The following is a 115,343-nucleotide window of genomic DNA, read 5'->3' on the forward strand; positions in this document are numbered from 1 at the left end:
CCCCACCCCTCCCTCCCCCCCCCACCCCCCCCCCCCACCCCCCCCCCCCCCCCCCCCCCCCCCCCCCCCCCCCCCCCCCCCCGCCCCCGTCTCGTGCGCCCGGCGCGCGGGTGGGGCGGGGCGCCGGGGCGCGTGGCGGGGCGGATGCGGGGCACTGGGAGGTGTTGCCGTCGTTCTCGCGTCCCTGTATGGGGCGGAGTCCGGCGTGGCGGGATTGGTTGCCCGGATGGCGCGGAATGGGTGATGAGATTCGCCATACCCCATCAATTCAGACATTTGGTCTAAGGTGGGTGAGATTGTCTGATGGAGGTACGAGATCCGAAACGCAGGAAAGGTCGCGGGCACGGCGATGACGGAAGCGATTCTCCTGGTCGGCGGGCAGGGCACCCGGCTGCGGCCGGTCACGGTCCACACGCCGAAGCCGATGGTCCCCGCGGCCGGGGTGCCCTTCCTCGCCCATCAGCTCGCGCGTCTCGCCGCCGTCGGCGTGGACCACGTCGTGATGGCGACCTGCTATCTCGCCGAGGTCTTCGAACCGCACTTCGGTGACGGATCCGCGTACGGCCTGACCCTGGAGTACGTCGTCGAGGACGAGCCCCTGGGCACCGGCGGCGCCATCCGCCACGCCGCCCGGCGGCTGCGCTGCGGCGCCGAGGAGCCCGTCCTCGTCCTCAACGGCGACATCCTCAGCGGCGTCGACATCCGCGGCCTGGTCGCCGTGCACGCGGAGCGCGGCGCCGACGTCACGCTCCACCTCGCCCGCGTCGACGACCCCCGCGCCTTCGGCCTCGTGCCGACGGACGCCGACGGACGCGTCCTCGCCTTCACCGAGAAGCCGCAGACGCCCGAGGAGATCGTCACCGACCAGATCAACGCCGGCGCCTACGTCTTCCGCCGGTCCGTCATCGACACCATCCCCGAGGGCCGTCCCGTCTCCGTGGAGCGCGAGACCTTCCCCGGACTGCTCGCCCTCGGCGCGTACCTGCACGGCCAGGTCGAGAACACCTACTGGCTGGACCTCGGCCGCCCCGAGGCGCTCGTCCAGGCCTCCGCCGACCTCGTGCGCGGCGTCATCCACTCGCCCGCCCTGCCCGGCGAGCGGGGCGAGGCGCTCGTCCTGCCGGGCGCGCACGTCGCCGCGGACGCCCGGCTCGCCGCGGGCACCGTCGTGGGGGCGGGGGCCCGCATCGGGGCGGGAGCGCTCGTGCACGGCTCGGTCGTGCTCGACGGGGCGGAGGTGGGCGCGGGCGCCGACGTCCGCCGGAGCCTGATCGGCGCGGGGGCCCGCATCGGGCACCGCACCGTCCTCGAAGGCGCGGTCGTGGGGGACGGCGCGCGCGTGGGGGCCGACAACGAACTGCGCACCGGGGCGCGGGTGTGGTGCGAGGCGGTGCTGCCCGACGCGGCGCTCCGCTTCTCGCCCGACGTCCCGGGCGCCCCGGGCATCCCGGGCGGCGCTGAACTCCCAGGCGTCGCCGGCATCCCTGACGTCCCCGCCATCCCCCACGACCCAGGCGCCCCCTGCGTCCCCTGCGTCCCCGACGGACAGCGAACCCTGACCACCGAAGGGCTTGAGGCATGACTGCGAACTCCCCCCAGGACATCTCGGCGCACCTCCACGAAGACCTCGCCGCCCGGCTTCCCGAAGCCTGGGCCGCGACCCCGCTGACCGTCGTCATGCCGACGTACAACGAAGCGGGCAACCTGCCCGGCATGGCCGAGGCCCTCATGGCGCTCCCGCTGCCCGGTCTGCGCCTGCTCGTCGTCGACGACTCCAGCCCCGACGGCACCGGCGACATCGCCGAACGCTTCGCCGAGCGGTACGGCAGCGCCCGCATGAGCGTCCTGCACCGCACCGAGAAGGACGGCCTCGGCCGGGCCTACGCGGCCGGCATGGCGCAGGCCGTCGCCGAGGGCGCGCACTACGTCCTGCAGATGGACGCCGACGGCAGCCACCCCGTGGAGAAGGCCGCCGCACTGCTCGGCGTCGCCCTCGCCACGGACGCGGGCGTCGTCATCGGCAGCCGGTACGTGCAGGGCGGCACCCTCTCCGACGCGTGGGGCGCCCACCGCAAGCTGCTCTCCCGCTGGGCCAACGCCTACGCGGGCACCATCCTCGGCACCCGCGTCCGCGACATCACCGGCGGCTTCAACCTGTGGCGCGCCGACGCGCTGCGCGCCATCGACCTGGCCTCGGTGGACAGCGCGGGCTACAGCTTCCAGGTCGAGATGAAGTACCGGGCGCTGCGCCGCGGCTTCGACGTCATGGAGGTGCCGATCCACTTCGAGGACCGCACGGTCGGCGAGTCGAAGATGAACCTGATGGTGCAGCTGGAGTCGGTCGTCATGCCGTGGAAGCTGCGTCTGGACGCGAGAGCGGGCGGCCGCGGTCCGGGGGTACGTGGATGAGTGCGCCCACCCTGCGCGAGGCGCCGTCGACCGCGGCGCCCGCGCCCGCGGCGGCCCCGCCGGCACCCGCGCCGGCACCCGCGCGCCGGCTCACCCTCGCCCGGCTGCGCAGGCTGTTCCTGGAGGTCGTGAAGTTCGGCGTGGTCGGCGGCAGCGGCGTGGCCGTGAACCTCGTCGTCTTCAACCTGCTGCTGCACGGACTGTCCTCGGGCCCGATGACGGCGACGGTGCTGGCCAGCTGTGTCGCCATGGGCACGAACTACCTCGGGTTCCGCTTCTTCGCCTACCGCGACCGTGCCGCGCGCACCAAGCGGCAGATCGCCCTCTTCTTCGCCTTCAGCGGGATCGGCGTGGCGATGGAGAGCGTCCTGTTCTACGCGGGATACCACGGCGCGGACATGAGCGGGCCGCTCGCCTCGAACATCGCCAAGGCGCTGTCGATCGTCCTGGCCTCGGCCTTCCGTTTCCTGGTCTACCGGACGTGGGTCTTCCAGCACGATGCGCGTCGCCACTAACGCGGTCGTACGGCGGATCACCTGGGCCGCGGCCCTGCTCCTCCTCGTCCTGCTCCTCCTCGTGATCGTCCGGCTGCCCTGGGCCGGCGACCTCGGCATCCACGCGGCGACCGTCGAGCGCCTGCGCCACGATCTCGTCGACCCGGGCAACCCCCTCGTCGACGCCGACACCCCCAGCCCGTACTACTCCCCGTGGATGCTGCTGCTCGGCGGCCTGGCCAGGGCGACCGGGCTCGGCACGTTCGTGGTGCTGCGGGTGGCCGCGCTGGCCGGACTCGCCCTCCTGGCCACCGGCGTGTGGCACTTCGTCCGCACGCTGAGCGCGCGCCGGGCGGCGCCGCCGCTGGCCCTGCTCTGCCTGCTCCTCCTCTGGGGCCCGCGGCTCTTCAACTGGAGCGGCTTCCCCGGCCTCAACTCCCTCGCCCTGACGATCTCGTACCCGAGCACGTTCGCGCTCGGCCTGTCCTTCCACTTCTGGGCGCTGCTGCGCACGGCCCTGCGGGGCGGCGCGGGCCGGTGGTCCTTCCTCGGGCTCGGGGCGCTCTGGTCGGTGATCCTGCTCAGCCACCAGTTCACGGGTGTGGTGGCGTCGTTCGGGGCGCTGGCGATGGTGCTCGGCGCGCGGCCGTGGCCCTCACGGGCGGTGCTCCTGCGCCTGGCCTGCGGCCTCGCGCTGGGCCTCGCCGTCCTCGCGGCCTGGCCCTACTACTCCTTCTTCGGACTCCTGGGAGCGGGCGGCCTGGAGGCGATCCACCGCTCCCTCTACCGCGACCTGCTGCCGCACTTCGGCCTGGTCCTGCCGGGCGTCGTGGCGCTCGGGCTGCGCCTGCGCAGGGACCGCCGCGACCCGCTGGCGCTCTTCTTCCTGCTCGGCGCGCTGGTGTTCGCGGCGGGCGGCCTGAGCGGCCACTACTCGTGGGGCAGGGTGCTGCCCGCGGTCCTGATCCCGGCGCAGCTGGCGATGGCCCTGGAGGTCTTCGAGGCGGGCGGCGCGGTGGTGCGGCGCGCTTTCGCGGGGGTGCTCGCGGCGGCGCTCCTCCTGGGCGCGTGGACCCAGGCGGGCACGCTCGGCCACGTGGTCCCGCGCGACGCGCTGCCGGCCCGCGTCGCGGCCAAGTACACACCCCCGTGGCCCGGTTACCACTGGCTGACCCCGCAGGTGAAGTACGGCGACGTCGTCCTGGCCAAGACCTTCCCGGCCCGCCAGATCCCCGCCTACGGCCCCTACACGGTGGCCCCCGGCTACCCGGACTTCTTCCTGCCGGACCAGGAGGAACGCCTGGCGGCGGTACGCGCCTACTTCGCGCCCTCGACCCCTCGCCCGGAACGCCTGGACATCCTGCGGCGGTACGGGGTGCGGTGGATCGTGGAGTACCCGGGGGACGGCGGCCTGCGCCCGGACGACCCCGCGCTGCGGCGGGCGGGGGCGGGGCCCCGGGGGCAGGTGCTTTATGAGGTGGTGGGGGTGGCGGGCTGAGGCGGGCGGGGCGCTCACGTGGGTTCAGGCGGGCGGGAACTCGTACCGCACCTCGTGGAGGTGTCCGGCCTTCACCATGACGGTGGCTTCGATCGGGCTGTCCCCGTCGCTGTGCACGACGCGCAGGGTGCGGAGGACGGGGAGATAGCCGGGGAGGTTCAGGGCGAGGAACCGCTCCTGAGTGGGGACCCTGGCCGACACCCGGTCCACGCTCAGGCGCGGAGGGAAGCCGAGTCCGGCGAGGAGGGCCGGGGTGCCGCCCCTGATCTTCCGCTTGTCCGTGATGGCGGCACCCCGTCGCCCTCTCGGATCTGTGGGTGCTCCGTGCACCTTCGCTGTCGAGACCCTCAAGGAGGCCTGCGGTGCCGAGCCCGGGTGCCGAGGAGGAAGGCGGCAGAGGTCCGGGTGGGTCCGCGCAGGGTGAGGGGCGAGGGCTTCGGGGCGGTCGCCACGGGGGGCGGGGAGGGGGCGGGCGCACGGGTGCGGCCCGGGGGTGGGCCGGTGTCGGCCGGTGGGGCGTAGGTCCGGGGCCGGCCGGTGGGGCGAGCCGGCTGGGGCCCCGGGGTGGGGCGGGCGTTCCCCGGGGCAGGGCCGGCCGCGTCAGCGGGTCAGGCTTGAGGCCAGGCGGGCCGCCCTGCGGAGGCGGGAGTTGGCCTTCGCGCCTGCCTTGCGGGCCAGGGGGCGTATGACCTTCGACGTCACGCCCACCGGGGTCCAGCGGATCTGGAGGCGGCCCGAGGCGCGGCCCTCCGGTTCCACCGTGACCTCGTGCGGGAGCGCGCCGCCCCGGTAGTCGACGCGGGCCCTGAGGGTGGGGAAGGTGAGGGGTGCCAGGAGCAGGGAGGTGTTGCGGAGTTGGCCCTGGGTGAGCTGGAGGACGGGGTGGCGGGCCCCCGCGAAGCCGTTCAGGGGGAGCGGGGCCGTGGCCAGGTTCAGGCGGACCGCGCCTTCGAAGACGCCGGGGCGGACCGGGTCCAGGCGGAAGGGGGTCTTCATGCGGCGCCGGCCGGGGGCCAGGAGGAGCGTGGCCACCTGGGGGCCGACGGGCAGCCGGAGCCCGGGGTCGTAGGTGCGCACGGTGAGGTCGACGCAGGCGCCGGGGCCCTGTGCCACCCGCGTGATCTCGTGGCGGAACTGTGCGCTCGGGAACGGCCGGGAGTCCAGGCCCTGGTCCGTGAGGTCGAGGTCGGCGCGGGCCGCGGCCGATTCGGGGACGTGCCCGCCCCAGTAGAGGTGACCGGAGGGGGCCATGGACGTTTCGCGGGGGGCCACGCCGTGGCCGAGGCCGCGCGCCGCCAGCCGGGCCTCGGCCAGGCGGCCGTCGCGGACGAGCCGGAGGACGACCCGCTCGGCGCGGGGCAGCCGGGCGTACGCGCCGGGGGCGAGCTCCGCCAGGTACGGGTTCACGATGTCCGCGAAGCCGCTCAGCCACTCCTCGTCGCGGAAGGGGAGGTCGCCCGCGTACATGCGGAAGTCGTGCTTGAGGAACTTGTAGTCCTTGGCCTCCCGGACGTCCGCGTGGCCGCTCGACACGAGGAACGCGTCGATGAGGCGCTGCACGTGTATGCGGTCGCGGACGTTCGTCAGCTTGTGGCGCTGGTTGGAGATCGACGCCGACTCGGCCGCCTCGTAGGGAGCGATGTACCAGCGGTAGACGGGGTCGGGGATCACCGTGAAGGACTTCGCCAGGCAGTACGCCTGCGCCGAGAACAGCTGGTCCTCGTAGTGGATGCCCTCGGGGAAGCGGAGGTTGTTGCGGTCAAGGAACTCGCGGCGGTACATCTTGCTCGTCGAGAGGTGCTCGAAGAACAGGCCCGGTTCCGCCTCGATGCCGTGGACCGTGCGGCGCTCCGCCACCAGGTGCGGCATCCACGTGGAGGTGCGGCCCGTGTCGACGCGGACCCGCTCCACCGCCCCCATCGCGAAGTCCACGTCCTGCTCCCGGTGGGCCGCGAGCAGCAACTCCACGGCCCGCTCGGGCAGTTCGTCGTCGCTGTCCAGGAACATCAGGAACGGGGCGCGCGCGATCTCCAGTGCCCGGTTGCGCGGCGCGCTGCACCCGCCGCTGTTCTCCGGCAGCCGCAGATAGCTGACGCGGTCGTCCTCGGACGCCAACCGCCGTGCCACGTCCGGGGTGTGGTCCGTCGAGTGGTCGTCGCTGATGATGATCTCGATGTTGTCGTGCGTCTGGCGCCGCAGCGAGGCGACCGCGCGCGGCAGCCGTTCCGCGTCGTTGTAGACGATGACGGTCACGGTGACATCGGGGATGGTGGTCATCGCTGGTCCGCCTCCTCGGGCGTCGGTGCCGGGGTGCGCTCGTCGACCGGGGTCACGGGCGGCAGGGACTCCTCGGGCTCGCCGAGGAAGACGCGGCGCACGACCCGCTCGGCCGCGCGCCCGTCGTCGTACTCGCAAAAGCGCAGGCGGAAGGCGCGGCGTGCCGTGGCGGCGGCCTCGTCACGCCAGGCGTCGGAGGTGAAGAAGTCCGTCAGCTCCTCCTGGGTGCGCGCCACCTTGCCCGGCGGCTGCTCCATGAGGTCGAAGTAGACGCCGCGCGTCTTGGCGTACGTCTCCCAGTCGTCGGCGTAGATGACGATCGGCCGGTCGAGGTTGGCGTAGTCGAACATGATCGACGAGTAGTCCGTGACGAGGGCGTCCGCCGCGAGCGCCAGCTCCTCCACCGGGTCGTAGGAGGAGACGTCGATGACCCGGCCGCTCCTGCGCAGGTCCGCGAGGGGGGACGCGGCGCCGCCGTAGAAGTAGTGGCCGCGCACCAGCAGGACGGTGTCCTCGCCGAGCCGGTCGGCGAGCGTGGCCAGGTCCAGGCGGGGGGTCCATGCCGCCTCGTAGTCGCGGTGGGTGGGCGCGTAGAGGATCGCCCGCTTGCCGGGTGCGATGCCGAGCCGCTCCCGCACCGCGCGGACGTCGGCGGCGCCCGCGCCGTAGTACACGTCGTTGCGGGGGTAGCCGTGGTCGAGCGAGGTGTAGTGCGAGGGGTAGGCGCGCTCCCACATCTCGGTGGAGTGGCCGTTCGCGGAGACGCTGTAGTCCCACTTGTCGATGCGCGCCAGCAGGCTGTGGAAGTTGAGGCCCTTGGACGCGGCCGGGTAGTCCAGCTGGTCGAGGCCCATGCGCTTGAGCGGTGTGCCGTGGTGGGTCTGGAGGTGGACCGCGTCGGGGCGCTTGACGACCGCGTTGGGGAAGTTGACGTTGTTCACCAGGTACTTGGCGCGCGCGAGGACCTCCCAGTAGCGGGGTGTGCCGGGCACGATGTGGTCGGTGCCGGGCGGCAGCAGCGGCACGTTCGCGGCCGAGACGACCCACACCGGGTGGATGTGCGGGGCGAGTTCGGCGAGCTTCGCGGCGATGGCCGCGGGGTTGCAGGCCACGCCCCGGTCCCAGTACGCCGTGAACACCGCGAGGTCGGGGTCGACGGGCCGCTCCAAGGCCTTGCGGTAGCGCAGGTCGCGGACCTTCAGGCCCACCCGGTGCTTGCGGGAGAGGACCGCCGACCTGAGCTTGCGCCGCTGCTGGTTGGCCGTCTGGAACGTGCGGTACTTGGTGTACGCGTCCTCTTCGAGGAGGCGGCGCCGCACGCCCTCCAGGCCGCCGGGCCGCTGGTGTCCCTCGGGCCGCCAGGCGACGGCGGCCTTCGAGGCGCGGTGGAAGAACTCCCTGCGGACCGCGTCCGGCAGCTTCTCGCGGGCCACCACGCGCAGGCAGTGGCCGACCATCACGTCGTACAGCGCGGCGCGGGGCGCCGTCGGCAGGCCGCGTCCGGCGGCGAGCCGCAGCAGCGACTCGTAGCGGTCGATGACGCCGTAGCGTTCCTCGGGCGCGCCCTGCGGCAGGCTCTCGGCGCGCAGTTCACGGACGTTGAGGGCCACCTGGTCGAGCGTGGCGAGCCGGTCGGCGACGAGCAGCGCGGCGTACGCGGCGAACGTGTCGTCGTCGACGGCCAGTTCGGCGCGGTGGGTCCGCCAGAACTCCGCCCGCAGCACCCGGTTGCCGAGCAGCGGAGTGACCTTCAGGAGGTTCGGGCAGTCGGCGAGCGGCAGGTCGCGGCGGCCCTGTTTGGCGAGGTGCCTGCCGTCGGGGCCGGGCATCCCCTGGTGCCGCCACGTCGAGCGGACGTGGTCGACGACCAGGACGTCCACGCCGTCCGGCAGGCCTGCCGTGCGGTCGGCGACGGCGCGCGGGGCGCCCGTCGGGACACTGTCCTTGCTCTGCACGAAGTGCAGCCACCGGCCGCCCGCGCGCTCGGCGCCCGCGGTGCGGGCCGCGCCGTCGCCGGTGCCCTCGGGCAGCGGCACGACGGTGACGCCGGGGCGGTCCGCCGCGGCGGCCTGCGCGGAGGCGCCCACCGCGGCGACGATCACCTCGACGCCGGGCGACGCCTGCGCGCCGAGGGCGTCCAGGCAGGCGCCGAGGTGGCCCTGCACGTTGCGGCCGTGGACGATGACGCTCAGCTCGGGCTGCTCGGGCTGCTCGGGCTGCTCGGGCACGGCGGCGCCCCCCTCTCGTGTGGTCATGCGGTGGCCGTCCCTCGGTGGGCGAGCATCCGGTCGACGACGCGGCGCGCGGCCTCGCCGTCGTCCAGGTCGCAGAACTCGGCGCGGAACGCGTCGTACGCCTTCTCGTAGGGCGCGCGCGTCGCGTCGAGGTCCCGCAGCGCGGCGATCAGCTCGTCGGAGGTGGGCACCAGCGGGCCGGGCGCGCGCTTCTCGAAGTCGAAGTAGAAGCCGCGCAGCCGGTCGCGGTAGTGCTCCAGGTCGTAGGTGAAGAACAGCATCGGGCGGCCCGTCACGGCGAAGTCGAACATCACCGAGGAGTAGTCGGTGACCAGGACGTCGGCGATCAGGAGCAGGTCCATGATGTCCGGGTAGCTCGCCACGTCCCAGACGAAGCCGTCGCCCGCGCCCGGCACCGGCTCCACGATGTGGGCGTGCGGCCGCACCAGCAGGACGTGGTCCTCGCCCAGCTCGGCGCGGGCCTTCGCCAGGTCGATGCGCAGGTCGAGGAGGAAGCCGCCGCGGTGGCGCTGCTTGTCCTCGCGCCACGTCGGCGCGTACAGGACGACCTTCTTGCCCTCGGGCAGGCCCAGGACGCGGCGCACCTCCTCGGCGCGCTTGGCGCGGCCGGGGGCGAGCAGCACGTCGTTGCGGGGGTAGCCCGCCTCCAGGAGCTCGCCGTCCACGTCGCCGCCGAACCGGAAGGCGCTGCGCAGGATCGGCGTGCTGAACCGGTTGGGGGAGAGCAGCATCGTCCACTGGTGGCGCTCGCGGTCCAGGTCCGTGAGGTACTGGGTGCTCGCGAAGTGGTCGTTGTCGAAGTCGAAGCCGATGCGCTTGAGCGGGGTGCCGTGCCAGGTCTGGACGACCTGCTGGCCCTCGCGGCGCTCCAGCCAGCGCGGGAAGTGCGTGTTGCCGACGAGGTAGCGGGAGCGGGCCATCGCCTCGTAGTACCCGGGGCTGTGCACGCGGACCGCCCGCGCGGTGGCCGGTACCTCGCACTGCCCGTCCCTGACGACCCACAGGTGTTCGAGGGGCAGGGCGCGGCGGACCAGCTCCTCGTGCAGGGCGCGCGGCGAGTCGCCGTACATGCGGCCGCCGAAGACGTCGTACAGGACGGCCTCGCGCAGCGGCTCGTGGCGGGCGGCCGGGTAGGCCTCGGTGCGCAGCCGGGTCTGGCGGTGTCGGCTGCGCTCCTCGGGGCGCAGCTCGGAGTGGGCCATCAGGGCCAGCTGGTCGTACTGGCGGGCCTGCAGCTCGACGCGCTTGCCGTGCGCCGCGACCTCCAGGGGGAGCTGGGCGTGGACGGGCGGGGCGAGCTGGACGGCGGTGCGGGAGCCGTCGGGTTTCTGGACGCTGGGCCACCAGAATCCGGCGCGCAGCGGGGTCGCGCCGGCGTGCGGGTCGGTGGGGGCGGGCACGAAGCGTGCCTCGAACCGGCCGTCCGCGGCCTTCGCGGGGAACGTGTACTCGTGGCCCGACCAGGTCTGGCGGAGTACGAGTGACAGGTCGTGGGTGCCGGGCGCCGGGTAGCTGCCGGTGAGGGCGACGGTGCCGTCGGGGTCGACGGCGACGCGGTCGACGAGGGGCTGGACGGGCTGGTCGCAGAGCTGGAGGTAGCCTCCGGGGCTGCGCCGGGCGTAGACGGTACGGGTGGCGTCCGCCTGCGCGAACTGGGCGCCGGAGAAGCCCTCGCGGTCGTCGAGGATCAGGGCGAGGCGCGTCGAGGCGGGCTCGGCGGCGGTGGTGTCGACGACCTCCACCGACATGTCCCAGCGGGCGATGGAACGTTCCGCCTGGGTCGGGCGCAGGCGCTCGTGGTTCGTACGGACGTCGGTGAGGGACCGAGTGCCGACGCGCGCGGTGAAGGGGACGCGGCCGTCCTGCGGGACGCCGAGGTCCAGCGGGACGCTCAGGACCGTGCCGGACTCGCGGTGGCGCATGCGCAGGCGGGGCTCGCCCCGCGGGGCCGTGCGCAGGATGCCGCGGACGAGGAGGTGGGCGTCCTCGGCGCGGACCTCCAGGGCGCGGGCGTGCGCCGTCTCCACGCGGATGGCCAGCTCGCCGTCCTGGATCTGCGGGGCGACGCGGACGTCCTGGGTGACCCAGTGCGCGGGCGGCGTCTGGCCCGAGCCCGTGCCCGCGCCGGCCAGCGGACCGCGCCGCGGCGTCGAGCCGGTGCCTGCCACGGCGATCCGCACCCGCCACAGGCCGTCGACCCACTTGCCGCGGTGGCGCAGCCGCGCGGGGTTCACCAGCGCGCGGAAACCGGCCCAGTCGGCGTGTCGGAACTCGGCGCCGGAGGCCACCGTCGCCTCGGGGTCCAGATGGCTGCGCGCGGGCACGACGACCCTGCGGCGGCTGCCCTTCTCCTTCAGGATCAGCGTCTTGAGCGACTTGCCGCGCGACTCGGCGCCGAGCTGGCGCGCGAACGCCCAGCCGGACAGCCACAGCTTGTCGTCGTGCCAGGCGGCCTCGTCCAGCCGGCTGCGAAGGCGCAGCTCGGCGTCGAGGCGGAGCACCGCGTCCGGCACGGGGTCGGCCGGGTCGAGGAAGGGGTAGTCGGCCTTGGGGTGCAGGGTGCCGGAGACGGGGATCGAGCCGGGGTGCTCCTTCTCGAACTCCAGCTGCCCGATCAGCTCGTCGAGGCGCCGGTGCACGGTCAGGTACAGCTTCAGCTTGTGCGGCACGTGCAGCGCGCGCACCGCTTCCTGGCCGATCTCGCGGACCAGGCGGCCCACGTGCTCCAGGAAGGCCTCCTGGTAGGCGGCGTCCGAGCCGGGCAGCACCTTCCAGAAGAGGGGGATCTCCTCGGCGAGCGCGTTGTTGTCGTAGACCTTCAGGTGCTCCGCGTACATGGGGTCGTCGTCGAGGTGGGCGAGCATGAACTCGCGGACCATGCGGATCGAGCGGACGCGGTCGATCAGCCCCTGCGGGTTGGTGCGGTTCTGCGTGATGGAGCGCTCGCCGATCTCGCGCTCGCGCCAGTTGTAGATCGGCTCGCTCAGCACGTCCACGGAGTCGGCGAGGTAGTGCGCGGGGACGCTGACGGGCGCGTCCTCGTAGAGCATGGCCTCCGGGTACGCCAGCTGGTGGGTCTCCCAGAAGGAGCGGCGGTAGACCTTGTTCCACGCGGTCCGGTCGGTGAGCAGCGGCCGGAACTTCGAGACGTGGGTGCGCAGCCGGGTCGCGGCGAAGGGCACGCGGTGCACGGGCGACTGGACGTGCCCGGCGGAGCGGAAGCGGGTCACGTTGCCCGCCGCGAAGTCGGAGCCCGTCTCGTCGAGCGTCTCGATCATCAGCGCGTACGCCGTGGCGGGCAGCGTGTCGTCGCTGTCCACGAACGCGAGGAACTCGCTGCCCGGGGCCATCTCCCGCACGCCGGTGTTGCGCGCCGCGCCCAGGCCCTTGTTCTCCTGGGATATCAGCCGGAACCGGGGATCGGCCGCCGCGAAGGTCTCCGCGATCGCCGCGCTGCCGTCCGTCGACCCGTCATCGACCATGATCACTTCGAAGTCCTGGAACGTCTGGGCGGCCAGGGACTCCAGGCACTCGTCGAGGTAGAGCTCGACGTTGTAGACGGGGACGACAACACTCAGCCGTGGCTGCACGCGTACTCCTTCTGTTGCTAAACGCTCCCATAGTGTAAGGATCTGCGTATTGATGCGACAAAAGGGATACGGCTAGGGATGCGGGCCGGAGCGGGGGCCGGGGTGCGGGCCGGATGGCCCGCCGGGGCCGGGGTCAGTCCTTGCCGCCGCCCGTGAACCGCTCGTACTCCTTCAGGACGTCCGCCGTGGGGCCGTCCATCCGCAGCTCGCCGCGCTCCAGCCACAGCACGCGGTCGCAGGTGTCACGGATCGACTTGTTGTTGTGGCTGACCAGGAAGACCGTGCCGGCGCGCTTGCGCAGCTCGCGGATGCGGGCCTCGGAACGCTTCTGGAAGGAGCGGTCACCGGTGGCCAGGGCCTCGTCGATCATCAGGACGTCGTGGTCCTTGGCGGCGGCGATGGAGAAGCGCAGGCGGGCGGCCATGCCGGAGGAGTACGTACGCATCGGCAGCGTGATGAAGTCGCCCTTCTCGTTGATCCCGGAGAAGTCGACGATGTCCTCGTAGCGCTCCTGGACCTGCTCGCGGCTCATGCCCATCGCGAGCCCGCCGAGGCGTACGTTGCGCTCGCCCGTCAGGTCGTTCATCATCGCCGCGTTCACGCCGAGCAGCGAGGGCTGGCCGTCGGTGTAGATGTGCCCGCGCTCCACGGGGAGCAGCCCGGCCACCGCCTTGAGCAGAGTCGACTTCCCCGAGCCGTTCGTGCCGATCAGGCCGATGGCCTCGCCCTTGTACGCGGTGAAGGAGACCTGCCGGACCGCGTGCACCTTGCGCACGCCCGCCCGTGCCTCGGCCTTCCTGCGCCCGCCGAGGATCCGGTTGAGGGCGGCGGTCGCGCTGCCGCGGCCCGCGCCGGTGCCGTGCACGCGGTAGACGATGTCGACGCGGTCGGCGATGACGGTGGGGGCGCTGCTCGGCGCCGCCTTGCCGGCCTGCCCGGTCTGCGGGTCGTTCTCGTCGCTCTTGATGCCCTTGTCGTCAGCCACGGCCGTACGTCTCCTCTGCCTTCCAGAAGTAGATGAACCCGCCGACCCCGGCGAGCAGCGCCCAGCCCAGGGCCCAGGCCCACACGTGGTGCGGGAGCTGGTCCCGCCGGAAGCTGTCGATCAGCGCGAACCGCATCAGGTCGATGTAGACGGCGGCCGGATTGGCCTCCAGGAGTACCTGTACCGCGTGCGGCAGGCGCTGGTCCTTCAGCACCGCGTCGATGCTCCACATCACCCCGGACACGTACATCCAGGTGCGCAGCACGAACGGCATCAGCTGCGCGATGTCCGGCGTCCTGCTGCCGAGCCGCGCCATGACGAGCGCCAGGCCGGTGTTGAACGTGAACTGCAGCGCCAGGGCCGGGAGCGCCAGGAACCAGGCCGCCGTGGGCGGGACGCCGAAGCAGAGGAGGATCACGAGCAGCGCGCACATGGAGAACAGCAACTGCTGGAGCTGCTGCAGGCAGTACGAGATCGGCAGCGCGGCCCGGGGGAAGTGCAGGGCCCGGACCAGGCCGAGGCTGCCGGAGATGGCGCGCGTCCCCGCCATCACGGACTGCTGGGTGAACGTGAAGATGAAGACGCCGGTGACCAGGAACGGGACGAAGTCGTCGACGTCGCGCCGGGTGTTCATCAGCATGCCGAAGATGAAGTAGTAGACCGCCGCGTTCAGGAGCGGCGTCATCACCTGCCAGACCTGGCCCAGCTTGGCCTGGCTGTACTGGGCCGTCAGCTTGGCGGTCGAGAAGGCGGTGATGAAGTGGCGCCGCTGCCACAGCTGCCGCACGTAGGCGGGCAGGGAGGGGCGGGCGCCGCTGACGGTCAGGCCGTGCATGGCCGCGAGATCGGCCGCGGAGGGTGCCGGGGCCGAGGGGGCGGCGGGACCCGCGGGCGTCAGGGACGCGTGGTGGGGCGGTGTGTCGAGGGCCTGGCTCACATCCGCTGCTTTCGCTCGGGGAAGCGGGGACGCGTACGTCGGGGTACGTCGGGACGGACCCGTATCGTCGCAACGCCGAGAGTAGGACGTCGTTACGTCGGAACGCAACCGTATCGTCGTCGCGCTTTATGCTGTTCGCATGACGACGAGCAGGCCACAGGGTGAACAACCGCGCCGCAGGGCCCCCGCGGGAGCCGCCGTGCTGCGCGAGGACGTGACCGAGGCCATCAGGTCCGCCGTCTTCGAGGAGCTCGCCTCCGTGGGGTACGCCCGCATGTCGATCGAGGGCATCGCGCGCCGCGCGGGCGTCGGCAAGACCGCCGTCTACCGCCGCTGGCGCTCCAAGCTGCACCTCGTGCTCGACCTGGTCTCGGCGATAGCGGTGCAGGGACTGCCCGCGCCGGACACCGGCTCCCTGGAGGGCGATCTGCGGCTGCTGTACGAGGTGACGTCGCGCGCCCTGCGCCACCCCGTCGCCTCCCAGGTCATCCCCGACCTGCAGGCCGAGGCCGCGCGCAATCCCGAGATCGCCCAGGCGCTCCAGAAGGCGCTGCGGGAGGGGCAGTACGGCGTCGCGAGCGGCATCGTGCGGGCCGCCGCGGCGCGCGGCGAGATGCGGGAGGGCGCCGACGAGGACCTGGCGCTCGACCTGGTGTCGGGGCCGCTCTACTGGCGTTCCGTGGTGGTGCGGGCCGAGCTGCCCAAGGGGTATCTGGGCAGGCTGGCGACGGCGACGGCGGCGGCGCTGCGGGCGCTCTGAGCCGGCGGACCGGGCAGCGGCTCAGGCCGCACGGCGGTGCGTCACGTACAGGGTCACGCCCGTCGCCAGCGCCGCGACACCCGTGCCGACGCTGACCAGGACCTGCTGCACGCCCTCCAGGGCGAAGCCGGTGGAGACGTTGACGACGACCGCGGCGGCGAGGACGAGCCAGAGCAGGGCCTTCATGGGGTGCTGCCTTCCGGACGGGGCGGCCGGCGCCTCGTGCGGCGGCCTGTGATCCATCCTGGCCACCGCGGACCGCCGGAACGAGGGAGTGCCCTCCCGAACCGAGGGTGTAGCCCGCTACACCCTCGCCCGGCACCCCGCCCCCTCCCGCCCCCGAACCCTGTGGCCTAGCCTGACCTGCATGAGGGCGACCGTGCGGCGGGCAGGACTCGCCATGGCCCAGCTGGGCAGGGGGGCCGGACTCGCGCTCCTCTCGTACCTCTTCCTGGCGCTCCTCCTCTTCACCGCCGTCGTCACCGCGCTGGTGGTCGGCGCCGCCGTGCTGCCCGAGACGGTAGGGCTGCTGCGCAGGACCGCCGGGTACAAGCGGCGCCTTGTCGGGCGGTGGCGCGGGCAGCCGGTCCCCGAGGCCTACCTGCCGCTCACCGGGGAGGTCCGCGAGCGGGTGGCCGCCGCCCTCAAGGACCCCGGCACCTGGCGCGACCTGCGCTGGCTCGGCGCCCACTTCGTCTACGGCCTGCTCCTGCTGTACGTCGCGCTGCCCCTGTTCCTCCTCGGCCTGCTCGTCGACGGGGCGTGGTGCGGCCTCGCGCGGCGGCCCGCGGTCCTGCTGCCGCTCGTCGCCCGCCTCGCCGACCTCGACGCGCGCTGGTCGGGCGCCCTGCTCACGCCCTCGCCCCACGCGCGGCGCGGCGCCGAACTCGCCGAGCGCGTCGAGGAACTGACCGTCACCCGCGCCGGTGCCGTCGCCGCGCACGGCGCCGAACTGCGGCGCATCGAGCGGGACCTGCACGACGGGACGCAGGCCCGGCTCGTCGCCCTGTCGATGCGGGTGGGGCTCGCGCGCCGCGCCTGGGACACGGACCCCGAGGCGGCGCGCAAGCTCCTCGACGACGCGCAGGACCAGGCCGAGGAGGCGCTCTCCGAGCTGCGCCACGTCGTGCGCGGCATCCACCCGCCGATCCTCACGGACCGGGGTCTGGTGGGCGCGGTGCGGGCGCTCGCCGCGAGCAGCGGGCTCGACGTGGCGGTGGTGGCGGAGGGCGTCGAGGACGCGACGGGGGAGGCCGTGCGGGCTCCCGCGGCCGTGGAGGCCGCCGCCTATTTCGTCGTCGCCGAAGCGCTGACCAACGCCGCCAAGCACAGCGGGGCCGAGCGGGCCGGTGTGGAACTTTCCCGGGGCGGCGGCATGTTGAGGATTGCGGTACGTGACGAGGGGCGGGGCGGCGCCGACGCGTCGGGCGGCAGCGGGCTGCTCGGCATGCGGCGGCGCGTCGCGGCGCTCGACGGGACCGTGGCCGTGTCGAGCCCCGCCGGGGGGCCGACCGTGATCGAAGTGGGGCTGCCGTGCGCGTGGTGATCGCCGAGGACAACGCGTTGCTGCGGGAGGGCGTGGTGCTGCTGCTCACCTCCGCGGGGCACGAGGTGGTGGCGGTCGCCTCCAGCGGGCCCGAGGTGCTGCCCGCGCTGCTCGGACACCGGCCGGACATCGCGGTGCTGGACGTGCGGATGCCGCCGGGCTTCCGTGACGAAGGGCTGCGGGCCGCGCTCGCGGCACGGGCCGAGATCCCCGGCCTGCCGGTCCTCGTCCTCTCCCAGTACGTCGAGGAGGCGTACGCGGCCGAGCTGCTCGGCGGCGGCGCGAGCGGCGTCGGCTATCTGCTGAAGGACCGGGTGGGCCGGGTCGAGGAGTTCCTGGACGCGCTGGAGCGGGTGGCCGCCGGCGGCACGGCACTGGATCCGGAGGTCGTGACGGAGCTGCTGACGCGGCGCCGCGACGATCCGCTGGAGTCGCTGACGCCGCGTGAGCGGGAGGTGCTGCACCTGATGGCGGAGGGCCGGGACAACGCGACGATCGCGTCCCTCCTCGTGGTGTCCGACCGTGCGGTCAGCAAACACATCGGCAACGTGTTCGTGAAGCTGGGGCTGCCGCCGAGCGACAGCGGACACCGGCGGGTGCTGGCGGTGCTCGCCTACCTGAACCGGGGGCGGGGGACCGGCCCGGCCGCGGTCAGGCGCGCTTCTCGCGGGTGACGTAGATCGTGATGCCGCAGGCGAGCGAGATCAGCCCGGTGACCACACTGATCAGGGCCTGCAGGCCGCCGTCGAGGACGAAGCTGCTGGCTATGTTGACGGTGAGCGCGGCGACGAGCACGACCAGGAGAAAGGCCTTCACGGTGGATCTGTCCTTCGGTTGCGGGGCGGTTCCTGACGTGATCCTTTCATTGCGTCAGCGGGCGGCCAGGAGCCCCTCGGTGCACCGGTGGAGCCGCTGCGCCTCGGCCGGGGAGAACCCGGGCCCGTGCGTGCCGAGTTCGCTGTCGCGGAGGTAGGCGCTGAGCGGTGCCGCGGGCGGCTCGTCCAGGAGGCGCAGGAGCGGGCGGACCGCCTTGACCTTGTCGACGCCCGTCACGAAGAACAGGGCGTCGCCCTCGCGCCCCACCCAGACCACGGACTGGTGCGGGCTGCCGTCGGGCCGCAGGGTCGCCACCGTGACGAAGACCTTGGCGTCGAGGGCGGCCTTCAGCTCCGCCGACAGGGGGATCGCGGTCGGGCTCATCACGCAGCTCCTTGGGTGTGTGCCTTAAGCGCGCGGTCCTGCAGACCGGCGCACGCCTGCTCGCCCGGGATCCCGGCGCGAGCGTCGCGGCGATCGCGGCGGCCGCGGGCGTCGACCGGCGCACGGTCTACCGCCGCTTCGAGACCCGCGAGGCGCTGCTGGACGCCGTGTACGAGGCCAAGCTCGACGCCTGCGAGACGGTCGTGGCCGAGACCCGGCTCGACGAGGCGCCGGTGACGGTGGCCCTGCACCGGTACGCGGAGGGCATCATCACCGCCGGCCGGCGGTGGCCGGTGGACGTGGGGCAGGTGCGGGACGAGGCCGGGGCCGAACGGCTGCGCCTGCTGATCGGGGAGCTCGACGCCTTCGTGGCCCGCGCGGTGCGCGAGGGGGCCCTGCGGCCGGGGCTCCCGGACCGGTGGGCCCGCTCCCTGCTGGTCCACCTCACCAACATCGCCTCCCACGAGATGCCGGAGCTGACCCCGGCCCAGGGGGCGGACATGGTGAGCCGGTCGCTGTTCGCCGGACTCGGGCCCGGCGCCCCGGCCTGACCCCGCGCCCCCGGGGGACGGAGCCCGCCGCACCCCGTCGCGCGCCGCCTAAGGGTGCAGCCGCACCCAGCCCGCCCACGCCGATGCGACCATGTCGCGCACGTCGTGCTTGGCGGACCAGCCCAGTTCGGTGGCGATGCGGGCCGCCGACGCCACCACGCGGGCCGGGTCGCCGGGGCGGCGGTCCGTGATCTCGGCGGGGGTGTCGTGGCCGGTGACCTCGTTGATCAGGTCGGTCATCTCGCGGACCGAAACGCCCTCGCCGCGGCCGATGTTGAGGGTGAGGTCCGTGCCGGGCGCGGCCGACGCCAGCCTGCGGGCCGTCGCCACGTGGGCCTCGGCGAGGTCGACGACGTGGATGTAGTCCCGTACGCACGTGCCGTCGGGCGTGGGGTAGTCCGCGCCGAAGACGCGCGGGGCCGCCCCTTCGGTGAGCTTCTCGAAGACCATCGGGACGAGGTTGAACACGCCGGTGTCCGCGAGCTCGGGGGCCGCCGCGCCCGCCACGTTGAAGTAGCGCAGGGACGCCGTCGTCAGACCGTGCGCGCGGCCCGTGGCGCGGACCAGCCACTCGCCGGCCAGCTTCGTCTCGCCGTACGGGCTCATCGGCAGGCACGGCGTCTCCTCGGTGACGAGGTCGACGTCGGGCATGCCGTACACCGAGGCGGAGGAGGAGAAGACGACGTGGGCGACGCCGCCCGCGACCGCCGCCTCCAGAAGGACCCGCAGGCCCTCCACGTTCTCCCGGTAGTAGTGCAGCGGGCGCTCCACCGACTCGCCGACCTGCTTCTTGCCCGCCAGGTGCACGATGCCGGTGACCGCGTGTTCCGCGAAGGTGCGGGCGAGCAGCTCGCCGTCGAGGACCGAGCCGACCACCAGCGGTACGCCGTCGGGGACCCGCCCGGCGATGCCGGTCGACAGGTCGTCGTAGACCACGGCCCGCTCGCCCGCCTCCGTCATGGCGCGGACGACGTGCGCCCCGATGTATCCGGCGCCGCCGGTGATCAGCCAGGTCATGGTCGTCTTGTCCTGTCTTGTCGCGAGTGTGATGCGTGAGGTGCAGTCTCGCAGAGGCGTTGTCCGGCCCGCGTCAGCGGCCCGTGGCGCCGCGGGCCGGACGCAGCAGGCGGGTCAGCCGCCGCTTCGCGACCCCGGCGACCCCGCGCACGCCGGGGGCGAGCCGCACCGAGAGGTTCCCCGCCTGGGTGGCGTACGGCTGGACGAGCAGCACGCCGCGCCGCCTGCTCGGCACCACCGTGCGGCGCAGCAGGCCGGGCCCCGCGACGGCGTGCGCGGTCGTGTCGCGCGTCGTCCCGTCCTCGAAGTGGAGCCGCAGCCGCACGTCCCAGACGCCGTCGGCCAGCGACCCGAGGTCGATCATGACCGTGGCGGCCCAGGTGGCGCCGGGCTCCTCGGCGCGGAACGCCGCCGTCCGCCGCAGCCCCGGAAGACCGCCCTGCCGGTGCGTCAGCTCGACGTCGACCGTGGCGGGACCCGCGTCCGCCACCCGCCCGTACAGCTCGCGCAGCCGCAGGGTGAGCCGCGTGCCGCCCGCGCCCGGGCGCAGCTCGCCGTCGACCGCGAGGGGCAGCAGCCGCAGCGGGCGGACGAGCAGGTGCTCCAGGGTGACCTGGGGGAGGTCGTCGGCCCAGATGGGGGTGGCGTCGGCGGCCCTCGGGTAGGGCGGCGCGAGCCGGGCGGGGCGGGCGGCGACCTGCCTGAGCCGGTTCAGGTCGCGCGGCTCGTCGGAGGCGAGGATCACCTGGGCGATGACGCGTCCCGGCGCGGGCGCCGCGTCGAGGTCGGCGGTGTCGAACGTCGCCAGGTAGGCGCGGGTGAGGGCCCACCACTCGTGCCGGTACGCCTCGTCGCGCGCGGGGAGTTCACGGGTGTACATGCGCAGGCCGTGGTCGACGAACTTGGCGCGGGCGGCCCGCGCGAGCCGCTTGCCGCCGGTGCCGCGCGCGTCCCGCAGGATCTCCACGGACTGGCGGTGGGCCTCCATGCGGGCCTGCCAGTTGGCGACCCCGGCGCGGTCCAGGGAGATCGACAGCTTGGCGGCGGTGCGGCGCACGTGCCAGACGTAGACCGTGTCGGGCACGAGCGCGATGCGTGGCGCGGCGGCCAGGACCCGGGCGGTGAAGACGAAGTCCTCGTAGATGAAGCGGCCTTCGGGGAAGCGGACGCCGTGCTCGCGCAGGAAGTCGGTGCGGTAGAGCTTGTTGACGCAGAGCGTGTCGTGCACCAGGCGGGTGCGCAGCTCGGGACGGGCCACGAGCTGCGTCTTCTTGTAGAGCTCCGGCTGCCAGGGGATCTCGCGTCCCGAGGGCAGCTCGCGGCGCACGCACAGTCCGGAGGCGACCTCCGCGCGGTGCCGCAGCGCGGCGCCGAGCAGCGCGTCCACCGCGCCGGGCGGCAGCACGTCGTCGCTGTCGAGGAACATCACGTACGGCGCCCGTGCCGCGTCGATCCCCTCGTTGCGGGGGGTGCCGCAGCCGCCGCTGTTGGCCGTGCGGCGGATCACCCGCACCCGGCCGTCGGCGGCGGCGAGCGTGCCCAGGATGTCGCCGCTGCCGTCCGTCGAGCAGTCGTCGACGGCGATCACCTCGTGGACCGCGGGTCCCTGCGCGAGCGCGGAACGCACCGCGTCGGCGACATGGGCCGCGTCGTTGTACCCGATCACGACGACGGATACCCGGGCGGCCCGGGCGCTGTGAGAGGTCGGGGAGGCCTGGGTGGTCTGGTGCTGGGCGGGCGAATGAGGCAGGGAGCGTTCCACGGGGGAAATGTTAGAGGCTTCCGTCAATTATCCGACTAAGGGGGTTTTGGCGGCCCGGACGCCCGGCGTCACTCCCGCGCGGGAGGGGCGGGCACCCGCGCGAGGACCTCGCCGGTGCGCGAGCTCCAGTCGACCACCACGGCCTCCGGGGGAACCCGCTGGTCGGGCGAGAGGAGCAGCCACCGTACGTCGTAGCGGCGGGCGATCGTCGAGCGCTCGGCGGGGGTGGAGCCGGGGGAGAGATAGGCGCGCACGGCGGCGAGCCGGCGGTCGCGGACCCTCTCGTCGAGGGCGGGGTCCGGCCAGGCGGGGGCGACGAGGTTCACGTCGTAGCCCGGCACGGAGCGGGTGGCGTGGTAGCCGTTGGTGAGGACGACGTCGCCCCGGTGCAGGTGATCGAGTGCCCACCCGTACCCGGGCCAGCGCGGCGGCTGGTCGAAGCCGACGGGGTCCAGGGCGCGCGGCACGACGGCGCCCGCCTGGATCTGGAAGAAGCCGACACAGGCCCCCAGCGCGGCCGCCCCGGCGAGCGCGCCCCTGCGCCAGCCCCAGGGGCGGGGCGCCGCGAGCTCGATCGCCAGCGCGAACTGCAGGGGCACCAGGGTCAGGCCGAGGATGCGGCCGTACGTGTAGTGGCCGCTGAGCCAGCCGTACGCGACGACCGCGCACTCCAGGGCGAACATCAGGACCAGGGGATCCCTGCGGTTCCTGCGAAAGCGCAGCCACAGGGCGGGAAGACCCAGCAGCGCCAGCCAGAAGCGCTGCGGCATCCCGGTGTAGAGCTGACGGTGGATCCAGTCGACGGACTCGTCCCCGACCAGCGAGAAGACGCTGTAGTACGGCCAGAGCGCGGCCACCACCACCGCGGTGAGCGCGGTCGCCGTCCACGGCCACACCCTGCGGCCCGACGCCGCGAAGGCGACGACGCCGATGACCGCGGCCACCGACGAGATGGGGTGGACGAGCAGGATCAGGCCGCACAGGGCGCCGAGCCCCGCGTACGGCCACCAGCCGCGCCCCGCGCCCCGGGTCAGCGCACCCGCCCAGGCCCACGCCCAGAACGCCAGGCCGATCCCGAACGTCGACGGGTAGCCGAGGTTCCCCGTCATCGACATCAGGCCCAGATAGCCGCTCCACCACGCCATCTTGGTGCCCCACAGCAGCACCATCGCGCCCAGCGCGAGCACCGGTGCCCACGGCCGGGGCGTCAGGACGCGCACGAAGCGGCCGATGCCGGTGAGCAGGACCAGGAGGTTCAGCGGGCCCGAGAGCTTCACGACCTCCCAGCCCGCGAGGCCCGTCACCTTGGCGAACAGGCCCTGCGCGACGGCGTACGGCGAGTAGTACGGGCTGCCCTCGCCCGGCAGGTCCGCCATCGGGTGCGCCGGGTGGAGCAGGTCGTCCCTGAGGCGTTCGACGACGGCCGCGTGCTGCCCGAAGTCGCAGCACATCGGCACCCGCCAGAACGCCAGCGACATCACCAGCCAGAACAGCCCGCCGAACACGAGGTACGGGGTGGGCCGCCGGCGCCGGCCGCCGCCCAGGGCCGTGGAGCCGTGGGCGATCCGGCGGGTGAGCAGCGCCCCGCTCACCGCATGAGCCTCTCCGCGACGCGGGCCGCGGCCCCGCCGTCGTCCAGGTCGCAGTACGCGTCGCGGAACGCCGCGTACGCGTCCGCGTGCCGTGCCGTGATCGCGTCCAGGTCGCGCAGCGCCTCGACGACCTCGCCGGTGGAGGCGAGCAGCGGGCCCGGGGCGCGTGTCTCGAAGTCGAGGTAGAAGCCGCGCACCGTGTCGCGGTAGTGCTCCAGGTCGTACGCGTGGAAGAGCATCGGACGCCCGGTGTGCGCGAAGTCGAACATCAGCGAGGAGTAGTCCGTCACCAGCACGTCGGCGCAGAGCAGCAGCTCGGCCGTGCGGGGGTGTGTGGAGACGTCCCGGACGAAGGGCGCGTGGGCGCCCGGCAGGCGGCCCGAGGTCAGCGGGTGCTTGCGCACGAGCAGGACGTGGTCGTCGCCGAGCACCGACTCGGCGGCGCGGAAGTCCAGCGCGGGCTCGTAGCGGAACCTGCCCGGGGAGTACGCGAGATGGTCCCGGTAGGTCGGCGCGTACAGCACGATCTTCTTGTCCGGCGTGATGCCGAGCTCGCGGCGGACCCGCTCGGCGACCTTGCCGCGGTCCTCGGTGAACAGCACGTCGTTGCGGGGCGAGCCCGCCTCCAGGACCTCCCCGTCGTAGGCGAGGGCGCGGCCCAGGTGCGGGGTGGAGAACCGGTTCGGCGAGACGAGGACGTCCCACTGGCGGGACAGCTTCGGCAGCGCGTCCAGGTGGCCGTGGTCGGCGTACAGGGTGTCGGTCAGGTCGGTGCCGATGCGCTTGAGCGGGGCGCCGTTCCACGTCTGCACGACGGTCTGGCCCGCGCGCCGCTCGAAGAAGTCCGGCAGGTGGCCCGCGGTGACGATGCGGCGGCAGCGGGCCAGCGCCTCGTACCAGGCGGCGCTGTGCTCCTCGACGCTCTTCGCGCCCGCCGGGACGCGGGTCTGCTGGTCGTGGGTGACCCACAGGTGCTCGACGTCGGCGCCGCGCCGCACCAGCTCCTCGTGGACGGCGCGCGGCGAGTCCCCGTCGAAGTAGAGGACGGCGTCGGTCAGGGGCTGCCGGCGGCGGCTCGGGTAGTGGACGGTGCGCAGCCGGTTGCGCCGGTACGCCCCGCGCTCGGAGCGCGCGAGCACGGAGCCCGCCTCCAGGAGCAGCCGGTCCCCGAACCGCCGGTCGACGGTGAACTCCCGTCCCTGCACGTGCTGGTGGAGGGGCAGCGTGCAGGAGGCGGCGGCGAGCAGCCGCACGGGCATGCCGTCCTCGGTGCGCCCGGGGGCCCCTTCGGCGGGTCCTGTCGCCCCTGCGGCCTCCCGCAGGAACGCGTACCAGCGGCCTTCGCGCAGCGCCCCGCCGCCCGGCGCGACCCGCGCGGTGAAGCGGTCGCCGTCCCGGGTGACCGGCACCGTCAGCTCCTCGTCGCGGCCGCTGTGCCGCAGCACCAGCTCGGGCTCGGCCCAGCTGGCCGCGGCCGCCGTGCCCGCCACGGTCAGCGTGCCGTCCGCGTCCCACGTGACGCGGTCGGCGATCGGCTGCCGGGTCAGCTCGACGACCAGACGGCCCTGGTCGTTGGCGGTGGCGCACAGCTCGCGGCCCGCACGGGAGGCGTACCGGCCCGGGGGCAGGTCGAGGGTGGCGGCCAGGGACTTCAGGGTGCCGTCGGGCAGGACGAGGTTGGCCTGCCAGCGGTCGCCGTGCGGCGGCTCGACCTCCTTGGGCGCGCGGTGCGGTGTGGGCGCCACGCCCTCCAGGTCGGCCAGGCGCACGCGGACCTCGAAGCGGTCGCCCGTGAGGTGCGCCGGGTAGTCGAAGTCGGTCCTGGTGGCGGCGTGGGTCAGGCGCAGGGCGGTGGGCCGCACGCGTCCCGGCAGGCTGCCGGAGAGGACCACGTCGTCCCCGTCGCGCCGGTGGGCGTCCACGCGCGCCGCGTACTCCTGGACGCGCAGCACGAGCCGGCCCTTGCTGAAGCCGAGGACGAGCCGCAGCCCGTCCGCCAGTTCGCGCACCACGGACTGCGCGGACGCGCCCTCCGCGGCCCGCACGGCGGCCCTGCGCACCGAGCCGTGGCCGGCGACGACCACGCCGAACAGCCAGTTCCCCGGCCGCCAGCGGCCCCCGGTCTTCAGCTGCTCGGGGTCGACGGTCATCTCGAAGCCGGACAGGTCGTAGCAGTGCAGCTGCTGCCGGGACTTCTCGGTGGCCTGCGGCGCGGCGACCGTCCTGGTCGGCACGCGGCGGAACTGGCCCCTGCTGTGCGCCGACTTGAGGAGCCCGGCCTTCAGGGAGTGCCCCGGCCGGGTGGCCTCCAGGTTGCGGACGTACGCGTAACCGCTGATCCGCAGCTTCCCGTCGTCGCCCCACCGCGCCTCGCCGACCCGCGCCACCGAGGGCAGTTCGCCCCGGCCGATGCGCGACAGCTTCTCGGGGACGGGGCCCACGCCCGGGTAGACGGCGCTGCGGCGGACCTTCCCGCGCACGTGGAAGGCGGTGCCGTTGGCCCGCTCGAAGGAGAGCAGGTCGATGAGCTCGGCGGTGCGCGACTCGCGGACGAGCTGCCACTTGACGCGCAGGTCGACGGGGAGCCCCGCGATGACGTCCGGGTCGGCGCGCCGCAGGAAGGCGGCCGTGTCCGTCATGAACGCCGTGCGGTACTCGGGGCCGCCCATCGGCAGCCCCTCCAGGAAGTACACGAAGTCGTCGCGCAGGCAGGAGACGTCGTACGTCTTCTTCATCTCCGGCGCGTGCTCGGCGAGGAAGGCGCTGACGTGCGCGCACGCCGCGATCCGGTCGCGCACGCCCTTGACGTCGGTGCGCCGCCGGGTGATGGAGCCCTCGCGGACCCGCCAGTAGTAGACGTGGTCGCTGAGCACGTCCACGGATCCGGCGAGGAAGTGCGCCGGGATCATCACGGGGGTGTCCTCGTAGAGCTTGCCCTCGGGGAAGGTGAAGCGGTGCCGGTCCCAGAAGGCGCGGCGGAACACCTTGTTCCAGGCCACCCGGTCGGAGAGCAGGTCCAGGTCGCGGGCGATGTGGGTGCGGGTGCGCGGCTCGGTGAGCCACTGGTACTGCCAGGCCTGGGAGCGGCCGCGTTCGTTGAGCCGCCAGACGTTGCCGCTCGCGAAGTCGGATCCGGTCTCGTCCAGGCTCGCGATCATCCGCGCGTACGCGTCGTGCGGCACGACGTCGTCGCTGTCGACGAAGGTGAGGAACTCGGCGGTGGGGGAGGCCTTGCGCACCCCGGTGTTGCGGGCGGCGCTCAGGCCGGCGTTGCGCTGGCGCACGTAGACGAAGCGGGGGTCCTTGGCGGCGAACTCACGGGCGATGCGGGGGCTGCCGTCCGTCGAGCCGTCGTCGACGAGGATGCACTCCAGGCCGCCGCGCGCCTCGGGACCGCCCAGCAGGCCGGGACCGTCCATGGTCTGCCCGGCGATCGACTCCAGGCACTCCTCCAGAAACTCCTCGACGTTGTAGATGGGTACGACGACGCTGAGACGGGGCTGCACGGCGACCGGCCTTTCGTGGGAATACGGGCGTCTTCGTCCCCTTTGCCCGTTCTCGGGTCCCGATCGTCAACTTCTTTGCCCTCGACCACCCCAACGAGTGACGCGCGGTCTTCGACAGGCGGTGTCCGGATGGCTACGGTCGGTATCCATGACGCGCTTCTCGGTTGTCGTCCCCGCTCACCGCGTCCAGGGCTACCTGCGCGCATGCCTGGACTCGGTGCTCACCCAGTCCTTCGGCGACCTCGAACTGATCGTCGTCGACGACGCGTCGCCCGACGCCTGCGCCGCGATCGCCGCGGAGTATGCGGAGCGCGACCCCCGCCTGCAACTCGTCCGCGTGCCCGACCGGGCCGGGCCGGGACCCGCCCGCAACATCGGCACCGACCGCGCCACCGGCGACCACCTGCTCTTCCTGGACGGCGACGACCTGCTGCTCCCCGGCGCCCTCGCGGCGATCGACGCCGCGCTCTCGGCGGCGGACGACCCGGACGTGCTGCTCTGCGCCCACGACCGCGTCGACTGGTGGGAGAACGTCCGCCCCGGCGGCGACGACCTCACCGGCGACCCCCTCGCCGTCACCCCCGCCGCCTGGAACCGCGTCTTCCGGCGCGCCTTCTGGCACGCGCAGCGGCTCGCCTTCTCGCCCGGCGCCTACGAGGACGTGGTGCCGGTCCAGACGGCGACCCTGCGCGCGGGCGAGCGCGTCGCCGTCCTGGACCGGCCGTGCGTGCGCTGGCGCGAGCGCCGCGCCGGCAGCTTCTCCAAGACGCCGGGCCGGACACACTTCGCCGTCGTCGAGCGCTACGAACAGCTGCTCGCCGCCGCGGACGCCGAGGAACGCGCGCGCCTCCTGCCGATCGCCGCCGCACACCTGTTCGCCGTCCTGGAGGACACCGGGCGGATCACGGAGGGCGACCGGCGCGACTTCTTCCGTGAGGCGTCCCGCCTGCACCGGACCTACGCACCCGGCGGCACCGCACCCGGCACCCCCGAGGGCAAGGCCCTGGCCACCGGCTCGTACGCCGCCTACGAAGGGATCCGCAAGGCCGAGACGCGCCGCCTGCGCCTCACCCGGCAGCTGCGGCGGCGCAAGAAGGACCTGCGGGCCCGCGCCATGCGCGCCGCCTACCGCGCCGACCTGCGCCGCTCCCTGGACCCCAACCTCGCGGTCTACGGCGCCTACTGGAACCGGGGCGTCTCCTGCAACCCGGCCGCGATCCACGCCAAGGCCCGCGAACTCGCCCCGCACATCCGGGGTGTCTTCGTGGTGTCCAGCCGCAACAAGCACCGGGTGCCGCCCGGCGTCGACCACGTCATCGAGGGCTCACGGCGCTACTGGCAGGCGATGGCCACGGCGACGTACCTGGTCAACAACTCCAGCTTCCCCGGCGGCTTCACCAAGCGCCCCGGCCAGGTCTACCTCCAGACCCACCACGGCACCCCGCTCAAGACGATGGGCCTGGACCAGCGCCGCTACCCGGCCGGCACGCACGGCATCAGCTTCCAGAAGGTCCTCGACCACACCGACCAGTGGGACTTCAGCCTCTCGTCGAACCCGCACTCCACCGAGATCTGGGAGCGCGTCTACCCCTCCGGGGCCTACCAGGCCCTGGAGGCGGGCTACCCCCGCAACGACGTGTACTTCACCACGAGCGCCGAGGACATCGCGGGCATCCGGGCCCGGCTGGGCGTCGGCGACGGGCGCACCGTGCTGCTGTACGCGCCCACCCACCGCGACTACCAGAAGGGCTTCCTCCCCCGCCTCGACCTGCGCCGCTTCGCCGAGCGGCTCGGCCCCTCCTACGTCGTGCTCGTGCGCGCCCACTACTTCTACGGCGCCGACGCGGGCCTGGAGGACCACCCGCAGCTCGTCGACGTCACCGGGCACCCGCGCGTGGAGGAGCTGTGCCTGGCCGCCGACGCGCTCGTCACGGACTACTCGTCGCTGATGTTCGACTACGCCTGCCTGGACCGCCCGATCGTCACCTACGCGCCCGACTGGCAGGCCTACCGCCTCGCCCGCGGCACCTACTTCGACCTGCTCTCCGGGCGGCCCGGCGAGACCCCGGGAGCCGTCGCGTCCGGCGAGGACGAGCTGGCCGGCCTCTTCCGGCTCGGCGGCTGGGACACCCCGGAGACGACGGCGCTGCGGTCGGCATTCCGCGAGCGCTTCTGCGCCTACGACGACGGGAAGGCCGCCGAACGCGTCGTGCGGAGGCTCTTCCTGGGCGGCGGTGCTCAGGTCCCGGAGGGCGCCTCGCGGGAGGAGCGCACCTCGTAGGGCGAGCGCACCGGGAAGTACGCCGTCAGGAACGACCGGATGGCGAGCGCCATCTCCTCGTCGGCCACCCCGCCGTCGGGCGACTCGCCGATGCAGAACGCGGTCCTGTCGCGGTTCTGCAGCAGCCGCCCCAGGCGCGCGTGGTCGGCCCGGTCGCCGATGTCCACGAAGTCGTAGGAGATCCCGCCGGGCACGGCACGGCCGGTGAGGTAGGCGTAGTGCTGGTGCAGCGAGGAGACCAGCGCGAGGTCGTCGCGGGAGCGGAAGCGGCTGCGGGCCGTGGCCGCCGTCTGCTCGGGGAAGCGCTCGGTGATCTCCTCGAGGACGCTGCGGCGCAGCGCGTAGGGCACGTGGAAGAAGCTGTGCGTCGTCGTCCTGCCGAACTCCCCGCGCAGCAGCTCGCGGTTGTTCTTGGCCGCCGCCAGGTAGCCCTCGTCGCCGGGCGTGACCGGCAGCGCGGGCACGGACGCCGACGACCAGAAGAAGCGGGCCAGGCCGTTGCTGAGGAAGAAGGTGTCCGGGGCGGTGGGGCGGCCCAGGAACATGTCGTCGTTGAAGTAGAGGAAGTGCTCCGACAGGCCCTCGATGCGGTGCAGCTGGGACTCGATGGAGTGCGAGTTGAAGGTCGGCAGGCACGCATCGGGGTCGGCGAACAGGTCGCGGTGGTCGACGACGGTGAGGCCGGGGTGGTCCCGGTCCAGCCAGGGCGGGCTCTGGCCCGCGGTGACCAGGTACACGTGCCGGATCCACGGCGCGTACATCGCCAGCGAGCGCAGGGAGAACCGGAGTTCGTCGCGGTTGCGGAAGCGCACGGCGCCGTTGTCGGCCGACGTGTCGCCGCCGCCGAGCGCCGCGTCGCGGCCGGCCCGCCACTCGGGGTCGGAGTCGTCGACCCAGGTGTAGACCGCGTCGACGGGGAAGTCGACGTCCTTGACGAGCAGTTCGGTGAACACGTCGAGGGTGGGGTACGTCCGGTCGGCCACGCGCAGCGTCGCCGTCGGGGTGAGCGAGGGGAGCTCCGCGCCCGCGAGCGTCGCGCCGAACGGGGCGTGGAAGGAGCCCTCGGGCGTCCGGGGCCAGAACGCCACCGTGCAGGCGAGCCCCGCGCCGTGCCGCAGCGACAGCGTGGTCGTGGTCACCGGCTTGAAGAGCTTGAGGCCCGCCAACTCCCCGATGGAGTCCAGGCGTTCGGCGAGGACCGTGCCGGGCGCCGCGTCGCGCGGGTTGACCAGCTCGGCGTAGACCGGCTGCCCGCGCAGCGCGCCGGCGAGGGCCTTCAGCGCGCGGTCGCGGTCGTCCTCGGCGACGGCCAGCGTGTGGCAGGTGCCGTTCGAGGTGCGGACCAGGGCGTGGGGGACGTCCTGCGCCGCCAGGGCGTCCGCCGCGATCCGCAGGTTCCAGCGGGCCATGTCCGGGGCGAGGACGTCGTCGCGCCGCTCGGCGAGACGGCCCACCGAGCGGATGACGCGGCCCGTGGTGTCGGCGGCGAGGATCTCCGCCTCGCGGGCGTGCTCGTCGGCGGCCGCCGCGGCGTCGAAGGTGTGCGGGGCGGTGGGCCGGAAGCCGCAGCCGCCGGACGCGACGCCGAGCGCCACCCGGTCCGCGCGCCCGTCCAGCCGCTCGGGCCGGTCCCGCCCGGCGACGAGCCGCGTGTACAGCTCTTCCCAGCGCGCGGTGACGTCCGCCGAGGAGAAGCGGGCGTAGACACCCTCGCGCGCCGCCTTCGCGTACCGGCGGCGCTTCGTGTCGTCCCCCATCAACTCGTCCATGGCGAGCGCGAGTTCCTTGACGTCGCCGGGCGGCACGAGCAGCCCGTCGACGCGGTGCCGCACGATCTCCGCGGGCCCGGTCAGCACGTCGTACGTGACGACGGGGACCCCGGCGGCGAGCGCTTCGAGGAGCACCAGCGGGAACGCCTCGTTGTGCCCGGCGGTCAGCAGGCTCAGCCCCGCCTTGGCCCACTCGGCGGCCATGTCCCTGCACGGGCCGAGGAGTTCGACCCGGTCGTGCAGGCCGAACCCGTCCACCAGGCGGCGCAGGTGCCGCTCGCGGTGGCCGTCGCCGAAGATCCGCAGCGTCCAGTCGGGGTGTGCGTCGGCTATGCGCGCGAAGGCCCGGACGGCGTGGTCGACGCGCTTCTCGCCGGTCAGCCGCGCCGCCATGACGATGACCTTGCTCTCGCCGTCCGCGCGCGGCCGGAAGCCGTCGGGCACCGCGTTGGGGATCACGGCGAGCTCGGGGGCGGTGGCGCCCAGGGACTCCGCGAGCCAGTCGCGGGTCCGCCCGGTCAGCGTGACCAGCGCGTCCAGCCGCGGCGCGTGCAGCAGCAACGGTTCGCCCGACGGGCCGCGCCGCTGGGTGGGGCGGTGCTCCTGGTGGACGGTGACGACCCGCGCGGGCACCAGCGCCACGGCGGCGGCGAGCAGCGCCGGCGTGGTGGTGACCAGCACGTCGGTGTCCAGGGTGCCGAGCGCGGCGGTCATCTCGACGTCCGAGAGCCGGTCGAAGGCGTCCTCCCAGGCGGGCCTGATCAGCTCGCTGGGCAGTGCGGCGAGCGTGCGGCACGCGGCATCGTCCAACGCGCTCTCACGCACCGGCCGTTCGGGCGTGCCGGTGCGGTCCACCAGGTGGCGCACGGTCAGCCCGCGGGCCTCGGGGAAGAACGGCTCGGCGCGGGTCCGGAAGACGGAGAGCACCTCGACCTCGACGCCGGGCCGCTCGGCCAGGTGCCGCGCCTGGGTGTAGGTGGCGAGCTCCGTGCCGCCCATCTCGTCGCCCCAGCCCAGCAGGTACGTGATCTTCATGAGCTCTCCTCCGTGACGGCGGTGATGTCCCAGCACGTGACCGCGAAGGCGCCGGACGCGGTGAAGTGGGCGTGCGCCCTGACGAGCGCGCCGCCGGGCAGCGCGTGGACGCGGAAGGGGGTCGGGCAGGCGGCGGCCGGGTCCCGCACGTCGGACAGCCACCGCCCCAGCGGCCGCGTCCCCACCCGGAAGTCCCACACCCACTGGCCTTCCCCCGCCCCGGCCATCGCGGCGAGCGGCACCCGCAGCGTGAACGCCTCGCCCTGCCAGGCCACTTCGGCCGGTACGACGACGCCGTCCCGCCGCCGCACCGCCTCGGCCCCGCCGGGCAGGGCCCCGGCGACGAGCCGCCCGTGCACGGTGATGCCGTCGCCCGACGGCACGAACCGCACGAGCTCCGCGCGCGGCCGCGACCGCGTCGCCTGGAGCACCGCCCGCCCGCTGCGGGCCCGCACGATCCGCACGAGCGTGCCGGTCAGCGGGTCGGGGGCGTGCCGCGCGGTCGGTGTGGCGGGCGGTGGGCCGGTGTCGACGGGGGCGAGGCCGTAGCGGCGTACGCGGCCGTCGGCGCCCCGTGCCTCGACGCCGACCCGCCACACGCCGTCCCGCAGACCGCGCAGGGTCGCGGTGGCGGCCAGGAGGGGCACGGAACCGGAGTGCGGCTCGCGGACGAGGGGGACGGCGAGCCTGCGGTGGCCGCGGCTGATCAGGAGCCGGGCGCGGTCCGTGCCGTCGGGGAGGGCGTCCGCGGCGAGAGCGAGGTTGAGTGTCCGGCTGTCGCGGAGCGAGAGGTGCACGGGGGAGAGGAGCGGGAGGGCGCGTCCGGTGCGGGTGCCTGTGCCTGCCCCCGTGCCTGTGCCTGCCCCCGCGCCTGTCCCTGTCCCCGTGCCTGAGCCGCGGCCGGTCGCCGGGCCGGGGCCCACCCGGTTCACCCGGCCCGCCACCGCCCGCTCCAGCCGGAAGCGCGTGGTCCGCGCGGCGGCGCGCAGGCGCCGGACCAGGGGAGGCGGCGGCCCGGAGAGCCGGGGCGGAACGAACCATATGTGGTGCATCTGTCCACTCTGGCCCGATCCGCCCGGGACCTCTCGCGCAGTTACGCCATTCCGGCCGGTCAGCCCCGCTTGACGCGGCGCACCGCGCGCGTGATCACCGGCGGCAGCACGTTCAGCGCGATACGGCGGGCCAGGGAGCGCTTCGCGGGCGCGTCCGGTGCGGGGGCCGCGGCCTGCGCGGGGACCTTCGCGGCGGGGGCCGCGGGCACATCGGCGGGCGTCGGCCTGGCGGCGGGCTTCGGCTTCGGCTTGCCCTTCTTCGCGGCGAGGCGCAGCACCACCGCGCCGTCGATCAGGTCCTCCGCCAGCGTGCAGCCCGCCTCGTCCGCGGCCCAGGCGCGCAGCCGCTCCTGGAGCTCGGCGGTCTCGCCCCACGTCGCGTACATCTTGCTGCCCGAGACGCACACCGGCCGCATGCCCTTGGCGAAGACGGCCTCCCAGACGGCGGCGGAGACGCCGGGGGTGTGCTCGGTGCGGTAGTCGTCGAGCGAGACGACGCCGTAGGGGCGCAGGATCTTGCGGGTGGTGTCGATGTCGACGCTGACGTCCTCGTACATGTGCGAGGCGTCGATGTGGATGAAGCGGCAGCTGTCGGCGGGGATGGTGTCGGCGAGGACGTTGGTGCGGCCCTGCACGAGTGTGGGCAGCGTGTCGTGGAAGGCGAGGTAGTTGGTCTCGAACGCCTGCAGCGACAGGGTCTTCCGGTAGAAGTCGCGGGTCTCCTCGCGGCTGTAGGAGCCCTGCGACTCGTCGCCGAACAGGTCGCAGACCGTGAAGGTCTCGCCCTCCTGGACGTGCCGCCCCATCACGATCGTGGACTTGCCGAGGTAGCAGCCCATCTCCAGGACGTCACCGCCGCGCTCGGCGGTGGCCTCCAGGAAGAACGCGAACAGCTGCTGGTCCAGGCGGTGGAACCAGCCGGGGACGTCGTCGAGGGTGGCGGGCTTGGCCGGTGCGTTCTCGGTGGTGCTCGTGGTGCTCGTGGTGCTCGTGCTCATGGACGGGGCTCCTTCTGAAGGGGTGGGGAAATCCGTGCGTACGTGGCCGGGTGCCGGGTGCCGGGTGCCGGGTGCCGGGTGCCGGGTGCCGGGACGCCGGGGAGGGGGAGCGGTGGGTCAGGAGAGGCGCTGTCCGGGGCGGAAGACCTCGCCGCAGCCGCCGCGCCGGCCCGCCTCCTGCTCGCGCAGGATCCGGCCGACCTCGCGCTCGGCCCAGGCCCGCGTCGCCGCGAGCCGCGCGGGGTCCTTGACGGCGTCGGCGCGCACCCAGTCGCCGCCGTCGCCGTGCCTGCTCCGCTCCGCGTACAGGAGGATGTAGCCCTGCTCGGCCATCCGCCGGGGCGTGAGGCCCGGGTAGCTCGCCCAGTAGCCGTGCGCGTGCACGAGGGTCGGCCTGAGCGTGCCGAACACGTGGGACCGCAGCGCCGCCATGTCCTCGGCGGCGAACGCGTCGGCGAGGTCCGGTTCCGTGAGGCCGGCCAGGTCCTGCACCACGAGGTCGCTGGTGAGCAGCGTGCCGCCCAGGTCCGGGGTGAGGAAGCTGGCGTTCTTCAGGCCGAGCCGGTCCGCGTACTCGTTGAAGGCCGCGCCGTAGCGGTCCACGACCACGCACATCGGCAGCGTCGGGTGCGCGCGGAACTCGGCGGCCTTCTCGCGCTGCCCGCCCCACGCCAGGAGCAGCGCCCCGCCGACCGTGACGGCGGTGACGGCGCGGGCCCGGACCGGGCCGCGCTCCACCAGGGCGACCGTCGCGAGGCAGAGCGCGAAGGCGGCGAGCGCCCACACCGGGGTGGCGAAGCGGTACATGCCCATCCAGTCGGGCTTGAGCACCCCGAAGGAGGACAGGGTGAGTGCCAGCGGCAGCAGCACGGCGGCCAGGCCGTCCCGCACCGGGCCGGGGCGGCCGAGCGCCGCGCCGGTCACGGCCGCCGCGACGAGCACCGCCGTCCAGCCCGCGAACGCCAGCAACTCGCCGCTGTGCGCGAAGAGTTCTAGGGTCGGCGGCTGCTGGGCCTTGGCCACGGCGGTGTTGGGCACGAGCCGCCCGAACACCGCGTACCGCCACCCGAGGAAGGCCCCGTACGGCACCAGGAAGACCGCCGCCCCGAGCGCCGCCGCCCGCAGCGAGGGCAGCAGCCGCGCCCGCGTCACGTGCAGGAGGAGCAGCAGCGGGTGGACCGCGGCGAGCACCGCGCCGTCGGGCCGGGTCAGCGCGGCGGTGAGCGCGAGCAGCCCGGCCGCCACCGCGGGCCCGCGCGCGAGCAGCGTCCCGCCGGTCGCCGCTCTGGCCAGGACCGCGGCCAGCGCGGTCGCCGCCAGCGCGTACAGCGGATTCTCCAGGCCCGAGAACATCCAGGCGGTGAAGGAGACGTTGGAGGCGAGCAGCACCCCGGCGAGCGCGGTCACCGCCCAGGAGTGCCGGACCGTGCGGCGCGCCGCCCAGGAGATCGCCAGCAGGATGCCGAGCGCGCACAGCAGGCCGAGCAGCTTCGGGTAGAGCACCAGATCGGGGACGCCGAAGTAGGCCCGGTGGTCGAAGAGCCCGAGCCGCCGCCCGGCCAGCAGCAGCGCGAGCCACGACGGGTTGGAGTAGCCCTCCACGGGCGGCGAGCCCGCCTGCTGGACCGGGCCGAGCCCCTCGTCGATGCTGCGCGCGTACGCGAAGGTGATCGCCGCGTCGTCGACCATCCACTGGCCGAGCCGGGCGCCCTGCGAGCCGATGAGGGCGGTGCCCGCCACGGCGGCGCCCACGTCGGGCAGCCAGGTCCGCCGGCGGGGCGTGCCCGCGGGCCCGCCGAGGCCGGGCTCGGCGGCGGGGCGGGGGATCGTCTGCGTCATGACCGGCCCCCGTCGACCAGCCCGACGGCGGGCTCCGCGGCCGGGCCCGGCTCCTGGGCGGGGATCGCCGTGGGCGGCTGCCCGCCGAGCATCAGGCGGCTCACCACGCGGGCGGCCGCGTGCCCGTCGTCGTACCCGCAGAACCGCTCGCGGAAGGCGGCCCGCAGCCGCGCCGCGCGCTCGTCGGCGTACGCGCCGCTGCGGAAGAGGCCCGCGAGGCGGTCCGTGTCGGTGGACACGTGGCCCGGTGGCTCGGCGAGCACGTCGAAGTAGACGCCTCGGTTGGCCCGGTACGTCTCCCAGTCGTCGGCGTGCAGGACGATCGGGCGGTCCAGGTGCGCGTAGTCGAACATCAGGGACGAGTAGTCCGTGACGAGGGCGTCGGAGGCGAGCATCAGGTCCTCGACCGAGGGCTCGTCGGTGACGTCGATGAGCAGCCCCCGGCGCGCCAGGTCCGCCAGCTCCAGGCCGCGCACGGGGTGTTTGGCCAGCGAGGGGTGCAGCCGCACCAGGACGGTGTGCCCGGGGCCGAGCGCCCGCGTGAACGCCTCCAGGTCGACGCGCCGGACGTACCCCGTCGCGTGGTGGTCGCGCTGCGTCGGCGCGTACAGCACGACGGTGTCGCCCTGCGGGACGCCGAGGCGGCGCCGGACCAGGTCGCCGTGCGCGGGCTCCGCGGTGAACAGGACGTCGTTGCGCGGGCTGCCGGTGGGCAGCGAGGTGAAGTGGCAGGGGTAGGCGCGGGCCCAGACCCGCTCGGAGTGCGGGTTGGCGGCCAGGCTGTAGTCCCAGCGGTCGCAACGGCGCAGCATCGCGCGGACGTTGGTCCGGTGGGTGGCCGCCGGGTGCCCGAGCAGGTCGAGGCCCATGTGCTTGAGCGGGGTGCCCTGGTGGGTGTGGAGGTGCACGGCGCCCTCGCGCTTGACCAGGTCGTGCGCCCAGTTGACGTTGTTCACGAAGTACGTGGCGCGGGCGACCGTCGCCCAGTAGCGCAGGGAGTTCGGCCGGACGTGGTCGGTGCCGGGCGGCAGGCCGGCCACCGCGTCCGGGCGCACCACCCACACGGACCTGATGTGCGGGGCCAGTTGGCGGGCCCTGCGGTGGATCGCGGCCGGGTCGCCGAGGACCCCGCGGTGGTGCGAGGCGGAGTACACGGCCAGGTGCGGATCCAGGGCGCGCAGCGACAGGAGGCGGTGGACCAGGCGCTTGGCCCGCCACGAGGTCCGGTTGCGCAGCCTGGTGCGGCGCTTCTTCAGCCGGGCGAGCGCCGCGCGGTACCCGCGGTGCGCGGCGAACAGCCAGTAGGGGGCGCGGGACAGGAGCCGCAGCGCGGTGCGGCGCCCGGTGACCGGCAGCCGGAACTCCGCGGGGCGGTGGCGCTGGAACTGGCGGGCCGCCAGGCGGTAGAACTCCGGCTTGTCGCGGTCGGGCAGCCGGTTGCTCTTGTCGAGGATCTCCAGGCAGTGCTCGGCCATGCGCCGGTGCAGGTACGGGCGCCAGGCCGCCGACAGCTCGGGGTGCGCGTCGAGGAAGGCGAAGACCCGCTCGTACTGGTCGAGGATGTCGAAGTGCTTGCGGCTCGTGGTGCGCAGGATGTTGCCCTGGCGGCGCTGGCGGTAGAGCAGGCAGACCCGGTCCAGGACGGCGATGCGCCCGGCGGACATCATCACCGGGAAGGTCCAGGGCGTGTCCTCGTAGTAGCCGGGCGGAAAGGCGAACCCGTGCCGCTCGGTGAAGTCCCTGCGGTACGCCTTGTTCCACACGACCATGATCAGGTCGAGGAACTCGGGGCGCTCGGCGGCGGTGAACACCTCGTCGCCCGCGGCGGCGAAGATCCCGTGCATGATGTTGCGGTGGTGGCCGCCCCACCAGTGCGTGCGGGCGTAGTCGAAGATCAGTACGTCCGGGTCGTCCGCGGCGTCGAGCCGGTGCGCGAGCGCCTCCAGGGTGCCGGGCGTGTAGGTGTCGTCGCTGTCGAGGAAGAGCAGGTAGTCGCCCCGCGCGTACGGCATACCGGCGTTGCGGGCCCGTCCCAGGCCCACGTTCTGCGCCAGGTGCACCGCCGTCACCCGCTCGTCGCGCGCCGCGTACTCGTCGATGATCGCTCCGCAGCCGTCGGGCGAGCAGTCGTTGACGGCGATGACCTCGAAGTCCGTGAAGGACTGGTCGAGCACCGAGTCGAGGCACTCGCGCAGGAAGCCCTGGACCTGGTAGGCGGGGACGATGATGCTGAAACGGGGCACGGTGATTCCACGGGTCGTGACGGATGGGACAGGGCGCGGTACACCGCTCAGGGCGACGCCGGTGCGGGCACCCGGACGTGCAGCGGCATCGGCGGCCGGATCGCGTCGGGCTCCTCGCCGAGCAGCACCCGGCGCACCACGCGCTCGGCGGCGTGCCCGTCGTCGAAGGCGCAGAACCGCTCGCGGAACGCGGCCCGCAGCTGCCGCGACCGCTCCCCGTGCAGGGTGTCGCCGCGGAACACCCCGACCAGCTCCTCCAGCGTGCGGGCCACCGGGCCCGGCGGGTTCGCGGGCAGGTCGAAGTAGACGCCGCGCGACTCCCGGTAGACGTCCCAGTCGTCCGCGTACACCACGACGGGACGGTCGAGGTTGGCGTAGTCGAACATGATCGACGAGTAGTCCGTGATCAGCGCGTCCGCCGCCAGACAGATCTCCTCGGTCGAGCGGTGCCCGGTCACGTCGATCAGCTTCCCGGACCGCACCGCCTCCTCCAGGCCCGCCGACCCCTCGTAGAAGTGGTGCGCGCGCAGCAGCACCACGTACCGCTCGTCCAGGGCGTCGCAGAACGCCGCGAGGTCCAGCTGCGCGGTGAAGCCCTCGCGGTAGTCGCGGTGCGTGGGCGCGTACAGGACCGCCGTCCTGCCCTCGGGGATGCCGAGCCCGCGGCGGATCCTGCGGACGTCCTCGGCGGTCGAGGTGTAGTACGCGTCGTTGCGCGGATAGCCGTACTCCAGCTGCTCGAAGCCGCTGGGGAAGGCCCGCTCCCACACTTCGGTGGAGTGCCGGTTGGCCGAGAGGTTGTAGTCCCAGCGGTCCGTGCGGGTCAGCATCTTGCCGAAGGGGCCGATGCCCGCGGCGGCCGCCGGGTACGCGGCCTGGTCGACGCCCATGTGCTTGAGCGGCGTGCCGTGCTGGGTCTGCACGTGCACGGTGCCGGGCCGCTTCTTGACGCGCCCCTCGAAGTTGACGTTGTTGAACGTGTATTTGGCGCGCGCCATCACCTCCCAGTAGCGGGGGCTGCCCGTCACCGCGCACTCCACGCCCTCCGGCATCTGCCGCACGTGCTCCTCGTCGACCAGGAACACGCAGCGCACGTGCGGGGCCAGTTCGCGGGCCTTGGCGTGGATGGCGGCCGGGTTGCAGGAGTAGCCGCGCCCCCAGTACGCGGAGAACACGGCGAGGTTCTCGTCCACGGGCCGCTTCAGGGCGGCGGCGTACACATCGCGGCCCGGCAGGTGCCGCTCCACCTTCTCCCGCGCCTCCCGCACCGACGACAGCGCCCGGTTCGCCCGGGACTTGAGCCCCCGCAGCGCGCAGAACGCCTCGTAGGACCCCGCCCCCAGCAGCCGGTGCTGCACCCCGAGGCTCCCCGCGGGCGGCCGGAACCCCGCCGGCCTGTGCAGCCGGTACAGGCGCGTGGCCTGCCGGAAGAAGCGCCGCCGCAGCAGCGCGGAGGGCAGCCGTGCGGGGGTGGAGGCGGTCTTGAGGATCTCGTGCGTGAACCGGCGGAAGAGGCGCGCGACGACGGGCGCCGGCACGTCGAGCTCCGCGGCGCCCGTCATCGCCCGGTCGAACTGGTCGAGCAGCTCCAGGTGGTGGACGCCGACCGCGCGGTTGCGCGCCCCCTGGCGGCGCAGCAGATGCCGTACGCACACCCGGTCGAGCACGGCGATCCGCTCGGCCCGCAACAGGGTCTGCACGTTCCACACCGCGTCCGTGAACATGCCGGGCACGAACGACAGCCGGTGCTCCGCCACGAAGGCCCGCCGGTGGACGGCGGAGAACGCGGGCACCAGCGGATCGGGCAGCGCCGCGTGCTCGGCCACGGTGAACACCCCCGGGGGAGCGCCCTGCCACAGCCGCTCCAGGGCGGGCCCCTGACCGCCCTCGAACCAGTGCACCCGCTCGTGGTCGAAGAGCAGCACGTCCACGCCGCTGCCGCCGCCGCACTCCGTGATCCTGGCGTCGACCGCCGCGAGCGCGCCCGGCACGAGGACGTCGTCGCCGTCGAGGAAGAGCAGGTACTCGCCGCCCGCCAGGTCCGCCCCCGCGTTCCTGGCCCCCGGCAGCCCCGCGCCGGGCGGTGACTGCGCGCGGCGCACCCGTGGATCGCGCTCCGCGTGCTCGGCCACGATCGCCCTGCTCGGGCCCTCCCCGTCGTCGAAGGAGTCGACGACGGCGATCAGCTCGAAGTCGGCGAAGGACTGCCCGAGCACCGAGGCGAGGCAGTCGGCGAGCCGCCCCGGTACGTCGTGGGTGGGGACGATGATGCTGAAGCGCGACAAGACAGCCTCTCTCGGTGGTGGTTCACACGGCGCGGATCACAGATGCGGGGAGTGCTGGAGACCCGAGAAGGGCACCCGCTCGGGCTGCGGGCCCGCGGCGGGCACCGGATGCCGGTCCTCCAGAGGCACCACCGACGGAAGACCGCCCCGCTCGCCGAGCACCACGTGGCGCACGACGCGCTCCGCCGCGCGCCCGTCGTCACAGGCGCAGAACCGCTCGCGGAACGCCCGGCGCAGCTGCGCCGAGCGCGAGCCCGCCCAGTGGCCGGTGGCGAAGATGTCGGTCAGTTCGTCCTCGCTGCGGGCGACCGCGCCCGGCGGGAACGCGCGCACGTCGAAATAGGTGCCGCGCGCCGCCTCGTAGGCCTCCCAGTCGTCGGCGTGCAGCACGATGGGACGGTCGAGGTTGGCGTAGTCGAACATCAGCGACGAGTAGTCCGTGACCAGCGCGTCGGAGGCCAGGCAGAGCGACTCGACGCTCGGGTGGTCCGACACGTCGATGAGCCGCCCCGACGGCTCCCCGGTCGTCATCGGCGCCTCGTAGAAGTGGTGCGCGCGGGTCAGGATCACGAACCGGGGGCCCAGCGCCCGCAGCATCCGCTCCAGGTCGAGACTCAGGCGCTGGCTGCGGCGGTAGTCGCGGTGGGTCGGCGCGTACAGGACGGCGACCGCGCCGCGCGGGATGCCGAGGCTCTCGCGCAGCCGGGCCACCTCGTCCGAAGTCGCCTTCTGGAAGCGGTCGTTGCGCGGATACCCGTACTCCAGCGTCGTGTATCCGGCGGGGAAGACGCGCTCCCACACCAGCGTCGAGTGGCGGTTGGCCGACAGGAGGTAGTCCCACTTGTCGACGTTGCGCAGCAGCGCGGCGAAGTCCGTGCCGCGCGCCGCCGCCGGGCGCTCCTGGAGGTCGAGGCCCATGTGCTTGAGCGGCGTGCCGTGCTGGGTCTGCAGGAGGATCTGTCCGGGGCGCTTGACCAGCCGCCGGTCGAAGTTGACGTTGTTCACCAGGTACTTGGACCGGGCGAGCGCCGTCCAGTACGCCGCCGAGCCGGGCCGCAGCCGGGCCGTCGCCGTCGGGATCGTGTGGTGGTGGCGGGGGTGGGCGATCCACGCCGTGCGCATCCCCGGCACGAGCTCGCGCATCGCGGCCTCCAGCGCGGCCGGGTTGCAGCCGTAGCCGCGCCCCCAGTACGAGGAGAAGACGGCGCAGCGCTCGCGCACGGGCAGCCGCAGCTGGACGCGGTAGTGCAGCTGCAGCAGGGCGCCCTTCCCGTGGTGGCGCGCGACGGCCGCGTACCGCAGGGCGCGGGCGCGCAGCCGCATCGCCGCCCACAGCCCGCGGTAGGTCCGGTGCGAGCCGAGCCGCACCAGGCCGTGCCGCAGCCGGGTACGGGCCGGCACGCGGGCGCCCGGCACCCGGTGGCGCCGGTAGTGGCCGCGGGCCTTGCGCAGGAAGGCGGCACGCGAGCCGCGCGGCAGCCTGCCCCGCTTGGTGAAGACCGTCGAGAGGTGGTCGACCATGCGCCGGAACAGCACGGACCGCCAGGCCGCCGACAGCTCCGGGTGCTCGTCGAGGAACGCGAAGACCCGGTCGTACTGGTCGAAGATGTCGAAGTGCTTGCGGCTCGTGGTGCCCAGGATGTTGCCCTGGCGGCGCTGGCGGTAGTGCACGCAGACCCGGTCCAGGGTGACGAGGGTGCCCGCCGCCATCAGGATCGGGTACGTCCAGGGCGTGTCCTCGTAGTACCCGGGCGGGAAGGTGAAGCCCTCGCGCTCGATGAAGTCGCGGCGGTGTGCCTTGTTCCAGGCGACCATCAGGACCTTCAGGAGGCCCGGCCGGTCGGCGAGCAGGAACGGGGCGTCGCCCTCCTCGTGGAGGTGGCACGCGAACTGGTTGCGCGCCTCCTCGCCCCACCAGTACGTCCGCGCGTAGTCGTAGATCAGGACGTCCGGCTCGCCCGTCTCCTTGATGCGGTCGGAGATCGCGGCCAGGGAACCGGGGGTGAGGGTGTCGTCGCTGTCCAGGAAGATCAGGTAGTCGCCGGTGGCGTGCTCCATGCCGGCGTTGCGGGCCCGGCCGAGGCCGACGTTCTCGGAGAGGTGGACGGCCCTGACGCGCGCGTCCCCGGCGGCGAACTCGTCGATGATCGTGCCACTCGCGTCCGGTGAGCAGTCGTCGACCGCGATCAGCTCGAGGTCGGTGAAGGACTGCGCCAGCACGGACTCCAGGCACTCGTGCAGGTATGCCTGCACCATGTACGCGGGAACGATGACACTGAACCGGGGCAAGGCACATCCATGGGTCGGCGCGGGCATACTGCCCGGGAACGCCTGATGGGGTGACCGAGTTACGCCGGATGTGGCATCCGGGGGATGGACGCGAAGAGGCGGCCCGGTGAAGGGCCGCCCCCGGTGACCGCGGCGCCGAGGTGCTTCACACCGGCTTCACGGGTGCTTCACGAGCGCTTCTCACTTCACCGCGCCCGCCATCACGCCGGACACGAACTGCCGCTGGAAGGCGAAGAAGACGGCCAGCGGGATCGCCATCGAGATGAAGGCGCCCGGCGCCAGGATCTGCACGTTGTCGCCGAAGAACCGCACCTGCTGCTGGAGCGCGACGGTGATCGGCGGATTCTTGGAGTCGGCGAAGATCAGCGCGATCAGCATGTCGTTCCAGACCCAGAGGAACTGGAAGATGCCGAGCGAGGCGATCGCGGGCGCCCCCAACGGCATCACGACGCGCAGGAACAGCCGCAGCTCGCCCGCGCCGTCGAGCCGGGCCGCCTCCAGGAGTTCGCGCGGGATCTCCGCGAAGAAGTTCCGCAGGAGGAAGATCGCGAACGGCAGGCCGAACGCCACGTGGAAGATGACCACGCCGATCGTCGTCTCGAAGATGCCGATCTCGCCGAACAGCTTGGAGACCGGCAGGAGCGCGACCTGCACGGGGACGACGAGCAGCCCGACGACACCGATGAACCACCAGTCGCGGCCCGGGAACTCCATCCACGCGAAGGCGTATCCGGCGAGCGCGCCGATGATCACGACGAGCAGCGTCGCCGGGACGGTGATCATGATGCTGGACAGGATCGAGTCGGTGATCGTCTCGTCCTTGAGGAGGCTGGAGTAGTTGTCCAGGGTCAGCTGCGAGGGCGCGCTGAACACCTTCCACCAGCCGCTCTCGCTCATGTCGACGGGCGTGCGCAGCGAGCCGAGCAGCAGCCCGATGGTCGGCACCAGCCAGAACAGGCCGACCAGCGCCAGGAAGACGCGCAGCGCGGTGCCGCCGAGAGCGGCGGCGACGCGCCCGCCCACGGACTGCTTGGCCTTGACGATCCCGGTCTGCGTCGTCACCGCTGCGCCTCCCGCCTCATCCGCCGAATGTTGAACAACATCACGGGGATCACGAGCAGGAAGAGCAGCACCGCGATGGCGCTCGCCACGCCCGCGTCCTTGTCGAGGAACGCCGAGTTGTACAGCTGGACCGCGAGGACGTTCGACTCGTCCTTCGAGGAGCCCGGTGGGATCACGAAGACCAGGTCGAAGATCTTGAGTACGTTGATCATGAGCGTGACCAGCACCACCGCGAGGACCGGGGCGAGCAGCGGCACCGTGACCCGGCGGAACACCTGCCACTCGTTGGCGCCGTCCACCCGTGCCGCCTCCAGCAGTTCACGCGGCACGCTCGCCAGGCCCGCCGCGATCAGGACCATCGCGAACCCCGCCCACATCCACAGGTAGGAGCCGATGATCGCGGGCGTGATCAGGCTCGGGCCGAGCCAGTCCACGCCGTTGTACGCCTCGCGGAAGTTCGACGCCGGATAGCGCAGCTGCGCTCCGTCGGCCTCCATAGGCAGCGCGAAGGTGCCGTCCCCCGCCGCCTCCGTGGACGCCACCACCTTGCCGTCCTTGACGGCCTCGATCCTGATGCCCGCGTAGCCGAACTCGGAGGCGTCCGGGGCGTTCGCCGCGCCCCGGCCCTTGCCGCGCGTGAAGTCCTGCCAGGCCGTGCCCGTGACCCGGTCCGGATCTGCCGTCGCGGCCTTCGCCGCCTTCGCGCCGTCCGGCATCTCGGCCGGCGGCACCCCCGTCAGCGGCAGCACCACCGGGGTGCCGGCCTTCACCGGTTCCTTGGTGACGAACGCGCCGCCGCCCGCCGGCTTCAGCGGCGAGTTCGTGCTCGGATGCCCCTGCGGGAACGCCGACGCCTCGGCGAACGTGTCGTGCACCCCCACCATGACCGCGTTGGCCACGCCCCGGTCGGGATCGGACTCGTACACGAGCCGGAAGATGATGCCCGCGGCCAGCATCGAGATCGCCATCGGCATGAAGATGACGAGCTTGAACGCCGTTCCCCAGCGCACCCGTTCGGTCAGCACGGCGAAGATCAGGCCGAGCGCGGTGGCGACCGTGGGGGCCACCACCAGCCAGATCGCGTTGTTCTTGATGGCGGTCAGGATGCTGTCGTCCGTGAACAGCGTCTCGTAGTTGTCGAACGCGGTGAAGCCGCCCGACGTGTCGAAGAAGCTGCGGAACAGCGAGTACCCGATGGGGTAGAGGACGAGCGCGCCGAGCAGCACCAGGGCGGGCAGCAGGAAGAGCACCGCCACGGTCCCGCGGGTGCCGGTCACGCTCTTGCGCGAGGTCGGGGCCGGGGGCGCCACCAGCTCCGGTGGGCCCCCGGCGTTCGCGGACGACATCGCGTCAGTCCTTGTAGGCCTTGGCGGCGGCCGTCTCCAGAACCTTCTGGGTGCCCGCGACGTCCTTCGGGTTCTTCAGGAAGTCCTGCAGCGCCTTCCACTCGCCCTTGCCCGGCGTACCGCCGAAGGACTGCGGGGCCTGGTCCGACATGTCGAAGCGGATGTCGTCGCCGGCCGCGATCAGGGCCTTGGCGATGTTGCGCTGCACGTCGTTCGGGTACGCCGACACGTCCAGGGCCTTGTTCGGCGAGATGAAGCCGCCCGCCTCGGCCCAGATCTTCGCGGAGTCCGGCGAGGCCAGGAAGGTCAGCAGCGCCTGCGCGCCCTTGCTGTCCTTCAGCGCGACGGCCGCGTCGCCGCCGACCACCGCCGGGGACTCGTCGCCGACCGCGGGGAAGGGGAACACCTTGGCGTCCGTGCCCACCTTGGCCTTGGTCTCCGCGATCGAGAGCGACACCATGTCGCCCTCGAAGACCATGCCCGCCTTGGGCTGGTCGCCGCCGCGGAAGGTCTGCTTCACCGACGCGGGGAACTCGATCTGCAGCGCGCCGTCCGCGCCGCCCGCCACGAAGCCCTTCTTCCCGAAGAGCTCACCGAGCGTGGTCAGCGCGTCCTTGACGGACGGGTCCGTCCACTTGATCTTGTGCTGGGCGAGCTGGTCGTACTTCTCCGGGCCCGCCTGCGAGAGGTAGATGTTCTCGAACCAGTCGGTGAGGGTCCACGCCTCCGCGCCCGCCACCGACACCGGCGGCACACCGGAGTCGTAGACGGTCTGGGCGGTCTTCATGAACTCGTCCCAGGTCTTGGGCGCCTTGACGCCCGCGTTCTCGAAGACCTTCGTGTTGTACCAGACCAGCGACTTGTTGGCGGCCTTGAAGTACACGCCGTACTGCTTGCCGTCGACGGCCCCGAGGTCCTTCCAGCCCTGCGCGTAGTTCTTGTCGAGCTGCTTCTGCGCCTCGGGCCCGACCGGCTTCGCCCACTTGTTCGCCACGGCCTGGTCGATCGCGCCGACCTGCGGCAGCATCGCGACGTCCGGCGGCTGGCCGCCCGCCACCTTCGACTCCAGGAAGCTGATGATGGGGTCCTGGGCCGGCACGAAGGAGACCGAGGCGCCGGTCCGCTTCTCGAACTCGTCGAGCACCTTCAGGAAGACCTTGCGCTCGGCACCGCCCCACACGGCGCTCACGGAGACGTTCTCCCCGTCCAGCTCGGGGAGCCGGAGCGCGGACCCGGTGTCCTTGTCCCCGCTCTTGGCCCCGTCGTTCCCGTCGCTGTCGTCGTCGCCGCCGCACGCGGTGACGGTGAACGCGAGCGCCCCCGCGACGACGGCGGAGGCGATCCTGGCGGTGGTACGCCGATGTAGCGGTGCCCTGCGTGTACGAAGAGTGCTGCGCATCACTGCCCCGTTCTCTTCCCTGGCGAGTCCCGTGCGGTCTGGTCTACGCCCGCGCGGGGAGGGGCGGCAAGATGGCCTGCGCTGTCAACTCGTCGATCGTGATGGCGTTGTGACGTGGCGTCATGTGCCGTGATGCGGGGGTTGCGGCTGGTGTGGGTTCCGTTCCGTACGGGCTCAGAGCAGGGAGGGCACCTGGTCCGCCGACACGGACCGCGCGGCCCGCTCCAACGCGCTGGCCAGCAGGGCGAGATCAGTGGGCCCGTTCCCCAGCTCGCGCACGGGGCGCCGGGCCGGCGGATCGCCCATCCGCTCCCACTCCAGCGGCACCACCGTGGGCCGCAGCGTCGCCGTACGGGGAATCCGTCCGGTCACCCGTCCCGCCTGGAAGGCGGTGGCCCGCCCGTCCGGGGAACGCAGCTCGCCGCGCCCCGGCGCGGGCTCCTCGGGACCGGCCACCACCGCGTCCAGCACCACCCGCAGCGTCGCCCGCTGACCGAGCTCGGTCTCCAGCGCCCGCTCGCTGCGTGCCGTCGCCGCCACGAGGTGCACGCCGAGCCGCTCCCCGTCCCGCGCGACGGCCTCGAGGGCCCGCACGACCGACCCGGCGGCGGGCCGCCCGGGAGAGCCGAGCGCGGGCGAGAGCAGCGCGTCGAAGTCGTCGACGAGCACCACGAGCCGGGGCAGCGGCGGGCCCGGCTCCACCCGCTCCCGCGCCGTGGTGGGCCGCAGCCGCATCGTGGCGCTGGTCGGCGGATCGAGATCGCCGTCGGACACCTGCGCGGGCACGGAGGCACCGAAGGAGACGGGAGCACCGGGAGCTGCCGCCGATCCGGGGGCACCGGTCCCGAAGGTGCTCGCGGCGCCGGGAGACGGCGCACCGGTCCCGTCGCTCGCCCCGGCCCCGGAACCCGCCCCGGACGGCTGGGCGGAGCGCTGCGCCACCATCCGCCCCGACACCTCACGCTGCGTGTGCCACTCCGCGAACCCGAGCCTGCCCAGCAGCTCGGCCCTGCGCTTCAGCTCCGCGGCCAGGGACTGGGCGAACTCCCGCATCCGCACCGGGTCGTTGGCCACGAGGTGGGTGGTGACGTGCGGCAGGTCCGTACAGACACCGAGGCCCGTGCCCTGCCGGGCGCCGGACCCGCCGGCGCCGACGCCGTCCCGCCCGTCGACGAGCACGATGCCGAGCCGGTCGGGGCGCTCCGCGGCGGCCAGCGACGCGGCGAGGGACCGCAGCAGTTCCGTACGCCCGCTGCCCGCGGGGCCCTCGGCGAGCAGATGCGGGCCGTCGGCTGCGAGGTCCGCGACCACGGGTCCGCGCGGTCCCGCGCCGAGCACCGCGAGGGCGCGCCCGCCCAGCGCCTCGGGATCGTCGGCCGCCGCCGCCCACCGCGCCATCAGCGAGGCGGGCGTGGCCCTGGCCAGGCCCAGCTCGTCGAGGAGCCGGGCGGCCTGGGGCAGCGGCGCGGACACGCGCGTGTGCCCCTCGCCGACCGTGCCGTCCGTCCGCAGCGGTGCGAGCGCCCGCGCGAACCGCTCGGCCCAGGCCGCCGACACCGCGTCCACGGCGGCGACGGTGCCGTGCCCCGCGGGACGTCCGCCCGCCGTCCGCATCAGCCGCAGCGCGGTCGCCACGTCGCCGCTGAGCAGCGCGGCGGCACCGCACGCGCGAATGGCCGGGGAGACCGAGCAGGCGGCCTCGTACGTCTCCAGGACGGGGGAGGAGGGCGAGGCGGCCACGGTCTCGGCGAGGCACACCACGTGGATCCCGGCCCGCGCGCCCTCGCCGGCCAGCCGGACGGTGGCCTCGCGCAGACCCGCGGAACCGGGGTCGCCGTCGACGACGACGACCGTACGGACACCGGCCCCGGCGCTCTGCGAGCCGTCCGACGAGTTGTCCGGGCCGTGCGCGCCGCCGTCGGCGATGCGGTCGTCGAGGCGCCGGATCAGCTCGTCCGTGCGGGCGGCCGCCTGGTCGCGGTCGTAGGCGAGGAGGAGACGGCAGTCCTGGCCGTGCGCGGGCCGCAGGTGGGGCAGCCAGCCGAGCCAGGCCCACTCGGCGGTGCGCTCGGCCACGGGGCGCGCACGGTCCGTGCTGATCAGCACGATCTCCAGGGAGTCGGGGGCGTGCAGCGCGGCGAGCTGGGCGACGACCGCCCTGGCCAGGCCGGTCAGCCGCTCCCGGGGCCCGGCGAGGCCCAGCGAGCCGGCCTCGCGCAGACCGACCGTGACGGGCACGGCGGGCAGCAGCGCCTGGGAGCCGTCGTCGGCGGGCAGCGCGCGGTCGACGGTGCCGAGCCGTACCGCGAGCGCCTCGGGGTGGCCGGGGCCGCGCTCCCAGAGACGCGGCCCCGGGCCGAGCGCGGTGAGCAGCAGGGCGGCGGGATCCGGCCACGCCTCGGGCGTGCGCGCGGCGGCGGCCATGGCGAGCTCCTCCGGGGAGGGCTCCAGCGGCGCGTGGCGGCCGTCGCCGCCGAGGTCGCCGCTCCCGTACGTCTCGTAGGGGCCCTGGTGTCCCCCGTACGTGTCGTGCCCGTCGGGTGCGTCGTACCGGGCGGTGTTGTCGGCGTCGTCGGCGTTGTCGGTGTACTCGGTGTAGTCGGCGTAGTCGGTGTAGTCCCGGCCGTCGTCCTTCGCGCCGGTCAGCCGCCTGGCCCAGGCCGAGAGGCCGCCCCGCTTGCGCAGACCACGCGGCACGGTCGTCCCGCGCGCGGGGGTCCCGGTGCGGGTCCGCTCGGCGTCGGGCGCGCTGCCCTGCTGGGGCACGACGGGCCCCTCGGCGCCGCCCGGTCCGCCGTGCGTGCCGTGCGTGCCGAAGCCGGTCGGTGGCTGATTCTCGTACGTCCCCTGCGTCCCCTGCGTGCCCTCCGCGCCGGTGCCGCCCGCGGCGCCCCAGCCCGCCGGGCCGTACGCGTGGTGGGTGCCGGTGCCGGCCGGGGCGGGAGCGGCTTCGCCGAGGGTGGGCGGCGGCGCTCCGACGGGCCGCACGCGCACGTGGCCCTCACCGTCCGGGGCCGTCTCGAGCGGGCCGCGCGGGCCTGCCGCGGGGCCGCCCACGCCGTCCGTCAGGCGCAGCGCGGACTCGCCGATGCGCAGCAGGGAACCGGGGGAGAGGCCCACCGGGCGGTCGGTGATCTCCCTGCCGTCCACCGCCGTGCCGTTCGTCGAGCCGAGGTCCATGACCGTGACCCGGCCGTCCTGGGCGAGCGTGACCGAGCAGTGCAGCCGGGAGACGTCCGGGTCGTCCAGCGCGACGTCCGCCTCCGCGGAGCGGCCGACGCGGATCCGGCCGCCGTGCAGCAGATGGACACCGCCCGCGTCAGGACCCGCCACCACGTGCAACTGGGCGGCCGCCCCCGCCAGTTCGGGACCCGGTTCGGCGGGGGCGCCCAGCGAGAGCACCGCGCCGTCGATCAAGGGGGGTTCGCCGAGCGTGCAGCGCTGTGCGTCGAGGCGCTCGGGGCCCGCGTACAGCACGAGGGGGGCGTCGGTGCCCGCCACGGCCGTGGCGAGTCCGGAGGCCACCGCGGCGAGCGCGGTCCCGGCGGGGGCGGTGACCAGGACGTCACAGGCGCCGTGCGCACCCGTCACCCCGGTGGGGCGGCCTTGCTGCTCGGTCTGGCCGCTGCGCGGCCCGAGGACGGTCAGCCGGATCTGCATCGCCGTCAGCGGTCCCTTCTGCGCTGGGCGCCCGGTACGGGGGCACGCGCTGTGATTCCCCCCACCGCACACGGGCACGTCGGCCAGTACTGGAGGCATCCTGTCACCTGCCACTGACAACACGCCCGGCGGCCACCTGTAAGTGATCTTGATTGGTCGGCTCTGCTCGGAAAAGTGCCTGCTTGGACCGTTGCGGATATGTGTGGGGGGATTCCGGGAAAGGCAGGGGGGAAGGTCAATTCGGGGCCACTCGGCAACCAACGGCCACAGCTGAGCGTCTTTCCACCGAACAACGATCCGGAACGCCCCGGGGAGAGCCCGGGAAGACCCCCGTGAGGAACCCCGGTAAGAAAAGGCCGGGCGGAATCCGACCGGCCGATGCCCCTTTCGGCGGCACTACAGTGGGGCGGAACACCTTCGGACAGCCCCCGGACAGAACCAGCGTCCGGACGGGACCAGCGAGATCAGCAGGGAGCGCATGACGTGCGGCCGGTAGGCAGCAAGTACCTGCTCGAGGAGCCGCTCGGACGCGGCGCCACGGGCACCGTCTGGCGAGCCCGCCAGCGGGAGACCGCAGGCGCCGAGGCGGCCGTTCCCGGCCAGCCCGGCGAGACCGTCGCGATCAAGGTCCTCAAGGAAGAGCTCGCCAACGACGCGGACGTCGTGATGCGCTTCCTCAGAGAGCGGTCCGTCCTTCTCAGGCTCACGCACGAGAACATCGTTCGTACGCGTGACCTGGTCGTCGAGGGTGATCTGCTCGCCCTGGTCATGGACCTCGTCGAGGGCCCCGACCTGCACCGCTACCTGCGCGAGAACGGCCCGTTCACGCCCGTCGCGGCGGCCCTGCTGACCGCCCAGATCGCCGACGCGCTCGCCGCGAGCCACGCCGACGGCGTGGTGCACCGCGACCTGAAGCCCGCCAACGTCCTCCTCAAGCAGGACGCCCAGGGCATGCACCCGATGCTCACCGACTTCGGCATCGCGCGCCTCGCGGACTCCCCGGGCCTGACCCGTACCCACGAATTCGTCGGCACGCCCGCGTACGTCGCGCCGGAGTCCGCCGAGGGCCGCCCGCAGACCAGCGCCGTCGACATCTACGGCGCGGGCATCCTGCTGTACGAGCTGGTCACCGGCCGCCCGCCGTTCTCCGGCGGCTCCGCCCTCGAGGTCCTGCACCAGCACCTCAGCGCCGAGCCGCGCCGCCCCTCGACGGTCCCCGACCCGCTGTGGACGGTCATCGAGCGCTGCCTCGACAAGAACCCGGACCGCCGCCCCAGCGCCGAGAACCTCGCCCGCGGCCTGCGGGCCGTCGCCGAGGGCGTCGGCGTGCACTCCACCCCGGCCCAGATCGCCGCGGCGGAGGGCGTGGGCGCGCTACTCATGCCCGACCCCGCCCCGGCCCACGTCCCGGAGACCCCGGGCGCCGCCGACCCCACCCAGGTCCTGCCGAACAACGCGGGCTCGTACGATCCGAACGCCGCGACCAGCGTCATGCAGAGCACCGGCGGCCACCCCGGCGACGCGGACCCGACCTCCGTGCTGCCGAACAACCGTGGCGCCGCCGACCCGACCGCGGTCATGCCGCCGGTCCCGCCGAACGGGCCCGGCCAGGACCCGAACGACCCGCACCCCTGGCAGAACCAGATGCGGGCGGCCCGCGACCGCAACGAGCAGACCCAGTACCAGGCACACCTGGACCCGAACGACGACCCGCTGCGCCGCCGCCCCCAGCGCCAGGTGGCCCGCCCCCAGCAGCCGCAGCAGCAGCGCCCCCAGCCGTACGCGCCGCAGCAGCCGCGCGGGCAGCGCCAGCAGCAGCAGTACGCGCCGCAGCAGCACCAGCCCCAGCAGCACCAGCCGCAGCAGTACGCGGCGCCCCCGCAGGCGCCGCCGCCCCAGCAGCCCGCGCCGCGTCCCGAGCGCGAGCCGCGCCAGCCGCGTCAGCGCAGCGCCAACCCGATGAAGATCCCGGGGCTCGGCTGCCTCAAGGGCTGCCTCTTCACGATCGTCATCCTCTTCGTGGCCAGCTGGCTGGTCTGGGAGTTCAGCCCGCTCCAGGACTGGATCGGGTCGACGAAGAGCTTCTGGGACCAGATCACCGACGCGTACGACAAGGTCGGCGAGTGGGTCGGGAAGATCAACGGCAACTAGGGCCGGCCCCGCGACGGTCGGGTGTCTGAAGAGCGACTGAACGGCGATCCCCGGAGAAGTCCGCGCGCAATCCGCGGACGGCTTCGGGGATTTGTCGACATCTGCAGGGTGATTTCTGCTCCCGGAGTGAAGGTTGGCGGCAAGGCCGCGTAGTTTTGTCGCCAACACGCATCCGTAGGAGCAGTCTTGACGCGCAAGATCGGCAGCCGGTACACCGCCCACCAGATCCTGGGCCGTGGCAGCGCCGGCACGGTGTGGCTCGGCGAGGGACCCGAAGGTCCCGTCGCCATCAAGCTGTTGCGCGAGGACCTGGCCTCCGACCAGGAACTCGTCGGCCGCTTCGTCCAGGAGCGCACCGCGCTGCTCAGCCTCGACCACGCGCGCGTGGTGGGCGTCCACGACCTGGTCGTCGACGGCAACGACCTCGCCCTCGTCATGGACCTCGTCCGCGGCACGGACCTGCGCACCCGCCTGGACCGCGAGCGGCGCATGGCCCCGGAGGCCGCCGTCGCCATCGTCGCGGACGTCGCCGACGGCCTCGCCGCCGCGCACGCCGCGGGCATCGTGCACCGCGACGTCAAGCCCGAGAACGTCCTCCTGGACATGCAGGGCGACCTCGGCCCCGGCGGCGCGCACCCCGCCCTCCTCACGGACTTCGGCGTCGCCAAGCTCATCGACTCCCCGCGCCGCACCCGCGCGACGAAGATCATCGGGACCCCCGACTACCTCGCCCCCGAGATCATCGAGGGCCTGCCGCCGCGCGCCGCCGTCGACATCTACGCCCTCGCCACGGTCCTGTACGAGCTCCTCGCGGGGTTCACCCCCTTCGGCGGCGGCCACCCCGGCGCGGTCCTGCGCCGGCACGTCACCGAGACGGTGGTCCCCCTCCCCGGCATCCCCGAGGAGCTCTGGCAGCTCCTCGTCCAGTGCCTGGCCAAGGCCCCCGCGTCCCGGCTGCGCGCCTCCGAGCTGGCCGCGCGCCTGCGGGAGCTGCTGCCGCTGGTCGCGGGGATGCCGCCGCTCGACGTCGACGAGCCGGACGCGGAGGCCTCGCAGGCCGAGGAGGCGTACGACGCCTCGGCCCCGGCCTCCACCAGCGCCCCCGAGTCGCGCGAGGCCGCCCCCCGGCGGGGCGCGGTGCCCCTCGTGCCGGGCTCGGCGTCCGCCGACTCCAACCGCGACACCCACACCTCGATGCGGGTGCCGGGACCCGACGAGCTGGCCGGCGGCGCCCGGGGAACGGCCCGCGCCCCGCGCGCGTCCGGCGCGGCACGCCCCGGCTCCGCCAAGCACCGGGCCTCGGCGCGGCGGCGCCGGATCACGCTGGGGGTGGCGGGGGTGGTCCTCGTCGCGGCGGCGGGGATCGGCACGTGGGCCGCGACGAGCGGCGACGACGCGGAGTCCCCCTCGCCGGACAGCGGCAACTCGGCCCCCGAGCGGCCGTAGCGCGGCGCGGCCCGCCGGGCGGCGGATCCCTCTCTCCCCGCCGCCCGTATGCCCGGCACCGGGGCGGTGGGGGTGGCCCCGGCCAGGTCTGCTGTCCGTGCGGCTGTCCGTGGGCGGGTGCTTTCTGTGCGGCCGCTGCGCGGCGGATGCGGCCCGCCCACTCACCCGTTTGCGCCGCCCGCCCACCCACCCGTTTGCCCGGCACCGGGCGGTGGGGGCAGCCCCGGGTCGCTGCCGTATCCCTGCGGCTGGCCGCTGCGGGGTGTCTTGTCCCGCCGCTGCGCGGCGGATCGTTCCCGCCCACCCACCCGTTTGCCCGGCACCGGACGGTGGGAGCAGCCCCGGCTCGTATCCGTGTTCGTGCGGCTAACTGTGGGTGGGGGTGCTTTCTGTGCCGCCGCTGCGCCGCGGCATCTCTCCCGCCCGCCCACCCGTGCGGGCACCCCCCAGCCCGCTGCTGCGGCTCTGCGGGCAGCCGCTGTGCGGTGGTCCTTGCCCCGGGGCTCGCGGCGACGGGCTCCTACGGTCCCGTCCGGTGCGGGGTAAACGGGTGGGTGGGTGGGAGGTGTCCGTCGCGCAGCGGCGGGACAGGGACCGCTCCACCGGCGCGAGGCCGGAGACGAAGGGCGCCGTCGCGGGACAGGGACCGTCCCACCGGCACGGGGCCGCAGCCGAGCCGAGTCGAGCCGAGTCGAGCCGAGTCGAGCCGAGTCGAGTCGAGCCGAGTCGAGCCGAGCCGAGCCGAGCCGAGTCGGACCCCGGGGCGCGCGAAGAGCCCCCGGACGCCCCCTCGCGCGAGGACAGGCACGGACCCCGCCGGCCCGGAGGCCGAAGAGTGTTCCCCGGCCTCCGGGCGACCCCCCGCCCGGACCACGTCACTTGCCGCAGCCGTTACGCTGGAGTCGTGGCAGTCGTCGATGTATCCGAAGAGCTCAAGTCCCTCTCCTCGACCATGGAGTCGATCGAGGCCGTCCTGGACCTCGACAAGATGAGGGCCGATATCGCCGTGCTCGAGGAGCAGGCGGCCGCACCGTCCCTGTGGGACGACCCCGACGCGGCGCAGAAGATCACCAGCAAGCTGAGCCACCTCCAGGCGGAGGTCAGGAAGGCCGAGGCGCTGCGCGGGCGCATCGACGACCTCGGTGTGCTGTTCGAGATGGCCGAGGAGGAGGACGACCCGGACACCCGTGCCGAGGCCGAGTCCGAGCTCACGGCCGTCAAGAAGGCGCTGGACGAGATGGAGGTCAGGACCCTCCTCTCCGGGGAGTACGACGCCCGTGAGGCCCTCGTCACGATCCGCGCGGAGGCCGGAGGCGTCGACGCCTCCGACTTCGCCGAGAAGCTCCAGCGCATGTACCTGCGCTGGGCGGAGCGCCACGGCTACAAGACGGAGCTGTACGAGACGTCGTACGCGGAAGAGGCCGGCATCAAGTCGACCACCTTCGCCGTCCAGGCCCCATACGCCTACGGCACGCTCTCCGTCGAGCAGGGCACCCACCGCCTGGTCCGCATCTCGCCCTTCGACAACCAGGGCCGCCGCCAGACCTCCTTCGCGGGCGTCGAGATCCTCCCCGTGGTCGAGCAGACCGACCACATCGAGATCGACGAGTCCGAGCTGCGCATCGACGTGTACCGCTCCTCGGGCCCCGGCGGCCAGGGCGTCAACACGACCGACTCCGCGGTCCGCCTCACGCACCTGCCGACCGGCATCGTCGTCTCCTGTCAGAACGAGCGCTCGCAGATCCAGAACAAGGCGACCGCGATGAACGTCCTCCAGGCCAAGCTCCTCGAGCGCCGCCGCCAGGAGGAGCAGGCGAAGATGAACGCGCTCAAGGGCGACGGCGGAAACTCCTGGGGCAACCAGATGCGTTCGTACGTCCTGCACCCGTACCAAATGGTGAAGGATCTGCGGACGGAGTGTGAAGTCGGTAATCCCGAGGCCGTCTTCAACGGTGAGATCGACGGTTTCCTGGAAGCCGGAATTCGCTGGCGCAAGCAGCAGGAGAAGTAAATCCCGATCGGAATGATCGGAAACGGCTTTATCGACAAGGCAACTGCTGCCCAAGAGGCGGCAGTTGCCTTTTACGTCACAGTCACATCTCCGTACCACGGTCAACTGCCCCGATATCGGACATCGCGCCCGCAACGACCTTGACGCTGCTGTGAAAAGTGGAAAGGCTAGCGCGCGGCATGCGTATTCCTGGGGCGCGTGGGATCTGTGGGGGCTGATCGAACCGCTCCCCGCGAGCGCGCAGCCCCGGACGCTGCCTCACTGACGATTCAGCTACTGGGGGTAGCAGCCAGATGACCAAGAAGACGCGGATCCGTGTCGCGCGGATAGCCGCCGGCGCCGTGATCGCCGCCGGTGCCTCGCTGACCGCCGCGGGTGCCGCCTCGGCCCTCGACGTCGGTGTCGACCTCGGTGGTGCGGGCGTCGGCGCCCACGCCGACGAGAGCGGCGTCGGCGTGGACGTGGACGTCCCGAACGACGACCCCACCGACGAGCCCACGGACGAGCCCACCGAGCCCACCGATGAGCCGACCGAGCCCACGGATGAGCCGACCGAGCCCACCGACGAGCCGACCGAGCCCACCGACGACCCGACGGACCCCACGGACCCGACGGACGACCCGACGGACCCGCCCACCTCGGACCCGAGCGACCCGAGCACGGGTGAGCCGGGCGACAACGGCACCGGCGGCGGCGGGAACGGTGGCAACGACACCGACCCCGACGGCGGCTCCAAGCCGGTCGAGCAGGGTCAGGGCAAGGACAGCCTGAGCGACACCGGCTCCAAGCCGGTCGAGCAGGGCGGCAACAAGGGCGACAAGGGCGAGCTCGCCGAGACCGGCGCCGCCGAGACGACGTTCCTGCTGATCGGTGCCGCGACGATGATCGCCGGCGGCATCGGCTTCCGCATCCTGCCGCGCCTCGTCGGCAACCGCGGCGCCGCTGCCTGATCCCAGGCGGTGACGTCAGTACGACGACACCGGTGACACGTACGCGGCACACGCGGCGTGGACCGTGGACACGAAGGAGGGCCCGGAGCTTCCCGAAGCTCCGGGCCCTCCTTCGCGTTGCTGTCGTGCGTCGTTGCCAGTCGTGCGCGTCGTGCCTGTCGCGCTCTGCGTGGCTGCCGCGCCTCGTGCTCGCAGGGGTCACCGCGGCTGCTCTTCGCGCGTGCGCCGCCGCGTAAAGTCCCGGCGCCGTTACGCGGTCTGGTGCGCCAGCAGCGCGACCGCCGCGATCAGCACCACGAGCAGCGCTATCAGAGCCGCGGGATTGAGCCCCGCGAAGGGCCCTTCCTGCTGCATGCGCTCGCGATTGGCCCGGCACACGGGGCAGCGGCCTTCACTCACGGGCGCTGCGCAGTTCGCGCACACCAACCGATCCAGGGTCATGCGCTTCTCCTCCCGCACAGTCTCAGCCTGCCCAACGCTAGGGGGAACTCAATCGTTCCCCCTACCACTGTGCCAGCTTCCGCGGATTTCGGCGCGGCCCGCCGCCTCCGGACGGTTTCCGACCGTTCCGTGCCCTCCCGCTTCCGTGACAATTCGCGCAACTCAGGACGCCGACTGCGCTCGCGCACCGGGTTCGCGTATGGTCACGCTCACCTACCCCCGGCAACCCGTGGTGCATCCGTGATCCGATTCGACAACGTCTCCAAGGCCTACCCGAAGCAGACCCGCCCCGCGCTCAGGGACGTCTCCCTCGAGATCGAGAAGGGCGAGTTCGTCTTCCTGGTGGGCTCCTCGGGCTCCGGAAAGTCCACTTTCCTGCGGCTCGTCCTGCGTGAGGAGCGCACCAGCCACGGCCAGGTGCACGTCCTCGGCAAGGACCTCGCGCGCCTGTCCAACTGGAAGGTGCCGCACATGCGCCGCCAGCTGGGCACCGTCTTCCAGGACTTCCGCCTCCTGCCCAACAAGACCGTCGGCGAGAACGTGGCCTTCGCGCAGGAAGTCATCGGCAAGTCCCGCGGCGAGATCCGCAAGTCCGTGCCCCAGGTCCTCGATCTCGTGGGCCTCGGCGGCAAGGAGGACCGGATGCCGGGCGAGCTCTCCGGTGGTGAGCAGCAACGAGTGGCGATCGCGCGCGCGTTCGTCAACCGTCCCAAGCTCCTCATCGCCGACGAGCCGACCGGCAACCTGGACCCCCAGACGTCCGTCGGCATCATGAAACTGCTCGACCGGATCAACCGGACCGGCACCACCGTCGTGATGGCCACCCACGACCAGCAGATCGTGGACCAGATGCGCAAGCGGGTCATCGAGCTGGAGAAGGGCCGTCTCGTCCGCGACCAGTCGCGCGGCGTGTACGGCTACCAGCACTGACCGTCCCGTCTCGCCCGTACCGTCTGATCCACCTGATCCACTGAAAGGCCGCCATGCGCGCCCAGTTCGTCCTGTCGGAGATCGGCGTCGGTCTCCGCCGAAATCTCACGATGACCTTCGCGGTCATCGTCTCCGTAGCGCTTTCGCTCGCCCTGTTCGGCGGTTCGCTGCTCATGCGTGACCAGGTGAGCACGATGAAGGGCTACTGGTACGACAAGGTCAACGTCTCGATCTTCCTGTGCAACAAGGCCGACGCCGAGCAGGACCCCAAGTGCGCCAAGGGCGCCGTCACGAACGAGCAGAAGGACCAGATCCTCGTCGATCTGAAGAAGATGCCCGTCGTGGACAAGGTCGCGCACGAGTCGGCGGACGAGGCGTACAAGCACTACAAGGAGCAGTTCGGCGACTCGCCGCTGTCCAGCTCGCTGACGCCGGACCAGATGCAGGAGTCGTACCGCATCAAGCTGAAGGACCCGGAGAAGTACCAGGTCGTCGCGACCGCCTTCTCCGGACGTGACGGCGTGCAGTCCGTGCAGGACCAGAAGGGCTATCTGGACAACCTCTTCGGGCTGCTGAACGGCATGAACTGGGCGGCCGTGGCGGTGATGGCGCTGATGCTCGTCGTCGCGCTGATGCTGATCGTCAACACCGTGCGCGTCTCGGCGTTCAGCCGCAGACGGGAGACGGGCATCATGCGGCTCGTCGGCGCCTCCAGCTTCTACATCCAGATGCCGTTCATCATGGAGGCCGCCGTCGCGGGCCTGATCGGCGGAGGCGTCGCCTGCGGGATGCTCCTGGTCGGGCGGTACTTCATGATCGACCACGGCCTCGAGCTCTCCGAGAAGATCAACCTGATCAACTTCATCGGCTGGGACGCGGTCCTCGCCAAGCTGCCGCTGGTCCTCGCGATCGGCCTTCTGATGCCCGCGCTGGCCGCGTTCTTCGCGTTGCGCAAGTACCTGAAGGTGTGACAAGAGCCCTCCGGGTGTCCGGGCGCCGTGCGGTTCAACCCACCGTACGGCGCCCTTCGTTGTCCTAGACTCACCGTCATGTCAGGCCTCGACCGGTTCGCCGACCGGTTCTCCTCGCCCCGCCGCATCCGCCGCGGGGCGACCCTGACGTTGGTCTTCGCGAGCGTCCTCGTCACCGGAGCCGCCACCGGCTCCTGGAGCGAGGTCGCGGACGACGGCCGGAATACCCCTCCCTCCACGGTGCGTTCCGACGCCGTGGCCCCGCGGGACGGCGACGCCGACACGGCCGACGCCGCCGCGGATGCCGCCGCCGAGGCGATGGCCGACGGCAAGTCCGGCAAGAAGGCCGCCGAAGAGGCCGTCAGCCGCAGCGGGGACCGCTGGGGCTCGGTGTACTCGCCGGGGGAGTACCAGGAATTCGAGAAGGCGCTGGGCGGCGGCTACACGGGCGTCGGCCTGTGGGCCCGGCGCGCGGCCGACGGCCGCATCGAGGTCTCCCGGGTCCAGAAGGACGGGCCCGCCGACCGGGCCGGGCTGCGCGAGGGCGACCGGCTGCGCTCCGTCGACGGCGAGCGCGTCGGCGGCCGGCCCGTCACGGAGGTCCTCACCCTGCTGCGCGGCGAGCGCGCGGGCACCCCGGTGGTCCTCGGCGTGGAGCGCGGCACGCGCGCGTGGCGCGAGACGCTGCGCCGGGCCCATCTCTCCACCGACCCCGTCACGGTCACCGACCTGCCCGACGGCGCCGTCCTGATAAGGGTCGCCGCCTTCACCAAGGGCTCCGGAGAGGCCGTACGGGCCGCGGTGCGCACGGCCCCCGAGGGCGCCGGGATCCTGCTCGACCTGCGGGGGAACTCCGGAGGCCTGGTCTCGGAGGCGGTCACCGCCGCGTCCGCCCTGGTCGACGGCGGTCTCGTCGCCACGTACGACGTACGCGGGCGGCAGAAGGCACTCCACGCCGAGCGGGGCGGTGACACGGGCAGACCGGTGGTCGCGCTGGTCGACGGCGGCACCATGAGCGCGGCCGAGCTCCTCACGGGCGCCCTCCAGGACCGCGGCCGCGCGGTCGTGGTGGGGTCCAGGACCTTCGGCAAGGGGTCGGTCCAGATGCCGAGCCGCCTGCCCGACGGTTCCGTCGCCGAACTGACCGTCGGCCACTACCGCACCCCCTCGGGGCGTGCCGTCGACGGCCGGGGCATCAAGCCCGACCTGGAGGCCGAGGACGGGGCCGAAGAGCGGGCCGAGACAGTATTGACTGGCCTCGGACCCCCCTCGTAGTGCGAAAATGACCGCACTATGGCGAAGGAAAAGGTAAAGCGCAAGGCCGCGAAGGCCGCCGAGAAGGCCCCTGCCCGGAAGATGGTCGCGCAGAACAAGAAGGCGCGGCACGACTACCACATCCTGGACACCTACGAGTGCGGCCTGGTGCTCATGGGCACCGAGGTGAAGTCGCTGCGGATGGGGCGTGCGTCCCTGGTCGACGGCTTCGTGCACATCGACCACGGCGAGGCGTGGCTGCACAACATCCACGTCCCCGAGTACGTCCAGGGCACGTGGACCAACCACTCCGCCACCCGCAAGCGCAAGCTGCTGCTGCACCGGGCGGAGATCGACAAGCTGGAGTCCAAGTCCCAGGAGACGGGTCACACGATCGTGCCCCTCGCGCTGTACTTCAAGGACAGCCGGGTCAAGGTGGAGATCGCGCTCGCCAAGGGCAAGAAGGAGTACGACAAGCGCCAGACGCTCAAGGAGAAGCAGGATCTGCGCGAGACGAACCGCGCGGTCGCGGAGGTCAAGAAGCGTCAGCGCAGCGCCTAGTCCGCAGGCCCGGAGGGGCGCGCGGGAATTGGCTGGCCCCGTCGGGCGTTGGTCACGTACGATGGGCACTGCCCCGCACAGCCGGGGCGTGGATTGATAAAAAAACATGGGGATGATCGGTTTCGACAGCGGATGTCGAAGCAGGGGAAGCGAGCCGAGGAAGCGGCAATGATCTCGTAAACCATATGTCGCAACCAATAATCGCCAATTCTAAGAGCGATTCCCAGTCCTTCGCCCTCGCTGCCTAATAAGCAGTGAGTGAAGGACCCTTAATGGGTGTCAGCCCGGGAGTGTTCCCGACCCGGATCCTGGCATAATCTAGGGAACTAAACCATCGAGCCCGGTCACGGGGTTCGATGGGAAATCAAACAGTGACTGGGCCCGTCGGAGACTTGTTCGCGAGATCACCGGGGCCGAGAAAATCGAAGCGAACTGCGCTCGGAGAAGCCCTCCTTTTGCACCGTTGGACGCGGGTTCGATTCCCGCCATCTCCACAATTCCCATGTGAGGCGAAAGCCCCTCGGCCCTGGGCCGGGGGGCTTTTGTCGTGTCTGCGGGCGAGGTCGGCCCGCCCGGCCAACGGTCCAGGACCGAGGGGGCGTTGTCCCGAAATGAGCCCGGATGGGCGCATCCTTGGGACTGGTGAGTCGTTACTGCCAGCGAGTGGAGGTTCGCGGCGGGGCGGCGCATCGCCCGGGCCGAGTACGCAAAAGCAGGAGGCAGTCGCTTGGATGCCACCGTCACTCTCTTCGGCTCCGTCCTCGCCTGCCTGGGCGTTCTGGGCGCGGCCGCAGTGGCGCATCTCGGCAAACGCGGTGAGAACGCGCTGACGGGCTTCACGAACCTGACCGAGAAACTCCAGATGGAGCGGGACAGGCTGGAGCGGCAGGTCGCCGAACGCGATGCGAAATTGGCTGAGTTGAACGCCCTGCACGTCCATGACCAGAGCGAGATCGCTCGACTGCTCATCGACAACCAACGGCTCGGAGGCACGCGGTGATCCAGCTGGAGCGACTTCTGGCCCACCGCTGGCGCAGCGTATGCCTCGTCTGCGTCCTGGTCGCGCTCTCCGGAGTCGCGGTGATCATGTGGGCCCGTATCGACGCCGGGGACCGCAGGGCCGACCGGTTCGCGGCCGAGGCGGACCGGCGCGGCGAGGCGGTCTCCACCCTCGCCCGGGACGTGCGCACCCTGCGCGCCCAGGTCAAGGCGCACGGCGACACCCCCGCCGCGCCGGACCCCTCCGACGCCGTCGACGACCTGCGCGGCCGCGCCGAGGTGCCCGCGGGGGCGCCGGGCTCGCGCGGCGCGGACGGCAAGCCCGGGGACAGGGGCGCACCGGGCGGCGGCGGACAGCAGGGGCCCGGCGGCGAGCCGGGCGCGCCCGGGGAGCCCGGACCCACGGGGCCCGCGGGTGGGGCAGGCCCGGACGGGCCCCAGGGGCCGGAAGGACAGGCCGGCGCGGCCGGTCCCACGGGGCCGCCGGGCGTGGCGGGCGCGGACGGCCAGGCGGGCGCGGACGGCGCGATGGGTCCCGTCGGGCCCGTCGGTCCCGCCGGGCCGGCCGGTCCCGCCGGTCCCGCCGGGCCGGCCGGCGAGCGGGGCGCGAAGGGCGACCAGGGCGCCACCGGCCCCACCTGCCCCGACGGCTACCGCCTCCAGCCCCCGGCGAACGACCCCGACGCCCTGGTCTGCCGCCGCGACGCCGGCGGCCCCTCACAGCCCGCCCAGGCCCTGGCCCTGCTGGCTGCGCTGCCGCGCCGCCGCAGGGGTGCGCGCGAGGAGCCCGCGTCGGCGTGGGCGGGGAGCGGCACGGGGTGACCGGTCGGGTTGACCGGTCGGAGGGCTGGCTCTCCCGGTGCTGCGGTGCTGCGGTGCTGCGGTGCCGCGGTGCTGCGGTGCGCGGCCGGTTGCCGTGTCGGCCGGGCGTGGAGTGTCACGGGGTGACTGGCCGGGGTAGGTGCGGCGGCCCTCCGGGGCCCGCCCGAGTCTGCCCGTGGGGCGACCCCGACGCTTTGCTCTGTCGCCGTAACGGCGCAGGGCCGCGCAGCCCCCCCCTGGGCAGCCCCGGCCTTGCAGGGTGCCCCGTAGTCCCGGCTTGCAGCCCGTGGGGTGGGCGGCTGGGCGGTGGGTGGATCCCACTCGCCGGGACTCCCTGCGGACGTCCCCTGGCCCTGGCCTGCCGTCGCGTGGCCCTGGTCCTGCTGGCCGCTTTGCCGCACCGGCGGTCCTGGGCTCCCCGGGCTCCCCGGGCCTCCGGGCCTCCCGCGCCTCCGGGCCCCCGGGGTTCCCGGGCCTCCGGGCCCCCGGGCCTCCGGATCCCCCGGGCCCCCGGATCCCCCGGATCCCCCGGATCCCCCGGATCCCCCGGATCCCCCGGATCCCCCGGATCCCCCGGATCCCCCGGATCCCCTGGGCCCCCGGGCCTCCGGACCCCCCGGCCCCCCGGCCCTCCGGGCCTCCGGGCCCCGCCCCGGTCGCCGGCCCCAACGACGCGGGGTGACCGGCCGGTGGGCGGACCAGGGGATCGGGGAGGGGAGGGGAGGGGAGGAGAGGGCCGGATCCACTCGGAGGGGTACGTGTTCGGAGTGGGGTCTGTCGCGGGGCGCCGGAGTCGGGGATGCTCCTGGCTCATGAGTAGACCCGTGAGAGCTACGAGGCCCGCGCGGCCCGCGCCACGCGTCAACACCCGCATGCGTCCCTGGATCTGGCCCGCCGTGCTCGCCGTCGCGGCGGCCGGGCTCTCCGCGGGCTCCCCGGCGGGGGCGGACGCCGACCGGTCGGGGCTGCCCGAGGCCATCGACGCCGTCCTCGGCGACCCGCGCATGGAGGGCGGCGCGGCCAGTGTCGTGGTCGCCGACTCCGCGTCCGGCGACATCCTCTACCAGCACGGCTCAAGCGGGCGCCTGATGCCCGCCTCCAACACCAAGCTGCTCACCTCGGCCGCCGCCATGGAACTCCTCGGCCCCGACCACCGCTTCACCACCGACGTCCGCACCGCCGCCCCGCGACGCGGCTCCGTCCTCAAGGGCGACCTGTACCTGCGCGGCACCGGCGATCCCACGACGCTCGCCAAGGACTACGACCAACTCGCGGCGAAGGTCGCCGACTCGGGGATCCGGCGTGTCGCGGGGCGGCTGGTCGCCGACGACACCCGCTTCGACGCCCGGCGCATCGGCGACACGTGGGGCGGCGACGACGAATCCTCGTACTACGCGGCGCAGATCAGTGCCCTGAGCGTCGCTCCCGACACCGACTACGACACCGGGACGGTCATCGTCGAGGTCGGACCGGGGGCGCGGGCCGGGGACAAGCCGCGCGTGAAGGTGACGCCGGACACCGACTACGTGGACATCGACCTGCGCGCGAGCACCGTCGCCGCGGGCGGCGACGACACCATCGCCGTGGAGCGGCGGCACGGCGAGAACACCATCGCCGTCAGCGGCACCGTCCCCGTCGGCGGGGACACCACCAAGGAGTGGGTCACCGTCTGGGAGCCCACCGGGTACGCGGCCGCCGTCTTCCGCGACGCGCTCGCCGCGCACGGCGTGAAGGTGAGCGGGTCCACCCGGACCGGCGTCGCCACCCCGAAGGGTGCCCGGCAGCTCGCCTCGCACGACTCCATGCGGCTGGGGGACCTCTTGGTCCCGTTCATGAAGCTCTCCAACAACATGCACGCGGAGAGCCTGACGAAGGCGATGGGGTACAAGGCGACCGGTCGGGCGGGGAGTTGGGACGACGGAATCGCCGCGATCGGCGGCTACCTGAAGACCGCGGGCGTGGATCCGGGCAAGATCCGTCAGGTCGACGGCTCCGGGCTTTCGCGCAAGGACAACGTCGCGGCCGACCAGTACGTCAAGCTGCTGCGCTCGGCGAAGGGCGAACCGTGGTTCGGCGACTGGTACGCCGCCCTGCCGGTGGCCTGCGCGCCGGACAAGTTCGCGGGCGGCACGTTGCGCACGCGGATGTGCGGCACCCCGGCGGCCCTCAACGTCCGTGCCAAGACGGGGTCGTTGACGGGTGCGTCCGCGCTGTCCGGCTACGTCAAGGACAAGGGCGGACGCGAGCTGGTCTTCAGCATCATCCTCAACAACTACCTGCCCTCATCGGTGAAGGCGCTGGAGGACGCCATCGTGGTGACCCTCGCCTCCTCCACCGAGGACAAGGCCGTCCCGGTCACGCCTCGTTCGACGCGCGCGGCCGACGCGGACGGCGGCGACCTGGAGTGCTCCTGGCGCAAGCCCGCACGCTGCTGAGCAGCAGCGCACAGCAGGCGGCGGCGACCGGCACCCCGTAGCCCGCGGCGGTGCCCAGGTGCTCCACCGCCCAGCCGCCGCCTGCCGCACCGCAGGCGATGCCCCCGAGGAGGCCGGTCACGGCGAGGGTCATGCCCTCGTTCAACCGCCCCTCGGGGGTGCGGTGCTGGACCAGCGTCATGCCCGTGACCATGGTGGGTGCCGTCGCCATCCCCGCGATCAGCAGCGCCCCGGCGAGGGCGGGCAAGGAGCCTGTGGTCACCACCGCGAGCAGCGGCAGCGTCATCAGGGCCGCCATCGCGGCGGCGCACATCTGGTGACGGCGGCCGAGCGGCCCGCGGGGCTTCGCGGCGCCGTACACGAGCCCGGCCGCGCAGGAGCCCGCCGCCTGAAGGGCGAGGACCACTCCCGAGGCGGCCTTGTGCCCCCGGTCGTCGGCGAAGGCGATCGTGACGACTTCGAGGGAGCCGAAGACGGCCCCGGTGGCGAGGAACGCGGCCAGCAGGGTGGGCATCCCGCGCGCGCGAAGCGGCGACGACGTGCCTGCGGAGGCGTCCGTACGCCCCTGGGGCGGGGGTTCCGTCGCGCGCTGGGCGGCGAAGACGAGCACGCCGCTCACCAGCAGGACCACGCCGGTCAGGGTGCCCGCCTGGGGAAAGAGCGTGCCGCAGAGGAACGCGGCCAGGACCGGCCCGAGCATGAAACAGAGCTCGTCGGCGGCCTGTTCGAAGGAGTTGGCGGTGTGCACGGCCCGCTGGTCCTCCTTGAGCAGATGCGCCCAGCGGGCCCGGGACATGCCGCCCGTGTTCGGGGTCGTGGCGGTGGCGGCGTACGACGCGAAGAGCGTCCAGTCGGGTGCTCCGTAACGCACGCACAGCAGCAGCGAGAGCGAGCCGAGCGCGGCGCAGAGGGCGGCGGGCACGGCGACGCGCGCCTGGCCGTACCGGTCGACGAGCCGCGCCGTCCAGGGCGCCACGACGGCGGTTGCCGCGAGGCCGGTCGCGGTGACGGCGCCGGCCAGGGCGTACGAACCGCGGGCCCCGGAGATCATGATGACGGCGCTGACGCTGAACATGCCCATGGGAAGGCGGGCGACGAGGTTGCCCACGGTGAAGGCGGTGGCGCCGGGTATCGCGAAGAGGCGGGCGTAGGGGTTGCGGGGCAGCGCGCCGGTCGGCATGGAGGGTGTGTTGAGGGGCGGTTGAGGGCGCGGGTCGTCCGGGGTGCCGCGGGGCGGCAGGCCATCCGGGTCGGAGGGTGCGGACCGGGCCGGTTGGTGGGCCGGTTGGTGGGCCGGCGCGGCGGGGGCGTCATGCGGCATGGGGCCAGCCTCGCCGCGGGCGGCCGCAAGGGTCCAACACCTTCCGGACCCCCATTCACGCACTTCCGTTGTGGATCCGCGGACCCCCGGGGGTTAGGTTCCTGCGATGACCGCTGAATCCACTGCCGCGCGCCGTGACGTGGACCCCCGGCTGCTGCGCGCCTTCGTCACGGTCGCCGAGGAGCTGCACTTCACCCGCGCCGCCACCCGCCTGTACGTCGCACAGCAGGCACTGAGCCGCGATGTCCGGCGCCTGGAGCGGGAGTTGGGCGGCGAGCTCTTCGCACGCTCCACGCGGCAGGTCGCGCTGACCGCCGACGGCGAGCGGCTGTTGCCGTACGCGCGCCGCGTCCTGGAGGCCCAGGACGACCTGGTCGCGGCCGCCGCGGGCGCCGCCAGGCCGCTGCTCGTCGACCTGAACAGCCCCGGGCTCGTCTTCGGCCGCATCCTGGACCGGGCGCGCGAACTCGCCCCGGACTGTGAGCTGATGGCCCGTTTCGAGAGTGGCCTCACCGGCTCCGCGGCCGAGATCATCGCCGGGCGGCTCGACGCCTCCTTCGGGCGGTTCGCGGGCCTCGGTCCCGCGTTGCGGGCGGGACTCGCCCACCAGCCCGTGCGGTACGAGCCGATGGCGGTGCTGCTGCCGACGGGCCACCCGCTGACCGCGTTCGACGCGGTGCCGCTGGACGCGCTCGCGGGGGAGACCGTGTACGCGGGCGCGGGCAACCCCCGTACCCAGGAGTGGACCGACCTCGCGCGACGGCTCTTCGAAGGGCGCGGCATCGGGATCGCGCCACCCGCGCCGCTCGCCGTCGGGGCCGAGGAGTTCGAACGCGTCATGGCCAAGAACCGGCATCCGGTCCTCGCGGTAGTGGACTTTCCGGCCATGCCGGGAGCGGAACTGCGGCCGCTGGTCGACCCCGTACCGCTGTCTCCCGTATCGCTGGTGTGGCGAAAGGGCTTGGCGCACCCGGGAGTCACCGCCCTGCGGAGGGCCGCCGCGGTTCTTGCCGAGGAGGAAGGATGGCTGAGGAAACCGCCGAATGGGTGGGTTCCTGCCACAGATGCACTCATCATGATGAGCCGGAACTGACTTCGCACCTCGCCCGCCACACCCGTGGCACATTCGTGGCCCGGGTTCGGTGTGATGGGGGAAGCGCTCGGATCGGGTGGGGGCCCGGTCCGTACGGCGGGCGCCCGGGGTCGTACGCGCACCCAAGTCCGTTATGTGGGGGTTGTGCGTACGCATGGAAACTTGGCGAGAAGATGCCTTACCAGGACATACTCATGATCCGAACGAGGTCACCGTTCAGATCGACGGCCTGGGGCGGCAGATGGCGGACCTCTCCGCCGAGCCCCGCCGGGAGGGCGGGGCCGACGGCCCCGTCTTCGTCGACGAGACGGGTCGCCGCGGCCGGCTGTACCGCAGAGCCGGAGTGCTCGTCGGTATAGCCTGCGCGGTCTACGCGATAGTCATCGTCGGCACCCTGTTCTCGGGCAACTCCAGTGCGCCCTGGCTGCCCATGCCGGGCGCCAAGGACGACCGACCGGCGAGCAAGGTCGACACACCGGGCGGCCCGGCGGCCGCCCCCGCCGACCCCTCGTCCCCGGTCGGCACCCCGGCGTCACCCGACGCGACGGACGCCGCCGCGGCGACGCCCCGCCCCGGCGGCAGCGACAGCGACGACGGCAGGCCCGGCCCCGCCCGCAGCGCGGACGGCGAGGGCGGAGCGGGCGCCTCCGCGGGACCCGGCTCCGGGACCGGTGGCGGCAGGTCCGAGCCGCGCCCGCGCCCCACGGGCGGCGGCCGCCCCGACCCGGCCACGACCGGCGGCACGGCGGGCGCGGACCCCGGCTCCGGACCCGGCGCCACGCATTCGACCGACCCGCCCGTCGAACCGTCCACGACGCCCCCGGGACCCGGCGCCGACGGGGGAGCCGGCGGATCAGGCGGATCAGGTGGAGCCGGTGGCGGCGGCGAGGTCCCCGTCGGCTACACCCCTCCCGCCGAGCAGTCCTCCTCGCACATCGAGCGGTCCTCCTCAGGCACCACGACGTCCTCCTCGGGCGCCAGGACGTCCTAGGAGGACGCGCAGCGATGAACTTCCGTACTACCGGGGGCCGCTCGGACCGCCCAGGGACCAACCGCTCGGATTACGCGGGGACCAACCGCTCGGACGGCGAGGGGGCCAATCACTCGGGTCGGGCGGGGACCAACTGCTCGGACGGCGAGGGGCCCAATCACTCCGGTCGGGTGGGGACCAGCCGCTCGGATCGCGCGGGGGCCAACCACGCAGAGCCCCACGCCACCGGCCAGGCCGAGCCCCACGCCACCGGTCAGGCCGAGCCCCACCAGGTCGGCCAAGCCCAGCCCAGCCGGGCCGGCCACACCCACGACCACCGGACCAGCCGCGCCGAGAGCCACCAGATCAACCAAGCCCAGCCCAGCCCGGCCAACCAAGTCCAGCCCAGCCGGGCCAACCAAGCCCAGACCCCCCGGACCGGGGGTCGCCGCAAGGCGTCCGGTCCCGTGAGGCGGCGTCGCCTGCCCCTGCGCTGTCTGCTGCCCTCGCTGTTCCTCGTCGCGCTGCTCGCGATGCTCATGCTGCACGGGTACGTGCACGGCGAGATCCTCGCCGACCACCGCGTCAGACCGCCCGCCCCCACCGATCACGTACCGGGGAAGATCCTGGAGGGCGGCCCCGTCATCGACACCCGGGGCGGCCGCGAGACCACGCTGAGCGTGCCCGACCACCGGCTCGTCCTCACCTTCGACGACGGCCCCGACCCGAAGTGGACGCCCCAGGTCCTCGACGTCCTGAAGGAGTACGACGCCCACGCCGTCTTCTTCGTCACCGGCACCATGGCCTCGCGCCACCCCGAGCTGGTCCGGCGCATGGTGGACGAGGGTCACGAGGTCGGCCTGCACACCTTCGGCCACCCCGACCTCTCCTACCGGTCCGCGAGCCGCATCGACTGGGAGCTCTCGCAGAACCAGCTCGCCCTGGCCGGCGCGGCGGGCATCCGGACCTCGCTCTTCCGCCCGCCGTACTCCTCGTTCGCCGACGCCATGGACGACAAGTCCTACCCCGTGACGAAGGCCGTCGGCAGGCGCGGCTACCTCACCGTCGTCAACGACACCGACAGCGAGGACTGGAAGCGTCCCGGCGTCGAGGAGATCATCCGCCGGGCCACGCCCCGGGGCGGAGAGGGCGCCGTCGTCCTCATGCACGACTCCGGCGGCGACCGTTCCCAGACCGTCGCCGCGCTCGACCGCTTCCTGCCCGACCTGCGGAAGAAGGGCTACACGTTCGACAACCTCACGGAGGCCCTGGACGCGCCGAGCGCCCACACCGAGGTGACCGGCGTCGAGCTGTGGAAGGGCAACGCCTGGGTCTTCCTGGTCGGCGTCTCCGAACACCTCACCGACGGTCTCGTCGTGGCGCTCGCCGTCATCGGCGTCCTCGTCCTCACCCGCTTCGGCCTGATGCTGCTGCTCTCCGCGGTGCACGCGCGCCGGGTGCGGCGGCCGGACTTCCGCCGGGGCCCGCCGGTCACCGAGCCGGTCTCGGTCCTGGTCCCGGCGTACAACGAGGCCAAGTGCATCGAGGCGACGGTCCGTTCCCTCATGGCGAGCGACCACCCGATCGAGGTCGTCGTCATCGACGACGGGTCGTCGGACGGTACGGCACTCATCGTCGAGGGCCTGTGCCTGCCGGACGTGCGCGTCGTGCGCCAGCTGAACGCGGGCAAGCCCGCCGCCCTCAACCGGGGCATGGCCAATGCCCGGTACGACCTCATCGTGATGATGGACGGCGACACCGTCTTCGAGGAGTCCACCGTCCGCGAACTCGTGCAGCCCTTCGGCGACGCGCGCGTGGGCGCCGTCGCGGGCAACGCGAAGGTCGGCAACAGGGACTCGCTCATCGGCGCCTGGCAGCACATCGAGTACGTCATGGGCTTCAACCTCGACCGCCGGATGTACGACATGCTGCGCTGCATGCCGACGATCCCGGGCGCGGTCGGCGCGTTCCGGCGCTCCGCGCTGGAGCGGGTCGGCGGCATGAGCGACGACACGCTCGCCGAGGACACCGACATCACGATGGCGCTGCACCGGGACGGCTGGCGGGTCGTGTACGCGGAGAAGGCGCGCGCCTGGACCGAGGCCCCGGAGTCGGTCCAGCAGCTGTGGTCCCAGCGCTACCGCTGGTCGTACGGCACGATGCAGGCGATCTGGAAGCACCGGGGCGCGCTCGTCGACTCCGGCCCCTCGGGCCGCTTCGGCCGCGTGGGACTTCCGCTGGTCTCGCTGTTCATGGTCCTCGCGCCGCTCCTGGCCCCCCTCATCGACGTGTTCCTCCTGTACGGCCTGGTCTTCGGCCCCACCCTGAAGACCGTCGCCGCCTGGCTCGGGGTCCTCGCCGTGCAGGCGGTCTGCGCGGCGTACGCCTTCCGCCTGGACCGCGAACGCATGACCCATCTGATCTCGCTGCCCCTCCAGCAGGTCCTCTACCGGCAGTTGATGTACGTCGTGCTGCTGCAGTCCTGGATCACCGCCCTCACCGGAGGCCGCCTTCGCTGGCAGAAGCTCCGGCGCACGGGAGTGGTGGAGGCGCCCGGCTCCATCCCGCTCCGGCGGACGGGCGGACACGAGCGGAGGCCTGTGGGATGAGTGAGAGCTATGTGCCGGGTGCGCCGGGTGCGCCGGGTGGGTCGGGCCGCGTCACGGGGGCGGCGGACCGTGGGTCGGGATCGCTGCCGGTGCCTCCGCCGGTGCCTCCGCCGGTGCCCCCGTCGGCGTCTCCGTCGGTGCCTCTGCCGACGTCTCCGCCGGTGTCCCCACAGGTACCTCCCGCCCTGCCTGTCCCGGGGCGGGCTCCGGCTCCGGCCCCTGCCGCTGCTCCCCCCGAGCCGCCCGCCCGCGACCGCTACCTGGACGTGCTGCGCTCGCTCGCGCTGGTCAGGGTCGTCGCCTACCACCTGTTCGGCTGGGCGTGGCTGACGATCCTGTTCCCCTCCATGGGCGTGATGTTCGCGCTCGCTGGCTCGCTGATGGCGCGCTCGCTGAAGCGTCCGGCCTGGGGCGTCATCAGGGGCCGCATCCGCCGACTGCTGCCTCCCATGTGGGTGTTCAGCGCGGTGGCGCTCGTCCTGCTCTTCACCGGCGGCTGGAACGTCTCCGAGGACCCCGACCACCAGGGCACCTGGGGTCTGCTGTCGATGGCCAACTACGTGTTCCCGTTGGGGGCGCCGCCCTACCCCTGGAACCTGGGCGACCCGGCGGGTCTCCTGGAGGACACCTGGTCGGATCAGGCGGTGGGCCCGCTCTGGTACATCCGCGCGTACCTGTGGTTCGTGATCGCCTCGCCCTTGCTGCTGCGCGCCTTCCGCAGGCTCCCGCGGGTGACGCTGTTCGCCCCGCTCGCGCTGACCTCGGTGGTCGGCACGGGACTCGTCACGATCCCCGGCGAGACGGGGAACGCGGTCTCCGACTTCGCGGTGTACGGCAGCTGCTGGATCCTGGGGTTCGCGCACCGGGACGGCCTGCTGGCACGGGTCCCCCGCTACCTGGCGGTGTCGGGCGCGGCCATCGTCATGGCGTTCGGCCTGTGGTGGGCGTCGGGCCATCTGGGCCCGGACGGCTGGGACCTGAACGACATCCCGTTGGCGCAGGCCACCTGGTCCTTCGGTTTCGTCGTCATCCTCCTCCAGTACGCGCCGTCGTGGCAGGAACTGCCGGGCAGACTCGCGAAGTGGGACAGGCTGGTGACGCTCTCCAACAACAGGGCGGTCACGATCTACCTCTGGCACAACTTCCTGATCATGGCGACGGTGCCGATCATCGACATGGCGTACGACCTGCCGTTCATGGCGGACGAGACCTGGAGCTCCGCGCTCGACACCACGTACATGCTGTGGATGACCTTGCTGGTCTGGCCGTTGATCGGGCTGATGGTGGTGGCCGTGGGCTGGGTCGAGGACCTGGCGGCGCGGCGGCGGCCGAGGCTGTGGCCGGACGGGGCGCGGAGGAAGGGCCGAGGGCGACGGGCGACAGCGCGCCCCTGAGAGCCTTCGCCCTCGCCCCTCGCCCCCCCCTCGCCCCTCGTCCCTCGCATCCCTGGCGGTCCTCGCCCCTGCGACGCTCTTCGCGGAGTCCCAGTAGCGAAGGGGGCGGTCGTCGGGGTGCCGGTGATGCCGGTGAGCAGGCCAATGCGTTGCGCGACTGTTACGTACGAGCAGACGTCCGTGATCAGCTGAAATGCCGCTGTAAATGGGTGCGTTCGGGGCTGCCCGCCGCCCCGTCGCGAAGGCCGCGCAGCTCGTTCTGTTCGCTCTGGTGAAGGGATGTCGCGCATGGTGAGGATGTCGCAAACCCCAAGCGGCAAGAGACAGCAAGAGGCGAATTACAGCGCGCGCCCGTGATGCATTGCATTCGCCAATGGGCGTGCGTGATGGGCCGTAACGGCCTCGACGCGCACCGTAGCCGACTCCTAAGCTGACGGCTCTTCCCGCCGTGCGCACCGGACGAACCTGCTGCGCGGCGGGCCCATTTCTGCCAGGAGATCCCTTTGCTTCACAGGAAGACCTCGTTGCGCGTCGCCGCGCCCGTCGCCGTGCTCGCCCTCGCGCTGACCGCCTGCGGAGGCGGTGACGACAAGAAGTCGGAGGACACGTCGAAGGGCGACACGTCCACGTCCCAGAACAAGCCCAAGGAGCCCGCCGCGCTGTCGGCCGGCGAGAGCACCACGGGCAAGGTGAAGGAGGGCGACGCCGCCGTCACCTACGGCGTCGCCGCCGAGAAGGTCGACGTGGGCACGGAGGCGGAGACCAAGAAGCTGGTCTCGGACCCCAAGCGGGCGAAGGGCCTGGTCGCCGCGACCGCGCACATCAAGTACACGCACAAGGGCGGCGCCCCGCTCACGGACACCCCGGACGTGGCGGACACCACGGAGATCTACGCGGACGGCACCCGCGGCGGCCTGCTCATCGGTGCGGCCGAGGACGCCCCCGGCTGCGAGGACAAGCTGGACCTCGAAGGCTGGAAGAAGGGCGAGAGCCACGTGCTCTGCGAGACGTACCTGATCCCGACGGGCTCGAAGTCCATCGAGGTCCACTGGGCCACGAAGGAAGACGGCGAGCCGGTGATCTGGAAGTTCGAGGGCAAGTAGCCCGCGGACGAGGTGTGTCGGGACGCGTGGGGGCGCGTTGAGACACGTCGAGCCGTTGGCGGGACGCGGGGGACGCGGGGGGCCGCGGGGGCGGCCGGACATCGCACTTGGGCGGTGGCCGGCCGCCTTTGCGTGGGCGGTGTGGCTGGACGCGTCCGCAGCGGCTTCCGCGTATGTCTCCAAGGTGTCCGGCTGTGTGGAGGGCTTCCGCGACCACGACCACGACCGCGACCAAGGGGAGTGAGTACGGCGGCGGCTGAGCGGGGCCAGGAAGTAATCCGCTGGCGGCGGGGGCACGCGCGGTTGAAGATGGCGCGCATGAGTGAGCAACCCATGCGGTGGACCGAGGCGACCGTGTACTCCGACATGTGGGTCGATCCGGACAGTGATCCGCGTAACAACGACGCCAGTCCGGACGGTGAGGTCGCCACGCTGTTGGACTTTCTGGCGGGGTACCGGCTCACGTTGCGCATGAAGTGCGAGGGGCTGGACGCGGAGCAGTTGGCGCGGCGGTCGGTGCCGCCGTCGACGATGTCGCTGCTCGGGCTGGTCCGGCATCTCGCCGAGGCCGAGCGGGACTGGCAGAACTGGATCACTGACGGGGAGCCGTTGCCGAAGCTGTACGGCCAGAAGGACGCGGACTTCCTGGCGGCTGTCGCCGATCAGGCCCAGGTCGATGCCGCGTACGCCGACCTGGAGCGTGAGCAGGCCGCGACCGACGCCGCGATCGCCGCGCATCCGGATCTCGGCGAGCGTCTGGGGAAGCAGAAGGTCGCGGTCCGTGAGCTGATGGTGCACCGGATCGAGGAGTACGCCCGGCACTGCGGGCACGCCGATCTGTTGCGCGAGTGCGTCGACGGGCGAGTGGGCCAGTGACGGGTGGATGCGGGGGCCGGCAGTGGCGGGTGGATGCGGGGGCCGGCAGTGATGGGTGGGTGCGGAGGGCGACAGTGGTCGGCTCCCGCACCCCCGGCCCCGGATCCGGCACCGGGCCCCGCCCGCCTCAGTACCCGACGCTGAAACGCGCCCTGTGGTGCCTCGGGTTCTCCGCCTCGTCCAGGAGCGCCACCGCCAGGTCCTCCATCGAGATGGCGGAGCTGCCGTCGGGGGCCACCAGGAGTTCGTCCTTCGCCAGGCGGAACTCGCCCGTGCGGACGCCCGGTTCGAAGAGCGCCGCCGGGCTCAGGTAGGTCCAGGACACGGCCGTGTCCGACGTACGGAGCACGTCGTACTGCGCGTTGGACGCCTCGGCGATGTGCCGCCAGGCAGCGGGCACGTACCTCGGCTCGTCGATGGCGAGAACCCCCTCCGTGCCGGGGACCGTCAGGCTGCCCGCGCCGCCGATGACGATCAGGCGGACGCCGTCGGTGCGGGCCAGGCCGGACAGCAGCGCCCGGGAGATGGCGGGGTGGTCCTGTTCGCGGCCGGGCGCGGGTCTGGTCGCGTTGACGACGAGGTCCTGGCCCTTGCTCAACTCCGTTACGTCGGCCGGGTTTCCGGCATCGCCGACGCGGTGCGTGGCCGCCGGATCGAGCGCGGCGAAGCGGGACGTGTCGCGGACGACGGCGGTGACTTCGTGGCCGCGTGCGAGGGCTTCGGTGACGACGCGGCTGCCTGCGTTTCCGGCTGCTCCGAAGATGGTGATGCGCATGGTGGATGGCTCCCTGGGGTGTGCGTGTGGGTGTGGCTGCGTGGGTGTGGCTGCGTGTGCGGCCGCGTGTGCGGCTGCGTGTGTGGGTGGCTTGAGTGCGTCGGGTGCTACGCCCCGCGCGTCCCGCGGCGGCTCTGTCCCAGTTGGCCGAGCAGCACGCTCGACAGGACCAGGATCAGTCCGCCGACCTGCCAGACGGTGAGGGTCTGGCCCAGGAGCAGCAGGCCGGCCAGTGTGGCGACGACCGGATTGGTCAGGCCGAGGAAGGACACGGAGGAGGCGGGGAGGCGCTCGATGCCGCGGAACCACAGGGCGTACGCGAGGGCCGTGCCGATGATGCCGAGGTAGGCGTACCCGGCGACGTTGGCGCCGGTGAAGTGGTCCGGCAGGCCCTCCGCGGTGAGGGCGATGGGGGCCAGTACCACGCCGCCCGCGGTGAGTTGCCACCCGGTGAGGGCGAGCAGCGAGACGCCCTCGGGGCGCCCCCACCGCTTGCTGAGCACCACGGCCAGCGCCATCAACGTCGTGGCCGCCAGCATGGCGAGGATCCCCGCGAGGTCGACGGAGGCGCTGCCGCGCAGGACCAGCAGGGCGACGCCGACGACTCCGACAAGACCCGCGATCAACGTACGACGGGTGGGCCGCACCTTCAGTACGCCGATGCCGAACCCGGCCACGAGCAGCGGCATGACCGCGCTGATCGTCGAGGCGACGCCGCCGGGCAGCCGGTAGGCGCCGAAGAAGAGGAGCGGGAAGAACGCCCCGAAGTTGAGCACCCCGAGCACGGCCGCCTTCCACCACCAGTCGCCGCGTGGCAGACGCCGGGTGAGGGCGAGCAGGATGAGGCCGGCGGGCAGCGCGCGCAGCGCCGCGGCGAGCAACGGGCGGTCGGGGGGCAGGAGTTCGGTGGTCGTGACGTAGGTGGTACCCCAGGTGGCGGGGCCGATGGCGGCGAGTGCGGCGATGCCTGCGGCGGCTTTGGCGGAGGTGCGGGGTGCCGGGGGAGCGGAGCTGTGCGTGGCGCTGCGCATGGTGCCCCGTGGGGTGCCGGTTCCTGCGGGGCCGGTCTCTGTGGTGCCGGTCCCCGTGGTGCCGATCCCCGTGATGCTGGTTCCCGCGGTATCGGTTCCTGCGGTGCTGAGCCCTGTGGTGCTGGTCCTTGCGGTGTCGGTGATGGACATGTCGCTCCCCCTCGCTGTTCCCCTGAACGCTGTTATTCTCAACGTTGAGATAAATATGGGGCCTGGGTCTGCGAACGTCAAGTATCTGAACGTTGAGAGATCTGGTGCCGGTGCGGAAGGAGCGGAGACATGGCGGATCAGAGGGCGGGGCAAAGGGTTGCGGATCAGAGGGCGGCGGACCTGGAGCCGAAGGCGAAGCGGCGGGGGGAGGACTCAGGGGGGCTGCCCGGTGGCGGCGCCGACTCCGCTGACCCCGCCGACCCCGCCGACGCCATCGATGAACTGCGGGCCCAGTGGCGCCGCGAGCGCCCGGACCTCGATCTCGCCCACCTGGACGCGATGGCCCTGGTGGGCCGCATCAAGCGTGCCGACCACCTGTTGAGCAAGGGCATGAAGCGGGTCTTCACGGAGTACGGCCTGGAGTTCGCGGAGTTCGACGTCCTCGCCACGCTGCGCCGCGTCGGCGCCCCGCACGAACTCACCGCGGGCGGCCTGCTGAAGACCGCGATGGTGACCTCGGGTGCCATCACCAACCGCCTAGACAAGCTGGAACGCAAGGGTCTGATCGAACGCCGCCCCGACCCCGTCGACCGCCGGGCCATCCGCGTCCGCCTCACCGATGCGGGCCTCGACATGGTCGACCGCGCGGTGGTCGACCACATCGAGAACGAGGAACGCATGTTGGCGGCGCTGTCCCCGGAGGATCGCGCGGCCGTCGACGGTGTGCTGCGGCGGCTGCTGGTGTCGTTGGGGGACACGCATCTGGGGTGAGGTGCGGGGGGCGGGGTGTGGGGTTCGGAGTGTGGGTTCGGGTGTCGGGTCGAGTGCGGGCCTCGGGTGGCGCGTTGCTAACGCGGGGCGTGAACGGGCATGTGCGCGCGACCTCACCTCGTGGCACTTAGTGATCAACTAGGTGCGGTTGGCGATCAATTTGCGCCAACGGTGAGGGGGTGCGGTTGCTATGTCCGCGTATGCCTGATGTGGGGCGGGACTCGACGTGGCCTCGTCTTTCCCTCATGGATAGCTTGGTTCACTCAAGAGAACCCTCGCCCCCACAGGAGCCGACCGTGAACCGCCGACCCGCCCTGCTCGCAGTGGCCACGATGACTGCCGCGGCAGCCCTTACCCTCTCCGCCTGCGGAGGGGGGAGCGGTGACTCCGAGGGCAACGACAAGATCGCTGGTGCGGATGACGGCCCGTCGAAGTCGGCCTCGCCGTCGCCGTCGAAGGACGGGATCGACCGGCCGGAGATCAAGCTGCCGAAGGGCGTGAAAAACATCTTCGAGGGCCGGAAGACCGGCGACGCGAAGAAGGATGCGGTGCTGGCCGACAACGAGCGCCGCATCGAATCGGTCGACGAGGCGATCACGGGGGACGCGAAGGAGCACCCGGCGCTGAAGTTCTATTCGGCGGGGGACGCTCTCCTGTCCGCGGCGAACTACGTCGAGGGCTACCACAAGAGCGGCAAGAGTTTCGAGGGGACCACCCGGTACTTCAAGCGTCAGGTCACGCTCCTCGAGGGCGGTGCCGCGGCAGTGACGTACTGCATGGATGACACCAAGACGTTCCCCAAGGACCGTAAGACCGGGAAGGTCGACAGGTCGTCGGGCGATGCCCCGGCCACGGCGAAGGATTACGTCTTCTACAACACCCGTCTGGAGAAGAGCGACGCCGGCGTATGGCAGACGACTCGTGTGTCCAGCGAGAAGGCGGCGAAGGAATGCGCGTAGCGAAGCGAAGCACTCCGGGCCGCTGGGCGGTTCCCGCTCTCGTGCTGGCCGTCGCCATGCTCCCCGGCTCCGTCGCTCATGCCCGCGGCGGGCATGAGGTGGTCGGAGGGACGGAGAACTCCGAGGCCCAGGGCGGCCGCCACAACCAGAACCTGACCGCCAGGACGAAGATCCAGACGACGGTCAACGGAGCCCAGGAGACCGCGAAGACCGGCACGCTCACGCCGGCGAACAGCAACTGGGACCCGCCGGCCTGCTGGTACGAGCCCGCCTACTCCCCGAAGCAGATCCAGGCCGCGATCAAGGCGATCCGGCAGGTGAAGATGTTCGGGGTGGGGGACCTCGTGGGCGGGGTGTTCGACTCGTACTTCAAGGAGGGCAACCCCTACAAGGACTACAACCTCGACAAGCAGGGCGAGGGGCAGTTCTGGGCGGCGACCATCAACGACAAGCGCAAGAACGACCCCGAGGCCAACTCCTGCAAGAGGCTGCCCTTCTGGGTGCCCACGGGCGAGACTCCGAAGGAGCCGCTCGCCGTGACACCCAAGATCCTCGCCGAGTACGCCTACGACGAACTCCCCGTTCCCGGAACCGACATCACCATGGCGCCGGAGAGGACGACCAAGGTGAATCTTCCGACCTGGGTCTGGCTGGACAGGGCGAAGTTCAAGAAGGTCTCCGTGACCGCGAGCATCCCGGGCTCGGGGCTCTCCGCGACCACGACCGCGGAACCCGTGTCCCTCTCGATCGACCCGGGCACGGACGACGCCGAGACCTACCCCGCCTCGGGCGAGTGCCCCATCGAGGGCGGCAGGGTCGGCGTCCCCCGGGCCAAGGGCACGCCCGCGGACACGGACCCGCCGTGCGGCGTGAAGTACCTCCGTTCCTCCGGCGACGGCTCGTACAACCTGAAGGCCACCGTCACCTGGAAGGTCAGCTGGACCAGCACGACGGGCGAGGGCGGCAACCTCCCCGCGGGAGAGTTCGGCGCGGACCAGCAGGTCGCCGTCGAGGAGATCCAGTCCATCAACCGTTGAGCGGGTCCCCGCGTCGCGGGCAGGAACCTTGGGGCCGGAGCCGGCCCCGGGTGCCCGGCTCCGCCCCCCTCACCGCACCGCCCCACCCCCCGTGAGAGCAACGTTCCCCGGTGGTCACCGGGTGGCACGGGGTGGAAACGCGGGCTCCCTACCTTCAAGGGCGTCGGTCGCTCGTGGACTACCCCTGGAGGCTTGGCATGTGGATCGAGCGGTGGGATCCGGAGGACGAGAGGTTCTGGAAGGAGGAGGGAGGGGAGAAGGTCGCGCGGCGGAACCTCGCGTTCTCCGTGCTGTCCGAGCACATCGGGTTCTCCGTGTGGAGCCTGTGGTCCGTGATGGTCCTGTTCATGGGGCCCGAGTACGGCATCGACGCGGCCGGGAAGTTCTTCCTGGTGTCGATGGCGACCCTGGTGGGCGCCGTCGTCCGGGTGCCGTACACGTTCGCCGTCGCCCGTTTCGGCGGGCGCGACTGGACCGTGATCGCCGCCTCCCTGCTGCTGCTCCCCACCGTCGCCGCCTTCGCGGTGATGGAGCCGGGGACGTCGTACGGCACCTTCATGGTGTGTGCGCTGCTCACCGGCGTCGGCGGCGGCAACTTCGCCTCCAGCATGACCAACATCAACTCCTTCTTCCCGCTGCGGCAGAAGGGCTGGGCGCTCGGCCTCAACGCCGGGGGCGGCAACATCGGCGTGCCCGTCGTGCAGCTCGTGGGGCTCGCCGTCATCGGGGCGGGCGGCGGGCCGCGCGCGGTGCTCGGGATCTACATCCCGCTCATCGTCGTCTCCGCAGTCTGCGCCTTCCGTCGCATGGACAGCATCTCGTCCGTCCGCAACGACACCGGCGCCGCGAAGGCCGCCGCGCGGGACCCGCACACCTGGATCATGTCGCTGCTCTACGTGGGGACGTTCGGGTCGTTCATCGGGTACAGCTTCGCCTTCGGGCTCGTCCTGCAGACGCAGTTCGGGCGTACGCCGCTCGAAGCCGCCCAGATCACTTTCGTCGGGCCGCTCCTCGGCTCGCTGATCCGGCCCGTCGGCGGGCGGCTCGCCGACCGGTTCGGCGGGGCGCGCATCACGCTGGCGAACTTCCTCGGGATGGGCGCCGCGACCGGCGTCGTCGTGGTCGCCTCCGTGCGCGAGTCGTTGCCGCTGTTCGTCGGCGCGTTCGTCGCGCTCTTCGTGCTCACCGGGCTCGGCAACGGGTCGACGTACAAGATGATTCCCGGGATCTTCCAGAGGAAGGCCGAGGCCAGCGGGCTGGTGGGCGATGCCGCGGCGGCCGAGGGGCGGCGGCTCTCCGGGGCCGCGATGGGGCTGATCGGGGCCGTGGGTGCGCTCGGCGGGCTCGGCATCAACCTCGCCCTGCGGCAGTCCTTCAAGGCCGTGGGATCCGGCACGGGGGCCTACGTCGCCTTCCTCGTCTTCTACGGGGTGTGCGCCGCCGTCACCTGGGCCGTATACCTTCGAAAGCCGGGCGTCCCGGCCGTACCCTCGACAGGGCCATCGGCGGGCCCCGCGGCAGGCCAGGAGGAGAAGGCGCAGCTCAGGCATGCCGAGGTGTGACGCGGGCCGGCCGAGGTGTGACGTAACACGGCGGACATCGCCGCGAACCGGGCCCGTCACGCGCCGTTGACAGGCTCGGTCGTCCGCCGCCCATGAGCCACGAGCGGGACGAAACGAGACAGACCTATGCACGCCACTCCCACGAACGACCCGACCGCGCCCGGTCCCCTCGCCGGATTCACCGTCGGCGTCACCGCGGCCCGGCGCGCCGACGAGCTCGGCGCGCTGCTCAAGCGGCGCGGTGCCGTCGTGCAGCACGCGCCCGCGCTGCGCATCGTGCCGCTCGCCGACGACAGCGAACTCCTCTCCGCCACCAAGGAGTTGATTGACCACGCGCCGGACGTCGTGGTCGCCACCACAGCCATCGGGTTCCGCGGCTGGATCGAGGCCGCCGACGGCTGGGGGTACGGAGAGGCACTGGTCCGCTGTCTGCGCGGGGTCGAACTGCTCGCCCGCGGACCGAAGGTGAAGGGGGCCGTGCGCGCCGCCGGGCTCACCGAGGAGTGGTCGCCCTCGTCGGAGTCCATGGCCGAGGTGCTCGACCGGCTGCTCGGCGAGGGCGTCGAGGGCCGGCGCGTGGCCCTCCAGCTGCACGGCGAGCCGCTGCCCGGGTTCGTCGAGTCGCTGCGGGCCGGGGGAGCGGAGGTCGTCATGGTCCCGGTCTACCGGTGGCTGCCGCCCGAGGACCTCGCGCCCGTGGACCGGCTCCTTGACCTGACCGTCGCGCGGGGCGTCGACGCGCTGACGTTCACCAGCGCGCCCGCCGCCGCGTCGCTGCTGGCCCGCGCCGAGGAGCGGGGCATGACGGCCGAGCTGCTCGCCGCCCTGCGGCACGACGTGCTGTCCGCCTGCGTGGGGCCGGTCACCGCGCTGCCGCTGCAGTCCCTCGGCGTGGACACCGTGCAGCCCGAACGCTTCCGGCTCGGCCCGCTCGTCCAGATGCTGTGCCGTGAACTGCCGGGTCGTGCAAGGGCGTTGCCCATCGCCGGGCACCGCGTGGAGATCCGCGGGCACGCCGTCCTCGTCGACGAGGAGCTGCGGGCCGTACCGCCCGCGGGCATGGCCCTGCTCGGCGCCCTCGCCCGCCGTCCCGGCTGGGTCGTGGCCCGCGCCGAGCTGCTGCGCGCGCTGCCGGGCGCGGGGAGCGACGAGCACGCGGTGGAGTCGGCGATGGCCCGCCTGCGCACGGCCCTCGGCGCGCCGAAGCTGATCCAGACGGTGGTCAAGCGGGGCTACCGGCTCGCGATCGATCCGGCGGCCGGGTCGAAGTACGTGGAGTGAGCGGGCGCCCGCGCGTGCTGACGCCCGCCTGGGTGTGACGCCAGTCTGGCTGTGACGTCCGCCTGGGTGTGACGCCAGTCTGGCTGTGACGTCCGTCTGGCCCTGGCGGTCAGCCCGGCCGTGTGGCTCGCCTGGTCCTGACGGTCGCCCGGCCCTGACGTCCGGTCGGTCGAGCCGCCCGCCCCGCCCAGAGCCCCCGCCCAGAAGCCCCCCTTCCGGGCAGCTCTGGGAGCAACCTGGTACGCCGGGTTCCGGACCCGCCCGGGGACGGGCACTGTAGGGGTACGCAACGGCATTCACTCACCGATGACCCCCAAGGCGGTGACAGACGCATGGCGTTGGGCACGGCCCCGGCTCCGTACGAGCTGCGATTCGACTCCGGGCGGAGCTGCCTGGACCTCGTGGCGACGAACCACCCCGTGGAACGACTCGACTCCGTGGCGAGGCTCCGCGCCTGGACCGCGGGCGCCGGGCTCGTCCCCGCGGGCGCGCCCCTGTCCGGCGCGGGCCCGCAGTGGCTCGCCGCGTTCCGTGAACTGAGGGGACATGTAGGGCAGTTGGTGCACGGGGAGATCGATGGGCGGCCCGTGGGGCCCGCCCTCGACCGCGTCAACGCGCTGGCCGCCACCGCGCCCCCGGCCCCGTACGCGGTGCGCGCCCCCGACGGCACGCTGGTCCGTGTGCTGCGCGGCGACCCCGGCTGCGCGGCCCTCGTCGCCGTCGTCGCCCGGGACGCCGTCGACCTGCTCACCGACCCGGCGGCCCGCGCGCTGCTGCGCCAGTGCGAGGGCGACAACTGCCCCATCGTGTACCTGGACACCTCGCGCGGCCGGCGTCGCCGCTGGTGCTCCAGCGAGGTGTGCGGCAATCGCGAGCGGGTGGCCAGACACCGCCGGAGGGCCGCGCTCGCACGTCCGTGAGGGGCCCGCCGGTCCCGTACGGCATTCCGGGCGGAGCCCGGTCACCCGCCCTCGTACCCGCACCCGCACCCGAGCCTGCCCTCGTATCCGCACCTGCCCCCGCACCCGAGCCTGCCCCCGCACCCGAGCCTGCCCCCGCACCCGCACCCGCACCCGCACCCGCACCCGCACCCGCACCCCTCGCACCCGCCCCCCTCACACCCGCACCACGCAACGCCGCCAACCACCCCGAAACACACCGGCGTTGAACATCCCTCGCCCCGTCTACGTACCTCCGACGTGAGACCCGCCGAAAGCGCGGACAACGGAGGTGCGCGTGCGCAAGGATTCCGCCGTGGCCGATGAGCGCCCACCGCCGCACCGACATCGCCTCGGCCGGCCCCCGGGCCCGGACGAGGAGTTGATGCGCGCCCTCTATCGCGAGCACGCGGGTCCTCTTCTCGCCTATGTGCTCCGCCTGGTGGCGGGAGACCGGCAGCGCGCCGAGGACGTCGTGCAGGAGACGCTCATCCGTGCCTGGAAGAACGCCGGTCAGCTCAACAGGGCGACCGGTTCGGTACGCCCCTGGCTGGTGACGGTCGCCCGGCGCATCGTCATCGACGGCCACCGCAGCCGGCAGGCCCGGCCGCAGGAGGTCGATCCGTCGCCGCTGGAGGTCATCCCCGCGGAGGACGAGATCGATAAGGCGTTGTGGCTGATGACCCTCTCGGACGCGCTGGAGGACCTGACTCCCGCGCACCGGGAGGTACTTGTCGAGACCTACTTCAAAGGGCGTACGGTCAACGAGGCGGCCGAGACGCTGGGCATACCGAGCGGGACGGTGCGCTCGCGGGTCTTCTACGCGCTGCGCTCGATGAAGCTGGCGCTCGAGGAGCGGGGGGTGACGGCATGACCGAGTCCTACGGACACCACGGCGCACAGCAGGACGACAGCCTCCACGAGACCGTCGGCGCCTACGCCCTCGGGATATTGGACGACGCGGAGGCCGGCCGGTTCGAGGAGCACCTCGCCGCGTGCGGGATCTGCCAGCACCAGCTGGAGGAGTTCTCCGGCATGGAACCCGTGCTGGCCGCCCTCGCGGACTTCCCGGGACCGCACGGCGCCCCGGAGATCGGCGAACAGCTCGCCGTCCGCCCCGGGCCCCGCCTCGCCGAGCGCCTCGTCGAGGAGGTGGCCGTCGAGCGGGAGCGCGGGCGCAGGCGCGGCCTGTACCTGGTCGCGGCGGCGGCCGCGCTGATCGTCGGCGGCCCGCTCACGGTCCTCGCGGTGACCGGCGACGACAGCGGCGCCAGGGACGTGGTCGCCGAGCCGCACCCCACCAGCCCCGCCGAAGACGCCTTCTTCCACCACATGGAGGTCAAGACGCGGGCCACCGACCCGAAGACCAAGGTCAGCGCCACGGTCGGCACGGAGAAGAAGGCCTGGGGCACCCACACCGTCCTGGAGCTGAAGAACGTCAAGGGCCCGTTGAAGTGCTCGCTGATCGCGGTCGGCAAGGACGGCGCGAAGGAGACGGTCAGCAGCTGGTCGGTGCCCGAGTGGGGATACGGCATCAAGGACAGCCCGAACAAATGGGCGCGCGGCCCGCTGTACGTCCACGGGGGCGCCGCCATGGACCGCAACGACATCGACCACTTCGAGGTGACCACCTTCGAGGGTGAGCGCCTGGTCAAGGTCGACGTGTAGCGCACGACGAGGTCGACGGGTCGTGCACGACGAGTGCTCGACGAGGTCGACGGGTCGACGTGCGACCGACGACAAGTGCACAGGACGGGCCCCTTTCGCCTAAGGTGGACGGCTGCTCAGTACGAGCAGCAGCACGGTGTGAAAGGGGCCTCGGTGGCCGACGTACGCGACCGCGAGATCAGCGTCGAACAGGAACATCTCGACCAGGTCTACCGACGTCTCGAGGAGAAGATCCACGAGGCCGAGTTCCTGATGAACGACGCGGCCAAGCGCTCCCAGGTCGGTACGCCCGGCGCGCTGGCCGAGCGCGACGCGCAGGTCTTCCGGGCGGGGGTCCACCTGAACCGGCTCAACAACGAGTTCGAGGACTTCCTCTTCGGCCGTATCGACCTGCTGCGGGGCAAGGACGGCAAGAAGGGCCCCGACGGCGCGTACACGGCGGTCGAGCCCGCCGAGGGTGCGGTCCGCGAGGACGAGAGCGGCAAGCACGCCGACATCGCCGAGACCCTCCACATCGGCCGCATCGGCGTCCTGGACGCCGACTACTCGCCGCTGGTCATCGACTGGCGCGCGCCCGCCGCCGCGCCCTTCTACCGCTCGACGCCGGTCGACCCGGGCCGCGTCGTGCGCCGCCGCGTCATCCGCTCCAAGGGCCGCAAGGTCCTCGGCGTCGAGGACGACCTGATGCGCCCGGAGATCACCGCCCGCCTGGACGGCGAGGTGCTGCCGGTGATCGGCGACGGCGCCCTGATGGCCGCGCTGGGGCAGGCCCGCAGCCACTCGATGCGCGACATCGTGGCGTCGATCCAGGCCGAGCAGGACATGGTGATCCGCGCGCCCGCCGCGTCGGTGACCTACGTGGAGGGCGGCCCCGGCACCGGCAAGACCGCCGTGGCCCTGCACCGCGCGGCCTACCTCCTCTACCAGGACCGCCGCCGGTACGCGGGCGGCATCCTGATCGTCTCCCCGACCCCGCTCCTCGTCGCCTACACGGAGGGCGTCCTGCCCTCGCTCGGCGAGGAGGGCCAGGTCGCGATCCGCGCGGTCGGCTCCCTGGTCGACGGCGTCGAGGCCACGGTCTACGACTCGCCCGCGGTGGCCCGTGCCAAGGGCTCGTCGCGGATGCTGAACGTGCTGCGCAAGGCGGCGCGCGGCGCCCTGGAGACCCCGTCCGCGGCGGTCCGGGCCCCGCAGCAGGAGCAGCTGGCCTTCGGGGACGACGGCGACGGCGGCGACGGTGACGAGGGGGAGAACGGGGCCTCGGTGCCCCGGGGCACCCCCGACCGGCTGCGTGTCGTCGCCTTCGGCCGCCGCCTCGAACTGGACGCCGACCAGCTCGGCCGCATCCGCCGCAACGCGCTCGGCGGCACCGCCCCCGTCAACCTGCTGCGCCCGCGCGCCCGCAAGCTCCTCCTGGACGCCCTGTGGTCGCAGTCCGGCGCGGCCGGCCGCCACTCGGACCCCGAACTCGCCGCCGAACTGCGCTCCTCCTTCGACGACGACATCACCTCCGAGGACGACTTCATCCGCTTCCTGGACGCCTGGTGGCCCGAGCTCACCCCGCGCGGGGTGCTCGCCGCGATGGGCGACGAGCGGCGCCTCGGGCGCTGGGCGCGCCGCGTCCTGAACCCGGGTGAGGTCCGCAAGGTCGCCCGCTCGCTCAGACGCGACGCCCTGTCCGTGCACGACGTGGCGCTCCTGGACGAGCTCCAGGCGATCCTCGGCACGCCGCACCGGCCCCGCAAGAAGAAGGAGCTGGACCCCCTCGACCTGCTCACCGGCCTCGAAGAGCTGATGCCGCAGCGCGAGGAGTCCCAGCGCGAGCGCGCCGAGCGGCTCGCGGCCGAGCGCACCGAGTACGCCCACGTCATCGTGGACGAGGCCCAGGACCTCACGCCCATGCAGTGGCGCATGGTCGGCCGCCGCGGCCGGCACGCCACCTGGACGGTCGTCGGCGACCCGGCCCAGTCCTCGTGGTCGGACCCGGACGAGGCGGGCGAGGCCCGGGACGAGGCCCTCGGCAGCCGTCCGCGCCGCCGGTTCACGCTCACCGTCAACTACCGCAACCCCGCCGAGATCGCGGAGCTCGCGGCGAAGGTCCTCGCCCTCGCGATGCCGGGCGCCGAGTCCCCCTCGGCGGTCCGCTCCACCGGCGTGGAGCCCCGCTTCTGCGTCGTACGGGACGGAGATCTGGCCGGATCCGTGCGGGAGGAGGCGGCGCGGCTCCTGGAGCGGGTCGACGGCACGGTCGGCGTGGTCGTGGCGATGAACCGCCGTGAGCAGGCCGCCCGGTGGCTCGCGGGGCTCGGTGGGCGCGTCGTGGCGCTCGGCAGCCTGGAAGCCAAGGGACTCGAGTACGACGCGACGCTCGTCGTCTCGCCCGCGGAGATCGCGGACGAGTCCCCGGCGGGCCTGCGGGTCCTGTACGTGGCGCTGACGCGCGCGACGCAGCAGCTCACGGTCCTCTCGGGGGAGCGCGACGACCCGGACGCGAACGGGGTCGCGGACCTGTTGCGGGACTGAGCGCCAGGGGCGCCCGAAGATTGACCGGAGCGGCTTCGCGGGACGGGAATTGCCTTACGGGGATCGTTTGTTACCTTGGATGTGGCACCGGCCCGATCCAAGCCCCCGGGCCCAACCATCGTCGCTACGAGCGACCACTTGCCGCGAGGCGAGCATGGCGGGTCGGTGTCATGACCGTAGGAGAGGCCCACGTCACCACGTGACGTGGGCCTCTTTCTGTTTTCCCCAACTTCTCGTATGGTGGAAACAAGTTTCCGAAAATGCAGCGCACTGGCCGGTGAACAAAACGTTCTCAATCCGGGGCGGCTACCACGTACTCGGCGGTAGGTGCGACCATCGGACGGCAAGAGCTACAAGGTGAAAGCAGAGGAAGTCGGCCATGGCAACGGCGCCCAGCGTCTCCTACTCGATGACGGTCCGGCTGGAGGTGCCCGCGAGCGGCACGGCGGTCTCCCGGCTCACCACGACCGTCGAGTCCTCCGGGGGCTCGGTGACCGGCCTCGACGTCACGGCCTCCGGTCACGAGATGCTGCGGATCGACGTGACGATCGCGGCCTCCTCCACGACGCACGCCGACGAGATCGTCGAGCAGTTGCGCACCATCGAGGGCGTCACCCTCGGCAAGGTCTCCGACCGTACGTTCCTGATGCACCTCGGCGGCAAGATCGAGATGCAGTCCAAGCACCCCATCCGCAACCGTGACGACCTCTCCATGGTCTACACGCCGGGTGTGGCCCGCGTCTGCATGGCGATCGCCGAGAACCCCGAGGACGCCCGCCGCCTGACCATCAAGCGCAACACCGTTGCGGTCGTGACGGACGGCTCCGCCGTCCTCGGCCTCGGCAACATCGGCCCGATGGCCGCCATGCCGGTCATGGAGGGCAAGGCGGCCCTCTTCAAGCGCTTCGCCGACATCGACGCCTGGCCGATCTGCCTGGACACCCAGGACACCGACGCCATCGTCGAGATCGTCAAGGCCATCGCTCCCGGCTTCGCGGGCATCAACCTGGAGGACATCTCCGCGCCCCGCTGCTTCGAGATCGAGGCGCGCCTGCGCGAGGCCCTGGACATCCCCGTCTTCCACGACGACCAGCACGGCACCGCGATCGTCGTCCTGGCCGCCCTCACCAACGCACTGCGCGTGGTGGGCAAGGGCGTCGGAGACGTCCGGGTGGTCATGTCGGGCGCCGGAGCGGCCGGTACGGCCATCCTGAAGCTGCTGCTGGCCGCCGGCGTCAAGAACGCCGTCGTGGCCGACATCCACGGCGTCGTGCACGCCGACCGCGAGGACCTGGTGGGCACCGACGCGGACTCGCCGCTGCGCTGGATCGCCGACAACACCAACCCCGAGGGCCTGACCGGCACGCTCAAGGAGGCCGTGGTCGGTGCCGATGTCTTCATCGGCGTCTCCGCCCCGAACGTGCTGAACGGCGACGACGTCGCGGCCATGGCCGAGGGTGCCATCGTGTTCGCGCTCGCGAACCCGGACCCCGAGGTCGACCCGGCAATCGCCCGCCAGACGGCGGCAGTTGTCGCCACCGGCCGCTCGGACTTCCCGAACCAGATCAACAACGTCCTGGTCTTCCCCGGCGTCTTCCGCGGCCTCCTGGACGCCCAGTCGCGCACGGTCAACACCGAGATGATGCTGGCCGCCGCGGGCGCCCTCGCGGACGTCGTGGCCGAGGACGAGCTGAACCGGAACTACATCATCCCCAGCGTCTTCAACGACAAGGTCGCAGGTGCCGTCGCCGGCGCCGTGCGGACCGCCGCGAAGGCCGCGGGGGCCGCTGTGACGGGTCCCACGGCGTAGCCGACACGGCGCGTCGCGGGACCCGGGGCCCGAGGGGCCCCTCTAGGGTGGCTTGGCAGACAAGCCCTCCCGACCCCCGTCATTTCAGGGGCGGCGGACGCTTTCCGTGTGACCCCAAAGGGCGCCGGATTGGCTTTCCCGCCGCAGGTGGGGGCAGGATGCGTAATCGGGCGCGAGGGTCTGACGTCAGACCCGGGTCCGGGGACTGTCCGAGGACCCTGGCAGCATCGTCTTCGCTGTGCCCATCATGCGGCTCTGCCGCGTGGCACGCCTCAACGGCAAAAGAACACGGGAGTACAAACATGAACCGCAGTGAGCTGGTGGCCGCGCTGGCCGACCGCGCCGAGGTGACCCGCAAGGACGCCGACGCCGTGCTGGCCGCGTTCGCCGAGACCGTCGGCGAGATCGTTGCCAAGGGCGACGAGAAGGTCACCATCCCCGGCTTCCTGACCTTCGAGCGCACCCACCGTGCCGCTCGCACCGCCCGCAACCCGCAGACCGGCGAGCCGATCAACATCCCGGCCGGTTACAGCGTCAAGGTTTCGGCTGGTTCCAAGCTGAAGGAAGCGGCCAAGGGGAAGTAACCCTGAGCAGCTGAAAGGGGCGGTCACCCACTGGGTGACCGCCCCTTTCGTGTGCCGTCCGGCAGGGCCCCGGCCGAGCCGGAGCCACCCGGCCCTACAGCGCCGTCTTGCCCGGGAGCTCGACCTTCGCGCCGAGTTCCTGGAGCTTGGCCATGAAGTTCTCGTAGCCGCGGTTGATCAGGTCGATGCCGTGGACGCGGGACGTGCCCTGCGCCGCGAGGGCCGCGATCAGGTACGAGAAGCCGCCGCGCAGGTCGGGGATGACCAGATCGGCGCCCTGGAGCTTCGTGGGGCCGCTGACGACCGCCGAGTGGAGGAAGTTGCGCTGGCCGAAGCGGCAGTCGGAGCCGCCCAGGCACTCGCGGTAGAGCTGAATGTGTGCGCCCATCTGGTTGAGCGCGGAGGTGAATCCCAGACGGGATTCGTAGACCGTCTCGTGGACGATGGAGAGGCCCGCCGCCTGGGTGAGGGCGACGACCAGCGGCTGCTGCCAGTCCGTCTGGAAACCGGGGTGCACGTCCGTCTCCAGGGCGATCGCGTTGAGCGAGCCGCCCGGGTGCCAGAAGCGGATGCCCTCGTCGTCGATCTCGAAGGCGCCACCCACCTTCCGGTAGGTGTTCAGGAACGTCATCATCGAGCGCTGCTGGGCGCCGCGGACGTAGACGTTGCCTTCGGTCGCCAGGGCCGCGGAAGCCCACGAGGCGGCCTCCAGGCGGTCCGAGAGGGCGTGGTGGGTGTAGCCGCCGAGGCTGTCGACGCCGGTGACCCTTATGGTCCGGTCGGTGTCCATGGCGATGATCGCGCCCATTTTCTGCAGGACGCAGATCAGGTCCTCGATCTCCGGCTCGACCGCGGCGTTCGAGAGCTCGGTCACGCCCTCCGCGAGCACGGCGGTGAGCAGGACCTGCTCGGTGGCGCCCACGGACGGGTACGGCAGCTTGATCTTCGTGCCGCGCAGCCGCTGCGGGGCCTCCAGGTACTGGCCGCCCTCGCGCTTCTCGATGGTGGCGCCGAACTGGCGGAGCACCTCGAAGTGGAAGTCGATCGGCCGGCCGCCGATGTCGCAGCCGCCGAGGCCGGGGATGAAGGCGTGCCCGAGGCGGTGCAGCAGAGGGCCGCAGAAGAGGATCGGAATGCGCGACGAGCCCGCGTGGGCGTCGATGTCGGCGACGTTCGCGCTCTCCACGTGCGACGGGTCCATGATGAGCTCGCCCGGTTCCTCACCCGGACGGACCGTGACGCCGTGCAGTTGCAGCAGGCCGCGTACGACGCGGACGTCCCGGATGTCGGGGACGTTGCGCAGTCGGCTCGGAGCGCTGCCGAGCAGCGCGGCGACCATGGCCTTGGGCACGAGGTTCTTCGCGCCGCGGACACGGATCTCACCCTCCAGCGGAGTTCCGCCGTGGACGAGCAGGACATCATCGGTGACGGTCATGAATCTCGCGTTCCGATTGGATGGACGGGGGGACCAAAGGGCAAGCGTAATGGCCGCGTACCCCCCTTCCGTAAGGCTGCGGACGCGCACAGCACGTCAGGAGTCCGCGACAACACGAAACGTTCGTAACCGGACACTCCGGGTCACTGCCCGCACCGGGCGCACCGCCCGCCCCTGTGGGGCCCTGAGCTGCATTCACTCCGGTATGCGCATTGCCTCCCCGCGCAGGGCAAAGATGCGGGATCATGTGGTCCATGACCGAGGTGTCCTCGCTCACAGGGCGGCTTCTCGTGGCGACACCGGCCCTGGCGGACCCGAACTTCGACCGCGCGGTGGTGCTGCTCCTCGACCACGACGAGGAGGGCTCGCTCGGCGTGGTCCTCAACCGCCCCACCCCGGTGGGCGTCGGCGACATCCTGGAGGGCTGGGGAGAGCTGGCGGGCGCGCCCGGCGTCGTCTTCCAGGGCGGCCCCGTCTCGCTGGACTCGGCGCTCGGCGTCGCGGTGATCCCCGGCGACGAGCCACCGCCCCCGGGCCCCCGCTCCCGGGTCGGCAGACGGGCCCCCGCCCCGGGCCCCGGGACCCGCGCGGCCGGTGACCCCGTCGGCTTCCGGCGCGTGCACGGCGCGATCGGCCTCGTCGACCTGGAGGCCCCGCCCGAGCTCCTGGCCTCCGCCCTCGGCTCCCTGCGGATCTTCGCCGGCTACTCGGGCTGGGGCCCGGGACAGCTGGAGAACGAACTGGCGGACGGCGCCTGGTACGTCGTCGAGTCCGAGCCGGGTGACGTCTCCTCGCCGGATCCGGAGCGGCTGTGGCGCGCGGTGCTCAGACGCCAGCGCAGCGAGCTGGCGATGGTGGCGACCTATCCGGACGACCCGTCGCTGAACTGAACTGAACTGGACTGAACTGGACTGAGCCGGGCCGCCGCCGGACCGGGACGGTTCCCGGCCCGGTCGGGGCTACCCCTCGCCGAGCCGGTCCGCCCCGCTCAGATACCGCTCGGCCAGCGGGTGCGGGTCGCGCGCGGGGACCGCGAGGCGCACGGTGACCGGCGGCGCGTTCTTCAGGCGTACGTAGCGCAGGGACGGGTGGTGGTGCCTGCGGGCCACCGGTTCGGGCGCGACGCCCACGCCGTGGCCCGCGGCGACCGCTTCCAGCCATTCGTCGAGGTTGTCGGCGGTGCAGGACAGCTTCGGGCGCCGGTCGGCAGGCCACAGCTCGGGGCGGGTGGTGCCGGTGACCGTGTTGACGACGAGCGGCAGGTCGGCGAGCTCCGTCCAGTCGGCGACGCGGCGGCCCGCGAGCTCCGCGGCGCCCCGCGCGACGACGGCCACGCGCGGCTCGTGCAGCAGGACACGGGTGCGGACCGCGGCGCCGGACGGCACGTCACCGCGTACGACCGCGACGTCGCAGGCGCCCGACAGGAGCCCGGCGAGCGGCTCGTCGCGCCGCACGAGCCGCACGCCCGCGCCCGTCGCCGCCTTGAAGGCATGCACGAGCTCGGCGCAGGCCCGGGGCAGCAGTGAGGTGAACCCGAGCCGCAGGAGGGGCGGTTCGCTGCCCGTGGTGCGCAGCGCGGTGTCGATCCGGGACAGCAGCGGCGCCAGCTCGTCGCGGAGCCGGCAGCCGGCCTCGGTGAGTTCGACGCGGCGCGTGGTCCGCTCCAGGAGGCGTGTGCCGAGGGCGTCCTCCAGGGCCCGCACGGTCCGGGTGAGCGCGGGCTGCCCGACGCGCAGGACCGCGGCGGCGTGCGTGAAGCTCAACTCGTCGGCGACGGCGAGGAATCCGCGCAGGTGACGGAGTTCCACGCCGTCCGTACGTGTCTCGCGGTCCGGTCCCGCTTCGGTCAGGTGATCCATGTCGACCGAGCATAAATGCACTCCGGCGGGCATTTCCCCGGGCAACCGGAGACTCCCTACGTTTTCCCGGTGGCTCGCGGAGCCACCGGGAAAAGGCTCGCGGAGCCACGGGGAACAAGGGAGTTGAGCGCGTGTGCGCAAGATCTGGCTGCTGATCCTTGGGTCCTTCACCCTCGGGCTCGACGCCTACGTCATGGCGGGCCTGCTGCCGGTGGTCGCCGGCGACCTGGGGACGACCGTCTCGCTCGCCGGGCAGATGGTCACCGTCTTCACCCTCGCGTACGCGGTGAGCGCGCCGCTGGTCGCCGGGCTGCTGTCCGGGGTGCGGCCGCGCGTGCTGATCGTCGCCGCGCTGGCCGTCTTCACGCTCGGCAACGGGCTCACCGCGCTCGCGCCCGGCCTCACCGTGCTGCTCCTCTCGCGCGCGGTCGCGGGAGCCGGCGCCGGGGTGTACTCGGCGCTGTCCACGGCGGCGGCCGCCTCCCTCGCGGGTCCCGAGCGGCGCGGCCGTGCCCTCGCGCTGGTGATGGGCGGCATGAGTTCGGGCACGGTGCTCGGCGTGCCGCTCGGGGTGCTGCTCGCCGACCACACCTCCTGGCGGGCCACGATGTGGCTGGTGACGGGGCTCGGCGCGGTCGCGCTCCTGGGGCTCGCGGCAGGGCTGCCGGAGGTTCCCGCGGGGCCGGCCGTCCCGGTGCGGGCGCGGCTCGGGGCGCTCGCCGACCGCACGGTGCTGCCCGTCGTGAGCGTCTCCTTCCTGGGCGCGGTGGCGAGCCTCGGCCTCTACACCTACCTCGCGCCGGTGCTCGCCTCCTCGGGCGGCGTGGGCGAGAGCGAGATGGCGCCGTACCTGTGGGCGTGGGGCATCGGCGGAGTCCTCGGCAGCGTGGCCGCGGGCCCCCTGGTGGACCGTACGGGCCGGGTGGTCGCCCTCGTGACGGGGATCGTCGCCACCCTGGTCGTGTCGATCGCCCTGCTGCCGCTGCTCGGCGCCGCCGCCTTCCCCGCGCTCGTCGTCTGGGGCGCCGCGGGCTGGGCCTTCCAGGTCCCGCAGCAGCACCGCCTCCTCGCGCTGCGCGCCGAACGCGGCACGGTCGCCCTCGCGCTCAACAACTCCGCCCTCTACCTGGGCAGCGCGGTCGGCTCGGGGGTGGCGGGCCTCGCCCTCGCCGCCGGGCTCGCGCCGCGCGACCTGCCGTGGGCGGCGGCCGTCGTCGCCGGGGCGGCGCTCGTGCTGCACCTCGTGACGGCGCGCCCCCGGCGTCCCGCGGGCGACAGCCGCTGCCGGGACGCGCCGGGCGTGAGTACCCTTGGCTCTTATGAGCACTCTTGAGCCCGAGCCCGAGCGCGGGGCAGGTACGGGGACCCTCGTAGAGCCGACGCCGCAGGTGTCGCACGGTGACGGCGACCACGAGCGCTATGCGCACTATGTCCAGAAGGACAAGATCATGGCGAGCGCGATGGACGGCACGCCCGTCGTCGCGCTCTGCGGCAAGGTGTGGGTCCCCGGCCGCGACCCCAAGAAGTACCCCGTCTGTCCCATGTGCAAGGAGATCTACGAGTCCATGAGCGCGGGCGGCGACAAGGACAAGGGTGGCAAGGACGGCAAGGGCGGCAAGAAGTAGCCGTTTGAGTCCCTTGTGAGACCCCTTCGCCCGAGGGGCGTTGCGCCTGCCGCAACGCCCCTTTTGCGTTGCGCAATCGCGTGACAGCCTACGGTTTCATGACCTTTGAGCACCTCATCCCGGCGCCCGCACGCGCCGAGGCCACGCAGAGCTCCTCCTTCGTCATCGACGCCGCCACCACCGTCTGGGCCGGGCCCGGCACCGGGACCACCGAGCGGTGGCTGCGCGCCGCGCTCGGCGCCGCCCTCGGCCTGCCGCTGCGCGACGGCGCCGAGGGGGCCGCCAACTCCCTCTCCCTGCGCGTCGACGACTCCCTGGAGCCGGAGGCGTACCGGCTCACCATCGACAGCGACCGCGTCGAGATCCGCGGGGGCGCCGGCGCCGGCGTCTTCTGGGGCGCCCAGACCCTGCGCCAGCTCCTGGGTCCCGACGCCTTCCGCCGCGCGCAACTGCGGCCGGGCGCCGAGCACTCCGTCCCCGCCGGCGTCGTCGAGGACGCCCCCCGCTTCGGCTGGCGCGGCATGATGCTCGACGTGTCGCGGCACTTCATGCCGAAGGAGGGGGTGCTGCGCTACCTCGACCTGCTCGCCGCGCACAAGCTCAACGTCTTCCACTTCCACATCACCGACGACCAGGGCTGGCGCGTGGAGATCAAGCGCCACCCGAAGCTCACCGAGGTCGGCTCGTGGCGGGCCCGCTCCAAGTGGGGCCACCGTGCCTCGCCCCTCTGGGAGGAGCGCCCGCACGGCGGTCACTACACGCAGGACGACATCCGCGAGATCGTCGCGTACGCGGACGCCCTGCACATCACCGTCGTCCCGGAGATCGACATCCCGGGCCACTCGCAGGCCGCCATCAGCGCCTACCCGCACCTCGGCAACACCGACGTCGTGGACACGGAGTCGCTCACCGTCTGGGACACCTGGGGCGTGAGCAAGAACGTCCTCGCCCCGACCGAGGAAGTGGTCAGCTTCTACGAGGGGGTCTTTGAGGAGATCCTCGACCTCTTCCCCTCCACCTTCATCCACGTCGGCGGCGACGAGTGTCCCAAGGACCAGTGGAAGGCCTCGGCGACCGCGCAGGCCCGCATCAAGGAACTGGAGGTCGAGGACGAGGACGGCCTGCAGAGCTGGTTCATCCGGCACTTCGACCGCTGGCTCACCGCCCGCGGGCGCCGGCTCATCGGCTGGGACGAGATCCTGGAGGGCGGCCTCGCCGAGGGCGCCACCGTCTCGTCCTGGCGCGGCTACCGGGGCGGCATCGCCGCGGCCAAATCCGGCCACGACGTCGTCATGTGCCCCGAGCAGCACGTGTACTTGGACCACCGTCAGCACGGCGGCCCCGACGAGCCGATGCCCATCGGGTTCATCCGCACGCTGGAGGACGTCTACCGCTTCGAGCCCGTCCCCGCCGAGCTCACCGAGGAGGAGGCGGCCCACGTCCTCGGCACCCAGGCCAACGTCTGGAGCGAGGTGATGGAGCACCAGCAGCGCGTCGACTACCAGGTGTTCCCCCGGCTCGCGGCCTTCTGCGAAGTGGCGTGGCGCGAACTGCCCGCCCCGGCCGAGCGGGACTTCGAGGACTTCGAACGGCGAATGACCGCCCATTACCCGCGACTTGACGCCCTCGGCGTCGACTACCGTCCGCCGAGTGGTCCGCTGCCGCGACAGCAGCGACCGGGTGTGCTCGGACGCCCGATCGAGGGGGCGCCCCCGAACGTGTGAGTCGTCCGTCCGGTGCGTGCTCCCGGCGGCCCGCGCCGGGAGCGTGGGCCGCCGGGAGCGGCGGCCCGGAGCGCGTCGGAGCATACGGAAGGCCGCGGACAGCACGGGACATGCCGGTGGGACAAGCCGCCCGCACGACACCGGAAAGGGGCAATTCCCGCCCACCGGCGAGGCGGTACGAAACCGGCACATCCACCTGTTCCACGGACGAATGCCTCCTAGCGGACCCCCGCGTCGGGGCCCGGGGAAGATGTGCCAGAGTTGCCACGTCCGGGTTGTGAGCACGTACCGTACGGCGGAACAGGCGTAACGGTGACACGTCGCGAAACGGCGAGCACTCCACCTGCACGTTGTACGTGGAGCACGCGGCCGGACATCGGGAAGGGGCAGCCGGTTTTGACCACGCACGCACCGCGGGCGGCACAGACACCGCAGTCGGTGAAGCTGCCCGCCACGCTGGACGAGGCCGTGGCGGCGCTCGCCGCCATGCCCGCCGCCGTGCCCGTCGCCGGCGGCACGGACCTCATGGCCTCGGTCAACTCGGGGCAGCTGCGCCCCGCCGCCCTCGTCGGCCTCGGCCGCATCAGCGAGATCCGCGGCTGGCAGTACCAGGACGGCCACGCCCTGCTCGGCGCCGGCCTCACCCACGCGCGCATGGGCCGCCCCGACTTCGCCGCGCTGATCCCCGCCCTGGCCGCCGCCGCGCGCGCCGCCGGACCGCCCCAGATCCGCAACGCGGGCACCCTCGGCGGCAACATCGCGTCGGCCGCGCCCACCGGCGACGCGCTGCCCGTACTCGCCGCCCTCGACGCCGTGCTGATCATCGCGGGGCCCGGCGGCGTCCGCCGCGAGATCCCCGTGTCGCACCTGCTCGCCGGCATGGAGATGCTCCGCCCCGGCGAACTCATCGGCTTCGTGCGCGTCCCCCTCCTGCACGCGCCCCAGGTCTTCCTCAAGGCGACCGGACGCACCGGACCCGGCCGGGCCACGGCCTCCGTCGCGCTGGTCCTCGACCCGGCGCGGCGCGGCGTGCGCTGTGCCGTCGGCGCCATCGCGCCGATGCCGCTGCGGCCCCTGGAGGCCGAGGAGTGGGTCGCCGCACTCATCGACTGGGACGGCGAGCGGGGCAGCCTCGTCCCGGAGGCGGTCACCGCCTTCGGCGAGTACGTCGCCGCCGCCTGCATCCCCGAGCAGCCCCCGGCGGCCGACGGCACCGAACAGCCGCTGTCGCCCGCCGTACTGCACCTGCGGCGCACCGTCGCCGCGCTGGCCCGACGAGCACTGGGGAGGGCGCTGTCGTGAGCGACGACCAGAACACCCACAACGGCGGCGGCTGGCAGCCGCACCCGCAGGGCGAGTACGACTCCGACGCCACGGCGTTCGTGCAGCTCCCCGAGGGCATGCTGGACGCCCCGCTCGCCGCGCCCGGCCACGGTTACGTCCCGCCGCAGATAACGGTCAACCCCACCACCGCCGACGCCACCGACCCGGCCGCCACGGGCACCTGGGTCATGCCGCCCGAGATGACCGGCGCGGCCGGCGCGGGGCGCGCGGTGCGCTGGCCCGAGGCGGGCACGGCGCAGGAGCGGCAGGAGCCCCCGGCATCCGCCGCGCCCTCGCCCCACCCTGGGCAGCACCATGAGCAGCACCACGGGTACGACCCGCGGGCGACCGGCCAGTGGAGCTTCGATGCGCAGCCCCCGGAGCACCGGGCGCCGCAGCAGACGTACGGGCAGGGGTACGAGCAGGACTACGAGCAGGGCTACGGCCAGCAGTACGGGCAGCCGCACGGTCAGGGTGCCCCCGTGCCCGCATCCGACGTCACCGGCCAGTGGTCGATCCCGGTCGCCGACGGTGAGCTGCCGGACGAGTCGGGCGAGTTCACGGCCTCGTCGCTGGCCTCGCAGTGGGGCGGCACTCCGCCCGCGACGCTGCCGGGCGGCGCGCCCGCGCCGTGGGCGACCGGCGCGGGAGCCGGTGCGCCCTGGGGCGCGCAGGCGCAGGAGGCCCTGCACGAGGCCCCGCGCCAGGAGCTGCCGCAGGTCTCCCAGGACACGCTGCAGGCGCCGCGCGAGAGCCTCTACGAGGCGCCGCCCCAGCCCCTGCACGAGGAGCACGCCCCGGAGCCCGAGCCCGAGCAGGAGAGCCGGTTCGAGCAGACGCAGTTGCTGCGGGCGATCAGCGTGCCGTCCGCGGGGCAGCGCGCCGCGGAGCCGGTCGAGGAACCCGCCGCCGAGCCCGTGGAGATCCCGGAGGCGTCCGGGGCCCACGACGCCCCCGCCGACGTATCCGACGTATCCGATGTATCCGAAATGCCGGACGCCGTCGAGCCCGTGGACGCAGCGCCGGATCCGGAGCCGGATCCGGAGCCCGCGCTCGAGCTCACGGACACCACTCCGGACGAAGCGGTCGCCCCGGACGAAGCGGTCGTATCGGATGCGGTGCCCGCACCGGAAGCGCTCGCGCCCGCGCCCGCACCCGAGCCGGACGCACCGGAGGCCGATGAGACGGCCGTCACGGATGAGGCAGCGCACGCGGACGCGGACCAGGCCGTCCTCCCGGACGAGACCGCCGAAGTGGTCGAGACCGTCGAAGTGGTCGAGGCCGCCGACGCCGCCCCGGCCCCCGCGCCCCTCCACGACGACCACCCCCTCGTCTCCTACGTCCTGCGGGTGAACGGCACCGACCGTCCCGTCACCGACGCCTGGATCGGCGAGTCGCTGCTCTACGTCCTGCGTGAGCGCCTCGGGCTCGCCGGGGCCAAGGACGGCTGCTCGCAGGGCGAGTGCGGGGCCTGCAACGTCCAGGTGGACGGGCGGCTCGTCGCCTCCTGCCTGGTCCCCGCCGCCACCACCGCGGGCAGCGAGGTCCGTACCGTCGAGGGCCTGGCCGCCGACGGACAGCCCTCCGACGTGCAGCGCGCGCTCGCCGCCTGCGGCGCGGTGCAGTGCGGCTTCTGCGTGCCGGGCATGGCCATGACCGTGCACGACCTCCTGGAGGGCAACCCCGCCCCCACCGACCTGGAGGCCCGCCGCGCGCTGTGCGGCAACCTCTGCCGCTGCTCCGGCTACCGAGGCGTGCTCGACGCCGTGCGCGAGGTGGTGAGCGAGCGCCAGGCGTCCGCCTCCGCCACCGCCGCCGAGTCCTCGGCGCAGGACGCCCACGCGCACGCCGACCCCGACGCGGCCCGCATCCCGCACCAGGCGGGCCCCGGCGCGGGCGGCGTCCACCAGGCCGCGCACGACGGGACGTACGACGGCGCACCCGGCGTCCCCTATGACGGGTACGACGGGTACGAAGGACCGCAAGGACCCCACCCGTACGAAGGAACCGGACCCGAAGGGCCGCAGGGCCCCTACGGCCAGGACGGAGGCCACGCGTGAGCACCGACGCAAGCGCCGCCACCACGCCCGGCGCCGTCGCGCAGGGCACCGGGCAACCGCCGCACGGCATCGGCTCGTCGCTGCCGTCCGCCGAGTCCCGGGTGAAGACCGAGGGCACCTTCCCCTACGCCGCCGACCTGTGGGCCGAGGGCCTGCTGTGGGCCGCCGTGCTGCGCTCGCCGCACGCGCACGCCCGCATCGTCTCCATCGACACCAGTCACGCGCGGGAGATGCCGGGCGTCCACGCGGTCGTCACCCACGAGGACGTGCCGGGGGACGCGCTGCACGGCCGCAGGACGCCGGACCGGCCGGTCTTCGCCTCCGACGTCGTACGCCACCACGGCGAGCCCATCGCCGCCGTCGCCGCCGACCACCCCGACACCGCGCGGATGGCCGCCGCCGCCGTCATCGTCGAGTACGAGGTGCTCGAACCGGTCACCGACCCGGAGAAGGCCTTCGAGGCCGAACCCCTGCACCCCGACGGCAACTTGATCCGCCACATCCCGCTGCGGCACGGCGACCCGGAGGCGGCGGGCGAGCTCGTCGTGGAGGGCCTGTACCGCATCGGCCGCCAGGACCCGGCGCCGATCGGCGCGGAGGCGGGCCTCGCGGTGCCGCGCCCGGACGGGGGAGTGGAGCTGTACATCGCCTCCACCGACCCGCACGACGACCGCGACCGCGCCGCCGCCTGCTTCGGCATCCCCCCTGAACGCGTCAAGGTGGTCGTCACCGGCGTGCCGGGCGCGACCGCCGACCGCGAGGACGCGAGCTTCCAACTCCCGCTCGGGCTCCTGGCGTTGCGCACCGGCTGCCCGGTGAAGCTCACCGCGACCCGCGAGGAGTCCTTCCTCGGCCACGCCCACCGCCACCCCACGCTCCTGCGCTACCGCCACCACGCGGACGCCGAGGGCCGGCTGGTCAAGGTGGAGGCGCAGATCCTGCTCGACGCGGGCGCGTACGCGGACACGTCGTCGGAGTCGCTGGCCGCCGCCGTCTCCTTCGCCTGCGGCCCCTACGTCGTGCCGAACGCGTTCATCGAGGGCTGGGCGGTCCGCACGAACAACCCGCCCTCCGGCCACGTCAGGGGCGAGGGCGCCCTGCAGGTGTGCGCCGCGTACGAGGCCCAGATGGACAAGATCGCCAAGAAGCTGGGCATCGACCCGGCGGAGCTGCGGCTGCGCAACGCCATGGCGACCGGCGACATCCTGCCCACCGGACAGACCGTGACATGCCCGGCGCCGGTGGCCGAACTCCTCGCCGCCGTACGGGACTTCCCGCTGCCCGACCTGCCCAAGGACACGCCCGAGGACGAGTGGCTGCTGCCCGGCGGGCCCGAGGGCGCGGGCGAACCCGCCGCGGTGCGCAGGGGCGTCGGCTACGGCCTCGGCATGGTCCAGCTCCTGGGCGCCGAGGGCACCGACGAGGTGTCCACGGCCACGGTGAAGGTCCACGACGGCGTGGCGACGGTGATCTGCGCGGCCGTCGAGACCGGCCAGGGCTTCACCACCCTGGCCCGCCAGATCGTCCAGGAGACGCTCGGCATCGAGGACGTGCGGGTCGCGCCCGTCGACACGGACCAGCCGCCGGCGGGGCCGAGCTGCCGAGGGCGCCACACCTGGGTGTCCGGCGGCGCGGTGGAACGCGCGGCGAAGATGGTCCGCACGCAGCTGCTGCAGCCGCTGGCCCACAAGTTCGGGATGTCCACCGAGCTGCTCCAGATCACCGACGGCAAGATCACCTCGTACGACGGCGTGCTGTCCACGACCGTGACCGAGGCCATGGACGGCAAGGAACTGTGGGCCACCGCCCAGTGCCGCCCCCACCCGACCGAGCCGCTGGACGAGGCCGGGCAGGGCGACGCGTTCGTGGGCATGGCGTTCTGCGCGATCCGCGCGGTCGTGGACGTCGACATCGAGATCGGTTCCGTACGGGTCGTGGAGCTGGCCGTCGCCCAGGACGTGGGCCGCATCCTCAACCCCGCCCAGCTGAAGGTCCGCATCGAGGCGGGCGTCACCCAGGGCGTGGGCGCGGCGCTCACGGAGAACCTCCGCGCCCCGCGCGGCCTGGTCCGCCACCCCGACCTGACCGGCTACGCCCTGCCGACCGCCCTGGACACCCCGGACATCCGCATCGTGAAGCTGGTGGAGGAGCGGGACGTCGTGGCGCCCTTCGGCGCGAAGGCGGCCAGCGCGGTCCCGGTCGTGACGTCGCCGGCGGCCATCGCCTCGGCGGTCCGCGCCGCGACGGGACGCCCGGTCAACCGCCTCCCGATCCGCCCGCAGGCGGCCGTGGCGACATGACGTTCCCGGCGGGCGCGGTGGTCGTCGTCACCGGCATCATGGCGTCCGGCAAGTCCACGGTCGCGCAGGCGCTCGCCGAGCGGCTCCCGAAGGCCGTGCACGTGAGGGGCGACGTCTTCCGCCGCATGATCGTGTCGGGCGCGGTGGCGTACGAGCCGGGCGCGCAGGGGGAGGGCGAGGCCCAACTCCGGTTGCGCTACCGGCTCTCCGCCTCGACGGCCGACGCGTACGCCGAGGCGGGCTTCACCGCCGTCGTCCAGGACGTCATCCTGGGCGAGGAACTCACGTCGTACGTGGAACTCCTGCGCACCCGCCCCGTGTACGTCGTCGTCCTGGCCCCGGATCCCGCGGCGGTCGCGGCCCGCGAGGGCGCACGCGGCAAGACGGGATACGGCGCGTGGACGGTCGAGGACCTGGACGCGGTGCTGCGGGGGCGGACGCCCCGCATCGGACTCTGGCTGGACAGCTCGGAGTTGACGGTCGCGGAGACGGTGACGGCGATCCTCGCGGGGCTCGGCGAAGCCCGGGTGAGCCAGGTCTGACCTCGCCCACCCGGGCCTCTTCGAAATCTGCCGCCCCGCTCGCGCCCGCTACGTGCCGTAGTAGGCGTCGCGGACCGAGAGCGTCGACTTGTTGCCGTCCTTGTCCGTGACCGCGGCGCGGAAGGAGACGCTCTTGTCCTGCGCCGGGTTCCTCACGGAGATCTTCCCGCCCCGGACGGTGGCCTTCTTCCAGGTCCGCCCGGAGTCGTAGGAGACGTACACGGCAAGGGACTTGAGGTTCCCCGCCCCTGCCGCGGCCCCCTGGACCTTCACCGGCACGGACTGGGTGGCCCCCGCCGGGGCGCGGCTCGCCAGGTCCAGCGCCGGGGCGAACCGGACGGTGGAGGTGGGCAGTTCGGTGCGGCCCTCGGTCCTGCGCGAGCGGAACGTCCAGGACGCGTCGATCCGCGAGGAGGCCGTGCCCGCCTTCGGGTCACGGGTAGCCGAGGCCGTCAGCCGGTACTCGGCGTCGCCCGCCGGGACCTCGAACGTCTCGCCGCCGGTCACCGGGTCGTCGTTCTCGGCGATCTTCGTGCCGTCGCGGTAGAGCGCCGATCCGGCCGAGGAGTACGTGGTCCAGCCCGGGTGGCCCGCGCCGTCGGCGGCGACGGGGATGCGGCCGCCGAGCCGGTCGCCCTCGCGGAAGACGCCGTCGCCCGAGCCGTTCAGGGCGGGGCCGAAGACGCCGGTGTTGAAGGTCTTCGTGTACGTGCGGCCCGCCTTGAAGGTCTGCGGGTCCATCCGGTAGAAGCCCTCCATGACGGGTTCGCCGTCCGAGTCCTTGTCGCCGTACTGCTCGAAGTCGATGCCCCACTTCGTGGCGCCGAGCGCGGTCACGTGCACCGTGGTCGTGCGCGGCAGTTTCCGCGCCGGGAGGATGCGGGAGATGCCGCCCGCCTCCGGGCGGTACCCGGCGGGGTGGATGACGCCCGACCGGCCCGGGGCCGATGCGCCCGTACGGACCTTCACCGTGGCGAAGTCCGCGGGTTTCAGGTGCTGGGTGTAGCCGGTCGACAGCTTCTTGACCGTGCCGCCGACGAGCATCTCGTAACGGGTGCCCGCGCCCTTGGTCCAGGTGGCGAGCCACTGCTCGCCGAAGCCCTCGGGGACGGCGGGGCCGAGGTGGGCGGTGCGCAGGCCCTCGAACGTGTCGAGGATCGGCGTCGACTCGTAGCCCTTGTACATATAACGCGGACCGGCCGCCACGAGCTCCGCGTCGCGGTCGGGGAGCGTGATGTCGACGGGCTTCGCCTTGCGGGCGTCGAGGGTGACGGTCATGTTCTTGTCGACGGTCAGCCGGGGCTGCACGAGCCAGTCGGTGCCCTTGGAGCCGTCGTCCGGGTCCACGTGGATCGACCAGTCGAGCAGGTAACTTCCCTTGGCCACACGGACCTTGGTGCTCCCCCCCACCGGGAAGAGGTTGAGGCCCTTGTCCTTGCCGGTGATGGCCGACATCGTCGACTCGTGGTGCGGGGTGGCCCTGCCGTCGCGTCCGATCGTCTTCAGCGTGACGTCGTACCGCTCGATCTCGCGCTCGACGGAGGCGGCGGTGCGGATGGTCTGGCCGCCGCCGTCCGCCACGACGTACGCGGAGTAGGCGCCGTCGGTGGTGCCGCCGAGCTTGGAGTCGGCGGTCAGGTCGACGGCGGCGGTGCCGGCCGCGGGGACGGTCACCTTCTTGGTGCCGAGGGTGAAGAACCCGGCGGGGGCGGGGCGGCCCTTGGGGTCGGTGGCGGTCACCGTGAGGTTCAGGGTGACGTCGTCCTTGCCGAGGTTCTTGTACGTGACCTTCTTGGTGACGGGCTTGTCGTCGGTGTGGGGCCACTGCTGCGTGCCGAAGCTCACCGACGCGGGGTCGACGATGACGGTCTGCCTGATGGCCTGGTCGGCGCCGATCCGCTTGACGCTCTTGTCGGGGCCGGCTTTACGGGTGCCGTCGAGCCAGATGTGGGAGACGGCGGGGGCGGTGCCGCGGGCGCCTTCCTTGCCGCTGGTCAGGGCGGCCCACAGGGCGGACGCGTCCTGCTTCGGGGTGGTGATCGCGTCGGCGTTCAGCGCCTTCAGGCTGCGGCGGAGGGTGGTGTCACCGGCGGCGCGGATCTCGGACTTGGCGGCGGTGGTGGCGGTCTGCCGGTAGCCGACGATGAGCTTGAGGCCGGGCTCCTGGGACGTGCGGTTGTTCTTCTTCAGCAACTCCGCGACGTCGAAGAGCCGTTGGTCGAGGGTGCCGTCGGCCATCAGACGCTGGGCGTCGGCGGGCAGGACGAGGGTGTGGCCCGTCGGGGCGCGTTGTGTGCGTACGGGTATGTGTTCGCGGCCCTTCGCGGGCCGGAAGGCGGTGACGCGCCCCTTGTCGTCGACGGACACGCGGTCGCCGGTGAGGAGGGTCAGGGTGGTGCGGGTGGGTGCGGTGATCGGGGCGGGGCGGTGGGCGTCGCGGTGTTGCGTGGAGTGGTCTTGCGTGGCGCCCGACGCCATGCCCGTCGTCAGGGCCACGGCGGCAGCGGCGATGGTGGCCGCGCCCGCTCTCTTCGCGTGAATGCGCAAGTCTCCCCCTGGAGTTGTGGTGCCGGTGTGTTGTCCGGGGAGTATGTCGGGCGGTGCGGGAGGTGCCGAACTCCGTTACAGGACTGAGTAGTTGGGGTGATGCGTTCGTGTGGTTCCCGGCTGATACTGAGAGATGGTTCACGGGAACTCGGGGTGCGACGGGGCCTACCAGATGTCATCGTCGACTTCGGCTCCGGCTTCGGCTCCGCCTTCTTCTTCGTCTTCTTCGTGCTCCACGAGATCTGCCGGGTCCGGTGCGGACTGCCTGACCGCCATCGGCGTCAGCGCGAGTAGGCCGGCGCCTTCGGGGTGGATCACCGTGAGGAAGGCGAGGTTGGGCGGCCAGGGGTAGCGGGGGAGGTCGTCGTCCGCGAACGGCTCGGGCGCTTGGGCCGTCTCGGACGCCTCCGACGCCTCGGACGCTTCGGGTGCTCCGGAAGGCGGCTCGGGCGGGCGGGGCTGGTCCTCGTACAGGAACGAGATGCCCGGAGGGTCGACGTATGCCCGCGCCGACGCGGGCCCCTCGTTCCTGCGCCAGTCCTCGCGGACGTAGCCGATGGCCCGGCACGGCCACCGGCGGTCGCCGTCCTCCTCCAGGCAGTCCAGATCGACCCGGAGCTCCAGCTCTCCCCGGTGGCGGTCCGCCGTCCTGATCTTCAGGGTCCTCGTGGCGCCGGGTGCGGTGTGCCGCCAGGTCAGGACGCCGTCGTCGTCGGCGCCGACGAGGGTCGCGGGCTCGCCGTTCAGGTGGACGGTCACCCGGGCCTCGGACACGGGGGAGCCGTCGGTCTGCCGGACGACGAGGACGAGGTCGGGGGTGCCGTTGCCGCGGTGGACGTCGGTCTCCAGGACCGCGAAGACAGGGCAGTCGGCCTGGTCGCGGAGATCCTTCTCGTGCGCCAACTGCTCGCGCATCAGCTCGACTTGGGCCAGCGCGGCACGGGCCTGGGTGTCCGCGGCGAGGGAGGCCTGCTTGGCGATCACGACCTGCCAGGCCGCGACGCAGGCGGCTGCGGCCGCGACGACGGCGCTGCCCGTCGCGATGTAGTCCCCAGCTTCCAACCGGCGCCCCCGCCCCGTGGTCCCCGTCTGCGTCGTCGGCTCGCTCACGATACTGAGGCGGGGCACGCGAAAGGGGTGGTCCGGTGAGGACCACCCCTTCGGTGGGTGCGTTCGCGCTGCGCGGGGCAGTCGCGTCGACCGGAGGCCGTGGCGGGAATCGAACCCGCGTTACTGGATTTGCAGTCCAGCCCCTAAGCCACTCGGGCACACGGCCAAGTCGTTGACCTGACTCTTTGAACCTAGCGGTGGCTCCGCGGGGGGCTCAAGGGATCACGGGGTGGCGCAATGGGACTGCCATGTGGCGTTCATGAAAGGGGGCGGGGGATCCGGCCGGCGAGCGCGGGTGAGCGCCCGCCGCGCGGCGGATGCGGGCCTCATTAGGTCAGGATCTGACCTAATGAGGTTCTAGCGTGTGTCTACCCGTTGGAGCGGTACCGGTCGGACGGTGCCGACGAAAGGTGGAGACCATGACTGAGACGTGGATCAGCGGTCGGGCGGCGGACACGGATGGCACGGCCCTCGACGGTGAGCGGGCCGATCTGCTGGACGCGCTCGGCGGGCATCGCGCGATGTTGCGTCGCACCGTCCGCGACCTCACCGACGAGCAGGCCGGGCTGCGCACCACCGCCAGTGAGCTCTGTCTCGGCGGGATCATCAAGCACGTCACCTCCGTCGAGCGGGTCTGGGTCGCCTTCATCCAGGACGGTCTGCCCGCCCTCGGCAACGTCACCGACATGACCGACGAGGACTGGGCCCGACGCGCCGACGAGTTCCGGATGCTGCCCGGCGAGACCCTCGCCGGTGTTCTCGACGCCTACGCCGAAGTCGCCTCCCGCACCGACGAGGTGGTCCGCTCCCTGCCCGGCCTCGACGTCTCCCACCCGCTGCCCGAGGCCCCCTGGTTCGAGCCCGGCGGGCGCTGGTCCGCACGCCGGACGCTCCTCCACGTCATCGGCGAGACCTCCCAGCACGCGGGTCACGCCGACATCATCCGCGAGTCCCTGGACGGCTCCCTCAGCATGGGCTGAGCCCCGCCGGTCACGACGGGTCCAGTTCCGCCCACACCGTCTTGCAGGGGCCGGCCGAAGGCACCCCCGCGTCCGTGCCCCAGCGGTCCGCGAACGACGCGACCATGAGCAGACCCCGGCCCGACTCCGCCTCGGGGGCGGCGGGCCGGGGGTCGCGCGGCGGCGTGCCGTCCGCCCGTGCGTCCGTCACCTCGATACGCAGCGTGTCCGTCGCGCCGACCGTCAGCGCGAGCCGGAAACTCCTCCCCGGTACGTGGCCGTGCAGCACGGCGTTGTTCGCCAGCTCCGCCACGATCTGCTCCGCCGCCTCGAACGGACGTCCCCAGCTGCACAGTTGCTCCCTCGTCAGAAGCCGCGCCAGCCGCGCGCCCCTTCGCGTCGCGGACAGCAGGATCGCGAACTGGCGCGCGTCGACCGGGGCCTCGGCCCGGGTGGTTTCTTGGTTCACATCACTCAGCGTGGCCGTTCGTGCGTACCGTGGACAGCGGTCCTGGCGGCGCGTACCGCGGCTGTCCGGCCGTTGTCCCGGCTTGTCCCGGCTGTCCCGGGTGCCGTCCGGGTACGAGTGCGCGTTGGGCTTGGACGGCACGTCGGAGGTGGCCGCGGTGGAACGCAACGACGGTGTGGATGAACCCGGTTGGGACGTCGACCCCGAGGACGAGATCAGCTCGGTCGTCGAAATGGTCGGCCAGCAGCTGAAGCTGCGCCGGGAGGCGGCGGGCCTGCGGGTCGCCGAGTTCGGCGAGGCGATCGGGTACGGGGAGGACCTGATCCGCAAGATCGAGCGCGGGGCGCGCATCCCTCGCCCCGAGTACCTGGACAAGGTGGACGAGGTGCTGGACGCGAAGGGCCTTGTCTCCGCGATGAAGAAGGAGATGCGGGAGGCCCGGTATCCGAAGAGGGTTCGGGAGCTGGCGAAGTTGGAGGAGCGCTCGGTCGAGCTGGGGTTGTACAGCAGCCACAGCATCCACGGCCTGCTGCAGACGGAGAGTTACGCGCGGGCACTCTTCGGGATGCGGAGGCCTGCGTACTCGGCGGATGAAGTGGAGCGCGTGGTGGCTGCTCGGATGGCGCGGCAGTCGATCTTCGACCGATGTCCGGCGCCCGAGTTCAGCTTCATCCAGGAGGAGGTGACGCTCCTACGTCCGCTCGGGGGCAGAATGGTCTTGCGGCAGCAGCTCGAACGCCTTCTTGAGGTGGGGCAGTTGCGTAATGTCGAGATTCAAGTGATGCCGATCGACCGCGAGGAACACGCCGGTGTGGATGGTGGGATCGAGGTACTGAAGTTTGACGACGGTACGGCGGTGGCGCGCTCCGAAGGGGCTTTCAACGGGCGCCCGGTCACGGATCTGAGGCGGCTACGTATTCTCGAACTGAGGTACGGCATCGTCCGGGCCCAGGCCCTTACACCGCCGAAGTCGCTGGCTTTCATCGAGGAATTGCTGGGAGAGACATGATCCGCAAGGCCGCCGCAGGGGACGCTTCCGGGCTGGAGTGGTTCAAGAGCAGTTACAGCAGCGGCAGCGAAGGCGACAGCTGCGTCGAGGTCGCCTTGGAGTGGTTCAAGAGCAGCTACAGCAGCAGCGGTGACGGCAACGACTGCCTAGAGGTGGCCTCCACCCCCCGCACCATCCACATCCGCGACTCCAAGACCCCCCACGCTCCCCACCTCACCCTCACCCCCACCGCCTGGTCCGACTTCGTCGCGTACGCGTACGCCCAGGCGTAGGCGTCGGCGTAAGACCAAGGGACCAGACAGACCCCTCCCCCGGACAGGGGTAAAACCGGCCCACGCCTCTTACCCTGGCGTGCATGACCGACACAGGCGTCGCCGCCGAAACCACCGCCCCGCCGGCCCCGACCGGCAGGTCCGGCGGCGTGCTGAGCGCACCCCACCGCGCCCTCAGCATCGGCATCGTCTCCGTCGTGCTGCTCATCGCCTTCGAGGCGACCGCCGTGGGGACGGCGATGCCCGTCGCCGCGCGGGAGCTCGACGGGGTCTCGCTGTACGCCTTCGCCTTCTCCGGGTACTTCACGACCAGCCTCTTCGGCATGGTGCTCAGCGGGCAGTGGGCCGACCGGCGCGGGCCGCTGGGGCCGCTGGCCACGGGGATCTCGATGTTCGCGGCGGGGCTGCTGCTGAGCGGGACCGCCGGGTCGATGTGGCTGTTCATCGCGGGGCGGGCCGTGCAGGGGCTCGGCGGGGGACTGGTCATCGTCGCGCTGTACGTCATCGTCAGCCGGGCCTACCCGGAGCACCTGAGGCCCTCGATCCTCGCGGCGTTCGCGGCGAGCTGGGTGGTGCCCTCGGTGGTCGGGCCCCTGGTGTCCGGCACCGTCACCGAACACCTCGGCTGGCGCTGGGTCTTCGTCGGCATCCCCGTCCTCGTCGTCGCGCCGCTCGTCCTCGCGCTGCCCGCGATACGGCGTACCGCCGCCGGTCCCGTCGACCCGGCCGCGCCCGTCGCGGCCTTCGACCGGCGCCGCATCCGCCTCGCGCTCGGGATCTCGCTGGGCGCCGGGCTGCTCCAGTACGCGGGGCAGGACCTGCGGTGGCTCTCGCTGCTGCCCGCCGCGGCCGGCGCGGCCGTCCTCGTGCCCGCCGTCCTCGGACTGCTGCCCAAGGGCACCTACCGGGCCGCCCGCGGCCTGCCGTCCGTGGTGCTGCTGCGCGGCATCGCGGCCGGGTCGTTCATCGCGGCGGAGTCCTTCGTGCCGCTGATGCTCGTCACCCAGCGCGGACTGAGCCCCACCCTGGCCGGGCTCTCGCTGGCCGTCGGCGGCGGGACCTGGGCGCTCGGGTCCTACGTCCAGTCGCGGCCCCGCATGGAGCCGTACCGGTCGCGGCTCGTGGCCTTCGGGATGGTGCTCGTGGCGGCCGCCATCCTCACCGCGCCGACCGTACTGATCGAGTCCGTGCCCGTGTGGGTCGTGGGGGTCGCGTGGGGCTTCGGCTGCTTCGGCATGGGCATGGTCATCGCCTCGACCAGCGTGCTCCTGCTGCGGCTCTCGCCGCCCGCCGACGCCGGGTCCAACTCGGCCGCCCTGCAGATTTCCGACGGCCTCTCGAACGTCCTGCTGCTGGCCGTGGGCGGCGCCGCGTTCGCCGCGCTCGGCGGCGGCGCGGCCGGGGCGGCGCACGGGGCGGGCGGGGCCGCCGGGTCCCATCCGGGCGCGTTCGTCGCCGTCTTCGTGCCGATGGCGGCGGTCGCCCTGGTGGGGGCGTGGGTGGGGACGCGGCTGAAGGAACGTACCGTCTGAGGCGCGGATGTCCGGCGGGTGTGAGACCCGTCGCACCCGCCTCCGGCGCCGCCCGCCGCTCAGGTGTCCGTCGACGCATCACCGGTAAGGTGGCCCGGTTGTCATACGTGCCGCCGACCTTGCGAACCCGGAGACCGTGACTACCACCAGCGCCGCCGCCAACTCCCACCACCTCTCTCCCGCCTTCCCCGGCCGCGCCCCCTGGGGCACCGCCAACAAGCTGCGTGCCTGGCAGCAGGGGGCGATGGACAGGTACATCCAGGAGCAGCCGCGAGACTTCCTCGCCGTCGCCACCCCCGGCGCCGGCAAGACGACGTTCGCGCTCACGCTCGCGTCCTGGCTGCTGCACCACCACGTCGTCCAGCAGGTCACCGTGGTCGCGCCCACCGAGCACCTGAAGAAGCAGTGGGCCGAGGCCGCCGCCCGTATAGGCATCAAGCTGGACCCCGAGTACAGCGCGGGACCGCTCAGCAAGGAGTACCACGGCGTCGCCGTGACGTACGCGGGCGTCGGCGTGCGGCCCATGCTGCACCGCAACCGCTCCGAGCAGCGCAAGACGCTCGTGATCCTCGACGAGATCCACCACGCGGGCGACAGCAAGTCCTGGGGCGAGGCCTGCCTGGAGGCGTTCGAGCCCGCGACCCGGCGGCTCGCCCTGACCGGTACGCCGTTCCGGTCCGACACGAACCCCATCCCCTTCGTGCAGTACGAGGAGGGGCGGGACGGCATCCGGCGCTCCTCCGCCGACTACACGTACGGCTACGGCAGCGCGCTCGGCGACGGCGTCGTGCGGCCCGTCATCTTCCTCTCGTACTCCGGCAACATGCGCTGGCGCACGAAGGCCGGTGACGAGATCGCCGCGCGGCTCGGCGAGCCGATGACCAAGGACGCCGTCTCGCAGGCCTGGCGCACCGCCCTGGACGCGCGCGGCGAGTGGATGCCGAACGTCCTCAAGGCCGCCGACAAGCGGCTCAGCGAGGTCAGGAAGGCCATCCCCGACGCGGGCGGCCTGGTCATCGCCTCCGACCAGGACTCCGCGCGCGCCTACGCCAAGCTGATCCGCGAGATCACCGGCAGCAAGGCCACCGTCGTCCTCTCCGACGACACCGGCGCCTCCCACCGCATCGACGACTTCGCCGCGAGCACCGACCGGTGGATGGTCGCCGTCCGGATGGTGTCCGAGGGCGTCGACGTGCCGCGCCTCGCCGTCGGCGTGTACGCCACCACCATTTCGACGCCCCTCTTCTTCGCGCAGGCCGTCGGCCGTTTCGTACGGTCCAGGCGGCGCGGCGAGACCGCGTCCGTCTTCCTGCCCACCGTCCCCGACCTCCTCGGCTTCGCCAACGAGATGGAGGTCGAGCGCGACCACGTCCTCGACAAGCCGAAGAAGGAGGGCGAGGAGGACCCCTACGCCGAGTCCGAGGCGGAGATGGACGAGGCCAACAAGCAGGAGGACGAGGACACCGGCGAGCAGGAACAGTTCTCCTTCGAGGCCCTGGAGTCCGAGGCCGTCTTCGACCGCGTCCTCTTCGACGGCGCCGAGTTCGGCATGCAGGCCCACCCGGGCAGCGAGGAGGAGCAGGACTACCTCGGCATCCCCGGGCTCCTCGAACCCGACCAGGTGCAGATGCTGCTCCAGAAGCGGCAGGCCCGGCAGATCGCGCACAGCAAGAAGAAGCCGGACGACGAGGCCGACCTCCTCGAGCTGCCCGCCGAGCGTCGCCCGGTCGTCTCCCACAAGGAACTCCTCGGGCTCAGGAAGCAGCTCAACACGATGGTCGGCGCGTACGTCCACCAGAGCGGGAAGCCGCACGGCGTGATCCACACCGAGCTGCGGCGCACCTGCGGCGGGCCGCCGAGCGCGGAGGCCACGGCCGGACAGCTGCGCCAGCGCATCGAGAAGGTCCAGGAGTGGGCCACCCGCATGAAGTGACCCACCGGCCGGCGGGGCCCGCCCGACGGGTCCCGCAGGTGGGGAGGGGGGTGTTCCGAGTGCGGAGGTCGTGTGCGGAGGTGGTGCGGACGACTTCCCCGGCGCCCGCCGCGTAACGGGGCAATGGGGGGCGCTAGGGGCGTCACGGTGCCCGGATTCTGGACGAAGTCTTCCGCTGAGCGGGACGGCCTCGCTACTGTCCCCGCTACGTACACGCCCCGTGGCAGCGCCGCCGCGGAGCGCAGCCGGTGTTGCCGACCGGCGGCCTCTGACGCGCGTCGCCCACGGGACCGGCGGCGCAACCGCCGCGTCAGGGGACCGCCGACCCTCACCTAAGGAGTGGGCGTCGTGACCGCGGAGACTTCCCAGACGCTCGACCGAGGACTGCGCGTCCTCAAGCTGCTGGCCGACACCGACCACGGCCTGACGGTCACCGAGCTCTCCACCAAGCTCGGCGTGAACCGCACCGTGGTCTACCGCCTGCTCGCCACCCTCGAACAGCACGCCCTCGTCCGCAGGGACCTGGGCGGCCGGGCCCGCGTGGGCCTCGGCGTGCTCCGGCTCGGCCGTCAGGTGCACCCGCTGGTGCGGGAGGCCGCGCTGCCCGCGCTGCGCTCGCTGGCCGAGGACATAGGGGCCACCGCCCACCTGACGCTCGTCGACGGCACGGAGGCCCTCGCGGTCGCCGTGGTCGAGCCCACGTGGACGGACTACCACGTCGCCTACCGCACCGGCTTCCGCCACCCGCTCGACCGGGGCGCCGCGGGCCGCGCCATCCTCGCCGCCCGCCAGGGCCTGGTCACCGACCCCGGCTACGCGCTCACCCACGGCGAGCTGGAGGCCGGCGCGAGCGGGGCGGCGGCGCCGCTGGTCGGCGTCACGGGCCTGGAGGGCAGCGTCGGCGTCGTGATGCTGGCGGACGCGGTGCCGGAGCGGGTGGGGCCGCGGGTCGTCGACGCGGCGCGCGAGGTCGCTGACGCGTTGCGCTGAGCCACGGGGCGACCGGGTCCACGGGGCTCGGTCGACCGCCGGCCGCGCCGGGCCCGTCCTCGATCGCCGGACGGGCCTTCCCCCCGTACACGTTAGATTGATCCCGTGTTCTCTCGTCTCACGCGTCCCCAGGCCCTCGCCGTCTGCGCCCTGCCCGTGGTGGCCCTGCTCGCCGTCGCGGGGCTCGCGCCGCTGCCGTTCGCCGTGGCGCAGCCCGGCAGCACGTCCGACGTGCTCGGCAAGCACGAGGGCAAGCCGGTGCTCACGGTCACCGGCGCGCCGACGCGCAAGACCGACGGGGAGCTGCGGATGACGACCATCGTGGCCACGGGGCCGCAGACGGACGTGTACCTCGGCGACGTGATCGACGGCTGGTTCCGTACGGACCGGGCGGTGATGCCGAAGGACTCCGTCTACCCGGTCGGCGACGACGTCGAGGAAGTCGAGAAGCACAACCTCGGCGACATGAAGAAGTCCCAGGACGACGCCACGAAGGCGGCGCTGTCCTATCTGAGGGCGAACGGCGTCGACGACACCGACAAGGTGGACGTCAAGGCCGACCTCGGCAAGATCGGCGGCCCGAGCGCGGGACTGTTCCTCTCGCTCGGCATCATCGACCAGCTGGACGGCGACGGCAGCGGCGGCGACCTCACGGGCGGCCGCACCATCGCGGGCACCGGCACCATCACGGCCGACGGCGAGATCGGCCCCGTCGGCGGTGTGGCCCTGAAGACGCAGGCCGCGCGGCGCGACGGCGCGACCGTCTTCCTGGTCCCCGAGGACGAGTGCTCGGACGCTCAGGCGGAGCTGCCGAAGGGCCTCAGGCTGGTCCCGGTCACGACACTGAAGGGCACGGTCGACTCGCTGCGCGCCCTGGAGAAGGGTACGAAGGTCCCGAGCTGCTGACCAGACGCAGGCCCAACTCGACGAGCGTCCAGCCGAGTTGACTGCGGAGCGGGTGGGTCCGGGGGGTGCGTTCGCGGGTCACGCCCCTTAATTCCTCGGCGCGGGTGTCGTGCAGCATCAGGTGGATGTCGGGGTGCATGGCGGGCCCCTCTCGGGCGCTGTCGGATCTCAGGTGCCGTCGGTCATCGGCCGGGTCGGGAAGACGTGCGAGTGGATGCGCACCTTGGCCGCGTCCGGGGTTCCTTCGTCCGGGGCCAGTGCGCGGTAGCCTTCGATGAGGTCGTGGATCTTGTGGCTCAGCTCGGAGGCGAGTCCGGGCGTCAGGGTCAACGTGAAGTCGCTGGTGTCCGCCGCCTCACTCCACACCGGTGCCCACTCGTGGCGCGTGGCGATCCAGGTGGACACCTCCTGGGAGCGCTGCGTCGCGTATTCGTGCAGAAGGGTGCTGAGCGCGCCCCGGACTTCCGGGTCCTGGTCGCGCAGGAGGTTTTCGTCGGTCATGGTGCCCTGGTGGACCGAGCGCCACCACCGCTCCCGCCCCTTGCCCCGGTCCGGGTCGTCCTCGACGAAGCCGTACTCCGCGAGCTGGCGCAGGTGATAGCTGGTCGCGCCGCTCGACTCGCCGAGGCGGTCCGCCAGTTGGGAGGCGGTCCCGGGGCCGTCGAGGCGGAGCGAGGCGAGCAGCCGCATGCGCAGGGGGTGGGCGAGCCCGCGCAGCGAGCGGGCGTTGAGGTGGTGGACGTTGCGCAGGTGCGGCTCTTCCGTCATGTTCCTCAGAGTAGAGATGCAAAGACTCCGTTGCAACGGTTTCTTTGCAACGGAGCCTTTGGACGGTGCGGCGGCGGCCCGCCGGGTCACTCCTTGACGAAGCCCTCCTGGATCAGCCAGTCCTTCGCCACCTCGTGCGGGTCCTGACCCTCCACGTCCACCTTGGAGTTGAGGTCCCGCGCCACCGTGTTGTCCAGCTTCTTCGTGATGGGGGCGAGGACGTCCGCCATCGCCGGGTGCTTCTCCAGAGCCTTGCTGTTCATCTCCGGAGCGGCGTTGTAGTTCGGGAAGAAGTGCTTGTCGTCCTCCATCGGTGTCAGGTTCATCGCCTTGATGCGGCCGTCGGTGGTGAACACCTCGCCGTAGGTGCACGTGCCCTTGGACGCCTGTGTGTAGATGATCCCGGTGTCCATCTTGGTGATGCTGGACGAGGGGATCTTCATCCCGTACGCCTTCTGCATGCCCGGCAGACCGTCCTCCCGGGACGCGAACTCGCTCTCCACGCACAGCGACACGGCCTTCGGGTCGGACTTGGACAGCTTCGCCACGTCCGAGAGCGTCTTGGTCTTGTACTTCGCGTCGTTCTTCTGGTTGATCGCCAGCGCGTAGGTGTTGTTGAGGGTGGCGGGCGTCAGCCAGGTGATGCCGTTCTTCCGGTCGGCGTCGCGCACGGCCTGCCACTGCTTCTGCGGGTCCGTGATCGGCTTGCTGTTGCCCTGGTACGTGATCCAGGCGGTGCCCGTGTACTCGTACATGGCGTCCGCGTCGCCGCTCTTGACGGCCTCGCGCGCGCCGATCGAGCCCTGGATGCCGGTGCGGTCCAGCACGTCCGCGCCGGCCGCCTCGAAGGCGATGCCCATGATCGCGCCGAGGATCAGCTGCTCGGTGAACTCCTTGGACGTGACGGTGAGATCGGC

General features: G+C 72.8%; 85 protein-coding genes, 1 tRNA gene, 1 other RNA gene and 2 pseudogenes (1 of these 89 cut by a window edge). 53 read left to right on the forward strand and 36 right to left on the reverse strand.

The genetic code is table 11. The features are described 5' to 3' along the window. Positions 1–349 precede the first annotated feature (349 nt). The 4 genes and pseudogenes from manB to ACZ592_RS25720 all read left to right on the forward strand — a co-directional run. Positions 350–1,426: pseudogene (gene manB / locus ACZ592_RS25705) on the forward strand (mannose-1-phosphate guanylyltransferase); the annotation flags it as partial. Between the two features lie 152 nt (positions 1,427–1,578). Then, positions 1,579–2,409 (forward strand): polyprenol monophosphomannose synthase, encoded by an 831-nt coding sequence (locus ACZ592_RS25710; protein WP_471583999.1) that lies wholly within the window; start codon positions 1,579–1,581, stop codon positions 2,407–2,409. Continuing rightward, positions 2,406–2,924 (forward strand): GtrA family protein, encoded by a 519-nt coding sequence (locus tag ACZ592_RS25715; RefSeq protein ID WP_471584000.1) that lies wholly within the window; start codon positions 2,406–2,408, stop codon positions 2,922–2,924. The genes ACZ592_RS25710 and ACZ592_RS25715 overlap by 4 nt, the downstream gene beginning before the upstream one ends. After that, positions 2,908–4,401 (forward strand): hypothetical protein, encoded by a 1,494-nt coding sequence (locus tag ACZ592_RS25720; RefSeq protein WP_471584001.1) that lies wholly within the window; start codon positions 2,908–2,910, stop codon positions 4,399–4,401. The genes ACZ592_RS25715 and ACZ592_RS25720 overlap by 17 nt, the downstream gene beginning before the upstream one ends. Positions 4,402–4,425: 24 nt before the next feature. Here the strand turns inward: ACZ592_RS25720 and ACZ592_RS25725 are convergent. The 6 genes and pseudogenes from ACZ592_RS25725 to ACZ592_RS25750 all read right to left on the reverse strand — a co-directional run. Next, positions 4,426–4,695, reverse strand: a pseudogene (locus ACZ592_RS25725) (GntR family transcriptional regulator); the annotation flags it as partial. Positions 4,696–5,001: 306 nt separating this feature from the next. Continuing rightward, on the reverse strand, positions 5,002–6,678 hold the full coding sequence (locus tag ACZ592_RS25730; protein WP_471584002.1) for a glycosyltransferase family 2 protein: 1,677 nt from the start codon (positions 6,676–6,678) through the stop codon (positions 5,002–5,004). After that, a complete protein-coding gene (locus ACZ592_RS25735) occupies positions 6,675–8,933 on the reverse strand; it encodes a CDP-glycerol glycerophosphotransferase family protein (RefSeq protein WP_471584003.1) in 2,259 nt (752 codons plus the stop codon). The genes ACZ592_RS25730 and ACZ592_RS25735 overlap by 4 nt, the downstream gene beginning before the upstream one ends. Continuing rightward, positions 8,930–12,523 carry a bifunctional glycosyltransferase/CDP-glycerol:glycerophosphate glycerophosphotransferase gene (locus ACZ592_RS25740; RefSeq protein ID WP_471584004.1) on the reverse strand — a complete coding sequence of 1,198 codons (3,594 nt, stop codon included), beginning with the start codon at positions 12,521–12,523 and terminating at the stop codon, positions 8,930–8,932. The genes ACZ592_RS25735 and ACZ592_RS25740 overlap by 4 nt, the downstream gene beginning before the upstream one ends. A 133-nt stretch (positions 12,524–12,656) precedes the next feature. Beyond that, positions 12,657–13,490, reverse strand: coding sequence for an ABC transporter ATP-binding protein (locus ACZ592_RS25745; RefSeq protein ID WP_471584385.1), 834 nt, complete (start codon positions 13,488–13,490; stop codon positions 12,657–12,659). A gap of 10 nt (positions 13,491–13,500) precedes the next feature. Beyond that, positions 13,501–14,445, reverse strand: coding sequence for an ABC transporter permease (locus ACZ592_RS25750; protein ID WP_471584005.1), 945 nt, complete (start codon positions 14,443–14,445; stop codon positions 13,501–13,503). A 139-nt stretch (positions 14,446–14,584) separates the two neighbouring features. On the opposite strand from ACZ592_RS25750, the gene ACZ592_RS25755 reads away from it, so the two are divergent. Next, a complete protein-coding gene (locus tag ACZ592_RS25755; RefSeq protein ID WP_471584006.1) occupies positions 14,585–15,205 on the forward strand; it encodes a TetR/AcrR family transcriptional regulator in 621 nt (206 codons plus the stop codon). Between the two features lie 21 nt (positions 15,206–15,226). Here ACZ592_RS25755 and ACZ592_RS25760 read toward each other — a convergent pair whose 3' ends face one another. Next, positions 15,227–15,391 (reverse strand): hypothetical protein, encoded by a 165-nt coding sequence (locus tag ACZ592_RS25760; protein ID WP_471584007.1) that lies wholly within the window; start codon positions 15,389–15,391, stop codon positions 15,227–15,229. A 181-nt stretch (positions 15,392–15,572) separates the two neighbouring features. Between ACZ592_RS25760 and ACZ592_RS25765 the strand changes: the two genes are divergently transcribed. Further along, positions 15,573–16,751, forward strand: a complete 1,179-nt coding sequence (locus ACZ592_RS25765) for a sensor histidine kinase (RefSeq protein ID WP_471584008.1) — start codon at positions 15,573–15,575, stop codon at positions 16,749–16,751. After that, positions 16,739–17,425, forward strand: a complete 687-nt coding sequence (locus ACZ592_RS25770) for a response regulator transcription factor (protein ID WP_471584009.1) — start codon at positions 16,739–16,741, stop codon at positions 17,423–17,425. Before ACZ592_RS25765 ends, ACZ592_RS25770 begins: the two co-directional genes overlap by 13 nt. Here the strand turns inward: ACZ592_RS25770 and ACZ592_RS25775 are convergent. Both ACZ592_RS25775 and ACZ592_RS25780 read right to left on the reverse strand, forming a co-directional pair. Continuing rightward, a complete protein-coding gene (locus tag ACZ592_RS25775) occupies positions 17,403–17,567 on the reverse strand; it encodes a hypothetical protein (RefSeq protein ID WP_471584010.1) in 165 nt (54 codons plus the stop codon). The two genes, ACZ592_RS25770 and ACZ592_RS25775, sit on opposite strands and share 23 nt — an antisense overlap. Positions 17,568–17,621: 54 nt before the next feature. Beyond that, a complete protein-coding gene (locus ACZ592_RS25780) occupies positions 17,622–17,951 on the reverse strand; it encodes a pyridoxamine 5'-phosphate oxidase family protein (RefSeq protein ID WP_471584011.1) in 330 nt (109 codons plus the stop codon). A gap of 17 nt (positions 17,952–17,968) precedes the next feature. On the opposite strand from ACZ592_RS25780, the gene ACZ592_RS25785 reads away from it, so the two are divergent. After that, complete coding sequence (locus ACZ592_RS25785; RefSeq protein ID WP_471584386.1) at positions 17,969–18,502, forward strand: TetR family transcriptional regulator; 534 nt, start codon at positions 17,969–17,971, stop codon at positions 18,500–18,502. Between the two features lie 48 nt (positions 18,503–18,550). Here the strand turns inward: ACZ592_RS25785 and galE are convergent, their stop codons facing one another. The 4 genes from galE to ACZ592_RS25805 all read right to left on the reverse strand — a co-directional run bounded on the left by galE (position 18,551) and on the right by ACZ592_RS25805 (position 26,379). Beyond that, the gene (galE, locus tag ACZ592_RS25790) at positions 18,551–19,519 is read right to left on the reverse strand and encodes a UDP-glucose 4-epimerase GalE (protein WP_471584012.1); all 969 of its coding nucleotides are present in this window, start codon (positions 19,517–19,519) and stop codon (positions 18,551–18,553) included. A gap of 73 nt (positions 19,520–19,592) precedes the next feature. Then, on the reverse strand, positions 19,593–21,185 hold the full coding sequence (locus ACZ592_RS25795; protein ID WP_471584387.1) for a glycosyltransferase family 2 protein: 1,593 nt from the start codon (positions 21,183–21,185) through the stop codon (positions 19,593–19,595). A gap of 164 nt (positions 21,186–21,349) precedes the next feature. Then, positions 21,350–22,873, reverse strand: a complete 1,524-nt coding sequence (locus ACZ592_RS25800; RefSeq protein ID WP_471584013.1) for a hypothetical protein — start codon at positions 22,871–22,873, stop codon at positions 21,350–21,352. Beyond that, positions 22,870–26,379 (reverse strand): bifunctional glycosyltransferase/CDP-glycerol:glycerophosphate glycerophosphotransferase, encoded by a 3,510-nt coding sequence (locus ACZ592_RS25805; protein WP_471584014.1) that lies wholly within the window; start codon positions 26,377–26,379, stop codon positions 22,870–22,872. The genes ACZ592_RS25800 and ACZ592_RS25805 overlap by 4 nt, the downstream gene beginning before the upstream one ends. 148 nt (positions 26,380–26,527) lie before the next feature. Here ACZ592_RS25805 and ACZ592_RS25810 point away from each other — a divergent pair, with 148 nt between their 5' ends. Further along, positions 26,528–28,660 (forward strand): bifunctional glycosyltransferase/CDP-glycerol:glycerophosphate glycerophosphotransferase, encoded by a 2,133-nt coding sequence (locus ACZ592_RS25810; protein WP_471584015.1) that lies wholly within the window; start codon positions 26,528–26,530, stop codon positions 28,658–28,660. Here the strand turns inward: ACZ592_RS25810 and ACZ592_RS25815 are convergent. The 11 genes from ACZ592_RS25815 to ACZ592_RS25865 form a co-directional block, all read right to left on the reverse strand. Beyond that, on the reverse strand, positions 28,618–31,464 hold the full coding sequence (locus ACZ592_RS25815; RefSeq protein ID WP_471584016.1) for a stealth conserved region 3 domain-containing protein: 2,847 nt from the start codon (positions 31,462–31,464) through the stop codon (positions 28,618–28,620). The genes ACZ592_RS25810 and ACZ592_RS25815 overlap by 43 nt on opposite strands. Then, positions 31,461–32,516 (reverse strand): hypothetical protein, encoded by a 1,056-nt coding sequence (locus ACZ592_RS25820; protein ID WP_471584017.1) that lies wholly within the window; start codon positions 32,514–32,516, stop codon positions 31,461–31,463. Before ACZ592_RS25820 ends, ACZ592_RS25815 begins: the two co-directional genes overlap by 4 nt. A 59-nt stretch (positions 32,517–32,575) precedes the next feature. Further along, positions 32,576–33,514 (reverse strand): class I SAM-dependent methyltransferase, encoded by a 939-nt coding sequence (locus ACZ592_RS25825; RefSeq protein WP_471584018.1) that lies wholly within the window; start codon positions 33,512–33,514, stop codon positions 32,576–32,578. 117 nt (positions 33,515–33,631) lie between these two features. After that, the gene (locus ACZ592_RS25830) at positions 33,632–35,353 is read right to left on the reverse strand and encodes a hypothetical protein (RefSeq protein ID WP_471584019.1); all 1,722 of its coding nucleotides are present in this window, start codon (positions 35,351–35,353) and stop codon (positions 33,632–33,634) included. Further along, positions 35,350–37,596 (reverse strand): bifunctional glycosyltransferase/CDP-glycerol:glycerophosphate glycerophosphotransferase, encoded by a 2,247-nt coding sequence (locus ACZ592_RS25835; RefSeq protein WP_471584020.1) that lies wholly within the window; start codon positions 37,594–37,596, stop codon positions 35,350–35,352. Before ACZ592_RS25835 ends, ACZ592_RS25830 begins: the two co-directional genes overlap by 4 nt. A 47-nt stretch (positions 37,597–37,643) precedes the next feature. Next, on the reverse strand, positions 37,644–39,881 hold the full coding sequence (locus ACZ592_RS25840) for a bifunctional glycosyltransferase/CDP-glycerol:glycerophosphate glycerophosphotransferase (RefSeq protein WP_471584021.1): 2,238 nt from the start codon (positions 39,879–39,881) through the stop codon (positions 37,644–37,646). Positions 39,882–39,917: 36 nt separating this feature from the next. Continuing rightward, positions 39,918–42,170 carry a bifunctional glycosyltransferase/CDP-glycerol:glycerophosphate glycerophosphotransferase gene (locus tag ACZ592_RS25845; protein ID WP_471584022.1) on the reverse strand — a complete coding sequence of 751 codons (2,253 nt, stop codon included), beginning with the start codon at positions 42,168–42,170 and terminating at the stop codon, positions 39,918–39,920. Between the two features lie 180 nt (positions 42,171–42,350). Beyond that, entirely contained in the window at positions 42,351–43,232 is an 882-nt protein-coding gene (locus ACZ592_RS25850; protein WP_471584023.1) for a carbohydrate ABC transporter permease, read from the reverse strand. Continuing rightward, positions 43,229–44,578, reverse strand: a complete 1,350-nt coding sequence (locus tag ACZ592_RS25855) for a carbohydrate ABC transporter permease (RefSeq protein ID WP_471584024.1) — start codon at positions 44,576–44,578, stop codon at positions 43,229–43,231. Before ACZ592_RS25855 ends, ACZ592_RS25850 begins: the two co-directional genes overlap by 4 nt. Positions 44,579–44,582: 4 nt before the next feature. After that, positions 44,583–45,977 (reverse strand): ABC transporter substrate-binding protein, encoded by a 1,395-nt coding sequence (locus tag ACZ592_RS25860; RefSeq protein WP_471584025.1) that lies wholly within the window; start codon positions 45,975–45,977, stop codon positions 44,583–44,585. Between the two features lie 174 nt (positions 45,978–46,151). Continuing rightward, positions 46,152–49,637 (reverse strand): FHA domain-containing protein, encoded by a 3,486-nt coding sequence (locus ACZ592_RS25865; RefSeq protein WP_471584026.1) that lies wholly within the window; start codon positions 49,635–49,637, stop codon positions 46,152–46,154. Between the two features lie 483 nt (positions 49,638–50,120). Here ACZ592_RS25865 and ACZ592_RS25870 point away from each other — a divergent pair, with 483 nt between their 5' ends. The 4 genes from ACZ592_RS25870 to ACZ592_RS25885 all read left to right on the forward strand — a co-directional run bounded on the left by ACZ592_RS25870 (position 50,121) and on the right by ACZ592_RS25885 (position 56,195). Then, complete coding sequence (locus ACZ592_RS25870) at positions 50,121–51,788, forward strand: serine/threonine-protein kinase (protein WP_471584027.1); 1,668 nt, start codon at positions 50,121–50,123, stop codon at positions 51,786–51,788. Positions 51,789–51,974: 186 nt separating this feature from the next. After that, positions 51,975–53,234 carry a serine/threonine-protein kinase gene (locus ACZ592_RS25875; RefSeq protein ID WP_471584028.1) on the forward strand — a complete coding sequence of 420 codons (1,260 nt, stop codon included), beginning with the start codon at positions 51,975–51,977 and terminating at the stop codon, positions 53,232–53,234. Positions 53,235–54,138: 904 nt separating this feature from the next. Next, a complete protein-coding gene (gene prfB / locus ACZ592_RS25880; protein ID WP_471584029.1) occupies positions 54,139–55,245 on the forward strand; it encodes a peptide chain release factor 2 in 1,107 nt (368 codons plus the stop codon). 293 nt (positions 55,246–55,538) lie between these two features. After that, the gene (locus tag ACZ592_RS25885; protein ID WP_471584030.1) at positions 55,539–56,195 is read left to right on the forward strand and encodes a hypothetical protein; all 657 of its coding nucleotides are present in this window, start codon (positions 55,539–55,541) and stop codon (positions 56,193–56,195) included. A gap of 249 nt (positions 56,196–56,444) precedes the next feature. On the opposite strand, the gene ACZ592_RS25890 is transcribed toward ACZ592_RS25885, so the two are convergent. Continuing rightward, complete coding sequence (locus tag ACZ592_RS25890; RefSeq protein WP_471584031.1) at positions 56,445–56,636, reverse strand: hypothetical protein; 192 nt, start codon at positions 56,634–56,636, stop codon at positions 56,445–56,447. A 240-nt stretch (positions 56,637–56,876) separates the two neighbouring features. Between ACZ592_RS25890 and ftsE the strand changes: the two genes are divergently transcribed. The 8 genes from ftsE to dacB all read left to right on the forward strand — a co-directional run bounded on the left by ftsE (position 56,877) and on the right by dacB (position 64,608). Next, complete coding sequence (gene ftsE / locus ACZ592_RS25895; RefSeq protein WP_055569411.1) at positions 56,877–57,566, forward strand: cell division ATP-binding protein FtsE; 690 nt, start codon at positions 56,877–56,879, stop codon at positions 57,564–57,566. A 53-nt stretch (positions 57,567–57,619) separates the two neighbouring features. Continuing rightward, entirely contained in the window at positions 57,620–58,537 is a 918-nt protein-coding gene (gene ftsX / locus ACZ592_RS25900) for a permease-like cell division protein FtsX (RefSeq protein WP_471584032.1), read from the forward strand. A gap of 78 nt (positions 58,538–58,615) precedes the next feature. Next, positions 58,616–59,812, forward strand: a complete 1,197-nt coding sequence (locus tag ACZ592_RS25905) for a S41 family peptidase (protein WP_471584033.1) — start codon at positions 58,616–58,618, stop codon at positions 59,810–59,812. An 18-nt stretch (positions 59,813–59,830) separates the two neighbouring features. After that, entirely contained in the window at positions 59,831–60,352 is a 522-nt protein-coding gene (gene smpB, locus ACZ592_RS25910; RefSeq protein ID WP_471584034.1) for an SsrA-binding protein SmpB, read from the forward strand. Positions 60,353–60,460: 108 nt separating this feature from the next. After that, positions 60,461–60,849: a transfer-messenger RNA gene (ssrA, locus tag ACZ592_RS25915) on the forward strand. Positions 60,850–61,079: 230 nt separating this feature from the next. Then, positions 61,080–61,352, forward strand: a complete 273-nt coding sequence (locus tag ACZ592_RS25920; RefSeq protein WP_471584035.1) for a hypothetical protein — start codon at positions 61,080–61,082, stop codon at positions 61,350–61,352. Further along, a complete protein-coding gene (locus ACZ592_RS25925) occupies positions 61,349–62,173 on the forward strand; it encodes a collagen-like domain-containing protein (RefSeq protein ID WP_471584036.1) in 825 nt (274 codons plus the stop codon). The genes ACZ592_RS25920 and ACZ592_RS25925 overlap by 4 nt, the downstream gene beginning before the upstream one ends. Before the next feature lie 872 nt (positions 62,174–63,045). Next, positions 63,046–64,608 carry a D-alanyl-D-alanine carboxypeptidase/D-alanyl-D-alanine endopeptidase gene (dacB, locus tag ACZ592_RS25930; RefSeq protein ID WP_471584388.1) on the forward strand — a complete coding sequence of 521 codons (1,563 nt, stop codon included), beginning with the start codon at positions 63,046–63,048 and terminating at the stop codon, positions 64,606–64,608. Here the strand turns inward: dacB and ACZ592_RS25935 are convergent. Continuing rightward, positions 64,529–65,788 (reverse strand): MFS transporter, encoded by a 1,260-nt coding sequence (locus ACZ592_RS25935; RefSeq protein ID WP_471584037.1) that lies wholly within the window; start codon positions 65,786–65,788, stop codon positions 64,529–64,531. The genes dacB and ACZ592_RS25935 overlap by 80 nt on opposite strands. Before the next feature lie 247 nt (positions 65,789–66,035). On the opposite strand from ACZ592_RS25935, the gene ACZ592_RS25940 reads away from it, so the two are divergent. The 6 genes from ACZ592_RS25940 to ACZ592_RS25965 all read left to right on the forward strand — a co-directional run bounded on the left by ACZ592_RS25940 (position 66,036) and on the right by ACZ592_RS25965 (position 73,974). Next, on the forward strand, positions 66,036–67,022 hold the full coding sequence (locus ACZ592_RS25940) for a LysR family transcriptional regulator (RefSeq protein ID WP_471584038.1): 987 nt from the start codon (positions 66,036–66,038) through the stop codon (positions 67,020–67,022). Positions 67,023–67,263: 241 nt separating this feature from the next. Then, a complete protein-coding gene (locus tag ACZ592_RS25945) occupies positions 67,264–68,013 on the forward strand; it encodes a hypothetical protein (protein WP_471584039.1) in 750 nt (249 codons plus the stop codon). 512 nt (positions 68,014–68,525) lie between these two features. Then, positions 68,526–70,601, forward strand: a complete 2,076-nt coding sequence (locus ACZ592_RS25950) for a polysaccharide deacetylase family protein (protein ID WP_471584389.1) — start codon at positions 68,526–68,528, stop codon at positions 70,599–70,601. Between the two features lie 161 nt (positions 70,602–70,762). Continuing rightward, positions 70,763–71,995 (forward strand): acyltransferase family protein, encoded by a 1,233-nt coding sequence (locus ACZ592_RS25955; RefSeq protein WP_471584040.1) that lies wholly within the window; start codon positions 70,763–70,765, stop codon positions 71,993–71,995. Between the two features lie 503 nt (positions 71,996–72,498). Beyond that, positions 72,499–73,098, forward strand: a complete 600-nt coding sequence (locus tag ACZ592_RS25960; RefSeq protein ID WP_471584041.1) for a hypothetical protein — start codon at positions 72,499–72,501, stop codon at positions 73,096–73,098. Between the two features lie 309 nt (positions 73,099–73,407). Continuing rightward, a complete protein-coding gene (locus ACZ592_RS25965) occupies positions 73,408–73,974 on the forward strand; it encodes a DinB family protein (RefSeq protein ID WP_471584042.1) in 567 nt (188 codons plus the stop codon). Between the two features lie 127 nt (positions 73,975–74,101). Here the strand turns inward: ACZ592_RS25965 and ACZ592_RS25970 are convergent, their stop codons facing one another. Together ACZ592_RS25970 and ACZ592_RS25975 are read right to left on the reverse strand one after the other, a co-directional pair. Beyond that, positions 74,102–74,749: an NAD(P)-dependent oxidoreductase gene (locus tag ACZ592_RS25970; protein ID WP_471584043.1), complete on the reverse strand. Its 648-nt coding sequence runs from the start codon at positions 74,747–74,749 to the stop codon at positions 74,102–74,104. 107 nt (positions 74,750–74,856) lie between these two features. Beyond that, positions 74,857–75,930 carry an EamA family transporter gene (locus ACZ592_RS25975; protein ID WP_471584044.1) on the reverse strand — a complete coding sequence of 358 codons (1,074 nt, stop codon included), beginning with the start codon at positions 75,928–75,930 and terminating at the stop codon, positions 74,857–74,859. 129 nt (positions 75,931–76,059) lie between these two features. Between ACZ592_RS25975 and ACZ592_RS25980 the strand changes: the two genes are divergently transcribed. The 11 genes from ACZ592_RS25980 (at position 76,060) to ACZ592_RS26030 (ending at position 89,063) form a co-directional block, all read left to right on the forward strand. After that, a complete protein-coding gene (locus tag ACZ592_RS25980) occupies positions 76,060–76,701 on the forward strand; it encodes a MarR family winged helix-turn-helix transcriptional regulator (RefSeq protein WP_471584045.1) in 642 nt (213 codons plus the stop codon). Between the two features lie 296 nt (positions 76,702–76,997). Further along, entirely contained in the window at positions 76,998–77,660 is a 663-nt protein-coding gene (locus tag ACZ592_RS25985; protein WP_471584046.1) for a hypothetical protein, read from the forward strand. Continuing rightward, on the forward strand, positions 77,651–78,697 hold the full coding sequence (locus ACZ592_RS25990) for a hypothetical protein (protein WP_471584047.1): 1,047 nt from the start codon (positions 77,651–77,653) through the stop codon (positions 78,695–78,697). The genes ACZ592_RS25985 and ACZ592_RS25990 overlap by 10 nt, the downstream gene beginning before the upstream one ends. A gap of 197 nt (positions 78,698–78,894) precedes the next feature. Beyond that, positions 78,895–80,259, forward strand: a complete 1,365-nt coding sequence (locus tag ACZ592_RS25995; protein WP_471584048.1) for a nitrate/nitrite transporter — start codon at positions 78,895–78,897, stop codon at positions 80,257–80,259. A gap of 126 nt (positions 80,260–80,385) precedes the next feature. Continuing rightward, positions 80,386–81,540: a uroporphyrinogen-III synthase gene (locus tag ACZ592_RS26000; protein WP_471584049.1), complete on the forward strand. Its 1,155-nt coding sequence runs from the start codon at positions 80,386–80,388 to the stop codon at positions 81,538–81,540. Between the two features lie 332 nt (positions 81,541–81,872). Further along, on the forward strand, positions 81,873–82,460 hold the full coding sequence (locus tag ACZ592_RS26005) for a CGNR zinc finger domain-containing protein (protein WP_471584050.1): 588 nt from the start codon (positions 81,873–81,875) through the stop codon (positions 82,458–82,460). A gap of 310 nt (positions 82,461–82,770) precedes the next feature. Next, complete coding sequence (locus ACZ592_RS26010; protein WP_471584051.1) at positions 82,771–83,352, forward strand: sigma-70 family RNA polymerase sigma factor; 582 nt, start codon at positions 82,771–82,773, stop codon at positions 83,350–83,352. Beyond that, the gene (locus ACZ592_RS26015) at positions 83,349–84,146 is read left to right on the forward strand and encodes an anti-sigma factor family protein (RefSeq protein WP_471584052.1); all 798 of its coding nucleotides are present in this window, start codon (positions 83,349–83,351) and stop codon (positions 84,144–84,146) included. The genes ACZ592_RS26010 and ACZ592_RS26015 overlap by 4 nt, the downstream gene beginning before the upstream one ends. Positions 84,147–84,299: 153 nt before the next feature. Then, entirely contained in the window at positions 84,300–86,669 is a 2,370-nt protein-coding gene (locus ACZ592_RS26020; protein WP_471584053.1) for a HelD family protein, read from the forward strand. A gap of 379 nt (positions 86,670–87,048) precedes the next feature. Beyond that, positions 87,049–88,479: an NAD-dependent malic enzyme gene (locus ACZ592_RS26025; protein WP_471584054.1), complete on the forward strand. Its 1,431-nt coding sequence runs from the start codon at positions 87,049–87,051 to the stop codon at positions 88,477–88,479. 302 nt (positions 88,480–88,781) lie between these two features. Beyond that, entirely contained in the window at positions 88,782–89,063 is a 282-nt protein-coding gene (locus ACZ592_RS26030; protein WP_016645140.1) for an HU family DNA-binding protein, read from the forward strand. A 94-nt stretch (positions 89,064–89,157) separates the two neighbouring features. Here ACZ592_RS26030 and murA read toward each other — a convergent pair whose 3' ends face one another. Continuing rightward, positions 89,158–90,498 (reverse strand): UDP-N-acetylglucosamine 1-carboxyvinyltransferase, encoded by a 1,341-nt coding sequence (gene murA, locus ACZ592_RS26035; RefSeq protein ID WP_471584055.1) that lies wholly within the window; start codon positions 90,496–90,498, stop codon positions 89,158–89,160. A 254-nt stretch (positions 90,499–90,752) separates the two neighbouring features. Between murA and ACZ592_RS26040 the strand changes: the two genes are divergently transcribed. Continuing rightward, positions 90,753–91,388 carry a YqgE/AlgH family protein gene (locus ACZ592_RS26040; RefSeq protein WP_471584056.1) on the forward strand — a complete coding sequence of 212 codons (636 nt, stop codon included), beginning with the start codon at positions 90,753–90,755 and terminating at the stop codon, positions 91,386–91,388. Between the two features lie 69 nt (positions 91,389–91,457). Here the strand turns inward: ACZ592_RS26040 and ACZ592_RS26045 are convergent, their stop codons facing one another. Beyond that, on the reverse strand, positions 91,458–92,357 hold the full coding sequence (locus tag ACZ592_RS26045; protein WP_471584057.1) for a LysR family transcriptional regulator: 900 nt from the start codon (positions 92,355–92,357) through the stop codon (positions 91,458–91,460). 133 nt (positions 92,358–92,490) lie between these two features. Between ACZ592_RS26045 and ACZ592_RS26050 the strand changes: the two genes are divergently transcribed. The 7 genes from ACZ592_RS26050 to ACZ592_RS26080 all read left to right on the forward strand — a co-directional run bounded on the left by ACZ592_RS26050 (position 92,491) and on the right by ACZ592_RS26080 (position 101,931). After that, positions 92,491–93,690: an MFS transporter gene (locus ACZ592_RS26050; protein WP_471584058.1), complete on the forward strand. Its 1,200-nt coding sequence runs from the start codon at positions 92,491–92,493 to the stop codon at positions 93,688–93,690. Then, complete coding sequence (locus tag ACZ592_RS26055) at positions 93,677–93,982, forward strand: DUF3039 domain-containing protein (RefSeq protein WP_471584059.1); 306 nt, start codon at positions 93,677–93,679, stop codon at positions 93,980–93,982. Before ACZ592_RS26050 ends, ACZ592_RS26055 begins: the two co-directional genes overlap by 14 nt. 98 nt (positions 93,983–94,080) lie before the next feature. Beyond that, positions 94,081–95,706, forward strand: coding sequence for a beta-N-acetylhexosaminidase (locus tag ACZ592_RS26060; RefSeq protein ID WP_471584060.1), 1,626 nt, complete (start codon positions 94,081–94,083; stop codon positions 95,704–95,706). A gap of 396 nt (positions 95,707–96,102) precedes the next feature. Beyond that, on the forward strand, positions 96,103–97,008 hold the full coding sequence (locus tag ACZ592_RS26065; RefSeq protein ID WP_471584061.1) for an FAD binding domain-containing protein: 906 nt from the start codon (positions 96,103–96,105) through the stop codon (positions 97,006–97,008). Then, complete coding sequence (locus ACZ592_RS26070; protein WP_471584062.1) at positions 97,005–99,089, forward strand: (2Fe-2S)-binding protein; 2,085 nt, start codon at positions 97,005–97,007, stop codon at positions 99,087–99,089. Before ACZ592_RS26065 ends, ACZ592_RS26070 begins: the two co-directional genes overlap by 4 nt. Further along, positions 99,086–101,389, forward strand: a complete 2,304-nt coding sequence (locus ACZ592_RS26075; protein ID WP_471584063.1) for a xanthine dehydrogenase family protein molybdopterin-binding subunit — start codon at positions 99,086–99,088, stop codon at positions 101,387–101,389. The genes ACZ592_RS26070 and ACZ592_RS26075 overlap by 4 nt, the downstream gene beginning before the upstream one ends. After that, positions 101,386–101,931 carry an AAA family ATPase gene (locus ACZ592_RS26080; protein ID WP_471584064.1) on the forward strand — a complete coding sequence of 182 codons (546 nt, stop codon included), beginning with the start codon at positions 101,386–101,388 and terminating at the stop codon, positions 101,929–101,931. The genes ACZ592_RS26075 and ACZ592_RS26080 overlap by 4 nt, the downstream gene beginning before the upstream one ends. A 48-nt stretch (positions 101,932–101,979) precedes the next feature. Here ACZ592_RS26080 and ACZ592_RS26085 read toward each other — a convergent pair whose 3' ends face one another. The 3 genes from ACZ592_RS26085 to ACZ592_RS26095 all read right to left on the reverse strand — a co-directional run bounded on the left by ACZ592_RS26085 (position 101,980) and on the right by ACZ592_RS26095 (position 105,754). Next, positions 101,980–104,478 (reverse strand): hypothetical protein, encoded by a 2,499-nt coding sequence (locus ACZ592_RS26085; protein ID WP_471584065.1) that lies wholly within the window; start codon positions 104,476–104,478, stop codon positions 101,980–101,982. Between the two features lie 165 nt (positions 104,479–104,643). Beyond that, entirely contained in the window at positions 104,644–105,588 is a 945-nt protein-coding gene (locus tag ACZ592_RS26090; RefSeq protein WP_471584066.1) for a hypothetical protein, read from the reverse strand. Positions 105,589–105,682: 94 nt separating this feature from the next. Beyond that, a tRNA-Cys gene (locus tag ACZ592_RS26095) sits at positions 105,683–105,754 on the reverse strand. A gap of 253 nt (positions 105,755–106,007) precedes the next feature. On the opposite strand from ACZ592_RS26095, the gene ACZ592_RS26100 reads away from it, so the two are divergent. Then, complete coding sequence (locus ACZ592_RS26100) at positions 106,008–106,568, forward strand: DinB family protein (protein WP_471584067.1); 561 nt, start codon at positions 106,008–106,010, stop codon at positions 106,566–106,568. Positions 106,569–106,578: 10 nt separating this feature from the next. Here the strand turns inward: ACZ592_RS26100 and ACZ592_RS26105 are convergent, their stop codons facing one another. Continuing rightward, positions 106,579–107,016 (reverse strand): ATP-binding protein, encoded by a 438-nt coding sequence (locus ACZ592_RS26105; protein ID WP_471584068.1) that lies wholly within the window; start codon positions 107,014–107,016, stop codon positions 106,579–106,581. A 157-nt stretch (positions 107,017–107,173) separates the two neighbouring features. Here ACZ592_RS26105 and ACZ592_RS26110 point away from each other — a divergent pair, with 157 nt between their 5' ends. From ACZ592_RS26110 to ACZ592_RS26135, 6 genes are all read left to right on the forward strand, one after another. Continuing rightward, on the forward strand, positions 107,174–108,025 hold the full coding sequence (locus ACZ592_RS26110) for a helix-turn-helix domain-containing protein (protein ID WP_471584069.1): 852 nt from the start codon (positions 107,174–107,176) through the stop codon (positions 108,023–108,025). Further along, a complete protein-coding gene (locus ACZ592_RS26115) occupies positions 108,022–108,297 on the forward strand; it encodes a DUF397 domain-containing protein (RefSeq protein ID WP_471584070.1) in 276 nt (91 codons plus the stop codon). Before ACZ592_RS26110 ends, ACZ592_RS26115 begins: the two co-directional genes overlap by 4 nt. Positions 108,298–108,380: 83 nt before the next feature. Then, a complete protein-coding gene (locus ACZ592_RS26120) occupies positions 108,381–109,829 on the forward strand; it encodes an MFS transporter (RefSeq protein ID WP_471584071.1) in 1,449 nt (482 codons plus the stop codon). Between the two features lie 136 nt (positions 109,830–109,965). Further along, a complete protein-coding gene (locus ACZ592_RS26125) occupies positions 109,966–111,762 on the forward strand; it encodes a DEAD/DEAH box helicase (protein WP_471584072.1) in 1,797 nt (598 codons plus the stop codon). 348 nt (positions 111,763–112,110) lie between these two features. Further along, entirely contained in the window at positions 112,111–112,752 is a 642-nt protein-coding gene (locus ACZ592_RS26130; protein WP_355816862.1) for an IclR family transcriptional regulator, read from the forward strand. 105 nt (positions 112,753–112,857) lie between these two features. Further along, complete coding sequence (locus tag ACZ592_RS26135) at positions 112,858–113,658, forward strand: S16 family serine protease (RefSeq protein ID WP_471584073.1); 801 nt, start codon at positions 112,858–112,860, stop codon at positions 113,656–113,658. 168 nt (positions 113,659–113,826) lie between these two features. On the opposite strand, the gene ACZ592_RS26140 is transcribed toward ACZ592_RS26135, so the two are convergent. Beyond that, positions 113,827–114,426 carry an ArsR/SmtB family transcription factor gene (locus ACZ592_RS26140; protein ID WP_471584074.1) on the reverse strand — a complete coding sequence of 200 codons (600 nt, stop codon included), beginning with the start codon at positions 114,424–114,426 and terminating at the stop codon, positions 113,827–113,829. 86 nt (positions 114,427–114,512) lie between these two features. After that, on the reverse strand, positions 114,513–115,343 hold the 3' portion of the coding sequence (locus ACZ592_RS26145) for a glycine betaine ABC transporter substrate-binding protein (RefSeq protein WP_471584075.1). It continues 138 nt past the right edge of the window; 831 of the gene's 969 nt are visible here — the last part of the coding sequence; the start codon falls outside the window, past its right edge; the stop codon is at positions 114,513–114,515.

The sequence above is a fragment of the Streptomyces sp. NPDC040622 genome (genome assembly GCF_055593965.1).

Coding starts and splice junctions, on each gene's coding strand:
- ACZ592_RS25975 (WP_471584044.1), bottom strand. CDS start 75,930: ATGTCCATCACCGACACCGCAAGGACCAGCACCACAGGGCTCAGCACC.
- ACZ592_RS25940 (WP_471584038.1), top strand. CDS start 66,036: ATGACCGCTGAATCCACTGCCGCGCGCCGTGACGTGGACCCCCGGCTG.
- ACZ592_RS26015 (WP_471584052.1), top strand. CDS start 83,349: ATGACCGAGTCCTACGGACACCACGGCGCACAGCAGGACGACAGCCTC.
- ACZ592_RS25730 (WP_471584002.1), bottom strand. CDS start 6,678: ATGACCACCATCCCCGATGTCACCGTGACCGTCATCGTCTACAACGAC.
- ACZ592_RS25965 (WP_471584042.1), top strand. CDS start 73,408: ATGGCGCGCATGAGTGAGCAACCCATGCGGTGGACCGAGGCGACCGTG.
- ACZ592_RS25860 (WP_471584025.1), bottom strand. CDS start 45,977: ATGCGCAGCACTCTTCGTACACGCAGGGCACCGCTACATCGGCGTACC.
- ACZ592_RS26045 (WP_471584057.1), bottom strand. CDS start 92,357: ATGGATCACCTGACCGAAGCGGGACCGGACCGCGAGACACGTACGGAC.
- ACZ592_RS26100 (WP_471584067.1), top strand. CDS start 106,008: ATGACTGAGACGTGGATCAGCGGTCGGGCGGCGGACACGGATGGCACG.
- ACZ592_RS25715 (WP_471584000.1), top strand. CDS start 2,406: ATGAGTGCGCCCACCCTGCGCGAGGCGCCGTCGACCGCGGCGCCCGCG.
- ACZ592_RS26080 (WP_471584064.1), top strand. CDS start 101,386: ATGACGTTCCCGGCGGGCGCGGTGGTCGTCGTCACCGGCATCATGGCG.
- ACZ592_RS25780 (WP_471584011.1), bottom strand. CDS start 17,951: ATGAGCCCGACCGCGATCCCCCTGTCGGCGGAGCTGAAGGCCGCCCTC.
- ACZ592_RS25980 (WP_471584045.1), top strand. CDS start 76,060: ATGGCGGATCAGAGGGCGGGGCAAAGGGTTGCGGATCAGAGGGCGGCG.
- ACZ592_RS26000 (WP_471584049.1), top strand. CDS start 80,386: ATGCACGCCACTCCCACGAACGACCCGACCGCGCCCGGTCCCCTCGCC.
- ACZ592_RS25760 (WP_471584007.1), bottom strand. CDS start 15,391: ATGAAGGCCCTGCTCTGGCTCGTCCTCGCCGCCGCGGTCGTCGTCAAC.
- ftsX (WP_471584032.1), top strand. CDS start 57,620: ATGCGCGCCCAGTTCGTCCTGTCGGAGATCGGCGTCGGTCTCCGCCGA.
- ACZ592_RS25830 (WP_471584019.1), bottom strand. CDS start 35,353: ATGACGCAGACGATCCCCCGCCCCGCCGCCGAGCCCGGCCTCGGCGGG.
- ACZ592_RS25990 (WP_471584047.1), top strand. CDS start 77,651: ATGCGCGTAGCGAAGCGAAGCACTCCGGGCCGCTGGGCGGTTCCCGCT.
- dacB (WP_471584388.1), top strand. CDS start 63,046: ATGCGTCCCTGGATCTGGCCCGCCGTGCTCGCCGTCGCGGCGGCCGGG.
- ACZ592_RS25735 (WP_471584003.1), bottom strand. CDS start 8,933: ATGACCACACGAGAGGGGGGCGCCGCCGTGCCCGAGCAGCCCGAGCAG.
- ACZ592_RS25810 (WP_471584015.1), top strand. CDS start 26,528: ATGACGCGCTTCTCGGTTGTCGTCCCCGCTCACCGCGTCCAGGGCTAC.
- ACZ592_RS26120 (WP_471584071.1), top strand. CDS start 108,381: ATGACCGACACAGGCGTCGCCGCCGAAACCACCGCCCCGCCGGCCCCG.
- murA (WP_471584055.1), bottom strand. CDS start 90,498: ATGACCGTCACCGATGATGTCCTGCTCGTCCACGGCGGAACTCCGCTG.
- ACZ592_RS26115 (WP_471584070.1), top strand. CDS start 108,022: ATGATCCGCAAGGCCGCCGCAGGGGACGCTTCCGGGCTGGAGTGGTTC.
- ACZ592_RS25995 (WP_471584048.1), top strand. CDS start 78,895: ATGTGGATCGAGCGGTGGGATCCGGAGGACGAGAGGTTCTGGAAGGAG.
- ACZ592_RS25755 (WP_471584006.1), top strand. CDS start 14,585: ATGACGACGAGCAGGCCACAGGGTGAACAACCGCGCCGCAGGGCCCCC.
- ACZ592_RS25855 (WP_471584024.1), bottom strand. CDS start 44,578: ATGTCGTCCGCGAACGCCGGGGGCCCACCGGAGCTGGTGGCGCCCCCG.
- ACZ592_RS25935 (WP_471584037.1), bottom strand. CDS start 65,788: ATGCCGACCGGCGCGCTGCCCCGCAACCCCTACGCCCGCCTCTTCGCG.
- ACZ592_RS26055 (WP_471584059.1), top strand. CDS start 93,677: ATGAGCACTCTTGAGCCCGAGCCCGAGCGCGGGGCAGGTACGGGGACC.
- ACZ592_RS25865 (WP_471584026.1), bottom strand. CDS start 49,637: ATGCAGATCCGGCTGACCGTCCTCGGGCCGCGCAGCGGCCAGACCGAG.
- ACZ592_RS25905 (WP_471584033.1), top strand. CDS start 58,616: ATGTCAGGCCTCGACCGGTTCGCCGACCGGTTCTCCTCGCCCCGCCGC.
- ACZ592_RS25885 (WP_471584030.1), top strand. CDS start 55,539: ATGACCAAGAAGACGCGGATCCGTGTCGCGCGGATAGCCGCCGGCGCC.
- ACZ592_RS25970 (WP_471584043.1), bottom strand. CDS start 74,749: ATGCGCATCACCATCTTCGGAGCAGCCGGAAACGCAGGCAGCCGCGTC.
- ACZ592_RS26025 (WP_471584054.1), top strand. CDS start 87,049: ATGGCAACGGCGCCCAGCGTCTCCTACTCGATGACGGTCCGGCTGGAG.
- galE (WP_471584012.1), bottom strand. CDS start 19,519: ATGACCTGGCTGATCACCGGCGGCGCCGGATACATCGGGGCGCACGTC.
- ACZ592_RS25950 (WP_471584389.1), top strand. CDS start 68,526: ATGCTCATGCTGCACGGGTACGTGCACGGCGAGATCCTCGCCGACCAC.
- ACZ592_RS25720 (WP_471584001.1), top strand. CDS start 2,908: ATGCGCGTCGCCACTAACGCGGTCGTACGGCGGATCACCTGGGCCGCG.
- ACZ592_RS26040 (WP_471584056.1), top strand. CDS start 90,753: ATGACCGAGGTGTCCTCGCTCACAGGGCGGCTTCTCGTGGCGACACCG.
- ACZ592_RS26030 (WP_016645140.1), top strand. CDS start 88,782: ATGAACCGCAGTGAGCTGGTGGCCGCGCTGGCCGACCGCGCCGAGGTG.
- ACZ592_RS25820 (WP_471584017.1), bottom strand. CDS start 32,516: ATGCACCACATATGGTTCGTTCCGCCCCGGCTCTCCGGGCCGCCGCCT.
- ACZ592_RS25945 (WP_471584039.1), top strand. CDS start 67,264: ATGGCGGACCTCTCCGCCGAGCCCCGCCGGGAGGGCGGGGCCGACGGC.
- smpB (WP_471584034.1), top strand. CDS start 59,831: ATGGCGAAGGAAAAGGTAAAGCGCAAGGCCGCGAAGGCCGCCGAGAAG.
- ACZ592_RS26060 (WP_471584060.1), top strand. CDS start 94,081: ATGACCTTTGAGCACCTCATCCCGGCGCCCGCACGCGCCGAGGCCACG.
- ACZ592_RS26140 (WP_471584074.1), bottom strand. CDS start 114,426: ATGACGGAAGAGCCGCACCTGCGCAACGTCCACCACCTCAACGCCCGC.
- ACZ592_RS25710 (WP_471583999.1), top strand. CDS start 1,579: ATGACTGCGAACTCCCCCCAGGACATCTCGGCGCACCTCCACGAAGAC.
- ACZ592_RS25765 (WP_471584008.1), top strand. CDS start 15,573: ATGAGGGCGACCGTGCGGCGGGCAGGACTCGCCATGGCCCAGCTGGGC.
- ACZ592_RS25825 (WP_471584018.1), bottom strand. CDS start 33,514: ATGAGCACGAGCACCACGAGCACCACGAGCACCACCGAGAACGCACCG.
- ACZ592_RS25890 (WP_471584031.1), bottom strand. CDS start 56,636: ATGACCCTGGATCGGTTGGTGTGCGCGAACTGCGCAGCGCCCGTGAGT.
- ACZ592_RS26005 (WP_471584050.1), top strand. CDS start 81,873: ATGGCGTTGGGCACGGCCCCGGCTCCGTACGAGCTGCGATTCGACTCC.
- ACZ592_RS25815 (WP_471584016.1), bottom strand. CDS start 31,464: ATGAAGATCACGTACCTGCTGGGCTGGGGCGACGAGATGGGCGGCACG.